Annotated in this window: 122 protein-coding genes and 1 pseudogene (2 of these 123 only partly in view); 61 read left to right on the top strand and 62 right to left on the bottom strand. The window is 68.5% G+C overall.

The features are described 5' to 3' along the window. Positions 1-125 carry the beginning of a winged helix DNA-binding domain-containing protein gene (locus F6W97_RS29385; RefSeq protein ID WP_155373794.1) on the bottom strand. Its footprint begins 970 nt before the window's first position, so 125 of the gene's 1,095 nt are visible here — the first part of the coding sequence; its start codon is at positions 123-125; the stop codon falls past the left edge of the window. A 253-nt stretch (positions 126-378) separates the two neighbouring features. On the opposite strand from F6W97_RS29385, the gene F6W97_RS29380 reads away from it, so the two are divergent. Both F6W97_RS29380 and F6W97_RS29375 read left to right on the top strand, forming a co-directional pair. Beyond that, the gene (locus tag F6W97_RS29380) at positions 379-717 is read left to right on the top strand and encodes a hypothetical protein (RefSeq protein ID WP_155373793.1); all 339 of its coding nucleotides are present in this window, start codon (positions 379-381) and stop codon (positions 715-717) included. 142 nt (positions 718-859) lie between these two features. Beyond that, complete coding sequence (locus F6W97_RS29375; protein WP_155373792.1) at positions 860-1,378, top strand: NUDIX domain-containing protein; 519 nt, start codon at positions 860-862, stop codon at positions 1,376-1,378. Positions 1,379-1,387: 9 nt separating this feature from the next. Here the strand turns inward: F6W97_RS29375 and F6W97_RS29370 are convergent, their stop codons facing one another. From F6W97_RS29370 to F6W97_RS29345, 6 genes are all read right to left on the bottom strand, one after another. Further along, entirely contained in the window at positions 1,388-2,050 is a 663-nt protein-coding gene (locus tag F6W97_RS29370; protein ID WP_155373791.1) for a hypothetical protein, read from the bottom strand. A gap of 253 nt (positions 2,051-2,303) precedes the next feature. Beyond that, positions 2,304-5,105, bottom strand: a complete 2,802-nt coding sequence (locus F6W97_RS29365; protein WP_155373790.1) for a DUF5682 family protein — start codon at positions 5,103-5,105, stop codon at positions 2,304-2,306. Next, positions 5,102-6,214, bottom strand: coding sequence for an ATP-binding protein (locus tag F6W97_RS29360; RefSeq protein WP_155373789.1), 1,113 nt, complete (start codon positions 6,212-6,214; stop codon positions 5,102-5,104). Before F6W97_RS29360 ends, F6W97_RS29365 begins: the two co-directional genes overlap by 4 nt. Positions 6,215-6,226: 12 nt before the next feature. After that, positions 6,227-7,570 carry a VWA domain-containing protein gene (locus F6W97_RS29355; protein WP_155373788.1) on the bottom strand — a complete coding sequence of 448 codons (1,344 nt, stop codon included), beginning with the start codon at positions 7,568-7,570 and terminating at the stop codon, positions 6,227-6,229. Then, positions 7,567-8,949 (bottom strand): hypothetical protein, encoded by a 1,383-nt coding sequence (locus F6W97_RS29350; protein WP_230687072.1) that lies wholly within the window; start codon positions 8,947-8,949, stop codon positions 7,567-7,569. The genes F6W97_RS29355 and F6W97_RS29350 overlap by 4 nt, the downstream gene beginning before the upstream one ends. Continuing rightward, the gene (locus F6W97_RS29345) at positions 8,949-9,452 is read right to left on the bottom strand and encodes a hypothetical protein (protein WP_155373787.1); all 504 of its coding nucleotides are present in this window, start codon (positions 9,450-9,452) and stop codon (positions 8,949-8,951) included. Before F6W97_RS29345 ends, F6W97_RS29350 begins: the two co-directional genes overlap by 1 nt. Before the next feature lie 204 nt (positions 9,453-9,656). On the opposite strand from F6W97_RS29345, the gene F6W97_RS29340 reads away from it, so the two are divergent. Continuing rightward, on the top strand, positions 9,657-10,280 hold the full coding sequence (locus F6W97_RS29340; protein ID WP_230687071.1) for a hypothetical protein: 624 nt from the start codon (positions 9,657-9,659) through the stop codon (positions 10,278-10,280). A 151-nt stretch (positions 10,281-10,431) separates the two neighbouring features. Here F6W97_RS29340 and F6W97_RS29335 read toward each other — a convergent pair whose 3' ends face one another. Then, the gene (locus F6W97_RS29335) at positions 10,432-11,403 is read right to left on the bottom strand and encodes an NAD(P)-dependent alcohol dehydrogenase (protein WP_155373786.1); all 972 of its coding nucleotides are present in this window, start codon (positions 11,401-11,403) and stop codon (positions 10,432-10,434) included. A gap of 215 nt (positions 11,404-11,618) precedes the next feature. On the opposite strand from F6W97_RS29335, the gene F6W97_RS29330 reads away from it, so the two are divergent. The 3 genes from F6W97_RS29330 to F6W97_RS29320 all read left to right on the top strand — a co-directional run bounded on the left by F6W97_RS29330 (position 11,619) and on the right by F6W97_RS29320 (position 14,264). Next, positions 11,619-12,335: an alpha/beta fold hydrolase gene (locus tag F6W97_RS29330; protein ID WP_155373785.1), complete on the top strand. Its 717-nt coding sequence runs from the start codon at positions 11,619-11,621 to the stop codon at positions 12,333-12,335. 75 nt (positions 12,336-12,410) lie between these two features. Further along, entirely contained in the window at positions 12,411-13,019 is a 609-nt protein-coding gene (locus F6W97_RS29325) for a TMEM175 family protein (protein ID WP_155373784.1), read from the top strand. Positions 13,020-13,061: 42 nt separating this feature from the next. Further along, positions 13,062-14,264 (top strand): hypothetical protein, encoded by a 1,203-nt coding sequence (locus F6W97_RS29320; protein WP_155373783.1) that lies wholly within the window; start codon positions 13,062-13,064, stop codon positions 14,262-14,264. A gap of 86 nt (positions 14,265-14,350) precedes the next feature. Here F6W97_RS29320 and F6W97_RS40260 read toward each other — a convergent pair whose 3' ends face one another. Together F6W97_RS40260 and F6W97_RS29315 are read right to left on the bottom strand one after the other, a co-directional pair. After that, complete coding sequence (locus F6W97_RS40260) at positions 14,351-14,494, bottom strand: GPGG-motif small membrane protein (protein ID WP_196279381.1); 144 nt, start codon at positions 14,492-14,494, stop codon at positions 14,351-14,353. Between the two features lie 133 nt (positions 14,495-14,627). Further along, positions 14,628-15,155, bottom strand: coding sequence for a hypothetical protein (locus F6W97_RS29315; RefSeq protein WP_155373782.1), 528 nt, complete (start codon positions 15,153-15,155; stop codon positions 14,628-14,630). 174 nt (positions 15,156-15,329) lie between these two features. On the opposite strand from F6W97_RS29315, the gene F6W97_RS29310 reads away from it, so the two are divergent. Then, entirely contained in the window at positions 15,330-16,379 is a 1,050-nt protein-coding gene (locus F6W97_RS29310; RefSeq protein WP_155373946.1) for a PHP domain-containing protein, read from the top strand. A gap of 4 nt (positions 16,380-16,383) precedes the next feature. On the opposite strand, the gene F6W97_RS29305 is transcribed toward F6W97_RS29310, so the two are convergent. Then, positions 16,384-16,743, bottom strand: coding sequence for a low affinity iron permease family protein (locus F6W97_RS29305; protein ID WP_230687070.1), 360 nt, complete (start codon positions 16,741-16,743; stop codon positions 16,384-16,386). Positions 16,744-16,847: 104 nt separating this feature from the next. Between F6W97_RS29305 and F6W97_RS29300 the strand changes: the two genes are divergently transcribed. The 11 genes and pseudogenes from F6W97_RS29300 (at position 16,848) to F6W97_RS29255 (ending at position 23,694) form a co-directional block, all read left to right on the top strand. Beyond that, positions 16,848-17,120 carry a hypothetical protein gene (locus F6W97_RS29300; protein ID WP_155373781.1) on the top strand — a complete coding sequence of 91 codons (273 nt, stop codon included), beginning with the start codon at positions 16,848-16,850 and terminating at the stop codon, positions 17,118-17,120. Positions 17,121-17,188: 68 nt separating this feature from the next. Further along, entirely contained in the window at positions 17,189-18,133 is a 945-nt protein-coding gene (sigJ, locus tag F6W97_RS29295; RefSeq protein ID WP_155373780.1) for an RNA polymerase sigma factor SigJ, read from the top strand. A 92-nt stretch (positions 18,134-18,225) separates the two neighbouring features. Continuing rightward, positions 18,226-19,413, top strand: a complete 1,188-nt coding sequence (locus F6W97_RS29290; protein ID WP_155373779.1) for an NAD(P)/FAD-dependent oxidoreductase — start codon at positions 18,226-18,228, stop codon at positions 19,411-19,413. 304 nt (positions 19,414-19,717) lie between these two features. Next, positions 19,718-20,058 (top strand): annotated as a pseudogene (locus F6W97_RS40995) (TrmO family methyltransferase domain-containing protein); the annotation flags it as partial. Continuing rightward, entirely contained in the window at positions 20,059-20,202 is a 144-nt protein-coding gene (locus tag F6W97_RS40990) for a hypothetical protein (RefSeq protein WP_230687069.1), read from the top strand. It begins immediately after the preceding pseudogene. Between the two features lie 161 nt (positions 20,203-20,363). Further along, entirely contained in the window at positions 20,364-20,651 is a 288-nt protein-coding gene (locus F6W97_RS29280; RefSeq protein ID WP_155373778.1) for a hypothetical protein, read from the top strand. A 250-nt stretch (positions 20,652-20,901) separates the two neighbouring features. Next, positions 20,902-21,255 carry a hypothetical protein gene (locus F6W97_RS29275; RefSeq protein WP_155373777.1) on the top strand — a complete coding sequence of 118 codons (354 nt, stop codon included), beginning with the start codon at positions 20,902-20,904 and terminating at the stop codon, positions 21,253-21,255. Further along, complete coding sequence (locus F6W97_RS29270; protein WP_155373776.1) at positions 21,252-21,689, top strand: MerR family transcriptional regulator; 438 nt, start codon at positions 21,252-21,254, stop codon at positions 21,687-21,689. Before F6W97_RS29275 ends, F6W97_RS29270 begins: the two co-directional genes overlap by 4 nt. Next, entirely contained in the window at positions 21,686-21,949 is a 264-nt protein-coding gene (locus tag F6W97_RS29265) for a hypothetical protein (protein ID WP_155373775.1), read from the top strand. The genes F6W97_RS29270 and F6W97_RS29265 overlap by 4 nt, the downstream gene beginning before the upstream one ends. A 26-nt stretch (positions 21,950-21,975) precedes the next feature. Further along, positions 21,976-22,314, top strand: a complete 339-nt coding sequence (locus tag F6W97_RS29260; protein ID WP_155373774.1) for a YnfA family protein — start codon at positions 21,976-21,978, stop codon at positions 22,312-22,314. A 594-nt stretch (positions 22,315-22,908) separates the two neighbouring features. Then, the gene (locus tag F6W97_RS29255) at positions 22,909-23,694 is read left to right on the top strand and encodes a maleylpyruvate isomerase N-terminal domain-containing protein (protein WP_155373773.1); all 786 of its coding nucleotides are present in this window, start codon (positions 22,909-22,911) and stop codon (positions 23,692-23,694) included. 240 nt (positions 23,695-23,934) lie between these two features. Here F6W97_RS29255 and F6W97_RS29250 read toward each other — a convergent pair whose 3' ends face one another. Next, positions 23,935-24,660 carry an HAD family hydrolase gene (locus tag F6W97_RS29250; RefSeq protein ID WP_155373772.1) on the bottom strand — a complete coding sequence of 242 codons (726 nt, stop codon included), beginning with the start codon at positions 24,658-24,660 and terminating at the stop codon, positions 23,935-23,937. 252 nt (positions 24,661-24,912) lie between these two features. On the opposite strand from F6W97_RS29250, the gene F6W97_RS29245 reads away from it, so the two are divergent. Further along, a complete protein-coding gene (locus tag F6W97_RS29245) occupies positions 24,913-25,380 on the top strand; it encodes a GNAT family N-acetyltransferase (protein ID WP_196279380.1) in 468 nt (155 codons plus the stop codon). Positions 25,381-25,453: 73 nt separating this feature from the next. Here the strand turns inward: F6W97_RS29245 and F6W97_RS29240 are convergent, their stop codons facing one another. Beyond that, positions 25,454-27,940, bottom strand: a complete 2,487-nt coding sequence (locus tag F6W97_RS29240; protein ID WP_155373771.1) for a DUF4132 domain-containing protein — start codon at positions 27,938-27,940, stop codon at positions 25,454-25,456. A 13-nt stretch (positions 27,941-27,953) separates the two neighbouring features. After that, complete coding sequence (locus F6W97_RS29235) at positions 27,954-28,370, bottom strand: hypothetical protein (protein WP_155373770.1); 417 nt, start codon at positions 28,368-28,370, stop codon at positions 27,954-27,956. A 254-nt stretch (positions 28,371-28,624) separates the two neighbouring features. Between F6W97_RS29235 and F6W97_RS29230 the strand changes: the two genes are divergently transcribed. From F6W97_RS29230 to F6W97_RS29210, 5 genes are all read left to right on the top strand, one after another. Beyond that, on the top strand, positions 28,625-28,771 hold the full coding sequence (locus tag F6W97_RS29230; RefSeq protein ID WP_155373769.1) for a hypothetical protein: 147 nt from the start codon (positions 28,625-28,627) through the stop codon (positions 28,769-28,771). A gap of 185 nt (positions 28,772-28,956) precedes the next feature. Beyond that, a complete protein-coding gene (locus F6W97_RS29225; protein WP_155373768.1) occupies positions 28,957-29,259 on the top strand; it encodes a putative quinol monooxygenase in 303 nt (100 codons plus the stop codon). Between the two features lie 46 nt (positions 29,260-29,305). After that, a complete protein-coding gene (locus F6W97_RS29220) occupies positions 29,306-30,058 on the top strand; it encodes an AraC family transcriptional regulator (protein WP_155373767.1) in 753 nt (250 codons plus the stop codon). A 234-nt stretch (positions 30,059-30,292) separates the two neighbouring features. Next, positions 30,293-30,439, top strand: coding sequence for a hypothetical protein (locus F6W97_RS29215; protein WP_155373766.1), 147 nt, complete (start codon positions 30,293-30,295; stop codon positions 30,437-30,439). Positions 30,440-30,537: 98 nt separating this feature from the next. Continuing rightward, on the top strand, positions 30,538-31,032 hold the full coding sequence (locus tag F6W97_RS29210) for a DUF4383 domain-containing protein (RefSeq protein ID WP_196279379.1): 495 nt from the start codon (positions 30,538-30,540) through the stop codon (positions 31,030-31,032). 5 nt (positions 31,033-31,037) lie between these two features. On the opposite strand, the gene F6W97_RS29205 is transcribed toward F6W97_RS29210, so the two are convergent. The 5 genes from F6W97_RS29205 to F6W97_RS29185 form a co-directional block, all read right to left on the bottom strand. Continuing rightward, positions 31,038-32,279, bottom strand: a complete 1,242-nt coding sequence (locus F6W97_RS29205; RefSeq protein ID WP_155373764.1) for a hypothetical protein — start codon at positions 32,277-32,279, stop codon at positions 31,038-31,040. Between the two features lie 49 nt (positions 32,280-32,328). Then, on the bottom strand, positions 32,329-32,655 hold the full coding sequence (locus F6W97_RS29200; RefSeq protein ID WP_155373763.1) for a PadR family transcriptional regulator: 327 nt from the start codon (positions 32,653-32,655) through the stop codon (positions 32,329-32,331). Between the two features lie 166 nt (positions 32,656-32,821). Continuing rightward, entirely contained in the window at positions 32,822-34,537 is a 1,716-nt protein-coding gene (locus tag F6W97_RS29195) for an acyl-CoA dehydrogenase family protein (RefSeq protein WP_155373762.1), read from the bottom strand. Positions 34,538-34,558: 21 nt separating this feature from the next. After that, positions 34,559-35,110 carry a PadR family transcriptional regulator gene (locus F6W97_RS29190; RefSeq protein WP_155373761.1) on the bottom strand — a complete coding sequence of 184 codons (552 nt, stop codon included), beginning with the start codon at positions 35,108-35,110 and terminating at the stop codon, positions 34,559-34,561. 140 nt (positions 35,111-35,250) lie between these two features. After that, a complete protein-coding gene (locus tag F6W97_RS29185; RefSeq protein ID WP_155373760.1) occupies positions 35,251-35,748 on the bottom strand; it encodes a site-specific integrase in 498 nt (165 codons plus the stop codon). On the opposite strand from F6W97_RS29185, the gene F6W97_RS41575 reads away from it, so the two are divergent. The 4 genes from F6W97_RS41575 (at position 35,648) to F6W97_RS29165 (ending at position 37,389) form a co-directional block, all read left to right on the top strand. After that, positions 35,648-36,112, top strand: coding sequence for a DUF3631 domain-containing protein (locus tag F6W97_RS41575; protein ID WP_407924619.1), 465 nt, complete (start codon positions 35,648-35,650; stop codon positions 36,110-36,112). The genes F6W97_RS29185 and F6W97_RS41575 overlap by 101 nt on opposite strands. A 73-nt stretch (positions 36,113-36,185) precedes the next feature. Continuing rightward, the gene (locus tag F6W97_RS29175; RefSeq protein WP_155373758.1) at positions 36,186-36,401 is read left to right on the top strand and encodes a hypothetical protein; all 216 of its coding nucleotides are present in this window, start codon (positions 36,186-36,188) and stop codon (positions 36,399-36,401) included. Further along, positions 36,398-36,781: a hypothetical protein gene (locus F6W97_RS29170; protein WP_155373757.1), complete on the top strand. Its 384-nt coding sequence runs from the start codon at positions 36,398-36,400 to the stop codon at positions 36,779-36,781. Before F6W97_RS29175 ends, F6W97_RS29170 begins: the two co-directional genes overlap by 4 nt. Continuing rightward, complete coding sequence (locus F6W97_RS29165) at positions 36,781-37,389, top strand: HNH endonuclease (protein ID WP_269059717.1); 609 nt, start codon at positions 36,781-36,783, stop codon at positions 37,387-37,389. Before F6W97_RS29170 ends, F6W97_RS29165 begins: the two co-directional genes overlap by 1 nt. Positions 37,390-37,506: 117 nt before the next feature. Here the strand turns inward: F6W97_RS29165 and F6W97_RS29160 are convergent, their stop codons facing one another. Continuing rightward, complete coding sequence (locus F6W97_RS29160; protein ID WP_155373755.1) at positions 37,507-37,929, bottom strand: hypothetical protein; 423 nt, start codon at positions 37,927-37,929, stop codon at positions 37,507-37,509. Between the two features lie 539 nt (positions 37,930-38,468). Between F6W97_RS29160 and F6W97_RS29155 the strand changes: the two genes are divergently transcribed. Continuing rightward, positions 38,469-39,059, top strand: coding sequence for a hypothetical protein (locus tag F6W97_RS29155; RefSeq protein ID WP_155373754.1), 591 nt, complete (start codon positions 38,469-38,471; stop codon positions 39,057-39,059). Positions 39,060-39,083: 24 nt separating this feature from the next. On the opposite strand, the gene F6W97_RS29150 is transcribed toward F6W97_RS29155, so the two are convergent. From F6W97_RS29150 to F6W97_RS29140, 3 genes are all read right to left on the bottom strand, one after another. Continuing rightward, positions 39,084-41,606, bottom strand: coding sequence for a DEAD/DEAH box helicase (locus tag F6W97_RS29150; RefSeq protein WP_230687067.1), 2,523 nt, complete (start codon positions 41,604-41,606; stop codon positions 39,084-39,086). Positions 41,607-41,752: 146 nt separating this feature from the next. After that, positions 41,753-42,250: a hypothetical protein gene (locus F6W97_RS40985; RefSeq protein ID WP_230687066.1), complete on the bottom strand. Its 498-nt coding sequence runs from the start codon at positions 42,248-42,250 to the stop codon at positions 41,753-41,755. Positions 42,251-42,893: 643 nt separating this feature from the next. Further along, positions 42,894-43,517 carry a hypothetical protein gene (locus F6W97_RS29140; RefSeq protein ID WP_155373752.1) on the bottom strand — a complete coding sequence of 208 codons (624 nt, stop codon included), beginning with the start codon at positions 43,515-43,517 and terminating at the stop codon, positions 42,894-42,896. Between the two features lie 739 nt (positions 43,518-44,256). On the opposite strand from F6W97_RS29140, the gene F6W97_RS29135 reads away from it, so the two are divergent. The 3 genes from F6W97_RS29135 (at position 44,257) to F6W97_RS29125 (ending at position 45,977) form a co-directional block, all read left to right on the top strand. Continuing rightward, on the top strand, positions 44,257-44,601 hold the full coding sequence (locus F6W97_RS29135; RefSeq protein WP_155373751.1) for a type VII secretion target: 345 nt from the start codon (positions 44,257-44,259) through the stop codon (positions 44,599-44,601). 65 nt (positions 44,602-44,666) lie between these two features. Next, entirely contained in the window at positions 44,667-45,338 is a 672-nt protein-coding gene (locus F6W97_RS29130; RefSeq protein ID WP_155373750.1) for a hypothetical protein, read from the top strand. A 318-nt stretch (positions 45,339-45,656) separates the two neighbouring features. Next, positions 45,657-45,977: a hypothetical protein gene (locus F6W97_RS29125; RefSeq protein ID WP_155373749.1), complete on the top strand. Its 321-nt coding sequence runs from the start codon at positions 45,657-45,659 to the stop codon at positions 45,975-45,977. Between the two features lie 5 nt (positions 45,978-45,982). Here F6W97_RS29125 and F6W97_RS29120 read toward each other — a convergent pair whose 3' ends face one another. After that, the gene (locus F6W97_RS29120) at positions 45,983-47,158 is read right to left on the bottom strand and encodes a pentapeptide repeat-containing protein (RefSeq protein WP_155373748.1); all 1,176 of its coding nucleotides are present in this window, start codon (positions 47,156-47,158) and stop codon (positions 45,983-45,985) included. Positions 47,159-47,402: 244 nt separating this feature from the next. Between F6W97_RS29120 and F6W97_RS29115 the strand changes: the two genes are divergently transcribed. Further along, complete coding sequence (locus tag F6W97_RS29115; protein ID WP_155373747.1) at positions 47,403-50,462, top strand: hypothetical protein; 3,060 nt, start codon at positions 47,403-47,405, stop codon at positions 50,460-50,462. An 896-nt stretch (positions 50,463-51,358) separates the two neighbouring features. Then, positions 51,359-51,604: a hypothetical protein gene (locus F6W97_RS29110; protein WP_155373746.1), complete on the top strand. Its 246-nt coding sequence runs from the start codon at positions 51,359-51,361 to the stop codon at positions 51,602-51,604. 500 nt (positions 51,605-52,104) lie between these two features. On the opposite strand, the gene F6W97_RS29105 is transcribed toward F6W97_RS29110, so the two are convergent. Next, positions 52,105-52,521 (bottom strand): RipA family octameric membrane protein, encoded by a 417-nt coding sequence (locus F6W97_RS29105; protein ID WP_155373745.1) that lies wholly within the window; start codon positions 52,519-52,521, stop codon positions 52,105-52,107. A 678-nt stretch (positions 52,522-53,199) separates the two neighbouring features. Here F6W97_RS29105 and F6W97_RS29100 point away from each other — a divergent pair. Further along, a complete protein-coding gene (locus F6W97_RS29100) occupies positions 53,200-54,360 on the top strand; it encodes a hypothetical protein (RefSeq protein WP_155373744.1) in 1,161 nt (386 codons plus the stop codon). A 54-nt stretch (positions 54,361-54,414) separates the two neighbouring features. Here F6W97_RS29100 and F6W97_RS29095 read toward each other — a convergent pair whose 3' ends face one another. Both F6W97_RS29095 and F6W97_RS29090 read right to left on the bottom strand, forming a co-directional pair. Beyond that, positions 54,415-55,395, bottom strand: a complete 981-nt coding sequence (locus F6W97_RS29095; protein ID WP_155373743.1) for a macro domain-containing protein — start codon at positions 55,393-55,395, stop codon at positions 54,415-54,417. A gap of 129 nt (positions 55,396-55,524) precedes the next feature. Beyond that, the gene (locus F6W97_RS29090) at positions 55,525-56,184 is read right to left on the bottom strand and encodes a hypothetical protein (RefSeq protein ID WP_155373742.1); all 660 of its coding nucleotides are present in this window, start codon (positions 56,182-56,184) and stop codon (positions 55,525-55,527) included. Positions 56,185-56,293: 109 nt separating this feature from the next. On the opposite strand from F6W97_RS29090, the gene F6W97_RS29085 reads away from it, so the two are divergent. After that, positions 56,294-57,319 carry a Shedu anti-phage system protein SduA domain-containing protein gene (locus F6W97_RS29085; protein ID WP_155373741.1) on the top strand — a complete coding sequence of 342 codons (1,026 nt, stop codon included), beginning with the start codon at positions 56,294-56,296 and terminating at the stop codon, positions 57,317-57,319. 24 nt (positions 57,320-57,343) lie between these two features. On the opposite strand, the gene F6W97_RS29080 is transcribed toward F6W97_RS29085, so the two are convergent. The 3 genes from F6W97_RS29080 to F6W97_RS29070 form a co-directional block, all read right to left on the bottom strand. Continuing rightward, positions 57,344-57,982, bottom strand: a complete 639-nt coding sequence (locus F6W97_RS29080) for a hypothetical protein (RefSeq protein WP_155373740.1) — start codon at positions 57,980-57,982, stop codon at positions 57,344-57,346. Between the two features lie 45 nt (positions 57,983-58,027). After that, a complete protein-coding gene (locus F6W97_RS29075; RefSeq protein WP_155373739.1) occupies positions 58,028-58,603 on the bottom strand; it encodes a hypothetical protein in 576 nt (191 codons plus the stop codon). 68 nt (positions 58,604-58,671) lie between these two features. Beyond that, positions 58,672-59,313: a hypothetical protein gene (locus tag F6W97_RS29070; RefSeq protein WP_155373738.1), complete on the bottom strand. Its 642-nt coding sequence runs from the start codon at positions 59,311-59,313 to the stop codon at positions 58,672-58,674. Between the two features lie 89 nt (positions 59,314-59,402). Here F6W97_RS29070 and F6W97_RS29065 point away from each other — a divergent pair, with 89 nt between their 5' ends. Beyond that, positions 59,403-60,365 carry a hypothetical protein gene (locus F6W97_RS29065; RefSeq protein WP_155373737.1) on the top strand — a complete coding sequence of 321 codons (963 nt, stop codon included), beginning with the start codon at positions 59,403-59,405 and terminating at the stop codon, positions 60,363-60,365. 85 nt (positions 60,366-60,450) lie between these two features. Here F6W97_RS29065 and F6W97_RS29060 read toward each other — a convergent pair whose 3' ends face one another. Together F6W97_RS29060 and F6W97_RS29055 are read right to left on the bottom strand one after the other, a co-directional pair. Beyond that, complete coding sequence (locus F6W97_RS29060) at positions 60,451-61,215, bottom strand: DUF2637 domain-containing protein (RefSeq protein ID WP_155373736.1); 765 nt, start codon at positions 61,213-61,215, stop codon at positions 60,451-60,453. Then, complete coding sequence (locus F6W97_RS29055; protein WP_155373735.1) at positions 61,212-61,436, bottom strand: hypothetical protein; 225 nt, start codon at positions 61,434-61,436, stop codon at positions 61,212-61,214. The genes F6W97_RS29060 and F6W97_RS29055 overlap by 4 nt, the downstream gene beginning before the upstream one ends. A gap of 353 nt (positions 61,437-61,789) precedes the next feature. Between F6W97_RS29055 and F6W97_RS29050 the strand changes: the two genes are divergently transcribed. Both F6W97_RS29050 and F6W97_RS29045 read left to right on the top strand, forming a co-directional pair. Further along, positions 61,790-62,959, top strand: a complete 1,170-nt coding sequence (locus tag F6W97_RS29050) for a serine hydrolase domain-containing protein (RefSeq protein WP_230687065.1) — start codon at positions 61,790-61,792, stop codon at positions 62,957-62,959. Positions 62,960-63,147: 188 nt separating this feature from the next. Beyond that, positions 63,148-63,519, top strand: a complete 372-nt coding sequence (locus tag F6W97_RS29045) for a hypothetical protein (protein ID WP_155373733.1) — start codon at positions 63,148-63,150, stop codon at positions 63,517-63,519. Between the two features lie 27 nt (positions 63,520-63,546). Here F6W97_RS29045 and F6W97_RS29040 read toward each other — a convergent pair whose 3' ends face one another. The 5 genes from F6W97_RS29040 to F6W97_RS29020 form a co-directional block, all read right to left on the bottom strand. Beyond that, positions 63,547-63,939, bottom strand: a complete 393-nt coding sequence (locus F6W97_RS29040) for a hypothetical protein (RefSeq protein ID WP_155373732.1) — start codon at positions 63,937-63,939, stop codon at positions 63,547-63,549. Between the two features lie 7 nt (positions 63,940-63,946). Then, positions 63,947-64,657 (bottom strand): DUF1775 domain-containing protein, encoded by a 711-nt coding sequence (locus F6W97_RS29035; protein WP_155373731.1) that lies wholly within the window; start codon positions 64,655-64,657, stop codon positions 63,947-63,949. Further along, positions 64,654-66,429 carry a copper resistance CopC/CopD family protein gene (locus F6W97_RS29030; protein WP_196279377.1) on the bottom strand — a complete coding sequence of 592 codons (1,776 nt, stop codon included), beginning with the start codon at positions 66,427-66,429 and terminating at the stop codon, positions 64,654-64,656. Before F6W97_RS29030 ends, F6W97_RS29035 begins: the two co-directional genes overlap by 4 nt. Further along, on the bottom strand, positions 66,426-67,130 hold the full coding sequence (locus F6W97_RS29025) for a YcnI family copper-binding membrane protein (RefSeq protein WP_155373729.1): 705 nt from the start codon (positions 67,128-67,130) through the stop codon (positions 66,426-66,428). The genes F6W97_RS29030 and F6W97_RS29025 overlap by 4 nt, the downstream gene beginning before the upstream one ends. Positions 67,131-67,286: 156 nt before the next feature. Continuing rightward, positions 67,287-68,156: a winged helix-turn-helix transcriptional regulator gene (locus F6W97_RS29020; RefSeq protein ID WP_155373728.1), complete on the bottom strand. Its 870-nt coding sequence runs from the start codon at positions 68,154-68,156 to the stop codon at positions 67,287-67,289. 82 nt (positions 68,157-68,238) lie between these two features. On the opposite strand from F6W97_RS29020, the gene F6W97_RS29015 reads away from it, so the two are divergent. The 3 genes from F6W97_RS29015 to F6W97_RS29005 are packed head-to-tail and all read left to right on the top strand — an operon-like array spanning position 68,239 to position 70,876. Further along, complete coding sequence (locus tag F6W97_RS29015; RefSeq protein WP_155373727.1) at positions 68,239-69,048, top strand: ABC transporter permease; 810 nt, start codon at positions 68,239-68,241, stop codon at positions 69,046-69,048. Further along, entirely contained in the window at positions 69,045-70,058 is a 1,014-nt protein-coding gene (locus tag F6W97_RS29010; RefSeq protein ID WP_155373726.1) for an ABC transporter ATP-binding protein, read from the top strand. The genes F6W97_RS29015 and F6W97_RS29010 overlap by 4 nt, the downstream gene beginning before the upstream one ends. Further along, positions 70,055-70,876, top strand: a complete 822-nt coding sequence (locus F6W97_RS29005; RefSeq protein ID WP_155373725.1) for an ABC transporter permease — start codon at positions 70,055-70,057, stop codon at positions 70,874-70,876. Before F6W97_RS29010 ends, F6W97_RS29005 begins: the two co-directional genes overlap by 4 nt. A 29-nt stretch (positions 70,877-70,905) precedes the next feature. Here the strand turns inward: F6W97_RS29005 and F6W97_RS29000 are convergent, their stop codons facing one another. The 3 genes from F6W97_RS29000 to F6W97_RS28990 form a co-directional block, all read right to left on the bottom strand. Next, entirely contained in the window at positions 70,906-71,190 is a 285-nt protein-coding gene (locus F6W97_RS29000) for an RNA polymerase sigma factor (protein ID WP_155373724.1), read from the bottom strand. A gap of 57 nt (positions 71,191-71,247) precedes the next feature. After that, positions 71,248-71,943: a hypothetical protein gene (locus tag F6W97_RS28995; protein WP_155373723.1), complete on the bottom strand. Its 696-nt coding sequence runs from the start codon at positions 71,941-71,943 to the stop codon at positions 71,248-71,250. Positions 71,944-72,072: 129 nt separating this feature from the next. Beyond that, on the bottom strand, positions 72,073-72,711 hold the full coding sequence (locus F6W97_RS28990) for an NAD(P)-dependent oxidoreductase (RefSeq protein WP_155373722.1): 639 nt from the start codon (positions 72,709-72,711) through the stop codon (positions 72,073-72,075). A gap of 77 nt (positions 72,712-72,788) precedes the next feature. Here F6W97_RS28990 and F6W97_RS28985 point away from each other — a divergent pair, with 77 nt between their 5' ends. After that, entirely contained in the window at positions 72,789-73,280 is a 492-nt protein-coding gene (locus F6W97_RS28985) for a MarR family winged helix-turn-helix transcriptional regulator (protein WP_155373721.1), read from the top strand. Positions 73,281-73,324: 44 nt separating this feature from the next. After that, positions 73,325-73,888: a DinB family protein gene (locus tag F6W97_RS28980; protein ID WP_155373720.1), complete on the top strand. Its 564-nt coding sequence runs from the start codon at positions 73,325-73,327 to the stop codon at positions 73,886-73,888. Positions 73,889-74,030: 142 nt separating this feature from the next. Here F6W97_RS28980 and F6W97_RS28975 read toward each other — a convergent pair whose 3' ends face one another. Next, positions 74,031-74,984 (bottom strand): anti-sigma factor RsbA family regulatory protein, encoded by a 954-nt coding sequence (locus F6W97_RS28975; RefSeq protein ID WP_155373719.1) that lies wholly within the window; start codon positions 74,982-74,984, stop codon positions 74,031-74,033. 133 nt (positions 74,985-75,117) lie between these two features. Further along, the gene (locus tag F6W97_RS28970) at positions 75,118-75,783 is read right to left on the bottom strand and encodes an SMI1/KNR4 family protein (protein WP_155373718.1); all 666 of its coding nucleotides are present in this window, start codon (positions 75,781-75,783) and stop codon (positions 75,118-75,120) included. Positions 75,784-76,010: 227 nt separating this feature from the next. Between F6W97_RS28970 and F6W97_RS28965 the strand changes: the two genes are divergently transcribed. Then, on the top strand, positions 76,011-76,478 hold the full coding sequence (locus tag F6W97_RS28965; protein WP_155373717.1) for an iron chaperone: 468 nt from the start codon (positions 76,011-76,013) through the stop codon (positions 76,476-76,478). A 60-nt stretch (positions 76,479-76,538) separates the two neighbouring features. Here F6W97_RS28965 and F6W97_RS28960 read toward each other — a convergent pair whose 3' ends face one another. Next, positions 76,539-76,859 (bottom strand): DUF3040 domain-containing protein, encoded by a 321-nt coding sequence (locus tag F6W97_RS28960; RefSeq protein ID WP_155373716.1) that lies wholly within the window; start codon positions 76,857-76,859, stop codon positions 76,539-76,541. Positions 76,860-77,262: 403 nt separating this feature from the next. Here F6W97_RS28960 and F6W97_RS28955 point away from each other — a divergent pair, with 403 nt between their 5' ends. Continuing rightward, the gene (locus F6W97_RS28955) at positions 77,263-78,114 is read left to right on the top strand and encodes an alpha/beta fold hydrolase (RefSeq protein ID WP_155373715.1); all 852 of its coding nucleotides are present in this window, start codon (positions 77,263-77,265) and stop codon (positions 78,112-78,114) included. Positions 78,115-78,343: 229 nt separating this feature from the next. Further along, positions 78,344-79,567, top strand: coding sequence for a multidrug effflux MFS transporter (locus F6W97_RS28950; RefSeq protein ID WP_155373943.1), 1,224 nt, complete (start codon positions 78,344-78,346; stop codon positions 79,565-79,567). Positions 79,568-79,572: 5 nt separating this feature from the next. On the opposite strand, the gene F6W97_RS28945 is transcribed toward F6W97_RS28950, so the two are convergent. Together F6W97_RS28945 and F6W97_RS28940 are read right to left on the bottom strand one after the other, a co-directional pair. Beyond that, complete coding sequence (locus F6W97_RS28945; protein ID WP_155373714.1) at positions 79,573-80,058, bottom strand: hypothetical protein; 486 nt, start codon at positions 80,056-80,058, stop codon at positions 79,573-79,575. Positions 80,059-80,121: 63 nt separating this feature from the next. After that, entirely contained in the window at positions 80,122-80,838 is a 717-nt protein-coding gene (locus tag F6W97_RS28940) for a DUF998 domain-containing protein (protein ID WP_155373713.1), read from the bottom strand. 140 nt (positions 80,839-80,978) lie between these two features. Here F6W97_RS28940 and F6W97_RS28935 point away from each other — a divergent pair, with 140 nt between their 5' ends. After that, positions 80,979-81,812 (top strand): hypothetical protein, encoded by an 834-nt coding sequence (locus F6W97_RS28935; RefSeq protein ID WP_155373712.1) that lies wholly within the window; start codon positions 80,979-80,981, stop codon positions 81,810-81,812. A gap of 106 nt (positions 81,813-81,918) precedes the next feature. Beyond that, positions 81,919-83,343 (top strand): sigma-70 family RNA polymerase sigma factor, encoded by a 1,425-nt coding sequence (locus tag F6W97_RS28930; protein WP_155373711.1) that lies wholly within the window; start codon positions 81,919-81,921, stop codon positions 83,341-83,343. Between the two features lie 31 nt (positions 83,344-83,374). Here F6W97_RS28930 and F6W97_RS28925 read toward each other — a convergent pair whose 3' ends face one another. From F6W97_RS28925 to F6W97_RS28910, 4 genes are read right to left on the bottom strand one after another with little or no spacing between them, the layout of a single operon-like run. Beyond that, positions 83,375-84,151, bottom strand: coding sequence for an ABC transporter ATP-binding protein (locus F6W97_RS28925; RefSeq protein ID WP_155373710.1), 777 nt, complete (start codon positions 84,149-84,151; stop codon positions 83,375-83,377). Further along, on the bottom strand, positions 84,148-85,206 hold the full coding sequence (locus tag F6W97_RS28920; protein WP_155373709.1) for a FecCD family ABC transporter permease: 1,059 nt from the start codon (positions 85,204-85,206) through the stop codon (positions 84,148-84,150). The genes F6W97_RS28925 and F6W97_RS28920 overlap by 4 nt, the downstream gene beginning before the upstream one ends. A gap of 2 nt (positions 85,207-85,208) precedes the next feature. Next, positions 85,209-86,237, bottom strand: coding sequence for a FecCD family ABC transporter permease (locus tag F6W97_RS28915; protein WP_155373708.1), 1,029 nt, complete (start codon positions 86,235-86,237; stop codon positions 85,209-85,211). Positions 86,238-86,247: 10 nt separating this feature from the next. Next, a complete protein-coding gene (locus F6W97_RS28910) occupies positions 86,248-87,252 on the bottom strand; it encodes an ABC transporter substrate-binding protein (protein ID WP_155373707.1) in 1,005 nt (334 codons plus the stop codon). A gap of 293 nt (positions 87,253-87,545) precedes the next feature. On the opposite strand from F6W97_RS28910, the gene F6W97_RS28905 reads away from it, so the two are divergent. Then, entirely contained in the window at positions 87,546-87,764 is a 219-nt protein-coding gene (locus F6W97_RS28905; protein WP_155373706.1) for a hypothetical protein, read from the top strand. Positions 87,765-87,836: 72 nt separating this feature from the next. Further along, on the top strand, positions 87,837-90,578 hold the full coding sequence (locus tag F6W97_RS28900; RefSeq protein ID WP_230687064.1) for an ATP-binding protein: 2,742 nt from the start codon (positions 87,837-87,839) through the stop codon (positions 90,576-90,578). Positions 90,579-91,080: 502 nt separating this feature from the next. Here F6W97_RS28900 and F6W97_RS28895 read toward each other — a convergent pair. From F6W97_RS28895 to F6W97_RS28885, 3 genes are all read right to left on the bottom strand, one after another. After that, a complete protein-coding gene (locus F6W97_RS28895; protein ID WP_155373705.1) occupies positions 91,081-91,575 on the bottom strand; it encodes a hypothetical protein in 495 nt (164 codons plus the stop codon). 698 nt (positions 91,576-92,273) lie between these two features. Then, positions 92,274-92,831: a GNAT family N-acetyltransferase gene (locus F6W97_RS28890; protein ID WP_196279376.1), complete on the bottom strand. Its 558-nt coding sequence runs from the start codon at positions 92,829-92,831 to the stop codon at positions 92,274-92,276. After that, positions 92,828-93,613: a GntR family transcriptional regulator gene (locus F6W97_RS28885; protein WP_155373704.1), complete on the bottom strand. Its 786-nt coding sequence runs from the start codon at positions 93,611-93,613 to the stop codon at positions 92,828-92,830. The genes F6W97_RS28890 and F6W97_RS28885 overlap by 4 nt, the downstream gene beginning before the upstream one ends. A gap of 133 nt (positions 93,614-93,746) precedes the next feature. On the opposite strand from F6W97_RS28885, the gene F6W97_RS28880 reads away from it, so the two are divergent. From F6W97_RS28880 to F6W97_RS28870, 3 genes are all read left to right on the top strand, one after another. Further along, positions 93,747-94,001: a hypothetical protein gene (locus F6W97_RS28880; protein ID WP_155373703.1), complete on the top strand. Its 255-nt coding sequence runs from the start codon at positions 93,747-93,749 to the stop codon at positions 93,999-94,001. 77 nt (positions 94,002-94,078) lie between these two features. Beyond that, positions 94,079-94,267, top strand: coding sequence for a hypothetical protein (locus F6W97_RS28875; protein ID WP_155373702.1), 189 nt, complete (start codon positions 94,079-94,081; stop codon positions 94,265-94,267). A 20-nt stretch (positions 94,268-94,287) separates the two neighbouring features. Further along, the gene (locus F6W97_RS28870; protein WP_155373940.1) at positions 94,288-94,518 is read left to right on the top strand and encodes a flavin reductase; all 231 of its coding nucleotides are present in this window, start codon (positions 94,288-94,290) and stop codon (positions 94,516-94,518) included. A gap of 717 nt (positions 94,519-95,235) precedes the next feature. Here the strand turns inward: F6W97_RS28870 and F6W97_RS41570 are convergent. Next, positions 95,236-95,649: a DUF4259 domain-containing protein gene (locus F6W97_RS41570; protein ID WP_196279375.1), complete on the bottom strand. Its 414-nt coding sequence runs from the start codon at positions 95,647-95,649 to the stop codon at positions 95,236-95,238. Between F6W97_RS41570 and F6W97_RS40255 the strand changes: the two genes are divergently transcribed. Further along, positions 95,628-95,921, top strand: a complete 294-nt coding sequence (locus tag F6W97_RS40255) for a hypothetical protein (RefSeq protein WP_196279374.1) — start codon at positions 95,628-95,630, stop codon at positions 95,919-95,921. The two genes, F6W97_RS41570 and F6W97_RS40255, sit on opposite strands and share 22 nt — an antisense overlap. A 292-nt stretch (positions 95,922-96,213) precedes the next feature. Here F6W97_RS40255 and F6W97_RS28855 read toward each other — a convergent pair whose 3' ends face one another. Further along, entirely contained in the window at positions 96,214-96,471 is a 258-nt protein-coding gene (locus F6W97_RS28855; RefSeq protein WP_155373699.1) for a hypothetical protein, read from the bottom strand. Then, entirely contained in the window at positions 96,468-96,935 is a 468-nt protein-coding gene (locus tag F6W97_RS28850; RefSeq protein WP_155373698.1) for a hypothetical protein, read from the bottom strand. Before F6W97_RS28850 ends, F6W97_RS28855 begins: the two co-directional genes overlap by 4 nt. A 276-nt stretch (positions 96,936-97,211) precedes the next feature. On the opposite strand from F6W97_RS28850, the gene F6W97_RS28845 reads away from it, so the two are divergent. The 3 genes from F6W97_RS28845 to F6W97_RS28835 all read left to right on the top strand — a co-directional run bounded on the left by F6W97_RS28845 (position 97,212) and on the right by F6W97_RS28835 (position 99,125). Then, entirely contained in the window at positions 97,212-97,520 is a 309-nt protein-coding gene (locus F6W97_RS28845; protein ID WP_155373697.1) for a putative quinol monooxygenase, read from the top strand. Further along, the gene (locus F6W97_RS28840) at positions 97,517-98,752 is read left to right on the top strand and encodes a helix-turn-helix domain-containing protein (protein WP_155373696.1); all 1,236 of its coding nucleotides are present in this window, start codon (positions 97,517-97,519) and stop codon (positions 98,750-98,752) included. Before F6W97_RS28845 ends, F6W97_RS28840 begins: the two co-directional genes overlap by 4 nt. Before the next feature lie 190 nt (positions 98,753-98,942). After that, positions 98,943-99,125 carry a hypothetical protein gene (locus tag F6W97_RS28835; RefSeq protein WP_155373695.1) on the top strand — a complete coding sequence of 61 codons (183 nt, stop codon included), beginning with the start codon at positions 98,943-98,945 and terminating at the stop codon, positions 99,123-99,125. An 847-nt stretch (positions 99,126-99,972) separates the two neighbouring features. Here the strand turns inward: F6W97_RS28835 and F6W97_RS28830 are convergent. From F6W97_RS28830 to F6W97_RS28810, 5 genes are all read right to left on the bottom strand, one after another. Further along, positions 99,973-100,443: an SUKH-4 family immunity protein gene (locus F6W97_RS28830; protein WP_155373694.1), complete on the bottom strand. Its 471-nt coding sequence runs from the start codon at positions 100,441-100,443 to the stop codon at positions 99,973-99,975. A 30-nt stretch (positions 100,444-100,473) separates the two neighbouring features. Continuing rightward, positions 100,474-100,881, bottom strand: a complete 408-nt coding sequence (locus F6W97_RS28825) for a nucleic acid/nucleotide deaminase domain-containing protein (RefSeq protein WP_155373693.1) — start codon at positions 100,879-100,881, stop codon at positions 100,474-100,476. A gap of 644 nt (positions 100,882-101,525) precedes the next feature. Then, complete coding sequence (locus tag F6W97_RS28820; RefSeq protein ID WP_155373692.1) at positions 101,526-101,828, bottom strand: hypothetical protein; 303 nt, start codon at positions 101,826-101,828, stop codon at positions 101,526-101,528. Between the two features lie 17 nt (positions 101,829-101,845). Beyond that, a complete protein-coding gene (locus F6W97_RS28815; RefSeq protein ID WP_155373691.1) occupies positions 101,846-102,328 on the bottom strand; it encodes an endonuclease toxin domain-containing protein in 483 nt (160 codons plus the stop codon). Positions 102,329-102,571: 243 nt separating this feature from the next. After that, positions 102,572-102,853, bottom strand: a complete 282-nt coding sequence (locus tag F6W97_RS28810; RefSeq protein ID WP_155373690.1) for a hypothetical protein — start codon at positions 102,851-102,853, stop codon at positions 102,572-102,574. A 207-nt stretch (positions 102,854-103,060) separates the two neighbouring features. On the opposite strand from F6W97_RS28810, the gene F6W97_RS28805 reads away from it, so the two are divergent. Continuing rightward, positions 103,061-104,428, top strand: a complete 1,368-nt coding sequence (locus tag F6W97_RS28805; RefSeq protein ID WP_155373689.1) for an alpha/beta hydrolase family protein — start codon at positions 103,061-103,063, stop codon at positions 104,426-104,428. Positions 104,429-105,073: 645 nt separating this feature from the next. Here the strand turns inward: F6W97_RS28805 and F6W97_RS28800 are convergent. Both F6W97_RS28800 and F6W97_RS28795 read right to left on the bottom strand, forming a co-directional pair. Then, positions 105,074-105,448, bottom strand: coding sequence for a hypothetical protein (locus tag F6W97_RS28800; RefSeq protein ID WP_155373688.1), 375 nt, complete (start codon positions 105,446-105,448; stop codon positions 105,074-105,076). A gap of 2 nt (positions 105,449-105,450) precedes the next feature. Then, positions 105,451-109,503: an RHS repeat-associated core domain-containing protein gene (locus F6W97_RS28795; protein ID WP_155373687.1), complete on the bottom strand. Its 4,053-nt coding sequence runs from the start codon at positions 109,501-109,503 to the stop codon at positions 105,451-105,453. 171 nt (positions 109,504-109,674) lie between these two features. On the opposite strand from F6W97_RS28795, the gene F6W97_RS28790 reads away from it, so the two are divergent. After that, positions 109,675-110,022, top strand: a complete 348-nt coding sequence (locus F6W97_RS28790; protein WP_155373686.1) for a DoxX family protein — start codon at positions 109,675-109,677, stop codon at positions 110,020-110,022. Positions 110,023-110,161: 139 nt separating this feature from the next. Next, positions 110,162-110,741 carry the start of a glycosyl hydrolase 53 family protein gene (locus F6W97_RS28785; protein WP_155373685.1) on the top strand. Its footprint extends 977 nt past the window's final position, so 580 of the gene's 1,557 nt are visible here — the first part of the coding sequence; its start codon is at positions 110,162-110,164; its stop codon lies beyond the right edge, outside the window.

The raw sequence follows: 110,741 nt of genomic DNA, 5'->3' as shown, positions 1-110,741 counted from the left end.
GGGTTCGGCGCCTGCGCGGGCAGACCCGCGAGGTGCTCGATCGCCTCCAGCGGGGCCATCGGCGAGCGCTCCAGCAGCAACTGACGCGCGAGCAGGGCACGGTTGAGATCGCGGCGGGTCAGCATGGGTGGATCATTTCACGCCACCCACCCCTCACCCCCACGACCAGCACCACGACCGCCCGACCCGCCCGCCCGGCCCGCTCGGCTTGCACGGCTTGCACGGCTTGCACGGCTTGCACGGCTTGCACGGCTTGCACGGCCCGCAGTTTCGGGGAAAGTGCACGAATCGACGGCTCGGTAGGTGCACTTTCCCCGAAACTGCGAGCCGCAGGCGGCGGGTTCCGGCGGTCAGGCGCGGGATGCCACCATCTGGGTCATGATCGCATCACTGGACGGGTGCCGCTTCGCGGCGGTGGCCGAGGTCGCGGGTGGCGAGGTCGGCACGCATACGGTCTTCGACTACCACGAGCACGAAGGCATGATCTGGGCCGAGTACGCCGGTGGCGCGATCCGGCGCGGCTTCCTCGTCGGCACCCGCGACGGCGACCAGCTCGACTTCCGGTACACGCAGCTCAACACCGACGGGCAGACCTCGACCGGGCACTGCGTGTCCGTGCTGTCCCTGCTGCCCGACGGCCGGATGCGGCTGGACGAGACCTGGCAGTGGGAGTCGCGCCCCGGCTCCGGCACGAGTGCCGTCGTCGAGCAGCGCTGAGCCGAGCCGTCAGCCCGATCCGCGGCTCAGCTCAGCGGCAGCACGCCGCCGACCACGTCGGACTCCTGCGCCCGAGGTCTCGCACCTACGTCTCCAGACGCGGCACCGAGTGGATGTCAGAGGGTTCCACTAGCGTGCGCCCATGGCCCCTACTCGCCTTGAGCAGCTAGTCCTCGATGCCGCGAAGTCTGATGCGGCGGCGGCGGTGCTGAAGTTCGACGATGCACAGAGCTGGCTGGACGTCGCGGTTCAGGGCCCGGCGGAGCCCCTTGGCGCCGAAGCCTGGGTGTTCGATCCTGATTTCACCCATGTCGTGTTGGTCCGCCACCCATGGCGGGCCTGGGTGCCGCCGGGCGGCAGGGTCGAGCCCGGGGAGACGCCTCGCGAGGGAGCGGCGCGGGAGCTGTTCGAGGAGACCGGTCTGCGGGTGGAACTGCTGGGCGAGCCGGCGGCGGTGGCGGTGCGCGCGTTCCATCCGGAGCTTCCGCCGACGCTGTCCCTCTCCTACGCAGCGGTAGTGCCCGCCTCGACCCCGCTGACCGGGGAGGACGGGCAGCAGGCCAGCTGGATGCGGCTGGACGAGGACTGGGAGAGTTACTTCCCCGAGGACCGGTCCCGGATGCGGCACTTCGTGACCCTGCAGAGGGCCGCCTCCGCCTGACGACCCGGATCAGAGCTCGACGCGCTGCCAGGACGGACCGGCGTACGCCGGTGGATCGTCCAGGCCCCACTGGTTACTGAGCCACGTCGCGGGCCACTGTTCGGGCGGCCCGGCAAGCAGCGCCCGCGCCTGGGCGGCGCTCTCGTCGGGCCTGTCCTCCTCCCAGGGCACGCTCACGAATATCTGGTACCTGGCCGGCTCCTCGAACCAGACCTCGAGCTCGCCTGGGCGGTAGGCACGGACCCTGACGCCCTCGACTCCCGGCGGCAGGGCAAGACCGGTGAGGAGGATCCGCCCGGCCCGGCGCTCCGCCGTCTCCCAGCTGCGCTCGGCGCCGATCCGGGCCACCTCGGCGTCATAGGCCGCAGCATCGAACAGCGCCGTACGCCGCTCGCCCGCCCATGCTCCGCCGCGCAGCCGGCCCCACTCCCAGTGCACGGCGTCCCCCTCGCGGCGAATGCACGCCGTGATGGCGAAGCATCCGGGGCCGCAGCTCGGGCAGCAGGCGATCGTCGCGGTCGTGGCCTCGCGGGTCGCCACGAAGCGGTTCACCGGCACCAGCACGTGCCACGGATCGGGGCCGCCGTTGTCGTCGGCCCGGCTGACATCCTCGCCGTCGATACGCACGATCACGCGCAGGTCCTCAACAGAAAACGACACCGACGACCTCATGCCAGGCAATCTATCGTCGCCTACCGCTGCCCACCTGGCTCGCTCCTGATCGTGACAGCCCTGGCGGTGGTCGCCACTCCGGCTGCCTGCCGGGGAGAGCACCTACGGGGCTGACCTGGGCCATTCGGTGAACGGCGAGCCGGAGCGGCCCGCCGCCAGAAGATCGGAGCGTCGGCTCCGGACACGGCCCACAGGCAGGGCCGCCGACCGCGGTGGCCCTGCCTGTGGGCGGGGCCACCGCGGTCGGCTCCCGTCAGCCGGCGCCGGTCGCCGCGGCGAGCGCGACGGCCGACTCGGGGTAGCGGGCCAGCAGTTCGCGCACCGCCCCGGTGCCGGTGTCCCGCTCCGGCGACGCCCACTCGCCGTCACAGCCGAGCAGCGCGGCGAGCGCATCGGTCGGCACCGGGTACGTGGCCAGCAGCATCCCGACCGGTCCTGCCTGGACACGCGGCGCGCCGGCAGTGGCCGGTTCCACGGCCGTCGTCGACCAGGGCGGGGTCCACGTGTCCAGGGTCGGCAGGTCGCCGGGGAACACCCGGCCGGCCTCGCGGACCAGCAGGCCGACGTGGTCGCCGCCCTCCTTGCGCAGGGTCGTGATCAGGGTCGGCAGCCAGGGCAGCAGCACCGCGTCGGGCAGCCGCCCGAACGCCTGCGAGATCGCCTCGACAACGAACCCGGCCAGCGCCGGGACGGGTTCCAGGGCCTGCACGAACCCGCTCAGGTATTGCGGGTACGCGGGCAGCACCAGCGGATTGTCCAGCAGTGCCGCGCAGCGTTCACGCAGCTCGGCGCGGGGCAGCACGCCGAGCTGGTGCTGTGCCGCCCACAGCAGCGCGGTCTTGCCGGGCGTCGTCGGGTGCGACTGCGCCACGGCCAGCTCCAGCTGGGCCCGATCGCAGCCCAGCGACAGCGCCAGGCTTTCCATGCTGAACAGGAAGCCCAGCATCGCGGCGACCTGCTTGGTGCCGGTCTCCTCCTCGACGAAGGCGTTCGGCAGCAGCGTGCAGTAGTGGGCGTACCCGGCCTTGACGAACGACTCCAGCCAGGCGGGCAGCACCGGCTCGGTGGCCCGGTAGTGGGCCAGCAGGCGGCGGGCCCGCCGCAGCACGTCCGGCGCGTCGTCGACGGTGCGTTCGGCGGCCAGCAGGTCGACCGCACGCGCGCCCAGCTCGTCGGCGAAACGGCGGCTGCGCAGGTACAGCGTGGCGTCCTCGACCGCGCCGAGGGCGACCGCGGCGGTGGCCTGCGGACCCCACACGGAGCGACGCAGCCGCTGTTCGAGCACCTGCTCGACGGTGATGCCCTCGTAGCCGAGCTCGATCAGCTCCCGCTGGTGGGTGCCCAGCGCCAGGTCCCAGGACTCCTGGATGGCCCGGTGGCCGAGCCGCCGCTCGCCCATGATCGGGCGGGCCGCGCCTTTGGGCAGCAGGTGCCGCAGGATCCACAGCAGGTCGGAGCACTTGCCCAGCACCGGATCGCCCGCGATGTCGAGCAGCGCCCGCTGCACGCCGCGCTGCTCCAGTTTGAGGCCGAGCGGCGCGAGCCGGTCGTGCACGTCGCGGGCCAGCGGCGGCAGCGACTCGTAGCCGACCTGGCCGATGCGGTCGCCGCCGAGCATGATCTCGCAGAGCCGCCGCACGTCGCGGCGGCCGGGCACGGACTCCTTCTCGATGCAGGTGACGGCCGCGTCCTGGAAGTCGTACGGCGTGGGCCGGGCCCGGCCGCGCATCCCGGCGAGCAGGATCGACGTCTCGAACACGGCGATGGCGTCGGCGGTGCTGGCCAGGTAGCCGTTGCGGCGGGCCAGCCGCACGATCTCCACGGACCAGCCGAGCAGCTCGTCCTCGTCGAGCGTGTCGAGCACCGGCGGCCGGGCGAGGAACCCGGACAGCCGGTCGGCGACCTGCTGGGACTGCGGTGTGACGACCGGAACCGGCTTGGCCTTCTTCTTCGCCGACGCACGACCCTGCTGGCCCTCCAGCCGGTACGGGACGACGCCGGTGCGGGTCAGGGACTTCGCGAACACCGCGGCGGCGATCGACACCGAGCCCGAGGCCAGCCCGAACTGGGCCTCGATCGAGGAGTGGCTGGACGGGATCAGCCCGTAGTGCCATTTCGTGGCGGTCCGGGGGCTGATCTCGTACGTGTCCGCGCCGTGCAGGCCGAACTCGGCGACGTGGCTGGCCGCGTGAAACGCGCCGCAGATGTGCAGGGCGTCGGCCGCGTCGATGCCGGAGGTGGCGAGGTGCTGCCGCATCCGGGTCCACATGTAGCGCTCGCGTTCCTCGTCGGAGGCGACCCGGTCGTGCGCGCCGGGGGCGAGCCGCCGGAACAGGCTGCCGATCAGGACCATGACCTGGCGGTACGTGTCGTAGTCGGCGTCGCCGAGGGGCTGCTCGACGTACTGGTCCCACCACTCCGACCAGTGGCGCACCTTGCCGTGGTGCAGCAGGTGCTCCTCGAGTTCGGCGAAGCGCGGCCGCAGGTCGCCGATCTCCACGCCGACGGCGTCGCCGTGCAGGTCCGCGTCCTCGGCGGGTTCCGCACCGGGCTCCAGTGCCGGTTCGGCCGCCTTCTCCTTGCGTGGCTGCCACTGGAACACGTGGTCGGTGGACCGGTCGACGAGCACCAGCTCGACCCCGGGCGTGTCCAGGGCGTACGCGATGGCCTGGTATTCGGCCGACGCCTCGGTGATCGGCGCGACCACCGACAGCGGCGCCCAGTCCTGCGGGAATCCGTCGAGTTCGGACGCGAACGCCTGCACGGCCACCGGCAGGCGGCAGTTGCGCAGCTCGGTGAGCAGCGGCGTCAGGTCCTCGCACAGCTCCAGGTAGATGACCTTGGGCTGCTTCTCGCGCAGCCTGCGGGCCATCGCCATGGCGGACGCGGGCGAGTGGTGGCACACCGGGAAGATCTCCAGCGGTTCGGCGAGCGCCCGGTCGACGTCGTCCACGATGCCGGAGAGGATCCCGGCGAGCGCGTCCGGACCGTCGGCGAGCGCCGCCGCCGCGTCGAGCAGCTGCGAGCGCAGCGCCCCGAAAGTAGGCGTGCTCACGACAGCGTCTTGATCGCTTCGCGGCCGCCTTCGAGGAACTCGGTCCACGACCCGCCCTCGGCCTTGCTTCGCGGCTCGACGACACCGTGCCAGTACTTGTTGAGGATGGCCAGGTCCTCCGGTGCGCGCCGGGCCAGCGACCCGACCAGCGAACCGGCCAGCGTCTGCGCCCGCAGCGAGCGGTCGCCGAAGAAGTTGCTGTGCAGGATCGCGTCTTCGAGGACGCCGATCTGCTCGGCAGTGGACAGCGCCGACTCCAGCTTCTCGTCGTCACTGCCCGCCGACGCGGCCGCGGCGCGCAGGTCGGCGAAGCTCTGCAGCAGGATGTCGAGCAGCGTCGGCGGCACGTCCAGCTCGATCTGGTGCCGGCGCAGCAGCTCCACGGTGCGGAACCGTACGATCTCGGCTTCGCTCTTCTTGTTGGTCACCACCGGGATGCGCACGAAGTTGAAGCGGCGCTTGAGCGCCGACGACAGGTCGTTGACGCCCCGGTCGCGGCTGTTCGCCGTGGCGATGATCGAGAAGCCGGGCTTGGCGAACACGATGTTGTCGTCGTCGAGTTCGGGAATGGACACGTACTTCTCGGACAGGATCGAGATCAGGGCGTCCTGGACGTCGCTGGTGGAGCGGGTCAGCTCCTCGAAGCGGCCGATGACGCCCTGCTCCATCGCCGTCATGATCGGCGACGGGATCATCGAGGCGCGGGACTGGCCGTTGGCGATGACCGCCGACACGTTCCAGGAGTACTTGATGTGGTCCTCGGTGGTGCCGGCGGTGCCCTGCACGACCAGGGTCGAGTTGCGGCTGATCGCCGCGGACAGCAGCTCGGCCAGCCAGCTCTTGCCGGTGCCGGGGTCGCCGATGAGCAGCAGGCCTCGGTCGGAGGCGAGGGTGACGATGGCCCGTTCGACGAAACTGCGGTCGCCGAACCACTTCTGGGCGACCTCGCGGGGCAGGCCGTCGGCGCGTTCGCTGCCCAGGATGAAAAGCCGTACCATCTTCGGGCTCAGCCGCCACGAGAACGGCTTCGGGCCGTCGTCGATCGACTCCAGCCAGTCCAGCTCCTCGGCGTACTTGGTCTCGGCGGGGGCGCGCAGCATCTCGGTCATGGGTCGGTTCTCCTATGCCAGGAAGTTCTTGAGTTCGAACACGAGCTTGCGGATGTGGCCGGACACGACCGGCGTGCCGAGGTCCTTGAACCGCTGGCGGAACCACGGGTTGACGATGTTCTGCCCGGAGCTGGTCACCGAGCCGACGGGGATGAACCGCACCCCGGAGCGCTGCACCGCCACGATGCTGTCGTACAGCGGCTGGGAGCGGTCGAACTCGTAGAAGTCCGAGATCCAGACCATCGCGGTGTTGGCCGGTTCGGCGATCTTCGGGCGGGCCATGGCCATCGCGATCGGCCCGTCGTTGCCGCCGCCGAGGTTGGTGCGCAGCAGCACCTCGAACGGGTCGTGCACCCACGGGGTCAGGTCGATGGCCCGGGTGTCGTACGCGATGAGGTGCACGTCCACCTTCGGCAGCCCCGCGAAGATCGAGGCGAGGATGGTGCAGTTGACCATCGAGTCGACCATCGAACCGGACTGGTCCACCACCACGATCAGCCGGGACGGCGTGGTCTTGCTGGCGGTGTGCCGGTAGAACAGCCGGTCGACGTAGAGCTTCTGGTCGTCCGGGCTCCAGTTGGTGAGGTTCTTCCAGATGGTGCGGTCCAGGTCCAGGTTGCGGAACACCCGCTTGGGCGGCACGCTCCGGTCGATCTTTCCGGTGGCGGTGCGTTCCACCTGCGTACGCAGCACCGCCGCGACGTCGTCGACGAACCGGCGGATCAGCGATTTGGCGTTGGCCAGCGCCACCCCGGACAGGTTCGACTTGTCCCGCAGCAGTTGCTCGATCAGCGACATGCTCGGGGTGAGCTGCGCGGCGAGCTTCGGGTCGGCCAGCACCTCACGCAGCTGCATCCGGCTCACCAGGTCGCCTTCCAGCTCGCCGAGCGTGCCGCCCATGCCCTGCCCGCTGTCGCCGCCCGCTCCCCCGCCGCCCTGGCGGCGCAGGCTGCCCGGCTCCTCGCCGAGCGCCCGCTCCAGCCAGCCCGCGTCGGACTGCCAGCGCGAAAGCTGCGTCGCCGACACCGAGCCCGATCCGGTGTCGAACACGTTGAGCAGCAGCTTCGCCGCGAGCGCGGCCCGGCGTACCTCGGCGGCCGGGTCGCGGCTGTCGTCGTCGGAGGCGAGGTTCTCGGCCGTCATCAGGCCGTCGAATTCCGCGGCCAGGTCGGGGAAGCGCTGCACGATGTTGTCGATCGACACCGACGGGTCGAGCAGCGCCGCGGGCAGGCCGATGTCCTCGGTCACGGCCAGGCTTGCCGCTTCCAGGGTGCTCTGCTCCTCGCGGCTGAACAGCCGGGCGATGAGCCGCCAGTAGATCACCTGGCGGCGGTTGAAGTCCGCGTCCACGGTCATCTGCGCAGCAACCTTCCGGCCCGTTCGCGCAGCACCTTCACCGCGTCCGCGGCGGCTGCCTCGGCCTTGGCTCCGGCCGCGTCGGCGGCCCCGCCCGCCCAGGCACCGGCGTGCACGGCGACCGTCTTGCGCTTGACCTGTGCCTCGACCGCGAGTGGCTGGATCGTCCAGTGCCCGTCCCAGCGCAGCAGCCCGATGCACGCCGTGGATGCGGCGACCAGCGCGGGCGTGAGCGGCCCGGCGCCGTGCATCCGCTCCAGGTCGACCTCCAGGGTGAGGCCGGGCAGGGTGAGCGTGACACCGTCGTCGTGCGCCGCCGTGGTGTACCCCTCGATCAGCACAGGCTCGGCCAGCCTGACCGGGTGCCGTTCCAGCGGCGGGACCGGCGCGGCGGCCGCGGCGGCGAGCTGCACCCGTGCGGTGGCGAACGGCTCGGCGGGCGTGCCGGGTTTCGCGTGCGCATCGGACCAGATCAGGTCGCCGCCAGGGGTGACCGGCATGTCCGTCAGTTCCATCGCGCGCTGCTCGGTGATCGCCGCGAGCAGCGCGCTGTGGCTACGCAGCAGCTGCCACACGCCTGACCCGACCAGCGTGTCGACCTTCGGGGCGGAGACGCTCGCGCGGACCAGGCGCGGCCCGTCCGCGGTCTCCAGCACGGCGTGCACCTGCGCCTGCACCGCGGTCGGGTGCTCGTGCAGGTCGATCCCGAGCGGCAGCAGCCGCCCGGACACCGCGCCCGCCTCGGCTGCCGCGAGCGCGCCCGGCTGGGCCAGCAGCACAGCCCGGGCCCACAGGTCGGCCCAGCGGCGCACCGGCACCCGCGGCATCGTCGCGCCCGGGGCGCTGGCGCGCAGTTCACCGGCGAAGCCGTCGAGCAGCGCGCCGAGCCGGCGCAGCCGTGGCTCCGCGAGCAAAGCCTGCACCGCCTGGTCGGCGTGCGACACGAGGTCGTGGTCGATGCCGCGCCAGCCCGCGATGGCCAGATCGGACAGCCAGGACCGCGCCGCTGCCAGCAGGTTGTCGGCTCCTGCCGAGACGCCCGGCCCATCGGCGGGCCATGTTCCGCGGCTGCGCCCGGCCGCCTCGTCCAGCCTCGCCAGCAGCGCGTCATGCGCCGCGCCCAGCAGCGCCGAGCGGGCCGCGACCAGCGCCGCCAGATGCTCGTCGGAGATGGAACCCGCGATGGTCTTCTCCACCGCCTCGGCCACCCGGCCGGCCAGTGGAGTCCCCGACACCGCCGCCGCGAGCGCGTGCAGCGCCGCGATCTGCTCCGCTCCCGGCCGCAGCAGGCCGCCCACCAGCGCGCCGTCGAACCCGGCCACCACGTCGTACGCCTCGGACACCCCGTCGACCGGGGTCGTCAGCAGGTCGAACCGCATCAGCGCACCGCCCCGCCGGCCGGGAACCAGTGCAGTTCGGGCAGCGGCTCGGTGGTGGCAGGCAGCTCCAGGTACGCCAGGTGGCGCAGGAAGCGGCTGAACACCGGCGCGCCGGCCGACGGCTCGTGCCACGCGTTGACCGCGGCCAGCACGGCCGCGCCGGTCGTGGCGTCCTCGGCGACGTCGGCGCGCAGGTAGCGGGCCACCCGGGCGACGCCGTACTGCAGCACGGCCTCGTCGGCCAGGGCGCGCAGGTGGTTGCAGCCGCCGGAGCGGATGCCGCCGCAGGGGCGGTTGTTGTTGGTGCTGCAGTGGAACGAGTGGTTGGCTGCGGTCAGCGAGGAGACGTACACCCGCTCGATGTCCGAGCCGCTGGACACCACTCCCTGCAGCCGCCCGTCGGCCAGCTCCACGAACGGCACCTTGGCGAGTTTGCGCGGCCGCGCGGGCGCGACCACGCGCGCGGCGCTGCGCTCCTCCCACGGTTTCTGGGCAGCATTCACCCTGCCTGCACCTCCTTGAACGGCGGTTCCACCGGCCAAGGTCGGCTCCGGCGGCGCGGTGAAATTACCGTCGCCGCCCGACAGTTTCCACCCGGCCCAGGCAGCGCACCGGAGCCGGCCACCCGCCGGGACCGAATGATCAGCCGTGAGACACTGCTCCACGCCACTCGCGGTCGGAGGACACCGTAGCGACAAGGAGATCGCGTGCTCGTGACGATGGATCTTCCCACGCCCGCGCAGATGCGCGGCCGGCTCGCCGCGTTCGCGGCCATCTGCGGTGCGCAAAGCCGCGAGCGTCGCGGCTGCTTCGCCGACGGCCCGCTGTGGCACTTCGACGACTGGGGCGGAAACTGGGCCGAGTTGCATCACGACGGTGGTGGCCGGGTGGTCATGGTCGGCAACGACCATGAATACTCCGAGACCCACTACGGCCCGTTCGCCCAGATGTTCTCCGAACCGGAGACCGACCTGCTGGCCGGGGCGCCGCAGTGGTGGGCTCCGTACGCGCGGCAGGTCATCGCCGGCGGCGAGCGGCTGGGCTTCGTCTACGGCTTCGACGGAGCGTGGCGGCGCGCGGACTACGACCTCTACGACGGCTTCGCATCCGTCGGCATCCCCGCCCTCGATGACGCACACTGCGTCGAACTGGTCTCGGAGTTCGCCAAGGACGCCCGCACCGGCGCACCGGATCCGGCCGCGATCGAAGCCCTGATCGCAGCGGACGCCGACGTGACCGCCGCGCAGGTCGCGGCAGTCATCGGCGACAAGTGGGACGCGGCTGCGGGCGCGGCCGCCGCCCGCGCCTTCCTCGCGGTCGAGCTCGCCTGAGCGCGCTGACACGCTCTCCAGCCGGGCTTACGCACGTTGCGCGGAGACGTCCAGCACGACGGTGATGTTCACGCGGCCTGCTGGCGGCGGCTCGCCCGCTCCCGTCGCACCCGGTGCAGCCGGTCGCATCGTGTGTACGCCGTAATACTGATCAACTAGCTCCACCGAGCGTGATGACCACGTTGCCGGTCTTGTGACCGGTGTCGACGTAGCGGTGCGCGTCGGCGATCCGCTCCAGCGGATAGGTCCGGTCGATGACGATCCGCAGCCGGTCCTGCTCGATGAGGTCGCGCACGTAGGCCAGCAGCTCGCCCTTGTGCACCGACATTCCGCCGACCACGCGGCGGCCCCGGGACAGCCCGGTCAGCCAGACCAGCGGCACGTTGTGCAGGCCCGTCGTCGGCACGTAGCAGCCCCGGGGCGTCAGCGACGGCCGGCAGGCGCTGAAGGAACTCCGCCCGACCGTGTCGAAGACGACGTCGTAGCGCTCGCCGTTAGCGGTGAAGTCCGCTTCCGTGTAGTCGATCACGTGGTCCGCGCCGAGTTCGGCCACCAGGGCGGTGTTGCGGGTGCCGCAGACCCCGGTGACGTGCGCGCCGAGGTGCTTGGCCAGCTGGACGGCGTACGTGCCGACGCTGCCGGACGCGCCGACCACGAGCACCCGCTGACCCGGCCGCACCCGGGCCTGGTCCCGGAGGAAGAACAGCGCGGTGGTGGCCCCGTCCACCGCGGCGGCGGCCTGCTCGAAGGTCGTGTTCGCGGGCATCACCGCCAGCGAGCCCAGCTCCGGCATGCATTTGTAGTCGGCGTACGCGCCCAGCCCGAAGCCGGTGAAGCCGAACACGCGGTCGCCGGGCCGGAACCGGGTCACGCCCGCGCCCACCGCGGCCACCTCACCGGCCAGTTCCATGCCGAGCCTGCGCATCCGGCGGCGCGGCCGGGTGAAACCGATGACCACCCGGCCCCAGCGCGGCTCGCCGCGCCGCATCGCGCACTCGGCCGACGTGACGGTGGTCGCGACGACCTTGACCAGGACGTCGCGGTGGCCGGGCACGGGCGGGTCCACCTCGGTCAGGCGCAGGACGTCCGGGGAGCCGTAGGCGGTGTGCTCGATCGCTCGCATGGGCGGTCCCATCCCCGAGGTGGCATCGGGCGGACGACGTCGGCCGATGTCCTCGACGCTAGGCCCGCTCGGTGGCCCGCCGCATCGGCGTCATCCCCGAACCTTCCCCCTAATGACACTCACGGTAGTGACTCAGGTCACGCTCCGTCACAGCGCCTGCGGCTGCCCTGTCTTAGCTGGTTGAGCAGGGCAAACCTTACGAATGGGAGAAGAAGATGTCCGACCACCAGCCGACCGTCGTCCTCGTGCACGGAGCGTTCGCCGAATCCGCGAGCTGGTCCGGTGTCGTCGAGCGGTTGCGGGCGAGGTCGATCGACGTCGTCGCGGCCGCCAACCCGCTGCGCAGCCTGCCGGGCGACGCCGCCTACGTGCGCGATGTGGTCGCGGCGATCGACGGACCTGTGGTGCTCGTCGGCCACTCGTACGGCGGCATGGTCATCACCGAGGCCGCCGCCGGCAGCGACAAGGTCGTCGGCCTCGTCTACGCCTGCGCGTTCGCGCCCGATCAGGGCGAGTCGGCGCTCGCGCTGTCGGCCATGTTCCCCGGCAGCACCCTCGGCCCGGCGCTGACCGGCCACCCGGTCGCGACCGGCGGCAACGAGCTGGCCATCCGGCCGGACGCGTTCCACCGGCAGTTCGCCGCCGACGTCCCGGCCGCCTGGGCCGCCGTGATGTGCGCGACGCAGCGCCCGGTCACCGAGCTCGCCCTCACCGCGGAGCTGCCGACGAGCACGCCGGCGTGGAGGTCCGTCCCGTCGTGGTTCGTCATCGGCGACGCCGACCGCTGCATCCCGGCCGAGCTGCAGCGGTTCATGGCGACCCGGGCCGGCGCGAAGAGCGTGCGGGAGGTGCCCGGCGCGTCCCACGCGATCAGCGTCTCGCAGCCCGACGTCGTGGCGGCGTCGATCATCGAGGCCGTGGACGCGGTCTGACCCGATCCGGGGTGAGGTCCTGGTTGTCTCCTCGGACCTCACCCCCCCGGCGGAACGAGGAAGGGCGGTAGTGCGGTGAGAACCGGTCGGGTGGAGGCGTTCAGTGACGGCGTGCTCGCCATCATCATCACGATCATGGTGCTGGAGCTGCGGGTGCCGGAGGGTCACGACCTCTCCGCGCTGCTCGACATGACCGGCACCGGGCTGCTGACCTACCTGCTCAGCTTCGTCTACATAGGCATCTACTGGAACAGCCACCACCACATGTTCCATCTGGTGCGGCGGATCAGCGGCGGGGTGCTGTGGGCGAACCTGGCGCTGCTGTTCTGCCTGTCGCTGTTCCCGTTCACGACCGCCTGGGTGGACGAATCAGGGTTCGCGCAGACCCCCGTCGTCGTGTACGGCGTCAACCTGTTCGGCGCGGCTCTCGCCTACGTCGTGCTCCAGAACGTGATCATCCGGGGGCAGGGGCCGGATTCGCCGCTGCGCCGGGCCGTCGGGCGCGACCGCAAGGGCAAGACGTCGCTGGTGCTCGACGTCGCGGGCATCCTCAGTGCCCTGCTCGTCGGCGGGCAGGCCGGGGTGTGGATCGCGCTGGCGTGCTACGTCGCCGTCGTGATCATGTGGGTCGTCCCCGACCCGCGCATCGACCGGATCGTCCACGAGACCGCCGGTCTGACCTGACCGGGCACCCGCCGCCGACGGCCATCCATTACCTTGGCCGCCATGGGATTGCTGGGAAGGTTGTTCGGATCGCCCCGGGACAGGTTCGCGGCCGAGGCGCTCAGGATCACCCGGCGCACCCCGGGGGTTCTCCGGGTGGCCTACGACCCGGCGAAGTTCGCCATCGCGGCCTGGCGCGACGGCACGACCAGCCCGGTGTGGATCTACCTGTCGAACGTCTTCGCCGAATGCGAGGGGGCCGGGGCGGCCGGCCGACGCGAGCGGATCACGCAGCTCGTGCGCATCATCATGACCCCGCGCGCGGACGAGACCTGGCCGCAGGTGCGCCATCGGCTGCGGCCGGTGCTGCGCGCGGAGACGTTCGGCCAGGCCGGGCCGATGGGCATGGTCCCGCCGCTGTCCCGGGCCGCCCTGCCTCACCTGCGCGAACTGGTCGTCGTCGACAGCCCCGAGTCCATGGCGTACGTGACCCCGCCCCGGCTCGACGAGTGGGAGGTGACCGCCGACGAGGTCTTCGCCGCCGCGCGCGAGAACCTCCAGCGCATAGCCGAGCGCTCGCTGAACCGCGGGTGGCCCGATGCCGGCGCGCTGATCCGCATGGTCGACACCGGCGACGGTTACTTCACCTCACTGCTGCTGGCCCCCGGTTGGCTGGCCGGGATCAGCGAGGCGATGCAGGCGCAGGTCGTCGCGTTCGTGCCCGACGTCAACACGGTCCTGCTGTGCCCGGTCGGCGAGGGCGGCATGCCCAGCCTGTTCTCCCTCATCGAGAGCGAGTTCAACGAGGCGACCCGCGGGGTCTCCCCGGTCGGTTACGTCGCCGGCGAGCGCGGCCGGGTCACGGTGTACGCGCCGCCGCCCGGCCACCCCGATCACGTGCCCGCCCGGCGGGCCCAGGTCGTGCTCGCCCACACCGAGTACGGCGCGCAGACCCGGTGGCTGGCGTCCCAGTACGCCGAGCACGACATCGACGTCTTCGTGGCCGCGCTGATCGCCGCGGCCCGCCCCGACGAGCCGGCGATCACGGTCACCACGTGGACGGACGGCATCACCTCGCTGCTGCCGGAGGCGGATTTCGTCGCCTTCGTCCGCGACGGCGAGACCTGGGGCCGGGTGCCGTGGCACGAGGTCGCCCGGCTCGCCGAGCTGACGCCAGTGCCGCTGCTGGCGCCCACCCGCTACCAGGTCGGCGGCTGGCCCGCCCCGGAGGTCATGGCGCAGCTGCGCGCCCACGCCGTCGACTGACGCCCGTCGGCGGGAACAGGAGTCCCCGCTCGTATCGGCCGAAACCGCCCGGGGCGGCCGTAAACGAGCGGGGACGCGTGTTGAGATCAGGTGAAGATGCTGACGCCGCCGGGGCCCACGAGCAGCCCGATGACGATCAGCACGATGCCCCACAGGATCTCCCTGCGGATAAGGGCGAAAATGCCCGCGACCACCAGCACGACCGCGAGAATCCACAGCAGCGTGGCCATTTCCTTCTCCCTCTGTGACTGCCGGCCCTGGTCGGGCTGGACTCTTCGGCGCGCGGGCCGACCAGGCAGGTCGGCCGGGAGCCGCATCACATAACGGGTACCCCTGGGTGATTCATGTCAAACCGCCGCCGGTTCAGCCGACCTCGACGGGGTCGAGGCGCAGCCGCTCGATGAGGCCGCTGCGGTGCATGGCGGCGACCGGGGCCACCAGGTCCGGGTGGCGTAGCAGGGCCGCGGCGCGGGCGTCCTGCTCGTCAGGCGAGGTGAGGCGGCTGAAGTCGCGCTCGACGACCTGGGCGTGCTCGCAGTCCGCGGTGGCGCTCACCGCGTCGGCGGCCAGCCTCGGGTCCGACAGCAGGCAGGCGGCCCAGCTGGCGACGACCTCGTCGACCCAGCCGCGCCAGATCCGGTCGGCGGCAGCGGGCTCCTCGTGCTCGTCGACGCGCATGACGCGGTCCAGCCCGCCGGAGCCGCCCGGCCCGAGCATGGACAGCAGCCCGGCGTCCATCTCCGTCGGGTAGCGCAGCCAGGCCGCGACGGTGGCCGCCTGCCGGGCCTGCGCCAGCACACGGGCAGCCTGCGCCGGCCCGCCGTCGGACGGGTACGCACGGGTCAGCCAGTGGGTGGTGGCGGCGATGACGGGGGCCAGGCCTGCGGTCACGACTACCTCATTCGGGGTGGCACAAGACCGCGCCGGTGCGGCCTGCCCCGCTGGGGCCAGCGAGGATCAGCAATGTTAGCCAGGATAAGGGCGAAGACCATTCCATGATCTTGATTGCGTACGCTCAGCGGGCCGCGAGGATGTGACATGTCCGATACGACGGGGTACAACTCGGTGGTGACCCGGGACGCCGCCGCCGACCTGCTGGCCATCGCCGTGGAGCTGGAGCGCGCCGGGGAGGCCGGCTACCGGATCCGGGCCTTCCGCCGGGCCGCGCAGACCGTCGCCGCCACCGAGCCCGCCGAGCTGGCAGACCGGGCCGCCCAGGGCGCCCTCGCCAAGCTGCCGGGCCTGGGCGAGGTGACCGCCCGCTGCGTGGCCGAGTCGCTGGCCGGTGAGGAGCCCGTCTACCTACGCCGCCTGCTGGCCACCGCGGACCGCCCCCTGGACGAGGCCGTCGAGGCGCTGCACAGCGCCCTGCGTGGCGACTGCCACAGCCACTCGGACTGGTCCGACGGCACGGAGCCCATCGCCGCGATGGCCGACGCCGCCCGCGCCCTGGGCCGGGAGTACCTGGTGCTCACCGACCACTCCCCCCGCCTGACCATCGCCCGCGGCCTGACCGCCGAGCGGCTGGAGCGGCAGCTGGCCGAGGTCGAGCGCCTCAACGCCGGGTACGGCGACGGCTTCCGCCTGCTGTCGGGCATCGAGGTGGACATCCTCGACGACGGGTCGCTGGACCAGACCGACGAGCTGCTGAGCCGCCTCGACGTGGTGGTGGCCAGCGTGCACAGCAAGCTGCGCGCCCCGACGGAGGTGATGACCCCGCGGATGCTCGCGGCCGTCGCCGACCCGCACACCGACATCCTGGGCCACTGCACCGGCCGGGTGCTGCGGCGCGCGGGCGGTGACTCGGCGACCGAGACCCGGCCGGAGAGCACGTTCGACGCCGAGGCCGTGTTCGCCGCCTGCGCCGACCGCGGCGTGGCCGTGGAGATCAACTCTCGGCCGGACCGGCTCGACCCGCCCAAGCGGCTGCTGCGGCTGGCCGTCGAGGCGGGCTGCCTGTTCGCCATCGACTCCGACGCCCACTACGGCGTCCAGCTGGACTGGCTGCGCTTCGGGTGCGAGCGGGCCGCCCGCTGCGGCGTGCCGGTGGACCGGGTGGTCAACACCTGGCCACTGGACCGGCTGCTGGCCTGGACCCGCCGCGAGCGCGGCTGACCCGTCAGCGGGTGCCCTCCCGGTGCTCCAGGCCGACGGCGTCACGCAGCTCCACCATGTCCTGCACCAGCTGCTGGTTCTCGTCGCTCTGCGCCTCCATCAGGTCGGCCAGCCCGTCGGCGATCGCGTTCAGCTTGTGCTGCACCGCCTCGTTGGCCCGGGTCGAGCTGTTCTGCAGCAGGGCCACCATCAGGAACGTGACGATGGTCGTCGCCGTGTTGATGATCAGCTGCCAGGTGTCGACCTTGCCGATGACCAGGATCGACGGCGCCCAGACCAGGATCAGCAGCACGCACAGCGCGAAGAACCACGCCTTCGACGCGAAGGTGCTGGCCGCCTCCGCGAAGTGATCGAACATCGACATGTCCTTACCGGACACCGATGAGGGCATGTCCCCCTTACGCCCGGTCATGGCCGGCCTCCCGTCGTCGCGTCACATCCGGGTATTGCCCGCCCCCGGCACTTTCCATGCCTGGAACCGCGCCCCGGTCCCGGAACACGCCGAAAGTCCTGGTCGACGGCAGTGGGCCCCGCGACGGCCGTGTCATCCCCGCCGGGGGTGAGACCAGTCCCCACGACGGATTCGACCACCTCGCCGGGATCGCGCTCGCCGCACACCTCGACGTGCCGGTGCGGCGGTTTCCCGGCGGGCACAACGGAAACCTCACCCACCCGCGGGCATTCGCCCAGCGGATCGGCGAACTGCCGGCACCGGCCCGCGTACCCGCCACGGGCCGGTGAGCGCGCCGGACCGGGTGGCGTAGACCGGCGGCGGCGGGCGGGCCCACGCGGGTGGCTACGATCGGGCCATGCCGTTGACCGTGGACGACGTCGACCGGTTCGTGGCCGCCCGGCCCCGCCTGGAGGCCATCGCCTATCGCCTGCTCGGCTCCGCCGCGGAGGCCGAGGACACCGTGCAGGAGACCTTCCTGCGCTGGCAGGCCGCCGACGTCGACCGCATCGAGGTGCCCGAGGCCTGGCTGACGAAGGTCCTCACCAACCTGTGCCTCAACCAGCTCACCTCCGCGCGGGCGCGCCGCGAGACCTACGTGGGCGAATGGCTTCCCGAGCCGCTGCTGGCCGGCGACCCGATGCTCGGCCCGGCCGACACCGCCGAGCAGCGCGAATCCGTCTCCTACGCGGTCCTCACCCTCATGGAGCGCCTCACCCCCGGCGAGCGGGCCGTGTACGTGCTGCGGGAGGCGTTCGACTACCCGCACCGGGACATCGCCGAGATCCTCGACCTCACCGAGTCCGGCAGCCAGCAGATCTTCCACCGCGCCAAGCGGCACATCGCCGACGGCAAGGCCCGCACCGAGATCGACGAGGCCGCCGCCCGGCGCATCGTCGAGGAGTTCCTGGCGGCCGCGACCAGCGGCCGGACCGAGCCGCTGGTGCGCCTGCTCACCGCGGACGCCATCGCGATCGGCGACGGCGGCGGCAAGGTCCCGGCCCGCGCCAAGGCGTTCGAGGGCGCGGTCGCGGTCGCGAAGTTCCTGTGGGGCCTGTTCAGGCCCGCCGAGGCCAAACGTGCCATCGTCGGCGGCTCGCCGGAGATCTACGCCTGGACCGCCAACGGCGACCCCGCCGCGGTGGCGGTCCTTGACGGCCGGGTCGTCGGCATCATGTGCCTGGAGGTCACCGCCGACGGCATCGCCGCGTTCCGCAACCAGGTCAACCCCGACAAGCTGGCCCGCGCCACCGCGCGCTGGGCGGCCACTGAGCACGGGAAACCCCTGTTCAACGCCTTCTGATCGCTTTGTGAGGTGCTTCACAGCCGGACCTGTCAGGAAACGGCGGGCTGCCCGGTTCAAGAGGCGAACCCGCGAAGGACAGGAGCAAGGACATGCAGCACCGCATCGTCGTCCTCGGAGCCGGATACTCCGGGGCCATCGCCGCCGGCCGCCTCGCCAAGCGGCTGTACCGCGACGACGTCGCCATCACCCTCGTCAACGCCGAGCCCGACTTCGTCGAACGCGTACGTATGCACCAGCTCGCGACCGGCCAGGACCTCCCGCCCCGGCCGCTGCGCGAGACGTTCGCCGACACCGGCGTCGAGCTGAGGATCACGAAGGTCACCGGAGTCGACGTCGAGCGCAAGACCGTCACCGTCGCGGACGGCGCCGAACTCGCCTACGACACGCTCGTCTACGCCCTCGGCAGCGGCTGGAACGCCCAGGGCGTCCCCGGGACCGCCGAGCACGCGTACGAGATCGCGAGCCGCCCCGGCGCGCACCGGCTACGCGAGCGCCTGGCCCGCCTCGACGCCGGGCAGACCGTGCTCGTCGTCGGCGGCGGACTCACCGGCCTGGAGGCGGCGACCGAGATCGCCGAGGCCCGCCCGGACCTCGACGTGGCGCTGGCCGCCCGCGGCGCGCTCGGCGACTGGCTCTCCCCGAAGGGCCGCGAGCACCTGCGCAAGGTCTTCGGCAAACTCGGGATCACCGCGTACGAGCACGCCGCCGTCACCGGCGTCGCATCCGACCGGGTCACCACCGCCGACGGCAGGGCCATCCCCGCTGCGGTCACCGTGTGGACCACCGGCTTCGCGGTCCACCCGATCGCGCAAGCGACCGCCCTCGAGGTCACCGACACCGGCCGGATCGTCGTCGACGGGACCATGCGCTCGGTCTCGCACCCGGACGTGTACGCCGTCGGCGACGCGGCCCTGGCCATCGGCGCCGGGGACAAGCCGCTGCGGATGTCGTGCGCGTCGGGCACCCCGATGGCCTGGCTGGCCGCCGACACGATCGCGGCGCGGCTGACCGGCGGCAAGCTCCCGAAGGGCCACCTGCGCTACTTCAACCAGTGCATCTCGCTGGGCCGCAAGGAGGGCCTGATCCAGTACGTCACCGCCGACGACGTCGCCAAGCCGGCCGTGCTGACCGGACGGCTCGCCGCCGTATACAAGGAACTGATCTGCAAGGGCGCCGCCTGGGGCGTCGCCAACCCGATGCTCGGGATGCCGACCCGGCGCCACCACGTCGCGCGCGAGCGGGCTGCAGCGGCCCCGGCCGCCAAGGCGACGGCGTGACGGGTGCCCTCGTCGAGGGTCTTTGAACGGGTGAGGGACCGGGCGCGGGGCGGGATGGATGCGAATCCCGCCATTGCCCGGTCCCTCCTGCCTGACCGTGTCATGGGAGATGCCGGTCAGGGGTCATCGGTCAGCCGGTCGTTCGCTGTACGAATGGCCGTACCAGTGAATACGTCGGCAGCATGACCGTGTAGCCGCACGACCAGCACTGACAGGCCAGGCCGTGCAACGGTTTGGCAGTCGGGACGGGCGCAGGCGTGTCGGTCGTCGCCTCACTGCGCGGTCGCCGTCGCAGTGGAACACCATGCAGGAGCAGGCACTCGAGGTCGTGCCGGTTGCCCATGTCGTCGGCGGCCGGATCGAGCCCACGGATGACTTCTGGGGTGGCACACGGGCCGTCATCAGGGTCGACGCGAGCCGGTTCGGCTCCGACGCGACCAAGGGCCTGGAACACTTCTCGCACCTTGAGGTGGTGTTCCGGTTCCACCTGACCGATCCGGCGGACCTGAACCTCGGTGCCCGCCGCCCCCGCGACAATCCGGCCTGGCCGGAGGTCGGCATCTTCGGCCACCGCAACATGCGACGGTTCAACTGGCTCGGCGTGTCCGCTGCCGACTGCTCAAGGTCGACGGTCTGGACCTGCACGTGGAGGACTTCGACGCGGTCCACGGCACACCAGTCCTCGACATCAAGCCGTGGTTCGTCGACTTCGGTCCGCGTGGAGAGGTCCGCCAGGCCGCCTGGACGACCGAGATGCTGGCCGAGTACTTCGCCTCGCCGATCAACTGACGTCGCCCAGGAACTCAACCTTCAACCTTCCGATTACTCGCGCCACGGTCGGGGACAGCTGTCCACGAGGTCAGGCGTTCGGATGCGTCCGTTCAGCGTCGCTGGCGGGTGGTGCCGTTGCTGTACTTCGCTGCTGTACAGCAACGGCATAGGGTCGCTTCATGTTCTTCGAGATCGTCGGCCGCCGACCTCTGCCGGCCTCTGTCGACCGGGACGACGTCGAGGACGCCATTGCGGCCGCGCTCGGCTCGGATGGCGAAGTCACAGGGGCTGGAACCGGTGAGCGTGGCTGGCACCTCGACGTAGAGGTCTACGCCGCGGGCGATCCGGCGTCGTCAGCAGTGACGATCGCAAGCACGTTGTGCGGCCTGGACCTGGGGTGGGTTGCCGTTCGCCATGAGAGCTGGACAGATGCAGTAACCGCTTCCCAGATCCGAGGTGCGGTTTAGGAAGGGAAATCGGAAGGTCGGCGGTTCGGCCCCGCCCTGGCCACCAAAGCTCTTCGCCGGGCTGTGTAGCCCCGAACTGCGGAAACGCGGCTCGGGGCCTTCTTGTGTCATGGTCGGCTGACTCGATCGAGTGACCGTGAGGTACCGCACTCCTCCCTCGATCAACGGAGCTAATCGCACGTAGATCGCACGCAAGATCGCCTGCTCCGGGGTTGCATCTGATACCTGGGTACAGGTTTACCGTGATGGCATGGCCGATCAGCCCTCGTCGGGCCTGGCTTGGGTGCCTGAGGCGTGCACGCTGCCAACTGCCGAACAGCCGCTGCGCCTGGCCGAGTTCGACGCCCTGTTCACCGAAGCTGTCCGCGACAGCACCCGGCTCAGCACAACTCGCCTACGACTCCAGCTCATGGGCGACGCAGACCTCGAACCCGTCGTCCGGGAACTCACCGCCCGCGAGACGCAGTGCTGCTCCTTCCTCACCTTCGGCATCGTCGCCCCTGCCGCCGGCCAGGTCGTGCTCGACGTCGAGGTCCCGCCCGCACACGTCAACGTGCTCGACGCCCTGGCCGAGCGCGCCGACGCCAAGCGGACCCAACCGTGAACACCGGACTGCGCAGCGGAGAACTGGCCGACGCCGCTGGGGTGAACCTGCAAACCCTGCGCTACTACGAACGGCGCGGCCTACTCGCCGAACCCCAGCGAAGCCCCGGCGGACACCGCCTCTACCCCACCGAGGCGCTGACGCTCCTACGCGTCATCAAGACCGCGCAACGGCTCGGGTTCACCCTCGACGAAGTCGCCGAACTGGTCGACCTGGGCACCCACCGCCACGGCCGCCGCACCGACTCCAGCCTGCAACGCCGCGCCTCCACCAAGCTCACCGAGATCGAAACGAAGATCGCCGACCTGCAAGTCATCGCCACCAGCCTGCGCGCTGCGCTCGACGCCGGATGCGACGACCTGACCACCTGCGCCACCAGCGACTGCTGCCCCATCCCGCTAGCCGACCTCGGCCGAGGAGAACCCACCCGATGAAGGCCACCCTGCGCCTATTCCTGCCCGGCAGCCTCGGCAGCCTCGCGGGCATCGCCTGTGCCCTGTGCTGCGTCATCCCGATCTTTCTCGCCGCCGGTATCCTCGGCGGAGCAGGCTGGGCCTACCTCGGCGACATCATGCCCGGCATCGCACTCGCCCTGGCCGCCCTCGCCGGCCTGGCCTGGTGGTGGACCAACCGCCGCCGCACCCACGCCACCGGCTGCTCCGGCGGCAACTGCGCCTGCTCCCAGCCGACCTGACCGGCCACGCCGATACGCTCCCAGCCATGATGATCGCCCGTTCCATCCTGCTGTTCGTCATCGCCGCACTGTTCGAGATCGGCGGCGCGTGGCTGGTCTGGCAAGGCTGGCGAGAGAACCGCGGACTGTGGTGGATCGCGGCCGGAGTCATCGCACTGGGTGCCTATGGGTTCGTGGCGACCTTCCAGCCCGACCCGAACTTCGGCCGCATCCTGGCCGCCTACGGCGGAGTCTTCGTCGCCGGATCACTGGCCTGGGGCGTCATCGTCGACAAGTTCCGCCCCGACCGCTACGACATCATCGGCGCAGCCATCTGCCTCATCGGCGTCGCCGTCATCATGTACGCCCCGCGTGCAGAAGGCTGACACCTCACGCACCGCAGAACCCTGAACCTACGGATTACCCGCAACAAGGTCGTCTGCGACCACGGACGTGGTTTGCAGCAGGTTCACGGTCGGACACGGCTGGGTGTGGGTGGCTGGGTTGCTGTACTTCGCTGCTGTACAGCAACGGCCCGTATGGCCACTCGCCGACGCCACTGTGCAGGGCAGCGAACCATGCCGGAGCCGGGACCTGCCGCTCCGGAGTGGCCCCGCCCTAAAGGGTGCTCGCCATTCGCCACCCGAACCCCTCGTTCACAGCGAACCCGCTGCTGGTCGAAGAGGGCTGAATCGAGTGGAGTGACATCGGGCGCGATCCCAGTCACTCGTTCACGAACAACGACGGCGTCGTGGTCGGCCTGGCCTGGAGACACGGCGACGTCGACATCAGCGGGCCGTGGGGAACGGCGGGCGAGCTGCTGACCATCGCCGCCGAGCGGAAGGCGCGACTCGTCGGAGATGACGGAGAGCAAAGGACGCCCACGCGTTACCCAAGGGCACATATCAGTGCCGGGCGGCCGCCGTGTCGGCTGCGAAAATCGCCGTCCGGTCATCGGAGCACAGTGATAGAAAGCCGGGGTGCACAGAATTCTCACGTTCCCCGATCAGCTGCGGCTGATCAACGAACGGTCGGCCGCCTTCCGCGCTGCGGTCGCCGCGGCGCCCAGCCTCGACGTTCAGATGCCGACCCATCCCGAGCGGACGCTGTTCGATCACGTGCAACACGTGGGCATGGGTCGCCGCAAGGCAGCCGCCATCGTCGCCGCCGGACCCGCGGACGCCCCGCCGGATGAGTCCGCATGGGGTGGCGGCACGGGTGCACCTCGGGAGCGCGAGGCTCTCCTGGCCTGGTGGGTCGAGTCCGTCGAGCACCTGGCGAGCGTGCTGCGCGAGGCGGGCCCGGATCGCGGTTGCTGGACATGGTGGGGGGACTCGCCGTCACCGCAGACCTCCGGGGCCTGGGCGCGGCGCCAGCTCCACGAGATCGCGGTGCACACCTACGACGTCCAGCTCACCGGGGGCTTCCCGCAGCCGATACCGGAGGAGATCGCCCTCGACGGTTTCGACGACTGCCAGTTCACCCTCTGCGCGACGACGGTCGCCTGGCCACACGAACCCGCCGTCGTCGATTACCACGCCACCGAGGGCCACTCCTGGCGCCTTCGGCTGTCCGGCGACGGCGCACAGGTCGCCCACCTCGCGCCCACTGCCGGCGAGGACCCGGCCACGGCCGACGCCTCAGCCCGGGGCACGGCCAGTGACCTGGTCCTGTTCTTTTACGGCCGCATACCGCTGGATTCGCTGGAGTTCGAAGGCGACCGTCGTATCTTCGATCAGCTCATAGCCTGGGACCCGTCCGTGTGACAACCGACGACATGCGATCTCGCGCACGCGGAGGGTAGCGAACGAGTACCGGCGCAGCCGGCTGCGCAACTTCGTCGATCTCTACCGACCGCGGAGCGATCTTGCGAGGATGGGGCCACACCGAACGGGCCACCGCAACTCGTCGGAATAAGCCGGGTCGCCCGCCGGCCCTTCGACCGTCGCGCAGCAGTGCCGCACTCCAGTCGCCATCGACCGCCGCGGGTCGTCGACCGGTGGCGTTCATCGCCGGTGCGGCACCAGCGGCAGCGCAGCCGCGAGGGTGTCCACCTCGGTGATCGCGTGCAACGGGTCCGGCCGTGGCTTGCCGGATCGGTTGACCCACACGCTGGGAATGCCGAGGGTGTGAGCGCCAAGGATGTCGGCCGACAGCGAGTCGCCGATGTGCAGCACCGCGCCGACGGGCAGGCCGAGCAGGTCCAACGCGGCCTCGAACATCGCTGGGTGTGGCTTGTAACGGCCCACGTCCTCGCTGGTGACCACGTGCGCCAACGGCAGCCCGTGATAGGCGATCGCGGCCAGCACATCGGCGCGGTCGATGTTGGACACCACACAGACCGGCACGTCGATCAGCTCGAGGAATGCGCGGGCGTCGGGAAACAGGTCCGGCTCACGCCAGAACGCGAACTGCGACGCGCACAGGGCTTCCGGGTCGGCGGCCGAGCCGAATCGACGCACCGTGCGGGCCAGTGACGACACGGCGATGTCCCGCTGACATCGAAACGCCGCCCCGTCGGCCGCCATCTCCTCGCGAAACGCGCGCCACCGATACGAGCCCACCTGCGTCGCGGATACTTCACGAGGATCAGTGCACTGGTCCAGTACCTGCCGGTAGATGTCGGCGACGATGGCGTCGTCCTCGGCGACGACCGTGCCGTAGAAGTCCAACAACACCGCGCGCACGTGCCCGCTGTGCTCGCTGCTTCGACGGTCGTGCGGCTCCCGCATGCGACGAAGCATCGCACGCTCATGGCACAACGGCTCGGAGCGGTCCCGAGCGGAGCCTCCGGCCCCGGAGGAGGATCCCCGATCTTCGGGCGTACGTCCATGACGAGACGAGCCTACCGAGACGGCGCCGCGGACCAGCCCTGCGCCGGAATCCGGGCGGCATCGTCAGCCGGCTCGCCGGGCGCTGTCGGTAGGTCCGGGCACACTGTCCCGCATGACCGACGACGCACTCTCGCCCGCGCAGGAGCCGGCATGACCGCTGTGCTGTTGCGCGATGTCGACGACGCGGACCTCGAGGTGTTCTACGAGCAGCAGCTTGAGGAGGAGGCGGTGCGGCGGGCGCAGTTCCCCGCCCGCGATCGGGACCGCTTCCTGACGCACTGGCGGACGAAAGTGCTCGGCAACCCCACCGGGCACTTCCAGACCGTCACGGTCGACGGAGAGGTCGCCGGCAACATCGTCGCCTGGTGGCAGGACGACAAGCGCTACATCGGCTACTGGTTCGGGCAGCGATTCTGGGGACGCGGCGTCGGGACCGCGGCCCTGCGACAGTTCCTGCAGCGCGAGGTCCGACCCCTATACGCCGACTCGTTCGTGGGCAACACCGCCTCGATAAGGCTCCTCGAACGCTGTGGCTTCCGGCAGGTGGGCCGCGACCGCGATGGCGATCTGGAGTTCGTGGCGCTCAGGCTCGACGAGGACGCGGCCGACGAGGGCTGACCGGCCTCAACCGGCGACTCGGCCGGAAGCGGCGTTGAGTCCACGACGCGGAAACCTGCCAAAGCGACAGCCCTCAGCGCGACGTGAGGGCCGCCAGCTGGGACAGGATCGACGGGTCGGTGATCTTCTCGTCTTCGGTGAGCAGCAGCACCTTGCTCAGCACGATGCTCGTCATCGGGTCGTCGTCGGCGAACGGCAGGAACAGCCGCCGGTGTGGCTTGCGGCCGAAGCCGTCCGGGACCACGCACAGGTATCCGCCCGGCTCGACGTGGATGCTGCCGCTGGTCAAATGCACCCGGTAGACGGCCCGTGAGCCGTGTACCACCGCGGCCGTGCCCTCGACGGCGACCCGGCGCAGGCCCAGGTCGTCGATGAGCGCGGTCAGCACCTCGGCCCGGCTCTGCGCGCGGGCCGCCGAATCCTGCCGTGCGGGATCGTTGCCCGCGACCGAGACGACCAGGTCGAGGTCGCGCATGACCTCGGAGAACACGATCGGCGGCACGTCGGCCAGCGGCACGGTGTCGCGTCCGGACAGGAAGGTCAGCCCGCCGATCTCCACGTCACCCATGCCGAAGTAACCGTGGAGGTCGCAGCGCAGGGCTGCCGTCAGGCCGCCCGCCGGGCGGGTGGCCTGGTGGTCGGCGTAGTCGTCGTGGGTGCGCCAGCCGCGCCCGGACAGCAGCTGCCCGGCGACCCGGCCGGTCACGGTGTGGCCGGCGAAGCGCCGCGAGACGTCGACGGCGTCGCGTTCGGCGGGCGTCAGCACGTACAGCTCGCGGAACGCCTGCTTGACGGGTTGGCGCAGGCGGCGGCGCACCACCTCGGCCTGCCAGTGGGCGAGCTGCCCGGCGGCGTACAGGTCGAACGGGTGGACCGCGGTGACCGGGCCGGCCGTGTCGACGTCGTCGAGCAGCCCGACCTCACCGGTCCGGTCGCGCCACAGCAGTGCGGGCAGCATCGCCGCACCAGCGGGCAGCCGGCGCAGCCCGGCCAGCTCTTCCGGGCTGACCGGCGCACCGGTGGCGACGAGCCGTTCCATCACCCCGGTACGCAGCCGTCTGGCCTGGTCGCGCAGCAGGTCCTGGTGTTCGCGGCTCGTCGCGTAGCGGGCGTCGGCGCGTACCGCCGCGGGCACGCTCTTGAGCGTCTTGCCGCCACCGGTCACGGTGACGACCGGGTCGGGGCCGTCCATGACGACCGCGACCGTGTAGTCGCCGACCGTCCACGGCGGTGGGGTGGCGTCGGCGAGGCGGCCCTCGCACTCGGTCTCCAGGCGGCTCGCGTCGGGCAGGCCGGCGACCTGCGCCAGGTGCTCCAGCGCGACCTCGATCGCGGCGGCGTGGCTGTGCCGCCGGTTCGGGCCGAGTCTCGGCCCGCGCTTGGCGATCTCGCGTAGCGCCGTGTACCGGTCCAGCACCGTCTCGCCCTCGGCGAGCGGCAGCATCCCGTACGCGGCGATGCCCGCCAGGGCGTTGTTCTTCACGCGTTTGAGCACCGCCGCGCGGTTGTCGCCCAGGGCCGCGCTGACCAGCTCACAGGGCGTCTGCGCGAGCAGCCGCGCGGTCGCGTCGGGTCCGGCCGCCTCGGCCGCCGCCAGGATCAGCTGCCGGTCGTAGCGGACCACCCCACCTGCCGTGATCTCGTGCACGAGCCGCAGCAGGGCGGTCGCCGCTTCGAGTCCGAGGACGGGCAGCAGCGCTTCGGCGTCGCCCGCCGGGCGGCGCAGGTGGAAGGCGCGCTGCCGGACCGCCGGCGGACGCTCCCGCAGGTGTGCGACCAGCTCGGCCAGCTCGGCGTCGGTCAGCTCGGCCGCGCCCAGGCGCACGCCGGTCTTCTCCTCGCCGGTCCAGTCCAGCGCCCGCAGCACGAACCGCAGCCCCCGCGGCGGGATCACCTGCGGCAGTTCGTCGTCGGGCACCCCGGCCGTGGTCATCCGCCACAGCATCGCGTCGACGTACGGCCGCACACCGTCGGCGCATGGCGCGGGCGGCAGCGACGGGCCGCCCGACGGGTCCCGGCCCACGATGGTGTTGCCCAGCCAGCGATCCACGGTGAAGGCGTGTTCGACCAGGTGAGCGTCGAGGGCGTCGCGGGCGTGCAGGGCGTCGAGCAGCCGGGTCACCGCGGGCCGGGCCACCCGCCCCAGCGGGGTCAGCACCAGGATCCGCATCGCGCCCACGTCACCGGCCGCGATGACCTCGTCGGCGACCTCGTCGAGGGGCGGGGTCCCCCACACCGGCCAACCCAGCAGCGCCCGCAACGCGGCGTCGCGGGACGCGGTCGGCCACGGCGTGTCCAGCACCGTGACGACGTCCGCGCCCGGCGCGAGCGGGAACGCCTCGTCGTAGGCGTCGCCGAACGCCTGGTCGAGGTCGGGGATGCGGCCCTCAAGGTTGCCGCCGACCCGGTCGTCGCCGCGGCGCAGCTGCTCCCGGACGATCGAGCCCAGGCTGCGCAGCAGCGCCAGTTCACCGTCCTTGACCGCGGCGCGCACCTGCTCGACCCGCTGCCACAGCGCGTCCCGCTCCTGCGCGTACGCCTCCCGGTAGAGGTCAGCCATCGGGTGCTCCACATCAGCCTCCGACCAGCGCGGTGAGCCGCACGAACACGACCGGCTCGCCCAGGCGCAGCACGAGCTGCTCGTCCAGCAGGTCCAGCTGCCGGCCGCCGACGAACAGCGCGAACGTGCCACGTTCGAACGCCCGCCAGGCGCGGGCCACCTCGGCCTCGACGTCGGGGACGACCTGCGACCGCTCGGGCAGGCGCACCACCCCGGTCGCGGCCTGGGCGCGGATGTCGTCGTCGGTGAGGTACTGCCGGTCCAGCAAAGCCCGGCAGCGGGCGCTGTCCGCCTGCCAGGCGCGTACCTGCCCGGCGACGGCGGCGCGGATCAGCTCACGCACCGTGGTCTGTTCCTGAGCGAGCTCCACCAGCACATCGGGCAGGCGGTCCCCGCCGGGAATCCTGCTGCGCACCTCGACCTGCACCACGTGCCTCCTCACCTAGGACGGTCCGACACTAACCGCGCCGTCCGACAACAGCGGATCACTCCGAAAGGGACATCTCGGCGTCGGACCGGTGATCGCGGTCACGGTGTGTAGGCATACCTAGACCCGCTCAGGCATGGCTCTAGGTAGGGCGCGGCCAGGCAAGATACGCCGTCGCTGCGGATGGGGCGGGGTCGCCGGAAGAGGAGTATTCATCTCGTCAGCAAGACACAGAGTCAAGGACTGAGGAGTCTGCGATGTTCGGAACACCCGAGATGCACTACGAACTGGCGAAGTTGCATCACCGAGAGCTCATCGACGAGGCCGCGAAGGAGCGGGTGGCCAACAGGCTGCACCGCCACGGCCGCAAGCGCGGCCAGGCACGCGACAACACGACGCGATGAGCAGGAGCAGACAGGCCCGGGAGCCGGAAAACGGCCCCGGGCCTGTTCGTGTCCGCAGCCGACGGCGAGGTGCGTCCGATGGAAGCGCGAACGTGTCCGGCTGACGGGAGCCGACCGCCGGACCCGCTGTGAGGATCGAATCCAGCAGCGGCAACCGCCGCGACCGTCCTACCGGAGGTCTCCACATGTTCATCGCGATCCTCGATTTCCGCACCGCCGCCGCCGAGCGCGATGCCGCCCTCGCCCAGCTCGACAGCGAAGGCGAGCAGGTACGCGCCATGCCGGGCAACCTCGCCTACCGGATCTACGCCTCGCGGGCGGACGAGTCCGAGATCACCGTCGTGCACGAGTGGGCCGACCAGGAATCGTTCACCCGCTACCTGGGTTCGGATTCCTTCGCCCGCTCCGGCGAGGTGCTCCGCCCGATGATGACCGCGGCGCCGGTCAGCCGCCGCTTCCACGCCGACCTGCTCGAGACGGTCGGCTGACCGGCACCGTGGCCGCCGCCTACCATGGGTCCGTGCGAGGCCGCCGATGACCCGCGAGGCGTACAGCTTCGTCCGCACGTTCCCGGCCGAGCCCGCGCGTGAACTCCGCGTGGACCGCCACTACCTGCTCTGCGCCTCCGCCGGCACGCTGCGGCTGGAGGCACAGGGCCAGGCGTGGCTGCTGCCCCCGGCCCGAGCCGCGCTGATCGAGGCGGGCCGGCCGATCCAGGTGAGCATCCCGCAGCCGGTCACCACGGCGTCGGTGCTGTTCGACACCGGATTCACCGCCGCCCCGCCGGCACCGCTGACCGTGTTCGACCTCAACCCGCTGGCCCGCGCGCTGGTCGACGAGTGCGCCGGCTGGGACGACAGCGACGAGCCCCTTCCCGCGTACGCCCGGACGCTGTTCGCCGCGCTCGCCGCGGTCGCCTGGCGGCTCGCGGAACGGCCGAGCCCGGTCGTCGTGCCGGCCGGACGGTCCCCGGAACTGCGCCGGGCGCTGGAATCGACCGAGCGGCAGCTCGGCGGCGAGGTCCGCTTCGAGGACGTGGCGGCCGAGGTCGGCCTCGCACCGCGCTCGCTGGCCCGGCGTTTCGCCGAGGAGACCGGCCTGACCTGGCAGGCGGTCCTGCGCCGGATGCGGGTCCTGCGCGCGATCGAGGAACTCGCCGCGGGCGACACCCCGGTGACCCGGATCGCCTACCAGGTCGGCTACACCTCGCTGTCGGCGTTCAACGCCGCGTTCCTGGACCTGACCGGCCGCACCCCCACGCAGTACCGCGCCAGCTTCCGGCCCTGAGCACCTCGCGGCGTGCGCGCCCACGCATTGACATATCGCTCCGAATGGGACGCCTCGCCGTCGTCGGGGTGGCGGCGGTCACGGTGCGTAGGCATACCTAGAGCGGCCCAGGCATGGCTCTAGGTAGGTCTCGGCCAGGCAGGATACGCCGTCGCTGCGGATGGACGAGGGTTCGCGGAGGAGGAGTATTCATCTCGTCAGCACGACACAGAGTCAAGGACTGAGGAGTCTGCGATGTTCGGAACACCCGAGATGTACTTCGACCTGGCGAAGCTGCATCACCGAGAGCTCATCGACGAGGCCGCGAAGGAGCGGGTGGCCAACAGGCTGCACCGCCACGGCCGCAAGCGCCGCCAGGCGCGCGACCACACGGCACGATGAGCATGAGCAGACAGGCCCGGGAGCCGGAAAACGGCCCCGGGCCTGTTCCTATGTGACCGACCGGTTTCCCCCTGCGGCGCATGGGGAACCTGTGTCGTATGCATCTGCCCATCAATCACCGGAAGCGGCCGCTGTGGCGGGCGCTGGCCGGCGTGGCGGCCGTCTGCCTGCTGGTCTTCGGGCTGCTCGGCGTGATCGCCACGTCCGGGCGGCCGTTCCTCGACGACGCCGCCGGTCCGGTCCTGGGACTGCACACGAGCCCAGCGCTGGCCTGGCTGTCTCTCCTCCTCGGTGCGGCCGCGCTGCTCGGCGCGATCGTCGGCGGCAACACGGCCATGGTGCTCCACTTCGGCACGGGCGCGGTCACCCTGCTCGGCGGCCTGGCCGCACTCGCCCTGCTGGAGACTCCCGTCAACACGCTCGGCCTCGACGTGACCGGCTGCGTGCCGGCGTTCGTGGTGGGCGCGATCCTGCTGACGGCGGGCCTGTACGGCAGGACGGGCGCCCCGCGCGAGGCCGTCGCCGAGGAGGTGCTGCGCCACAGCACCCGCCCTGGCGACAAGTTCGCCGTCGAACCGCACGCCGAGCCGTAGCCGGCTCACCGCCCGTCGGCGGCGCGGGCCGGCTGCCGTCGCAGCGCGGTGCCGAGGGCCGCGCCGCCGGCCGTGCCGACCAGCCAGAACACTCCCATGATGAGCAGGAAGTCCACGCGGACCACGTCGAGGACCGCGGACTGCCACGTCGGCGGCACGGCATCGCCGGTGCTCAGGTAGCCGGCCTGCCGCTGCGCCCAGACCAGCGACTCGGGAATGCCGACGGCGATGATCGCCACCAGCGCGGCGAGCCCGGACAGGGCCCCGGCCCGCAGTCCCGCGCCGAAGGACCGGAAACGCCAGGCTGTGGCGAGAGCGACGACGGCCAGCAGGGCGCTCGGCGCGGTGACCCAGAAACTGAGGATCCCGCCCCGGTCGTGGGCCAGCGACCATCGCGAGGCGGCGAACGAGCCGCCCGCCACGACGACCGCCACCGCGGCGGCCTGCGCCCACGCGCCGCGCGCCCGCCCGGACCGCAGCGCCGCCCACACCCCGCCGAGGGCGAACCTGCGCCGCTCGGCGGGCGGGTCGATCGCGGCGAGTTCGGCACGTAGCGCGGCGCCCCACGCGGACCGGTCGGCGGGCAGGTCCGCGGTGGCGAGGTCGAGCAAAAGCTGCCAGAGGTCGCGGGCCGGGTGCGGGCTGCTTTCCGCCGGTGTGCGGGCACCGTGGGCCGCGCCGAGGACGGGCCACGGCAGCGCCCATACCAGTACGACGAAGAACACCACGAACGGGATGAGCAGGTCGCCCTCGCCGAGGTTCGCGACTACCGGGAAGCCGGCGGGTTCGGCCAGGTAGGCGGCGTGCAGCGGCAGGTGCGCGGCGGCGGCGCCGGCGGCGATCGCCAGGAGGGCGAGCAGTCCGGCGACGGCTCCGGCCCCGAATCCCCGGCCCCGGGCGACGGTGGCCGCGGCCAGCGCGGCGAGCGCACCGCAGGCGACCGCGGCGAGCATGCCGAGCACCATGGTGACCAGCACCAGGTCGACACCCCAGCGCGGGCCGTTCTCGACCGTCGCGAGATACAGGCGTTCCAGACCGAAGGTGAGCGCTGCCGCGCCTGCGACCACGGCGATCAGTGCCGTCCACACGGGACGGCGGGCGCCGTCGCGCAGGGCGGCGCGGGTGCGGGCGGCGAGCCCGCGGACACCGCCGCGTCGTACGACATCGCGCAGGCGGACCGCGAGCACTGTGATCGCGAGCAGTGGCGCTGGTGCGAGCACCACCAGGAAGAGGAGGAAGTCGAGCATCGAGGGCCTCCGAACGGCAGGGCGGGTCGGGGAATCGAGCGGTCGCGGATCAGGCGGTTCGGGGAGCGAGCCGGGTCGCGCCCGGGGCGGGTGCTTCGGCGGCGCGCGCCGACGCGGCGACGGTGCGCGCGAGTTCGGCGCCCGCTGTGGTGAGCCGGTACAGGTGCCGGGCGGGCCGCCCGCGTGGCGGGTCGGTCTCCCACGAGGTCTCCACCTGCCCTCGTTCGGCGAGTCGGATGAGGATCGGGTAGACCGTGCCCGCCTTCAGATCCAGGCTGCGGCACAGGTCGTAGCCGTGGCTCCAGTCCTCTCCGGTCTCGGCGAGGGCGATGAGCACGGCCGCGGTCTGCGGTGAGGGCTGTCGTACGCGTGCCATGCCCCTAATATCTACCTAGATAGACTTACCGCGCAAGCCCTTCCGTGGACAACGGACCACCCCACATGCGCGTCAAGATCGCTGTTGTTGGTCAGGATCTGCGGTCTGACCACAGGTTCTGACACCAAACAGCGATCTTGACAACTGAAACACCAGCCGCGCCGTCCTACGGCTGCATCGCGTACGCGCCGCAGAGCGCCTCCACCTGCGCCCACACCGCGGCGGTGCGGGCGGCGTCGCGGACCGGGCGGCGCAGGTGCGCCAGCGCCCAGGCGGCCTGCGCCTGCGTGGTGGCCGCCTTGCCGTGCAGTTCGGTCGCGTAGCCGGAGAAGTCCCCGACGAGCACCGCGAAGATCTCGTCGAGCAGCTCGCGGTCCAGGCCGGTCAGCTCGGCCTGCTCCAGGATCAGCTGGCCGTACACGACCAGCGCGAACAGCTGGCCGACCGTGAGCAGGAAGTCCAGGTCGCGCTGCTGCTCCTCGTCGGGCGCGTGGGCCAGCAGCAGCGTGCACAGCCCGTCGGCCTGCTCCCGGAACACGGCCACATTGGCCAGGTCGGCGTGCTTGTCGTAAGGCCCGCGCCAGTCGTGGAACCGGATCGCGCCCAGGCCGCGAGCGGGCCCCTGCCGGAACAGGAACTCGTCGTCGGCCGCGTCCTGCCGGGTCGGCACGGGCGCGAACTCGGCCGGCTGGAACAGGTAGTTGGGCATGAACTTCAGGATCAGCGCGAGGTTGACGTGCACGGTGCCTTCGAGCTTGGGCAGGCCGCGGATGTCCTTGGCGGCCTTGTCGAAGTAGGTGTCGGCCTCGAAGCCCTTCGCGGCGATCACGTCCCACAGCAGGTCGATCACCCGCTCGCCCTCGGTGGTGACCTTCATCTTCGTCATCGGGTTGAACAGCAGGTACCGCCGGTCGTCGGGCCCCGCCGACCGGAAGTAGTCGACGGCCCGGTCGCTGAACAGCTTCATCGCGACCAGCCGGGCGTACGCGTCGGTCAGCTCGCGGCGCACGTGCGGGAAGTCGGTGACCTTCCTGCCGTAGAGCACCCGCTGGTGGGCATGGGTGACCGCCTCGTACATCGCGTGCTCGCAGATGCCGATCGAGGCGGTGCACAGGTTGAACTTGCCGACGTTGACGGTGTTGAGCGCGGCGTCGAACGCGGCCTTTCCGGTGTGCAGCACGTCCTGCCCGCGCACCGGGTAGTCCTCGAGCCGGAACTCGCTGACGTACATCTGCCCGTTCACCACGTTCTTGACCAGGTGGTAGGCCGGGTGACGGCTGTCCGCGGCGAAGAAGACGTACCCGTCGGGCCCCTCCACGTCGGCGCGGCGGCCGAAGACGGACACGAGCCCGGCGACGTTGCCGTTGCCGATGTAGTACTTGCCGCCGGTGGCCCGGAATCCGTCCGCGCCGTCCGGGGTCAGCACCATGTCGGTGGAGTAGATGTCCGCGCCGTGGGCGCGCTCGGACAGGCCGAACGCCATGACGTGGCCGTCGGCGAGCAGCCCGGCGGCATGGGCGCGGGCGGCCGGGTTGGCGCTCTGCCAGACCGGGCCGAGGCCCAGGATGGTGACCTGCCAGGTGTACCAGTAGCCGAGGCCGTAGAAGGCGAGGATCTCACTGAGGGCGGCGTTGCGCGCGGTGTCCCAGCGGGTGGCTCCGGCGCCGTCGGCCGCCGGGGTCAGGAAGGTCGCGAACAGGCCCTCCTTGGCGACGAAGTCCAGGAAGTCGGCGTACCAGGTGCGATCGTTGTAGCTGTCGACGAGCACCTTCTTGCCGCGGTTCTCGAAGAAGTCGACGGTGGCGCGCAGCAGCCGGCGGGTCTCGTCGTCGAAGTGCGCGGGGTCGTAGGTGCGCGGGTTCAGCAGCAGCGGGTGCGCCATGGTCGTGTTCCCTTTCCAGGTTCAGCGGCCGAGGCCGTGGAGGGTTTCGAGGACGTCGTCGAGCCAGGCCAGGACCATCCGCTCGTACGCGATGCCGCCGCGCAGCACGACGTGCTGCAGCCGCTGCCCCGCGTCGAGCGCGCCCGCGTCGGGGAAGTCGCGCTGCTCGCCGGTCAGGTAGCGGTGCACGGTGGCCTCGTGGTCGGCGCGGTAGCGCTCGACCTCGACGATCAGCGCGGCCCGCCCGGCGGCGTCGTCGAACGCGGCCCCCCGGATCTTGACGGCCAGCTCGTGGCGGACCGACTCCGGCTGGACCGGCTCCCGCAGCCAGGTGGTTAGCGCCGCCCGGCCGGGTGCGGCCACGGAGTGACGCCTCTTGTCGGGGCGGCCGTCCTGGTCGATCTCCTCGGCGGTGACCCAGCCGTCGGCCTCCATCCGTTTGAGGACGCGGTAGATCTGCTGGTGGGTCGCGGTCCAGAACCGGCCGATGGAGCGGTCGAACCGCCGGGCCAGCTCGTAGCCGGACCCGGGCTGCTCCAGCAGCGAGACGAGGATCGCGTGTTCCAGGGCCACGCCGGCCATCATGCTATGAAACTAGTTGCATATCAAGAACGCGATCATCTGCTCTGTACGTAGGGCCAGGTCAGCGGTCACATCGGGGCACGGGCGTGAGCCGGTGTTCTGTTAAACGGGGTCGCTATCTCACTTCTTTGTCACTGGCCAGTCTCGGAACGCCCCAGGGCGTGGTTCAGGCTGGCGCGTGCGTTACCCAGTTCTGCGGTCTGCGAGTGCACGTACGTCCGCATGGTGAAGTCGGCGCTCGCGTGTCCCAGCCATGCTGAGATGACCGCTACAGGGACGCCGCGAAGGTGCATGAGGGTGCCCGTGGTGTGGCGAGCGTCGTGGAGCCGGATGACCGGCAGACCGGCTTCCTTCGCCCTCCGCTGGAACGCGTACGAGTAACGAGTCGGGTAGTACGGCCTGCCGAGTTCATCGCAGATGACGTGGTCGCCGTCCTCGTATGCGTCTCCCGCATTGAGCTGGTCGACACGCTGGTAGGACCGGAGCACCCGTAGGGCGTTGACCAGATCCTCGTCGAGCGGCAACGTCCTGCTCCCCCGGACCGTCTTCGGCGCGCCCTCCACGACCGCCCCAGCGACCATCACACGTGACGAACGCACGCTCAAGGAGGGAATGCTCCTTCGCGACATATGGCTTCTGTTCGCGGAGCCGGGAGTCTTCGACAAGATCAGCACGGTAGATCTCCTGGGCCATCTCCATGCCCTCCCCGAGTCTCCGTGGGGTGAACGTCAGCTCACCGCTCATCAGCTGGCCAAGTACCTCGGGTCGTACGGAATCGAGAGCAAAGACGTGCGCCGACCCAGTAAGAAAACCGCCAAAGGTTACGAGAAGCGTCAGTTCCACGATGCGTGGAAGCGGCACCTTGCCCAGGAAAGGGCGACAGGGGCGACAGGGGCGACGTCCGAGGTCAGTACCTCTAAGGAAGGTGCGTCGACATCGAGTCCCGGCCTTAAGCCCAAGAAGGCGCGGGGCAGAAATTCAGCCGCGAAATGAGACGGGCGGACAGCAACGCCAGCGGCTGTCCGCCCAAGCAACTCCCCCACCAACGACGAAGAAGGAAGCAGAGATGCAGGGCAAGGTTAACAAGCAGGTCAGATATGTCGACGGCCGCCGGGTCTACTGGTTCAGGTTCCCGCTCACCGGAGTGATGATCCCCATCTTCGTGGAGGAGCGCCGGCGTTGGAGCGCTGCACGTAAGCGGCGCTTTACGCGGACCCTCCAGATCCTCGGAATTGTGGCGTCGGGACCGATCTGGGCGCTCGTCCAGGAGTTGATGAAGTGAAGAAGATCCGTCTTCTGCCGCACGAGGCTCACATCGTCAGACACTTCATCCCGTCGTCCGTGCTCCACAGTTTTCTGACCGACCACGATGCTGCGGTGGCACGGATGGGCAACGGCGCGTTCCGCACGGAGGAGTTCAGCGCGTCGTCCGGGCCGAAGGGCATCTCGTACACCTTCGCGCCGCGTCCGCAATCCCAGCGCGTCGAGGACAAGCTGATCACCTGGCAGCGTCTGCGGAAGTTGTTCGCGAGCGTCCCTCAGGAGTTGGCCGACGCACTCCTCGACGAACGGGAGCACCCGCACACCTGGAGTCGGTGGGAGCGCATGGAGCCCATCGCCAAGCGCATCTTCGCGAGCGTGGCCCTGGGAGGGCGGGCGTGATGACCCTGACGCGCGGCGCGCGCTCGACAACCATGGAGATATCCCCACTGCGGGAAAACCTCTTCATCTGCTTCGAGCGGATGGAGGGGCGCCCAATGCGGGCTGCACCCGGAAGCCTCCGGTCGGTGCCGAGATCGGTGTGCGTCTTCGGGCATCGGCTGACTCCTCGAAACATCGTCCGATGGGAAGGGCCGCCCAGTGCCCGCGTGGCGATCTGCGGCATGTGCGAGTCCGTGGTGATGTCAGCTGTGGACCTTGGGCAGCCGTACGAGGCCGGCATGTGGGTCTACGGCACAGTCCCGCAGTCGAAGGGCGGGCCACGGCGGAAGAGCTACAACGTCAACACCGAAGGCTGCTGGATCTACGAGGGCAAGCCACGTGCGACGGACGGGTACGCAACGGTTGGGAACCCGTTCGGCATGAACACGTCGATGATGGCCCACCGCTACTTCTGGACCGCTTGGGTGGGTCCCGTTCCGGCGGACCTTCGCGTCGACCATCTGTGCCGCATTCGGCTGTGCGTCAACCCCGCGCATTTCGGCTGGTTACCCACGCGGAAAACATGCGTGCGGCTCGTGCCTACCGGGTCCCGAAGCCATACTGCGTGAACGGCCACGCCTACGACGACTACACCCGCAGGTACGCCACCAACCACACGACGGGCTATACCCAGGTGTACTGCCTACTGTGCCGTCGTGCGCGAAACTACATCCCGCAGCGAGGGCTCACCTTCGTCGAGGGCTTGGCCGTTGTCGCGAGGGACCTTGCTGCATCCGACTATCCGCACTGAGGTAGGTCTGGGTGTCCGGTAGCGAACGTTGCCGGGCACCCAAGACGATGTATAGATCCCAGCCCGCCGAGAGGATGTAGCGGTAGAACTGCGACTTGTGCCGGGCGAGCTGTGTGTCCTCCTTGATGTACTTGCTGTACTGGAACATGTTCACGCCCTTCAGCTCAACGCCGAAGGTCTTCCCACGGAACAACGGGTTCGGGTGGTCGTCGGGCACGATCCCTGAGGCGTCGGCCGTCCCCATGCTGCGCATGTTCGGCCACGGGAGCGACACCTCGATGTCGTTGATGAGACCGGCCGCGAGCATGTTCGCCTGCAACCTGAGGTGCCGCCACTTCCCGTCGTTGAAGATGTTCATCAACTGCGGTTCGACGACTTGATCCGTTCTGGCCGCGGTGTGATCACGCTAGCCGCGAGAGGTCGCGGTGACGGCGACCCGTGGGGTCGAAATAGGTGGATTGCGCAAGCCTGACACGCATGAGCTGCTATGCAGACTTCCGACAGTCCCGCAAGCTCCGTCAATCGTTAAAGGGTGCGTCCGTGAAATGGGGCAGATGCGGCTGGCAGTGCCGCTGAGCTGGAGGAGTTGAGCTGTGGACCTTACCGATGGCCAGGTGGCCACTGCCTTTGTCTGCGGGACAGCCGTGGCCGAGCCGCACGACGCCTGTACCCAAAGGGGGTGAATCGCTGGAGGGCTGGTTGTCTGTCGCTGTGACTGAGCTGGCTCGGGTGGTCCGGCACGCGCTGGCAAGCTGGGGCCGAACCACCCGACTTTGCGTCCTGACCATCGTTTTGGTCAGCGCCGCTATTGCCGTTGTCTGGACGGTGAAGCACTAGCGACAAGGGGCTCAACGATGTCAGGGGAGGCCGGTAACGGTCTCCCCTGACGTCATTGAGGTGAACGAATCTGAAGGGAAAACTTTGGACCACAAGGCACCGTTGACGCTGGTACGCCTCTTTGGCGTGATTGGAGCCGCCTTCTTCGCTTTGGGGATCTACCTCGAATGCTGGCAGTTCGACTGGTTGGTAGATCACCCGTTTATCCTCAACATGATCTCCGAGGTGGTTGCGTTCTCGTTGGCTGCAGTTGCGGCCGTGCTGCTTTACAACCACTTCCTCATGCGCGAAGAGGTCGCTCGCCTCTATGCGCCGATCGAATGTGACCTGAGGCAGATAGTGGGGGAAGTCCGACATGACTTGGCCGCGCCGTCCATCGAACGCGTGCCCATAAGCGAGCTGGAACGACGTGGCCTGGAGATCATTCCTCAACTTCGATCATTCGCGCACGCACACAACATCGCGAACGCGAGGTTCGAGCAGTACCTCAGTCGGTACGAGCACGCTCTGCGTAAACCTCAGATCACCTACCTAGGTGCTGCGATATGCATCGACAACTTGGTGAACTTTGCCAAGGCCGAGATTCGCCGGAACCTCCGAACGGGGGTTGGGGACAGGCAGATGCGGTCGCGCCGTGGCGGAGTCGACTAACGGACCCGCGACGGCGCGAACGGCTCAGTTGGCAGCCGGCGGGGTGGGCGGGTCGGTGTAGTGCAGGAACAGCTGTGTCCCCGTCAATTTGCAGCTCGTGAGTTGCGCAGCTACGGCCTGCTCATCCCCCCAGCGACCCAGTCCGTTAGCCAGCTCAGTGGCGAACGTCCTCACCGCGAGCTTCAGAAGCTCCATCTTTTCTTTTGTGACGATCCGCATGCCGGTGACGGGCGTGGCAAGGATGTGAGGAGTCCTACTTGGGTGCAGCAAGATCGGCACTTGAGCTACGTCTGGGTGATGCTGCGCATCCCAACGGACACTTCCTCCCAGCTGGTCAAGATCGTGCTTGGAGATGGTTGTAGTAATGCATCCAGTCTTCAGCTCGATAACGGCGTGCTGAGTTGTGCTGAGCGCCCAGAGGTTGTCGGGGCCGGTGCCGTACTCCTTCTCCGGCCGTGAACTTGCGAAGCCCAGGTGAAGTCCGAGCTTCTGCCAAGCTGCCTCGGCATCGTCAGTGCGGTCTTCGTCCCACTGAATTTCGTCGAGCAGCATTCGGACGCCCAGCACTAGCTCCATGGCGTCGGCATAGGTGTTCTTGAGGTACTCCGCTGCTGCCCGAGCCTGCACGGCCGCAGCGCGGACCTGCACGGGACTGACGCCGGCCTCGGGTCGGAGGATGAACGGGTTGTCTCGCTGTGCCGTGGTCAGTGCTCGCTGTGCCGCGATACGGTCGAACAGATCGACATAACTCGCCTTCTGCTCACCGAGCCACCCGCGTAGGGCCAGGTCGTCCACGGCATTCATCGCGGTCTGGATTGAGTTGGCTGCTGCGTTGTATTGTCCCGCCGCCGCATGGTCGAACGCCTGACGGCACGCGACAACTTCAGAGCGGATAAGGCTGGTGGCCGCGTACTTAATCTTGGCGAGTGCTCGTCTGCTCGGCTTCACCCAGTTCTCGTTCCGGGAGAGGCATACCGAGAGCGCCTCACGAATCGACGCGAGCCCTTCGCCCTGGATCTGGTTGGCGACGGTTCGGCTCAGCTCCAACTGCGCCTGCGTAGCTGGCGTGAAGAGATTGAGGTGCTTCGAGTCGTACGTTGCGACACCGAGGGCCGCCCCCAAGAGCAGCACAGCGCAATAGTCCTCACTGTCACGCACGCCTCGGCCCATGCCCTGCTCGATGCGTTGAACCATTCTCGCGATCCGGGCCGGGCTGTCGGCGAGCGCAAGAGCCTCGCGCCGTTCTACGCCGTCCATCGGGCGGGGAACCCCGTCAAGGACGAGGAGTCGGCAAGCGTCCCCCGGCAGGTCCACGCCGTCGTACTTGTTGACCAATACCACCAGCCCGACATGGCCAGCTCGTAGCGTGGCAACGACATCTTCGAGGGTGCCAGCTCGATGAACCTGCGCCCCGTACGGCCGCCAAGCGTCCGCTGCCCAATCGCCGGGCACGATCACGACGACGTTGATGGGCTCGGCGTCAACAACGCCGTCACCGTCGCGGTCACCCCGCGCGAAGTCAGCTGCCAGCTTCCGGACCGCCTCATCGTCGAGATCTCTGTTGATTGTGAGGGGTGCGAGGATCAGCCGGTCGCCGAGGTCAGCGGCGCTGTTGGGCGTGACTGGCCGGCTCAGAAGGCGAGGTTCAGCGTCGAAGTTCGTGACAAGGACGCTGTCGTCGGCGAGGGTGGCGGTCAGGTACACACGGCGCTTGGCGTTGGCGAAGGCCGGAATACGCCGGATGGGTGGTGCCGGAGGCCGAATTTCGATGCCGCGTGAAGTTACGGTCGCGGAGCACAAGTGCAGCACGTCGGAGATCAGCGGCCACACGAACATGAACTCATCTTCGTTGCGGTGTCCGTGGAGCAACTCCATGACGTCACCATGCCTGGCCGACCACGACCAGAAGGGGATTCTCGACGCTGCACTCGTGTCACCGCTGCGGATGTCCCGGTACTGCTTCACCGACTGCTGTTTGAGATCCTCCGTAAACCACGTCAGCAACGTCTCGTACGCGCTGTGGCTGTTGGGGATAGTCAGACGGAACTGGCCCTCGGTGGTCGCGAGCGCAGCGTGGGCGTCATCCACCACGACCACGCCGAGGTCGATCACGTCACGCCCGTCGCCTAGTACACCGAAGACGGAGCGTCCGTTGATCAGCTTGTAGAAGTTGGTGACGAGGATCGCCTCCTGCGTCAGGAACGCAGGATCGCGGGGATCGTCCGCGGTGGCAAGCCCAAGGCGGTGTGCCTCCGCGCGCACCTGAGCCGCCAGGTACTTGTCGGGAGCCAGGTAGACCGCCTTGCCGACTTCTTCGTTCAGCGTGCTTTGGGCGATGAGAAGCCCAGCGACAGTCTTGCCTCCACCCGTGTTCTGCTTGATGACGATGTCACGTTGGTGGCGAGCCTCGAACCACTTGTCCAGTACCTCGCCTTGCTCTTGACGAAGGTATGGCCACGGGCGGTGCGGTAGTGCCGTGTAGATCTCACGCGGGCGAAGCAGAGCTTCCTCCCGGTCGGCTCCGATTCTGCTCAGATCCAACGGCACTGTGAATCCCCCTGACTCTTGCGGCGTACTCATCCGCCGGCGAGCACGCAGCCTAACGCCGTGGGGTGTGATTCACGTGCTCAAGCCGGAGAGATCAACCGCTCGGCGGAAGACGCCTGAGTCGCGAGGTTGAGTTTGGCGGTACGTCAGAACGGCGGCTCATCGTCGAAGTTGCCACCCGAACCGCCGGCCGGGGCGGCCGTAGCCCATGGATCATCTGTGAAGGACGCCCGTCTCGCCTGAGAAGGCGGGGCCAACTCCCGGATTGGCAGATCGTCGCCATCAACAGCGGAACGCCAGAGCATCCTCACGATCACCATGCGGGGCGCGGGCCTGTGATCGTTGTAGTCGATTTCGTACATGACCATGTCGTCCGGCTTATAACCGGCGGCCACCATCAACGCATGGGCGATGGCCTCGACGTTCAGCCACCTGTACGGCACCGCCTTGCCTTTGAGCACGCGCCGGATCAGTTCTCTACTCGGTGCGCCCTTCAGCTCCTCATTTTCCTTGATCCACGCTTCAAGCTCTTCGAGCGGAGGGCTGTCGGCGGCGCGGTAAAGGGAGAACAACTCGGCTACGAAGGCACGGTGTGGGCCATGAGGAAGTTCGGCCTCGGTTGGCATGGTCAGACGCTTGGGCACATGAGTCCTGACTCTGACGAGGAACGGGCCAGTAAACAACGTTCTCCACTGGATAACACACAACGGCAGCGTAAGCCATTGGATCACACGGTCCCGTACGCCGACGCACACCTGCACCAAGGTTTGCCTCGATAACACGCTTAAACACAACCCGGTCTGAACTGCGCAGACACTGTTTTCAGGCCCTGAAAGAGGTCTTCGGCGCAAGCCAACAACGGGAGAGGTCTGCGATGAGAACGGCGTTCGCTTTGAACGGCACGGCGGCTGCGGCAGCGGCAGTCGGCTTGCCCTGGTACGCCTGGGCCAGTCTGACCGTCACGAGCCTCGCCCACGTGGGGCTGCTGTATGCGCGTTCTGTCATGGAGCACAGGAGGAGGTGCATGGCCATCGCAAGGGTGCCGGCAGGGCGGGTGACCGAGGTGCTTGCGGAGCGAGAGCCGGCCCCGCTCACGTGTGACGGCCATCAGCACGAGATGCTGCTCTCCTGAATCAGACCGAGTGGCCCCTGACCAACCGTGTCCGGGGCCACTCGCTGGCATCGTCAACTAACTAAGGGCCTCAGGATCTAGGCGATGCGGGTCAAGGCCTTCGCTCACGTGGCCCATGCCGGTGAGGGGAAGGCGGCTGCCCCTTAATCCGCAAGTCACAGCGGGCGCCAGGTGCCGCAGTCCCGAGACATGAAGCTGTAATCGCCGGACCTGATCGTGACCTGCACACGCTTCGCGCTCAGGATGAAGTTGTTGGCGATGATGTTCCCCGACTTGTTGGTACGTTCCCAGTAGCAATCGTGGATGGTTCCGTCGTCTGGGCCAAGCTGGATCACGTAGGTCCCAGGCTTGACGTAATCTCCGGGTTTGGCCTGCTGCCCGACAAGGTAGGTGCCATCTTCAAAGATCCGGCCCGCAATGACTAGCTTCCACCGGCTGGCGCGAGGGTGCTTTGGACAAAGGGCGAGCGCGGCCTTGATCTCTCTCGTGTCTGTGACTGCCATCTCGTCGGTCCCCGCGTAGTCGCTGCCCGGGTCCACCATGGCGCAGACAACGTAAATGTCCGCAAGCGTGCTGTCGTACTCCTCATGACCCAGCAGCCGATCGACGGCAGCTTCGACTGCGGTCAAGGTAGGGGTACTTCGCGCGATCTTGTCGTCGCTTCCGTAGCCATCGCAGTAGTCGACCTTTGCTGTCCAGACCTTGGTGAACACCGGAGCGCCTTTGGCGTCCATGGGGATGGTGTAGGTCGTGTCATCGCAAGTGAAGGCGACGGTCACCGGCGGCGGTGTCCACGGCGAAGGAGACACGGAAGGGGACGGGCTCGCAGCAGCACTCGTCGGTGCGGATGGTCGTGCCGATGGAGAGGCAGATGGAGCCGCGACCGGTGCAGGTGCCGGAGAACTGCACCCAGCAGCACCGATGATCAGCATGCAGGTTGCCAAGGCAGCGGAGACTCGACGACGAGAACTAGTCACCACGGAAGTCTGTGGGCTACGTAAATGACTCGGCACCATCGTTCGGCTTAGTTGGGTTACCGCATAGCCACGGTAAGTCAGCCATTAAATTCCGTTCTGTCGACGTGAGCCGTAGGAGCTACCCGAGCGTCGACGACCGGCTTACGGCTGGCTGGCCGCATGTGGCCGACCTCCGCCTTCCCCTGAACTTCCGGGATGAAGTCGAAGACGTGAGGCGCGGCGACTTCAGCCCTCCACAGGCCCTGTCCCACCCACTTCCGCTACCGACTCCGGAAGCCGGACACGTGCGCGTGCGTCCCAGCTTCACAGGAAGACCGCCTGTCTTCTGGTGTACTTCCGGTCGCTCTGGGGTGAAGTTCAGAGGGTGGAGTCGCACAACTTCCGCTCGTCGGCAATGCCGGCTTGTGACTACCCCACGGTGGCTGCTGCCGCATGCACCCCGCATCCGAGTTTCAGAGCGGAAGCTGCGTCCGGAAGTAGTACGGCGTCCGCATGCGGGTTACCCCGGAAGCAGGGGCGGAAGTAGGCCGGCTCCTCCCGGATGGCGTTCCGGGTTGAGCCGGAAGCGGTGCGTACTGCCGCCGGAAAGTATGAGGACAGCGGTGAGCATCTTGCGGCAGCCGCGGACTACCACGGCAGGTACGTCGACTTCGGGCTGTTGGGCACGGGCTTCATCGTCGCGATGAACGACGACCACCACGCCTTCCAGCGACTGTTGAGCGACCGGCTGGCCAACGCCGTCCAGGCGCTGACTGGAAGCGCGCGGGAACTGACGATGGCAGCGCAGGCGTACACGGCCACAGACGCTGCTACAGCCGGGAAGCTTGACGCCACGTACCCGGCAGTTGAGCGGAACTCGGTCCCGGCGCCCTTCGGTGGGCGCTGATGAGTCCTACTGCCGCCTACGACCCGACCGTTCACCTGGTCGCCCCGCAGCCCGTGGACGACTCAGTGAGCGCGGGCTTCGCGAACGTGACCGCGCTTCTCGACCAGGTGAGCCTGTCCGCTTGGCTCAACGAGGCGATTAAGGGTGCGACCGACTACGACGTCATCGGGTCGGTCGTCGAGCCGTTCTCCGGTGACTGGGAGAAGGTCTCGACCTACGGCAGCTCGCTGGCGAACATGTCCCAGTGCCTGCGTGGCATCGCTGGGAACGTACGGGTCACTACTACCGACCTCGACTTCCACTGGAACGGCAACGCGGCAGACGCGGCGCACCTGTACTTCACCGCCACTAGCCGCTCACTGACGATGCACGCCGACGCGCTCGACCGGGCCGCGAAGCAGTATCAGGCGCTCGCCCTTGACGTGTGGCACTTCCACGAAGCGCTCAAGGGACTGTTGCAGTCGATCGTCGACCAAGGCTTGCTCTTCCTCATCTACGCCGCAGCAGGCACCGCGTTGTGCGAGACGGTCATCGGAGCGGTCGCCGGGTACGCGCTCGCCGCAGCCGAGCTGGCGAAGCTGCTTACGACCATCAACAAGGCCGCGAGGATCGTTCAGATGGCGAACATGGCGTTCCAGACCGGGTTCTCGACGCTCGCCGGCATCCTCAAGGAAATCGAAGACCTCGGCCCCATCCCGGCGCTCGGCGTGCCCTACGACCACCCGATGGTTAGGTGAGCGCGATGATTGAACACGGGCGGCCGTTGCACGCAGACCCGGCCACCGCGGCCCTTCTGGCGTCGGCGCTCAAGCAGATCCAGGCGAAGAACTCCTAGCCTGCGCTGCGCGAGATGGCCGCTGACCTTCTCGGAGGACGAGGCCAACTACGGGACCTCGCGAACTCGTCCCAGCTCGCTGTGCCCTTGGAGAGCGCGACCCAGCGGTTCGAGCAGTTCCGTGAGCAGTGTCCCGAGGCGATGTTCCAGCGGATGACCGACTACGCCGTTGCGTACACGCAGCAACTCCAACTGGTACTCGATGAGGAGGAGGCACAGCATGAGTGAGGCCCCAAGTGCTCACGGCTTTCGCCGCACCCTGGCGTGGGGCGCGATCGGGTTCTGGTTTCTGCTCGGCTTCGTGCCGATGGTTGCGCTGCTGATCCAGACCCTCCGTGGCGACCGGACGGGTAACGAACTAGCGACCATGCTCGTGGTGATCGGCATCCCGGCGGCGCTGTTTACCGTGGGGCTGTATTACGCCGTGCAGATCTACCGCGCCAAGTCGCCAGACGAATCGCGCGCCCCCGCCTGGAAGCTCACTGCCGCGTTTATGGCAGGGTTCGTCGCCTTCCTCGTGGCGTCGACGCTGCTGCGCTAGCGACGCTATTGAAGAACGGGTGTATCTAGCGCCCTGTCATCGCGTCCATCGCGCTGCCTTACGAGAGTTCCATCGTGGTAGGCCCAACCATCTGGCCAGCTTGCTTGGTCGTCAGGTCCGACGACTGCCGAGATCTCCTCGAAGTCGACAGCACTCTTGAAGGCGCATCCTTCGAAGCGGGCACCTCGCTTAAAATGGACTCCCTTGAAGCTCGCAGTGTTCTCGAAGACTGCTGCGGGAAAGAGCCGGTCTGTATGAAACCACGGGGTGCCTTCAAACCACGAGTAGGCAAGGTAAACATCGCCATCGAAGTGCGCCCCTCGGAAGTCCGCCCCGAATCGTCCGCGATCCTCGGTGAAGCGAGCGCCTTGTGCCAGGAAGAGACCGAAACGGGCTCCGTGAAACCCGGTCTCGCCGGAGAACGTAGCGTGGTTAGCCTCGAAGAGGTCGACGTCAGCGCCGGCTAAGTTGAAGTCGACTAAGTAGGCTCCAGTCAGCTCGATGCGCATCTGCGGCCAGAACTTGTCCTCGTTCCTCGGCTGAACGTGCGCTCTAATAATTCTCTGAGCCGCCTTGCGAACTTCGAGTTCTTCTTGGTTCTGGCCGACGGCGTCGGCATCTTCGGCCGATGCGTAGGCGGGCCTTACCGGCATGCGTAGGTAAGCACACATGACATCAAGGACAGTCTGCCTGTGTGGTGCGTTGTCTTGGGCGACGCGCTCTAGCGCGTACATCGCGCCAAGCCTAACGGCGGCCTTATCGCTTCCCAGCTGCTCTACAGCCTTCAGGTAAAGCTCTGTGATCCGACTCTCGGCAGCGTCTGCCTCGGTCGCTGCTGCTGAACGTTCGCGTAGCGCTAGGTCTGCGTCCTGCAACGTTAAGCCAAGTTCGGTGGCCCGTTGCCGCCTAACTGCAAGAAGGAGCGCAAGTGCGGCTCCAGTGCCGCCAGCCGCGGTGAGCCCTGTTTTGATCGCTTCAGCTTCAGCCTGTGCTTCGGCTTGTGCTGCAGCTTGCGTTAACGCCTGGTTCTGCGCTTGGTTCGGGGCTGGCGCAAGGTGCGCCAGCGACCACATCCACCAGCCCGTCGTCGTTCCGACTCCAACAACAAGAACTGCCGATGCGAGGACCCACCACCAGCGCAGCGGTTTAAGCAACGGACGGGGAGCAAGCATGTCGAACATGATGGCTCATCCCTGCAACCCGCGGCTTCGGCTTACACGGCTGTTTGGTGCCACCGCTCAGCTGCCATGCCTTCAACGTACGTCGAGGCATCTAGCGGCCTTTAGATGAGAACATCTCTTGATTGAGAAGAATTAGAACTTAGGTAGGTGGGCAATGCCATTCCCTGTCGGAGTACGGACAAGCACCATTCACGGCAAGTTGGTAGCGAGTACCGGCGTGTGCAAGGGCTGGGTCCAGTTCGCGATGCCCAAGAATCTCCGGGACACAGCAGGGCACGTCATCATGGCGGCTGGCGACTTCCTGGTACACCTCGACGCCCAGGGCGAGTTCGCGATCGAGCTACCGGCTACCGACTCGCCCGACGTCCTGCCGTTCAACTGGGCCTATGACGTCCGCATCGAAGCAGCGCCGCTTCAGGACAAGTTCCGGCTGAACGTGCCCTACTCGGAGAACGTGCTGGAGTTCTCGGACATGCCGCCGGTGACCAGGGGCGACGAGCAGACGTACGCGTTCCGCAACCACGTCCATCCGAACATGTTCAGCATCTCGGGTGGCACGCTTACTGGGCCACTAACGCTTGCTGGAGCGCCGACAACCGATCTGCATGCCGCGACCAAGGGGTACGTCGATAGTGGCCTTACGCTCAAGCTGAACCGATCTGGCGGCACGCTGTCTGGACCACTCACGCTCTCCGGCGCACCCACGGTCGACCTGCACGCCGCGACGAAGAAGTACGCCGACGACGGCCTGGCCCTGAAGCTCAATCTAACCGGGGGCACGATGACCGCTGCTTCCGGCACGCTGGGGCAGAGTTCCCTTGGTCGGAACACGCTGAAGCTTGGGTCGAGCTTTGCCGGAGGTGAGAACACCTTCGACTCGACCGGCCGTCTGGACCTGGAGTCGTATCAGCGCGCCCAGCTCACCAACGCGGCAGGCACCGCGTACGCGCACTACGGCGAGGTGATCCGCATCTTCTCGCGCAAGCACAACTCTAAGCAGATGATCGCTTGGTACGGGCCTACTGAGTACGACGGCAGCGGCGACCCAGCAACCGACGACACGGCCTGGTTCTGGATGGGTGCCCACTACAACCCGAACAACCCGGCGGGCGTACGACACGGCCACTGGTCCATCGAAACGCCGGATGCGACTGCTCAGCTGCAGACGCGCATGGAGTTCCTGATCTGGGACCCGGAAACCGGCGAGTTCGGCATGAACAAGACGAAGATCATTACGCACGATGCCGACTTCGTCGTCGAACAGAGTCAGGGCGCACTCCACCTCGCCGCCAGCGCAGCAGCTATCAACCTGTACTTCAACCGGGACTCTCACGGAGCGAACGCGGGTAAGAGGTGGGCATGGCAGACGGATACCACCGCCGAGTCAGGCAGCAATGTCGGCTCGGACTTGCGCCTTGTACGGTTCACCGACGCAGGGGCAGCGGTCGACGTTCCCATCTTCATCAAGCGCAGTAACGGCGTCGTCGGCATCGGTAGCGTCGTCGCCCCGGCCGCACGGCTCGATGTGCTTGAGGCCGGCGCGCGGCACACCGTTCGCGCCGAGCAGAGCACCGCATCTGCGGTCAACTCCGCCACCTACGGAGCCGTTCTAGGGAACACAGCGAACCGTGCGATCGACGTACGCGGTGCAGCCGACTCCTCTGCACGTCTCGTGATCTACGGCACCGGCCGCATCGAGATCGGCGATGGTGGCGTTGGCGGCCGGGACACCGTGCTGTACCGCGACGGTGCGAACATCCTCAAGACGGATGACCACTACGTCATCAGCGCGGTGGCGGGTGCAGGTGCGACCGCGGCGTATCCACTCGGCCCGACAGCCGCAGCCGCACGGAACGGCCTCCAGCTCCTGAGCTCGTTCGCAGGCGGCGAGGACAACGTCTCGGGTACGGACACCACCTCCCGCATCAACCTCTACAGCTACCAGCGCGCGGCGTATCACAGCTTCGGGGAGACGATCCGCAAGTACCTCATGCGCCAGGACTCGAAGGCGATGCTGGCCTGGTACGGGCCTCAGGTGACCGGCACCCAGAACCACGGCTACGACGGCAACCGAGACGCCCTCACGAGTGGCGTGTCCTGGAAGCCGTGGTCCTGGCTCGGCGCGCACTACGAGGCGAACGACCACGGCAGCGTCCACGGTCACATCTCCATCGAGGTGCCGGACACCTCAGGAGCGTTGCAGACCCGCTTTGAGATCCTGTTTGCCGACCGCGACACCGGAGCCATCGGCCTGGACAAGACGTTCATCATCACGAACCAGGCCGACCTAGTGGTCCGGTGCTCCAACGGCCAGGTTCTGCGCATGGCCGGCGCGGCTGGCACAGAGAAGGCCATCGAGTTCAACAACGACAGCTTCGGCGCGACCGCTTCACGTCGCTGGAAGGTCCGAGCGAATTCAACTGCTGAAAGTGGCGGCAGCGCAGGCACCGACTTCCAGATCGTCCGCTACAACGACTCGGGTGCCGCAGTCGACGCCCCGATCGAGGTCACCCGCTCGTCGGGCAAGGTGACGGTGGGCGGCTCAACCTCCAACGGCGGAACCCTGATCCAGCGGGCATCCACGTCGAGCGGATTGGCTGCGTTGACGGTGAGCGTGACGGGCACCGGTGGTACGGGCGTCGAGGTCCAGCAGCTCCAAGACGCTGACCGCGCGTTCCAGACGCTGGTGTCCGGCGATGCGAACCGCAGACTCGTCGTCCTGAACAACGGGCTGCATGAGTGGGGCGATGGCGCCAACGCCCGCGACACGAACCTGTACCGCAACGCTGCCGACCAACTCAAGACTGACGACTCGTTCGTAGTCGGCGCGCGGCTGACCGTGGGTACCGCACTCAATGCGGCGCAGTTCTACGCGCAGTCAGACGGCTCCATCGCAGCCGGTACCTTTGCCACATCGGCAGACGGCACAGCCGCCCTCGGCACGGTCCTCATCAACCCGTTCTCCACGTCGAAGCGCGCTCTCGACATCCGGTTGGCTACCGACAGCGTCTCCCGGCTTCGCGTCGACGTGAGTGCCGGCTCAGGCTCTGGGACGCTGACCTTCGGCAACGGCAGTGCGGCCGACACCAACCTCTACCGCAGTGCCGCTGACACGTTGAAGACCGACGACAGCTTTCACGTCGGCGGGGACCTTCGCCACCTGGGAACGTCGCTTGGCTTCTACAACGGCGCGCCCGTCGCCAAGCCCACCATCACCGGACCTGCGGGTGGGAACGCTGCGGTCCAGAGCATTGCCGCGGCCCTTGCCGCACTGGGGCTGGTCGTGAACAACACGACTGCGTAGCTGAGCAACCTGCAAGTGCGGTCGCATGAGCTGATGAAGCCGCCCGTCGGACTACCGGTAGGGCGGCTTCGTCGTACTCAGCTGGATCACCTGTATGACATTGCGTCCGAGACACCGCGGTTGTCACACAGGTGCCACCACCCGCTCCCTAGCCGCACACCTAACCAGCAAGTTCACTGACGAGTGCGCAGTGGCCACTGCCCGAACCACTTCCCTCATCGTCAGGAGGACTCATCGTGCCCGGACTCAAGACCGGTCGACGCAACCCCGTGGACGGCCCCAGGACTGTCGCACGGCGACGTTCTGACAGCGCCGTGACCCTGATCCAGATCCTGTGGGCCGTCGCAGCTCTGCTTACCGCAGCTGGCACGTTCATCGCCGCGTGTAAGGCGTAGAAGCTTCAGATGTTGAAGAAGCCGTCCACGCCCTGCGGCGTGGCTCCTACGTTAGTTACGGGCAACGAATGTCGGATAGGCGGCTGCCATGTGCAGATCGCGGCGTCTATGTTGAGGGCAGGGCAGGTCTTCCCCGGCGGGACCCCGGAGGAGACCTCACTGATGCCCGTATTGCCGCGGGCAGAATGGTCTCATCAAATGAAGAAGCACCGCACCCCGCGTATCGACCGGGCAACTACCAGCAGGCCGAACGCGGGCAGACTCCTGCCAAACCTTCCCCAATTGCTGACCGGGGTGGGGGCGGTGATCACCGCAGTCGCCGCGCTCATCGCGGCACTTAGGTAGAGCTGAGGAGTTGAAGATGTCGCCTCGCCGGGCAACCGGCGGGGCGATCTCTTTCTGTACAGGCAGTACAGCATCTTCACTGCATCCTTGAAGGGTCAAGCCGCGCCTAAACTCGGTTGTGCACGATTAGGTGCTGACAACCGAAAGGCCCACCCGATGCAGACCATGGACCTGAACGCGAACATCCTCATCGCGCACTACGAGCGCACCGTGGCCGAACTGTCGACGGAGAACGTCAGGCTGAAGGCTGGCGTCGAACAGCTTCAGCACGAGGTTGTGTATCTCCGTGCTGAAGCGGAGCAGTCGTCAGCTCACGCGCATCCGCACGACCACGCTGCGGAGGGCGCTGCACCCGGAGCCGGTGACGACGAAGGCACGGCGGGCGCACTCGCAAGCGTGTAGGTCAGGCGCGCAGCTCAACGCAGAGTCCGGGTGGAGTCGTCCACCCGGACTTTTCGCGTCCTACTCTTCGCGTAGGTGGAACGGGTCTTGCCCATCCGTGCGTGGCTCATAGCGCTGAAGCTTGGGGCTCCAGATTCGTGCTAGTCCTCCGACGCCAAACACCCTGCGGCCGGAGGACTCTACTTGATCCAGCCATGCTCGGGATGCTGTCGTAGGCGTCGGGACAACTCCTGACGCGCGCGCCCCCAGGTGCTACCTACTGCGTCCGTGTACATCAGGTCGACGCGGAAGCGGGCCTGCTCGACCTCGCTGTCATCGACCACCGCGCAGGGTCTCGCCGCTGACCTCCCTATTGGGCGCCAGGATGTCCCAGAGGATGTAGCGACCACAGACAGGTATCAAGACACCCGCAGTTTCCGCGGGTGGCTCAACCGTCCAGCCAAACAGTCGAGCCAAGGCCTCCGACGCCAGACCGCTGGCGACGAACCCGCGCAGTCGCACTAGCCCGTACTCAGTAACGTAACCCACACAAGGACAGTTAAGGACGGAAGCATGTATGCGAGAAGTGCCGTGGTGGACAACGGACTCCTTGGACGTTCACCTTGAGTAGCGGCATAATCGCTCAGGTAGTGCCGTGCCCGCCGGTCCACGTGCTGAACATAGCGGCGGTGACGGTGGCCAACATAGAGCCAGACGATCGCAAGCAGTACCCCGAAGGCGGCCACTGCGTGCCCAGAGGGTGATGCGATAGGCGTCTGGACCACCAGCGCCGAGTAAGCGACGATCAACATCGATTGCGCCACGATGAAGAAGTTGCCGCGCTGCATGAACATGTTGTCCTCATGCAAAAGATGACTCCATACCCTTGAAGCTGCCTCGTTCGGGAGCGGCTCAGGGGATCGCCCTTCCGGGTCCATACGACTCTCCTACGGCATAGTTGACGTCGAGTTAACAGCCGCTGGACGGGCTCATCGGCGTCTCTCAATGATGCACTGGCCGCGCAAGCGGGTGCTGCACCGGCTGTGCCTGCCGAGAACGTTCCCGGATCAACTTCGTTGAGAACCAACCACACCTGCGGACGCCGCGGCACGTACGGCGACACAGCTCCCGATGAAGCTACTGATCGCCCGAACCACGTCGGCGACGTTCGGAGAATCCGTGAGGGGCATCGGCTCAGGCTAGGACGTCAGAGCGAGAGCGGAACATCGCGAGAACGCTGGCATGCGGACACGCGTTTGGCAGGTGACGACGCGCATCGTCGGTGAGCGTCCGCCGGTCGGTGATGTCAACCCTGGTTGACGAAAATGTAACCGTAGTAGGAGTGCATGCTTCAACGAAGACCCGGCACAACCAGGGAATTCACGCTCGGAAGTGTGGGGGGGTCAAAGGGCTTGGACCTCACTAAATCGAGAATACTGTAACACTCGCCATCGGCATCAACTTGGACAAGTTCCAGCTCGCTGAGGAGTTCAACCAGCCCTCCCCCGGCGGTTCGGGCGACGCGACGTTTCTTACACGATGTCCCGCTACGAGGGTGCGACAACCATGGACGGCTAGCTGAGGTGCCGAACTGCCCGTGCATCTAGCATCGGCGCGTGGACGGCGACATTCTCGGTTTCATCTTCTGCTTCATCCCGCTACTGGTCGTCGCAGGGTATGTCGTCTACATCGTAGGTGCCTTGCTCTACGGGCTTGCCGTAGTGGTGCTCAGCGCCCTGTCTCCGCGCTACCGGGAGAAGGTTGCTCGTCGACAGCAGCAACGCCGCCCTCAGTACGTAACTTCGCACGGTGCATCCTCCAGGCCCTACCGCAGACGCAAGCGCTCCCGCCCGATCCGCGACAGTTCGCTGAACGTGTTCGAGACCCAGGTGTACGTACGTCTGCTAGAGGCCGGCATGAAGGTCGAACCTCAGTGGGTGTCTCTGGGGTACCGCATCGACTTCGCGGTCAGGCACCCCACCAGGCCCGGCATCTTTGTGTTGGCGATCGAAGCCGACGGAGCTACGTACCACTCGTCGCCCGAGGCGCGCATGAACGATGGCATCCGCCAGGAGCGCCTGGAGGAGGTCGGCTGGCGGTTCCACCGCGTCTTGTCCACCGACTGGTGGCGTGACCGCGATGGTGAGATCGAGAAGGTACGTGCTGCCTATAACGCCGCCGTAGCCGCGGTCGACGCATGTAGCCCACCTCTCCCGGCGATGCGGGCCGCCTCCGCGTCCGAGCCTGTCTCGGAAGCCTCTGAGCCGACTACTCGTACCAAACAGCTCGACAGTGCAACGGGTCAGCAGTACCAGGTTGGCAATCGAGTCCGTCACCACTCACGTGGCGTCGGCTCGGTAGTCGCCGTACAGGGCGTTGGAACGCTCGCGCAGGTGAAGGTGAACTTTGCTAGGCAGGCAGTGTGGCTGCTGCTACGTGACGACCCACTGGAACTGGTCGCCGACAACGTCCGTGCACCAGCACGCCGGCCAGTGTCTGCGGAGGGAGCCCGGTACAACGAGGTCGCCGAGCTTTTCAACGTCCGTCGCCGAGGGTCCGCAGATGCTCCATCGCGACGCCAGTCTCTCGAAGCGGCTGGTACAACCAGCGCACGTGCTGACAGCTCGACTCTGTCCGTCGGAGAGTGGGTAACTCACCCCTCGTTCGGTCGTGGTCAAGTAGTCGCCACACACGGGTACGGCGCGGTTGCCCAAGTACGCGTCGACTTCGGCGGCCATGCAGTCTGGATCAGCTGTAACGCAGTCAAGCGTGGGTAGGGTCGCTGGCGCCCTACCCATTCAACCAAGCTCACTGGGCCTGATCGTTATGCGTTAGCTCGACCGTTCTCCACGGCCTGTCGGCAACGGCGGGTGCGGGTGCCTGATGCCGTTGCCCCAGCCGACTTCCCACCCTCGTGCGTCATCGAAGTAGTCGGCGTACGCGATCGGCGGCTCGTTGTGTCGCTCGACGAGCTGCATGAGTTGGGCGAACCAGGAGGCATATTCGGGACCGTCGTGGGTGGCTTCGATCGGGGGCAGCGCAGCGAGGATGAGATCGGCGACTGCTTCGGGGGCGGTAGTCACAGTGACCTCTCCGCCCGCGAACTCGGTCAGCGTGCCCGTCGTGTAGGAGACCGCGCTCCTCTCATCGCGTACGTGAAGGTAGCCGTGTTCGCTGACCAAGTTGTCTGCAACGGTGACCGCAACGCGCCAGTACATGCCAGACGCGCTCATCCCCGGTAGAACGCGCACGCTGTGATAGCCGCGTCGGTGCAGAACTTGCACGCCCTGAAGGATCCGTATCGGCGTCGAACGCGCCAGCACCCGACGGACCTCCTTGAGGAAGTCCTCATCGGCGACCACGAGCCGTACTTGGTCAACGCGGGTGTTTGAGGAGGCGATCGTCTCGACAGCTGCGGCGACGGCTTCAGGCCGAGGCCAGCCGTATGCGCCAGAGCCAATAAGCGGGAACGCCAGACTGCGCACGCCGAGCTCGTCCGCGACCTCCAGCGCGCGCCGGTAGCAGGATGCGAGTAGCCCACGGTCAGTCTGCCCAACGCTGTGGTTAGGGCTGACCGTGTGGATGACCCACTTCGCAGGCAGATTCCCCGCGGTCGTCCACCCGGCGTCACCGATGGCGAGCCCGTTTGGAAACCGGGTGACGCAGTCGTGCAGGATCGCCGGCCCTCCGACACGGTGGATCGCGGCGTTCACGCCACCGCTACCACCGCGCATGACACTGTTCGCGGTGTTGACGACGGCGTCTACGGCCTGCTTCGTGATATCTCCGACGAGAGCGTTCAGCGCGGGCATGGCATCAGTCTGCTGTGAGCGCCGTTCGCGATCAACGCTTCGTGGTGCGAAGAAGAATCGCCCCGCCCTCGTGGAAGAAGGCGGGGCACTCCCATGGCTCGCACCGTTGTCAGCGTACGACTTAGTCACTCAGGTGTCGAGGGCGAGGTCTTCTTCGTCAGCTACGCCCGGCTTGGGTAGCCGCGGTACTCCTCCGAAGTTCTCCAGCATGTCGATCTGGTAGTCCTCGAATACGTCCAGTTCCGTCAGCACCCCACCGTGGATGAGGTCGAACGTGTCGCGGAACAGCGCGGCAAGACGTGGCACGTCCACGGTCGTCGCCGACGTTCGCAGGTTGCCCTCGTAGCGGAACGCCTCACCGTATGGGTCAAGGTTGTGCAGTCGCGCCAGAATCTTGGTCGTTTGCTCCGGCAGATCGCCGAGCTGTAGCCACTTCAGGAGTTCGACGAGACGCTTGCCCAGCGGTTCGACGCGGTGCTTGTAGGTCTTCTTGAACGCCGCTTCGATCGCTTCCGGCTGAAGCTCTGGGTCATCCTGGCCGGCGAACCTCAGCCGCTCCGAGGCCGTGCGGATTGCCACCTTCAGTGCCAGTTCGATGGCATGGCGGTAGTTGTAGACCATCGGCAGCAGGAGCTTGTCGTTCGGGCGATAGGTCGCCCGCCATGCCTCGAAGACTGCATCGCCTGCCTGAGCGAAGCCGTCCGCGAGACCGCTCTCGCCGTTGTAGTAGCCGATCCAGGCAGTGTCGCTGTACACCGTCGGCTTGTTCTGCGTGAAGAGGTCACCCACTGTCCGAGCATCGTCCCAGTAGGCGCTTGATCGCATCCACGTTTCAGTTGGGTGGCTGGCCGTGCGTCGTAGGTACCGCGGTGTCGTGGGCGGCTGCCATCATCTGAGCGTGGTGGAGCTGTTCGATCCTGACGAAGCTGAAGGCGACTACGCCGATTATCTCCAGGGACTGTGGGAGTACTACACGCGTGACGTTGGAGACGTCGATGAGATCCTTCGCGAGCTACGCATACGCCTGACACAGGTAGACAACACCCCGCTCCAGGATGTGGGCGGACCGCAAATCGCTGCCATCCTGGCCATCGCGCACGGAGCAGAGGGGCTGAACCTACTCGCCTACGCAGCACGGACTGCCTGGAACACGATGCTCTGCCGGGTTGCCGTTGACGCGCTGTGGTCCGCAGCGTGCGGCAAGCCAGCCGCGTTCGACGCGCCAGGAAGGATCGACCAGGAGACCCTGAGCGACGAGCTACGCAGCCTTGCCTCTGACCTACTAGACGACCTGATTGTTGAGAGCCCTCAGTACCCGGACCTTTTCTGGGCCTGCCTGTCTTTGGCTCACGATGTCGGGGACAAAGACGGCTTCGCAGCGAGGTTTATGCGCGCCAGTGCCGATGCCACCATCCGCCTTACCCGAACCGTTCTCAACCAGTTCGCCGAACTGATCGATGGAGAAAGGCCCGAGGCCGAGTACCAAGAGTTCCTACAAACCAACCCAGTCATCCTGGATCCGCTCGCGGCCGAGGTGTTCCCCACTGCGCCGCTCGGACTGGAGTTCCGAACGGACTTCGTGATACGCCGTCACGACGGGCGATACGTCGTCGTCGAGATCGAACGTCCGCAAGACGCGCTGCTGACAGTCGGGCATGACTTCGCAGGGCGCATGACCCACGCAGTGGGCCAAGTCATGGACTTCCAGCAGTGGGTCGCTGACAACGTGGCGTACGCGCAGACGCGCTTTCCCGGCATCGCGGAGCCGGCGGGGTTACTGGTCATGGGGATGCGTACAGCGCTCGACGCGCGTGGAGCGCGCAAGATCGCCCGGTGGCAGACGAACAGCCGTCATATTGAGCTTGTCACCTACGACGAGCTGCTGGCACGCGGCAGGGCGCTCTTGAAGAGTCTGCGTCGGTGACGGAGCGGACGTATCAGTCGGCCATCAGGCGTTTTGATCAGCCAGACGTAGCCTGCGAACCCGTCGCCACATGCGGCGGTGTACCGCGGGCCGTTTCGGCGGCTTGTTCAGCTTGGCCAGTCCTTCGACCCACCTCGACATTTTCTCGATGGCTATCGACAGGTGCAGCTCCGTCTCGTCGACGGTCTCCGTGCTTGGCCAACCTTTAGCCCGGTCTCCTCGAACATAGAAGTCGTTCCACGCCCCTACCAGCGCGCTGCGCAGCTCGTTGAGCTCGGACCACCCATCAGCGTCGCTGTTCAGATGCTCAAGTCGATTTGCCAAGATCTCGACGAGCCCCATCTGGCTGTCGTAGTCCTTCGTAAGCCGACGATGTTCTTCAAACTTCGCCTTCACGGAAGCTTGGTTCCGTTTGTGGTCGGGATGTGGTGACGACCGAATCTCGGTATCAAGCTCAACAGCGGTATACGTTGCGTTCGAGAGTTCGAACAGGGCTGGCAACATGTGCTTCGCCAGCAAGTCGGCCAGTTCCCGAACGTCCTTCTCCCAGCGCTCCCGCTGGCGTGTCTTCGCCTGCGTGTCCGGGATGAGCCACCGCTGAACGGCTGCGGTGGCTATGAGTGCAAGCGCAGCGCCGAGGACGATTGACCATGGATCCTTCACGGCAGCAGGCTAGAACGACAGCGCCAGGGGGCACCAGGTGGGCGGTCAGATCAGGCTGATGCCGAGCCAGCCGCCGAGCCCGAAGAGCACAAGTGTGCCGATGACCTGAGCAACAATGGCAACGATGAACCCGGCTCGTCCCGCACCGGGGCTGGTCTGTCCAGCAATGGCTCGCACGTCAGCCGGGAAGCCGATGAACCTCGCGACTCTCCCAGCAAGGGTTCGCTCCTGCCGCTCCAACAGTTCGGCCTCGCCCTCAATGCGGCCAGCGATCTGTAGCAGAGTCCCCAGGAGAAGCGCTGGCTCCAGCGCTTCCGGATAGTCGAGGGTGTGACGCCACCGCTGGATGACGGGAACGTCGTCCGGACCGATGTCGTGGGGCAAAGTGAGTTCGAGTACGGTTTCGTATTCACCGGCCGCCGCCATGGCGCGTCCTGCGAGGCGTGATGTCTGGTTGTCGAGCTTCGCAACGACCTGCTCTTGACCCAGCATCGGTTGCATCTCGTGGACCACAGATCGCCACTTCTCGACCCGCTCCATATGGCTCAGCATCTCGACCAGTGAGTCGTGGAACGCCACGACGGTCGATGCACGTGCACGAAGGTGCTTGCTCGTTGTCACCGATCTCCTCAGATGCCTCCCAGCCGATGCCCCACGTTATTTGTGGCACGCAAGGTTGTCATCCAGGATCACGAGCTTGACCGACTAGCTGAACCCAGCCTGCGGACTCGCTGCTGAACACGGCGGTGCGCCGCAGGCCGCTTCGGCGGTTCGTTCACCTTTGCCAACACCTCGACCCAGGCGGCCAGTTCTTCGATGGCCTCTTCGTGGTTCTTCGCCACGTCGTCGACCGTGTCCGTGGTTGGCATCTTCAAGGGCTTGTCTGTCATGTAGAGGCGCGCCCAGGACATCACGAACCGCCCGTGAATCTTGCGCAGCTGTTTCCATGCTTCAGCGTCGGGGTTGAGGTACTGAAGACGTAGGACGAGGGTTCGGACTAGCGCGGTGTTCTGAACCGCCTGCGTCTCGATGGCCTCCTGCTTATCCGCCGCTACGTCGACTCTGGTCTGCATGTGCGCCTTGCCTGCGTCGGAGTCCCCGGCCTTGAGCGCTATGCGCATGATGGCGTGGTGCCGCATAGCCACGTGCAGGTCCCGGACCGCGATCAGAACGGGCTTGGCCAGTAGGTCTGCAAGTTCCCGGACATCTTTCTCCCAGCGCTCGCGTTGCCTGATTCTGCGCTGCGTCCTCGGTACGAGCCACGCCTGCACGAGCACGGTGCCGACGAGGGCGAGCGATGCGCCCAGGACTACTCCCCACGGATCGTTCACGACGGCAGAGTATGGCTTCAACGCCATGTCCGATCTGCACGAGATAATCCAATTGCGAAACCTAGGTGTCTTTCATATCCTTGCTCCTCATGACCAGCTGTATCGGACTCACTGCAGACCAGCACAAGCGGCTGCAGGAGATCGGCGAACTTCTGTTGACGGCCCGCGACCTCCACCTCTCGACTTTCAGCATTGAGCCCCGGCCCGGGTCGCAGGCCGCGAAGGACTTCAGCAAGGCTCTGTCGCGCAAGGTGCAGCGATCCGGCGAGACTGTCGCTCCTTGGTCTCAGGGCTCGCTGAAAGGTCCGCGAGAACTGGCGGTCAATCTGATGCACCAGGCGGCGATCCACCTCGACGCGCTCGGACTGCTCTTCGTGGCGGACCGGTTCGAGGACGTTCCCGGCACCGTTGCCAGGTCCGCGTTCGAGTACATCAGCCGAGCCGTCTGGATACTCGACCCAGCCGTGGACCATCGGGTCCGCTGCGCACGCCAGCAACTCACCGACCTCGCCAGCTTCGATCAGTGGCGGAAAGCTCGCAAGATGTCAATCCCGGCTGCTGACCGCGCAGCCGACAGTAAGCAGCTTTCCAAGATCAGAAAATCCGGGATCGCAAAGCTGACCGAGATGTTCGCCACCGGCGTCGATGACAAGGACAAGCTGGTGCTGCCGCTGGACGAAAAGTCAGATCTCCCGATCCTCGCGGACCAGACCTACCTGATGTTCACTGACCTGGCTGGCCACTTCGGGAAGACCGCTGGATGGGCGATCGACGGTCGCGAGGTCTATGACGCGCTCTCCCTCGGCGCCCACCCGCAGGGTCACCCCGGCTTTACCGGAACACTGGTGGACCAAGGCGACGGAACCTCTCGCAGGCAGATCAACTACAGCCACCTCGAACGCCTGGCCGAGATTGCCGCGTCTGCCTACTACGACGGGGTCAGCTGCGTTCTCAGCTACCACGGCAACGTCGACAACCCGGCGTTGAAGAGCTGGGGCGAGAGTCTAGATGTGCTGTTCCCAAGAACGGCCGGGGCGAAGCCGGCCCTCTGAACTCCTTACTGAGGACCAACGCGAAGCCGCAACAGCTGTATAAGAAGGGCCGGGCTGACCGCCCGGCCCTTCGTCGTCGCCATAGTCACGCCGCGGCGAACTTCTCCACCACCTGCCTGATGCGCCGAGTGCTCACGTCCAGGTGCGCCGCCTGCTGCTCCCTGGTGATGCCGGGCTCGGCGGCCTTCAGCTCCTCGACGGCGCGCAGCAGGTCGGTGGACTTCCACCTAGTCTTCTCGCCCGCAACTCCGCGACGACCTTTCTTCACCCGTTGAAGTTCTCCACCGTCGAGATCTCCACCATCACCTTCGGCCGGAGCGCCAGCAGCCGTATCTTCAGGCGTTGAAAAGGCCGGCTGGGGCTTGGGCCGAGCTGGCTTCCGCGCCGGGGTGGGCTTGGCGGCTTCCTCGGCGGCCACGGCCACCGATGCCCCGATGGACTCGACGAGAGACATCAGCAGGTGCACGCAGAGCGCCAACAGCAGGGGCGGCACGGCGGAGACCGCCATGGCGATCTCGTCCCCTCCGGCGTTCCATGCGTGCAGCCCGTTGCAGATGACGGAGATGACCGCGCCGACGCCGACGACGATCCACGGGTACCAGGTGGGCTTGTCCATCTTCTTCATGACGATCGCCACGATGGTCGCGATGGCCATGGCCCCGTCCACGGTGACCGGGAACAGCCACGCGAGGTCGGCTCGCATGTGCGCACTCACTGCAACGGCCTTCAGCGCGTCGTAGGACAGCGCGAAGCCGGCTCCCACCACCGCGATGAAGCCCATCACCACGACGACGCCAGCGAGCACCGCAAGGGTGCCGTTGAGAACACGCAGCCACCGCAGCCGGTTCATGCCGCGCCCCTCGCCACGCGGCGCAGCCGGTGCAGCAGGCTCAGCAGCGCGCGTACGGTCCACAGGTCCAGGACGCGGACGATCCAGCGGATGACTAGCGTGTCGTGCTCGGTCAGCTCGACGCCGCGCAGAGCGTGACGTAGTTCGTCTTCAAGTTCCTGGGCGGTCCGGTGCCCACGGAACAGTTCGGTGCCGGACTCCCCCGGCGGTTCGGTGCTCATGGTCTCCCCTTCTGTCGGAGACCCCCAGAACTTCTCTCACACTGCGTGTCACAGTCTTCCCGGAACCTGCCGGGACGAGACGGGATCTGAGCCCTGCGATATAGCTGCTGACCTGGTCTTCAGTGATGAACGGGTTCGCCTAGGTACGAGGCACTGCATTCTATGAAACTAGTTGCATATCAACACCCGGTTCCCGGAGCAGGGAAACCGCTATGCCCCGGCCCGAGCGGCGCGTCTACGCCGCCAGGACGACGGCGGCGTCCTCCGCGCGGCCGACGGCCGCCTCCCTCGCCCGATTGACGGCAACAGCGTGCGGACGGGGCACCATGGCAGCTGTCCAAAGGGGAGGAATGATGAAGAGAACGCCCATCCGTGCCGCCCTCGGCACCGCTGTCGCCCTGGTCCTGCTGACCGGCGCCGCACCCGCCGCCGCCACCGGCACGACCCTGCGCCCGCAGTTGGAGGCGATCACCGCCGCCGGCATGCCCGGAGTGTTCGCCGAGGCCGTCGACGGCCGCCACCGGCAGTCCGCGGCCGCCGGGCTCGCCGACGTCACCACCGGCGCGTCCGTCCGGCCCGGCATGCGCCACCGTGTCGGCAGCATCACCAAGACCTTCACCGCGACCGTCCTGCTCCAGCTCGCCGGGGAGGGCCGGTTGCGGCTGGACGCGCCGATCGGCCACTACCTGCCGGCGTACGCCCGCCCCGGGGTCACCGTCCGGATGCTGCTCAACCACACCAGCGGCATCGCCGACTACGACCACGTCATCTTCGCCACCGACGCCTCGCTGGAGGAGAACCGTCGCCGCACCTTCACGCCCGCCGAACTGGCCGCCATCGGGCTGGGCCAGCCGCCGACGACCGAGCCATGGTCCTACTCCAACACCAACTACGTGCTCGCCGGGATGATCCTGGAGAAGATCACCGGACACCCGGTGGCCCACGAGATCACCAAGCGGATCATCCGGCCGCTGGGCCTGCGCCACACGTACCTGCCCGGCACCGGCACGCGCATCCACGGCCCGCACGCCGCCGCCTACATCCCGTGGTACGACGGCGCGCTCGTCGACTTCGCCGACTACAACATGTCCTGGGCGTGGGCCGCCGGAGAGCTCGTCTCCACCACCGGCGACCTCAACACGTTCTACCGGGCGCTGCTGACCGGCAGGCTGCTGCGGCCCGCCCAGCTCGCCCAGATGCAGACCACCGTGCCCTGGGTGCCCGGCGCGCCGGAGTACGGCGGCTACGGCCTCGGCCTGTACTCGAACGCGCTGCCGTGCGGGCTGGTGTGGGGGCACGACGGCCTGGTGCTCGGCCACGCCACCATCTCCTGGCACAGCCCCGACGGCCGCCGCCAGGTCACCGTCGCGCAGAACATGACCCACTACGTCGCGCCCGGACAGCCCGACCCGATCGCCGACGCCACCTTCGCCATGCTCACCGCGCAGCTGTGCGGCGAGCAGGCGCCCGCGACCCGCTCCGCCGTGCGCCCGCACCTGGCCGAGGCGGCATTCCGCCGCTGAACCCTGCCGCCGGGCGGTCACCCCGACCGCCCGGCGGCACGGCAGGCGTCGCCGGGCCCGCCATATAGCAGACGATCTCCGACCTGGCTCTATTCACTCATGTCGTTGCCCTACCGGCGGCGTCCACTGCGGGCCTACCGTGGAGTAACAGAACGTGATCCGACCTGACCATCGTGCTGGAGGTCGCCATGCGTCGACTGCTCACCACCGCCGCCCTGTCCGCCGGGCTGCTGCTCGTCGCCTCCCCCGCCTACGCGTTCGCCCACAACCGGGTCGCCAACCCGTGGGCGCACACCATCCTCGACGTGCTCACGCTCGCCGTCGTGCTGTCGCCCATCGTGACGGCGTTCACCTGGGGGCCGCAGCGTCGCGGCCGGATGGCGGCCCTGATCGGGCTCGTGCAGCTGCCGGTCGCGGTCATCGCATTCGTCCCGATCATCGATCCGGCCCTGCATGCCGTCCTGTTCACCGCCGCACTCACGCTGACCGGCACGTCGCTGTGGCTGGTCCGCCGCCACGCGCCCGCCCCGGCCCTCGCGCCGCAGCCGAGCGCCGAATAGGCCCGGCGTCCACCACGGCTGCCCGGCTCAGCGCCGGGCAGCCGCCAGGACCGGGCCCGGCGACCAGCCGCCGTCGGCCGCCCGCACCCGCAGGCCGGTGACCAGGTCGCCGTCGCGCACGAAGTCCACCCGCGGGCAGCCCCGCACCGTGGAGCCCCAACCACTGCCGGCTTCGACCACGACGTGGAAGCGGCAGTGTTCCTCGTCGACGAAGCCCCACGCCATCAGCAGGTCCCGGCCCGCCAGGGTGTAGTGACCGACGCTGGCCAGCCGCCCGCCGGGCAGCGTGCGCCGGTAGAAGCGGGCAGCCAGGCCCGGCACCTCGACGCCGTCCAGCGCGGCCTCGTCGTCGGTGCGGTGCAGGCGGTATTCGCAGAGGTCAGGAACGGGCTCCTGCATCGTGCGCGGTGCGATGGTCATGACCTGCTCAACGACGCGACCGCCCCGGCGCTGCCATGGAACCGCACTCCACTCCGACACGAGTTCGGGACCCGCCTGCCGGCCGACCGCCCACCCGAGGCCGCCGTGCCGCCAGCCCGCCGCCGACCCCCGCCAGCAGCACGAACACCGCGACTCCGGCCAGCGCCTGGGGCAGGCCCGCGCCGGCGTCACGCGGTGCGGCGGCCTTGGGTGGCACGGCGGCGGGGGGCACGGCGGCGGCCTGCTCGGCGAGCATCGCCGCGGTGGCGACGACGCGGGGTGCGGGATGTTCGGCGTCGGCGGTCCGGTCGATCCAGGCCGAGGTGGCCCCGCCGGTGCAGTGCTGGATCGCCGGGAAGATCAGCGTCTGGCCCACCGCGGCCTTGATCCTCGTGACGACGTGGAACCGCGCAGCGGTGCCCGTGGCGATCGCCGGGCCGGTGAACCGGACCCGGTCGCCGTTGATCGTGCCGGTCCAGCCGGAGGCCGTGCCTGCGAAACGAGCCGCGGTGACACCCTCCGGCAGCGCCACGACCAGCTCCGTGGTGGGGGCCTGCTCGCAGCCGTGCTCGAACCCGAACGTCAGCGTGGTGGTGCCGTCGCCGTTGGCCTGCGCCTGGACCAGTTCGACGTGCGCTGCCGCGGGCGCGGCGGCGACCAGCACGGCCAGTACACCGGCGAGGACCGCAACCGTGCTGCGGGCCAGACGTGTCGTCATCGGATCTCCACCGTGAGACGGGCGGACGGGTTGTCGTACTTGCCGGTGCGGGCGCTGACCGTCAGCTGCCACGCCCCGGCCAGCGGCAGGTCGACGACGGCCTCGTAGCGGCCCGGCCCGGTCCGTGACAGCGGCCTGTCCAGGGGGCCGATGTCGGCGGCCGGCAGGGTGAGGGTCAGTTCCGGCTCCTCGATCGGCTGCAGTGGGCTGCCGTCGGCGGCCAGCAGCGTCAGTTCGAGGGAGTTCACGCCGATGCCGCCCGGGGTCAGCCGGGCGACGGCCCTGCCCGTGCCGAGCGCGGCCTCCACGACACGCGGACCGGCCGGGGCGGCCTGGGCCGCGGCGGGCGCGGGCACGGGGCTCTGGGTGACCAGGACTCCGGTGACGGCGACGGCGGCGCTCAGCAGCAGCGCCTCGGCGCGCACGGTGGCCGACAGGCGACGTCGCGCCCGGCCGTCGGTGTCGACGCCGAGCCGGGGGACGAGGCGCCACCGGTTGTAGGCGGCCACTGCCACCACCACTGCCGCGATCCCGATCTTGACAAGCAGGGAGCGGCCGTACGCGGTGCCGGTCAGCGCCGCCCACGACCCGAGGATGCGCCAGGCCAGCACGGTTCCGGCTGCGGCGAGCACCGCGAGCAGCAGCGCGGCCAGCCGGGAGAACGCGGCCACCGTGCGGCCCGCGGCCGCCGCCGGTATCGCCGCGGCGCGGGCCAGGGTCAGCACCAGGCCGGTCAGACCGCCCAGCCACACGGCTGCGGTGGCCACGTGCAGCAGGTCGGCGGCCAGCACCAGCCAGGCGGGGCCGAACGTGCGGGTGTGCCCGACCAGCGCCAGCGAGCCCAGGGCCAGCGCCGCCCCGGCCGCGGTCAGGGCCGACCGCCCCGCCCGCTCCAGGCGGTATGTCTCGCGCCTTCCACAACTTCTGGGTTGTGGACACAACCCAGAAGTCGTGGCCGCGACGACTCGCCGCGGCGGCTCGGTGCCGGGTGCCGCCGCAGGGGAGGTGACCTGGCCGGCCGCGGCCAGGGCGACGGCGAGCCCGATGACGATCAGCAGGGAGCTGAGCGCGGTGTCCGAGGACAGGCCCGCCGACCAGGTGGCGGCTCTGAGCAGCGCGCCGGGCGGGGCCACGTCCTGCCACGCGGTGGTGACCGGGATGGACAGCACCGCGGCGACCGCCACGACCCCGGCCGCCCCGGCTGCGGTCCGCCACAGCCTGCGGCGCAGCGTGACGGACGCGCCGGTCAGCAGGAACACGTCGAAGACCAGCAGGCCGGTGGCGAGGAGCACGCCGAGGTAGAGCAGGCCCTGGCTGACACGCCGCAGCAGCTGCACGGCGGCGTCGGGTTCCGGGGCGGTGACGGTCACGCCGGTGGTGCTGGGCGCGCCGACGGAGAAGCTGAATCCGCCGGAGATCGGGTGGTCGTCGGCGGAGATGACGCGGTAGCTGACGAGGTAGGTCCCGTCCGCGGCGGCGGGCGGAACGGTGAGCACGACGGTGGTGTCGACGCTGCGGGCTTCGGCCGACACCTGCGTCCCCTGGGCGTCCAGCAGTCGCACCGCGCCGGGCCGTACCGCCACCGGCTCGTTGAACGTCAACGTGACCTGCGCCGGGGCCTTCGGCAGCACGGCGCCGTCGACCGGGTCGGTGCCCAGCAGCGTCGCGTGCGCGTACGCCGGGGATGCCGCGGCCAGCACGCCGAGCAGCCCGGCGAGCAGGGCCAGCACGGCCGACCCCGCTCGCCGGGTCACGGTGACGGTGCTGCTCACGCGGTCTTGCGGGAGCGGACCAGGGCCAGACCACCGGCGATCAGGCCCAGCGCGCCGAGCACGAGCGCGAGCCAGCTGCGGGTGTCGCTGCCCGAGTCGGCATCGGAGGCCTGCGACCCGCCGGCGGCGGGCGAGGTCGACGGGGCGGGGGCGGCGTGGCCGCCGCCGGTCGCGGCGGTGAGCTTGAACGCCGGTGCGGGGTGGGCCAGCTCGTCGGGGTTCTGCCCGGAGGCGGCGACCTCGACCCACGGGGTCTCGCCCTTCTCGCAGGTCTGCACCGTCGGGAAGACGAGGGTCTCCCCCGCCGCGTCGGGCAGCTTCAGCGACAGCTCGAACGCGTCGCGCATGCCGTCGGGCAGCGGCGTCTTGGCGGTGTAGACGACTTCGGACACCCGCTTGGTGACCTCGTTGCCGTGGCTGTCCTTGACCGGCGGGTTCAGGTCCGCCATGACCTTGTCCACGGTCCAGTTCGCGTTGACCGTGGGCGTGACCGCGATGATCTTCTCCGGCATCTTGATCGACACCTTGGTGGTGCCGGAGCCGTCGCAGCCGTGCGGCACCGAGACCGTCAGGATCGTGTAGGCGTTCGCCGCGGTGGTCGACGGGGTGATGGTCACGTGCGCAGCGGCGGGCGCGGCCACCAGGGCGACGGTCGCGGCGGCGGCCAGGCCGACCACGGCGGTACGCAGAGCGGTCTTCATAGGGCGAACCTTCCGGAGGATGAGGTCACGCCGCGACATCGGTCACGGCGGTCACCAGTCGACGACCCGGCGGGTCCGGTTCCCGCCGTGGCTCAACTCTCACCAATCGAGATCGCCGATGGCCCGACGACATCGGGCAGGCCGTCGGCGCCGCGGTCATGCCGCACCGCGTACCAGCTCCAGCACCTCGCTGACCGCGCTCGGTATGTCGGTGACCGGGTAGATGCTGTGCCGCACGATCCGGTCACGGTCGATGACCAGGATGACCCGCTTGTACCGGATCTGCTGCGCGGCACGGAAGGTCGGCAGCCTGAGGGCGGCGGCGAATTCCAGATCCACGTCCGACAGCAGCGGGAACGGTATCTGCTCGATGTCGGCGAAGGCGGCCTGCTCATCCGGGCGCTGGGTGCTGACGCCGTGGACGGTGGCGCCGGCCTGGACGAATAGAGTCCACGCGTCGCGGAAGAGCCGGTTCTCCAGCGTGCAGCCGGGCGCGCCGGGAATCCGGCTCCAGCCGGGGGGCACCGCGGCGCCGGTGGCGGGGTAGGTGAACAGCACGGTCAGGTCGGTGTCGCCCACCACGTCGCGCGCGTTGCCGTGCGTGCCGGGCAGGGCGAGCCCGGCCGGTACCCGGCTGCCCGTCAGAGCCCTGGTCCTGGCCGCCTCGCGGTCGGCGTCGCCGCCGGGGGCCGTCGCCGTCAGTGACCCGTCGCCGAGCACGAACCGGTCGGCCCAGTCCTGCATGCCGACGAGCACCGGCAGCAGCCCGTGCCCGGCGGGGGTCAGCAGGTACTCGTGGCGCACAGGGTTGCTCTGGTAGGGCTGCCGGGTCACCACCGCGTGCTCGACGAGGTGGCCGAGGCGCTCGGTGAGGACTTTGCGGGAGATCTGCAGCTCGCCGGCGAGTTGGTCGAATCGGCGGTGGCCGCGGGCGATCTCGCGCAGGATCAGCAGACTCCACCAGTCGCCGATGACGGCGGCGGCCTGAGCGATGCCGCATGTCTCGTCGTCGCGTCGCTTGATCATCAGGGTTCCCTCCAGACCTCTCCCATGATACGTTCCCAATCGAAACCCAGTGGGTTCCCAAAAGAAACTAAGGGGCGATCGCATGGTGACGGCGTGGGCGACGCTGAAGCGCAACTGGCTGGTGATGCAGCGGGCCTACCCGTGGTCGTACTTCATCGGCACGCTCGGTCCAGGCGTCTTCACGATCGTCGTGGCGCTGCTGTCTTATCGGGCGATCGGGGGCGGGCGGGTTTCGGCCTGGTTCGGAGCCTCGTCCGGCACGTCCGACTACCTCGGCTACGTCACGGTGGGTGCGGCGGCGCTCATGTTCACCACCCGGATGGTGCTGTGGGTGGCGAAAGCGCAGATCACCGAGCAGCGTGAGGGCACGCTGGTGAGCCAGCTGCTCACGCCGGCCATGCGCCTGCCCTACCTGCTCGGCGTCGCCGCGCAGGCCTTCATCACGTCCATCCTGGAACTGTGCTGCCTGCTCGGGACGGCGCTGCTGCTCGGCGTACGGCTGCCGACGCCCGATCCGGTGAGCCTCGCGGCGGGAATCCTCGTCGCGTTCGTCGCCGTCTTCGGGCTGTCCATTCCCCTCAGCGCCATCATGATCGCAGCCGGGGAGGCCCACATCACCCAGAACACCCTGTTCTGCGTGGTCGGGCTGCTGTGCGGCTTCACCTTCCCGGCCGTGTTGCTGCCTGCGCCGCTGACCTTCCTCGGCGAGCTGCTGCCCGCCACTGCCGCGATGCGGGTGCTGCGCGCCGCCACCCTGCACGCCGCGCCCATCCATCAGGTCATCGGCGACCTGTCGAGCTGCCTCGCCCTCGGCTGCCTCTACGCCGCCATCGGCCTGCTGGTCCTACCGCACGCCGAGCGGCGTGCCATCACGAGAGGAGCAAGCGCTTGACAAGCGCCATCGCCACCTACGACCTGTGCAAGACCTACCCGGTGGTGGAGCGGCCGTGGTGGAAGCCGGGCAAGCCGCTCCGGGCCGCCCCCGCCGTGGACGGGCTCAGCCTGCGCATCCCGGCCGGGCAGGTCACCGGCTTGCTCGGGCTCAACGGCGCGGGCAAGACCACCACGATCCGGATGCTCGCGACGCTGCTGCGCCCCACCTCCGGCCGCGCCACGGTGGACGACCTGGACCTGGTGAAGGACGCGCGCGAGGTCCGCCGCCGGATCAACATGATCGCCGGCGGTGAGCGCATGGTGTACGCGCGCCTGACCGCCAGGGAGAACCTCTGGTACTTCGGGCAGCTCTACGACGTGCCCAAAGCGCAGCTCAAAGCACGCATCGCCGAACTGCTGGCGCTGGTGGGCCTGGAGCACGCGACGGACCAGCGGGTCGAACGCTACTCCAAGGGGATGCGCCAGCGTCTGTCGATCGCCCGCGGACTGATCAACCGGCCCGCATACCTGCTGCTGGACGAACCCACCCTCGGCCTGGACGCGCCGATCGCCCGGGACCTGCGCGCCGTCGTGGCGGAACTCGCCCGCGACGGCGTCGGCGTCCTGCTCACCTCCCACTATCTCGCCGAGGTCGAACAGCTGTGCGCCGACATCTTCGTCATCGCCGCGGGACGACTCGTGGCCCGAGGCACACCGGCTGAACTCACCGCGTTGGCCGAGCGCCGGCACACGGTCGAGGTGACCCTCGCCGCACCCGTCGACGACGTCGACCACGCCGTCGGGACACTCGCCATGCGGACCGGCGCCCAGCTCACCACCGGTGTCGACGACGAGCTGCGGCCCCGCTACACGCTCCGCCACAGTGCGGATCTGGCCGGGGAACTCGCCACCACGATCGTCACCGCCGGTGGGGCCATCACCCGGCTCGAGGTCACTCCGCCCACGCTGGAGGACGCCGTCATCGCCCTCGCCGACGCCGCCCCCGAGCCGTCGGTGGTGGGTTCGTGAGGCACGCGCTGCGGGTCATCGGCGCGGAGGCGTTCAAGCAGCACCGGCGTATATTCGGCGGCCCGCTCGTCGTCTTCTCCATGCTGATCTGGCCGGTGCTGCAACTCGCGACCACGTATTACACGATGCTGCCCCTGCTGGAGACGCCCGGGATCGGGCAGCGCTGGCCGGTGGCGGCCGAGCCGGTGCGGCTGCTCGCCTTCCTCGCCGCGGGCGCGTTCGCCTACATGTTCTACTTCTCGCTCGTCCAGTCAGCCTGGCATTTCTCGTTCGAGCGGATCAGCGGCACCATGGAACTGCTCTTCCTGTCCCCCGCCAGCAGGTTCGCGCTGGTGCTGGCGAACGGGACCGGGGCGCTGGTGCAGAACACGTGGCTTGCCGGCTGCTTCGCGGTCGCCGCCGCCTCGGCGAGCGGATCCCTGCACGTCGCCCATCCCGGCATGTACGCGGTCGCCGCGCTCGCCCTGGTGATCCCCGCCGTCGTCTGGGGCACGTTCCTCAACAGCCTGCTGCTCTTCTCCCGCGACTCGGCGTTCCTCTACACGCTCCTGGACGATCCGCTGTGGTTCGTCGCCGGGGTGCGGCTGCCGTTGTTCGCGATGCCGTTCGCCATCAAGGCGATCGGCTTGGCATTCCCGCTGACGAGCAGCCTTGCCGTGCTGCGCGGCGCCCTGCTGGACGCCGAAAGCCTCAGCGGCGTGGCCGGGCCGCTGGGCCTGCTCGGCATACTCTGCCTCCTGCTGGTCGCAGGCACCGCGGCGCTGCTGCGGATCGGCGAAGCACGGGCGCAACGCACCGGGTCGATGCAGCTGTACTGAGCCGGCGTACTCCGGTTCGGCCGGGCCGCTCAGCCCTCGGCAGGCTCGGTGTCCAGACCGGTCAGCCGCTCGGACAGGAACGCGCGTTCGGCTTCGTTCGCGGTGCCGACCAGCGCCCGGCGGTACGCCTCACGGGCCTGCTCCGTACGGCCGCACCGGCGCAGCAGGTCCGCCTTGACCGCGGCCAGGTACTGGTATCCGGCCAGGCCGGGTTCGCCCTCCAGCAACTCGATCTCCACGAGCGCCGCCCGCGGTCCGGCGACCATCGCGAGCGGCACGGTCCGGTTCAGCGCCACCACGGGCGACGGCCACACCTGCAGCAGCTCCAGAAGGACGGACGGCGCGAAATCGACAGCCTGACGGCAGGTTCCTCAGACTACTTCCGCCGCGGGCAGCTTCGGCTCGCCCCGCATCGCGCGCACGACGTAGCCGAGCGCGCTCATCGAGAACAGCGGGTAGCCCACCTCCCGCAGGTCAAGAGAGTCGCCGATGTGCCACGACGCCGGGTCGAGGCCGAAGTCGTAGTCGGCGAGCGCGAACAGCAGCCACAGCGGCGCGTACGCCCGATCGAGCATGACGACCTCCTCGCCGTCCATGCCGGACGACGACCACAGCTGCACGAGCACCGCGACGTCGGCCACGACGATCACGCCGAGCACCCCGACGATCCAGGCCGCCCGGAGCAGGCCGCGCCGCGCCAGGACCGAGGCCACCGCGAGCACCGCCGCCAGCCCCGCGAGCCAGACCAGGCCGGACTCCCACTTGCCGAATCGTTCATCGAGCTGCAGGATCGCGAACACCACCGCCGGGACCAGCACCGCGACGAGCGCCCACCAGCCGCGTGCCCACAGCAGCCCCGCGATCCGGTACGCCGCCACCGCCGCCAGCGCGCAGACGAGGACCGTCCCCAGCAGGTATACGAAGTCCACGTCCGCGTGGTCCATCGTCATGTCGCCGGTGAGGCCATACCCGAAAAGGAGTGCGATCACCCCGGTCACCAGCAGCGCCACGCACACCACGGGGGCGAGGACGATCCCGGCGATCCTTCGCGGATTGATGTCGGCCATGCCGCATGGTGCCATGTCCGTGCGCTCGGCGGCGCCCCGCTCGGGCCCGGGGCGGGAATTCGCACCACCCGCTTGTTCACGGTGCGGATGCTGTCACAGGCGACCGCCGAGATCTATCCAGCGTCGCAATCAGTACGCGACCCCGACGGGCCGGCCGACCGTCGCCGGGTCGGCCAGCGCGGCCAGCATCGCGTGTGCCACGTCGGCGCGGGAGATCGTGTGGCCGCCGACGACGTTCGCGCCGACGGCGGTGCGGTAGCGGCCGGTCACCGGCTTGTCGACGAGCTTGGGCGGCCGGAACACCGTCCACTCGGTCCGGCTGTCCCGGATCAGCTCCTCCATCACCGTCAGGTCCCGGTAGACGTCGGAGAAGACCGCGCTGATGACCGGCAGCAGGACGCGGCGGCTGAAGAAGCCCTCTCCGTCGGGGATCGGGCCGACCGGGGCGGCGCTCACCGCGACGAAACGGCGAGTCCCGCCCGCCGCCATGGCGGCGAGGATGCCGCGCGTGGCGTCGGAGGCCACGGTGCCCGCGTCACGGCCACGGGAGCCGACGCCAGACAGGACCGCGTCGCTGCCCGTCACCGCGGGCAGCAGCAGGTCCGGATCGGTCAACCCGGGGACGGTCGCCACCTCCAGGGCCGGGTGCCGCAGGTCGAAGTGCGCCGAGCTGCGGACCACGGCGGTCACCGTGTGCCCGGCGTCCAGCGCCTGGCGCACGATGTGCCCGCCGATGCCGCCGGTGGCTCCGAAGACCGTCAGTTTCATCGGGGTGCCCTTCGCGAAATACGGAGTCTCAGTGATTGTTACCGTACAGGACAATTTCTCGGACGTACAATACTCCGGTGCCTGAGCCATCGAACCGACCACTCGGCGAGCGGACCAACTTCCTGCTGTCGCAACTCGGCTTCCACACCGCGTCGCGGTTCACCGAGCGCCTGGTCGGGCTGGGCATCCAACCCAACCACTTCGGCCTGCTCATGCACCTCGCCCAGGGCGAAGGCCGGACTCAGCAGCAGCTCGCCGAGGCGCTCGGCATCCACCGCAAGGTGATGGTCGGGCTGCTCGACGACCTCGAACAGCGCGGGCTCGCCGAACGCCGTCGGCATCCCGCCGACCGGCGGGCACACGCGATCCACCTGACCGAAGCCGCCCGCACCCTGCTGCCCGAGGCCGTCGCGGTGGCCGACGCCGAGGAGGAGGAGCTGCTGACCGGCCTCGACGGCGACGAGCGGCGGCAACTGCTGGCGCTGCTGCAGCGCGTGGCCGAGCACAGCGGCCATCCCCGGGGCGTACACCCCGGGATGCGCGGCAAGATCGCCATGCCCGGCGCATGATCGCGCGGGCGATTGGCGGCCGCCTTGCTGGGTAGTCGTCCCGCATGACGTTTGTCGACGCGGTCGGTCACCCCGAGCCGCCGGCCATCGCCGGTGAGGCCGAGACCCTGCTGGGCTCCCTGGAGCGGCAGCGGGCCACGTTCGCCTGGAAGTGCGGCGGCCTGGACGACGCTGCCCTGCGCAAGCGCGCCGGCACTTCGACGATGACCCTCGGCGGGCTGCTCAAGCACCTCGCGTACATGGAGGACGTCAACTTCACCGGTGACCTGGCCGGGGCCGAGCTGCCACCGCCGTGGCAGGACCATGAGCGCGAGGCCGGTTGGGAATGGCGCTCGGCCGCCGACGACGACGCAGCGCAGCTGTACGAGCTGTGGGAACAGGCCGTCGAACGGTCACGGCGGGCGGTGAACGACGTGCTGATGACGACGGGCGTGGACACCGTCTACACGGCGCCGGACGGGAGCCTGCTCACCCTGCGCCGGCTGCTGGTCGACATGATCGAGGAGTACGCCCGGCACACCGGCCACGCCGACCTCATCCGGGAGTCCGTCGACGGCCGGGTCGGCGAGGACCCGCCGGGGCCCGCGTACCCGTACCAGCTCGGCTAGCAGACCGGGGGCGGCCGCGGAAACTGCGGCCGCTCCGCCTGCTCGACCGGCACCGGCTCGAAGCGCTCCACGTCGAGCTGGTGCCGAACTGGTCGTCCGCGACTCGACCGGACCCGTGCCGCCCGGCTCCCGCTGAGCACGCTCAGCCGGCGGACTCCCCCGCGATCAGGCGGATGGTGAAGCCGCCGGGCCCGCGCTGCAGCGACACGTACGCACACAGCTGGTGAGCCAGCCACAGGCCGAGACCACCCGGCCCGGCACCGGGCATCAGACCGGCGACCGGGTCGGCCGGACCCGGCCCCTGGTCGGTGACCGTGACGACGATCCGGCCCGGCTCCGCCCACACCCGCAACCGCACCGGATCCGCGCCGTGCAGCAGCCCGTTGGTGACGATCTCGCTGGTGCTCACCAGCAACCCGTTCAGGTCGTCATCGGACAGGGCGGCGACCGCCTGCAGCGCCGCGACCTCCGCACGGGCCCGCCCCGGCGGCACGTCCACCAGCTCGACAGCCGCCGGCCGGGCCTCGATCGGATCCGCCCAGCTCGCCACCGCGGTGGCCAGGAACTCCCGCGGATCCTGGTACACGGCGCTGCGCTCGCGCCGCCCGTCCGCGGACACCACATGGGTGTGCGTACGCCGCGCGTGGTTGAGCACCTCCGCCGGTGCGGTGCGGGTGTCGTACGGGCACAGCCCGTACATCGGGAACTCGTCGTAGACCTCGTTCACGGCGGCCTCGTACCGCGCCCACCACTCCCACGGCACCCCGACGCCGGGATGCGGCACGTCACCGGCGATGCGGATCTGCGCCGCCCCGCCGGCCACATACCGGGCCAGCATCTCGCGGTGCCGCTTGATCGCCACCGCCGGGCGCAGGTAGTGACCGTCACCGTCGATGAGCACGACCCCGCTGTCCGGCCCCAGCGCCGCGCGCACCAGCCGCTGGTTGTGCTCGCCGAACAGCGACACCGTCGGTTCCCCCGCCGCGACCCCGTCCAGCAGGAACGGCAGCACGACCGCCAGGAACTCGTCGTCGGAGCCGTAGAACGCGGTCTCGTGGAAGATGCCGTCGTGCCCGGCCGGCGCGCCTGATCTCACGACACCATCACCCGCCCCGGGCGGCATCGGGCGATATGCGGCTGGCTCGCGGCCCGCCTGCGGGCATGTTCCGGGAGCTGGGTCAGCCCTCCGGTGCCGCGCATGGCCAGAAAGCTAGCACGGTCGCGCCGGATCACCGGCTCCAGCAGGACCCTGGCACCGCCGCGTGGATCCGCGCCAGATCGGCCGGCGTCTGCGCGCGTATCCACACCCACATCCAGTCGTCACCGTGCGTGCGCAGCAACTGCCCCGGCCGCGAGTACCAGCGGACGGGCGATTCCTCCACCTCCACCCACATGGGCAGCTCAGGCAGCGGCACCCGGTCGAAGCGCGCCGCCACCGCGGGCGCCTGGTCCGGAGACAGCTCGCACGCGTTGTCGAGGGTGTCCTCCCGGTCGAGCGCGGCGCTCAGCGCCAGGTCGACGCAGGCCAGTGAAAGCCGGTCCAGGTACGGCCGCCAGCCCGACCCGGTGTCGATGACCACCGGAGGGTCGGGCCGGTCGGCGACGGCGAGGGGGATGCCCCAGGCCGTCTCGGCGATCAACGGGTCGGCCCAGTGGAACGCCAGGACCCCGTCCTCGGCGTACGCTCCTCGCGGATCGAGCAGGCCACCGCACGCGTACGCCTCCCGCAGCGCTTCCGGCAGTTGAGGTCCCAGCCGCTCGGCGGCCTCACCGAACCCGGCGGCCGGTTCGCCCGGCAGTCCCCAGGCGGCGCTGAACAGGCGCAGGAACTCCCACACCGCGGCGCGGTCACCCATCCGCCGCCGCAGTTCGTTCGCCGTGTCGAAGCCGGTCACGTCGCTCTCCGTCCGGGTGGCGCGCACTCCGCAGCCTTCGGATGTGCATGACACCATCGCGGCCCGGCGGCCGCAACGTCGCCGTCGGCAGAAGCTCCCGCTCCGGGCGGTCCGTGCCCGCGATCCGTGGCCGGTTCCGTGGTCGCCACGGATGCCCGGCGGGGGCCTAGCGGGACATGCTTAAGGCACGAACAACCCGCCAGGCAACGCGACTGAGGAGAAACACCATGGCCACGAAGTCCCCCACCGCAGCCAAGACCGCCGAGAAGTTCGACGGCTTCACCGACGACGAGCGCGCCGCGATGAAGGAGCGGGCCAAGGAGCTCAAGACGGCCACGCGCCGCAGCCCGCGCGGCGCCAAGGCGGACGAGGAGGCGGCCGTCCTCGAGAAGATCGCCGAGATGTCCCCGCCGGACCGGCGCCTGGCCGAGCGGATCCACGCGATCGTCAAGGCCAGCGCCCCGGACCTGACCGCGAAGCTCTGGTACGGCATGCCCGCCTACGCCCTCGACGGCAAGGTGCTGTGCTTCTTCCAGTGCGCGCAGAAGTTCAAGACGCGGTACGCCACGCTCGGCTTCAGCGACGTCGCGATGCTCGACGACGGCACGATGTGGCCGACGGTGTACGCGCTGACCGAGCTGACCGCCGACGACGAGGCGAAGATCGGCGCGCTGCTGAAGAAGGCCGTGAGCTGAGCTGCAGCAGCACGACCCACGCCGGGCTGGGACGCACACCGCGTCCCGGCCCGGACCTCGTCAGGCCGGCTGCGCGCCGCGATGACGGGGCCCAGGGACCCCCGGCTGCAGCGCGCACCGCCGCGCCGCGGTGCCCGCGCCCGCCGCGGCGAACAGGGCGACCAGCCCGCCACCGACCCACCCCACCAGCAGCAGGAAGATCGCCAGCAGCACCGCCGCGGCGGCCGCCGCGAAGCCGAGCCGCGCCGCGGTCCGCCTGCGGTATTCGACCGGCGGGCAGGCGACCCCGGTGCTCAGGCACGCCACGAAAACCGGGTCACCGGCCCGGGTCTGCTCGGCCAGCCCTTCCAGACGGGCCAGCTCTTCCGGAAGCAGCGACATCGCCCCCACCTCTTCCTGTCTCCTGTTGCCGACTGCTTACCCCGCGCGCAAGGTCCAGTACCGCCCGCGAAGCGCCGAACGTCCGGGACGCCCGGCCCGATCGCCGCGGTTTGGCCGCGGCCTCATCCGGGGTACGGCTCAGACATAGACAGCAGGAGGCCCGAGATGTCGCCCATCACCGATCCCAGCGATCCCATGCAGCCACCCGTGCCTGCGCCGGAGCCGCCTCAGCCGGTTCCCGCCCCGCCGACACCGCCGCCGCCGGCGCCGTCGCCCATCCCGCCGGTCCCGCCGCCGCCCATGTGACGACCCGCCCAGCCGGCAGGCCGCGCATCGCGCGGCCTGCCGGCTGGGCGGCGTACGGGCAGATCACGGGTCGCCGCGGGCGGCGTTACCATCACGTATGCCGCTGGACGAGGGCCCGATGCCGGCCGACACGATCACGTCAGCCGACGGGACACCGATCGCGGTGCACACGACCGGCACCGGACCTGACGTCGTGATCCTGCACGACGCCGCAGTCCCGCTGCAGCACTACCACGCGCTGGCCGAGGCGCTGGAGCACCGGTACACGGTGCACCGCTACCACCGGCGCGGCATGCCGGACGCAGCCGCGCCGGACGGCTCCGAAACCGTCGCGACCGACCTCGCCGACCTGTCCGCGGTGCTCCGGCACACCGGGGCCCGCAGCGTCATCGGCCACGGCACCGGCGGCTTCCTCGCCCTGCGAGCCGGCTTGAACCACCTCCCCCTGCACCGCATCGCGGTCTACGACCCGAGCCTGTCCGTACTCGGCCGGCCCGCGTCGGACCACCTCGACCCGCTGGAGCAGGCCGTACTCGCCGGTGACCCCGCCCGGGCGCTGACCGTGCTCGACCGGGGGACGCACCCTGACGGGCTCGCGGCCCGGCTCCCCTTCGGCCTGGCGCTGCTGGCCAACCGCCTGCTGCTGCGCAGACCGGGCAGGCGTGCGACGGCCGGGCTGCTGCCGGCCGCGCTCCCGGAGATGCGCCGCGTCCGCGACCATGACGGGCCGCCCGGCGACTATGCCGGGATCACCGCCGAGGTACTGCTCGCCGCCGGGGCCCGCAGTCCCGAGCACTTCGCCGAGAACTGCCGGGCCGTGGCCGAAGCCATCCCCGGCGGACAGGCGGTCATCATCCCCGGCGCGGCCCACGACGCCCCGGCCGTCGCCCACGACGAGCTGGTCCGTCCCCTGTCCCGGTTCCTGGCGGGCCCGGCCGTCACGGCGTGAGCGTTCCAGCCGCACGCCTCGAACTGCCAGACGCCTCCGTTGCCAGCTGTTCACTGACTGTCGGACCCGACGAGCCGCCGTGACCGCCCCCGCGGCACGGCAGCGGCGCACGGTCACTCCCTGTGACCTGAGACACCTCGCGATTCCGGGGGAATCTACCCGTCGGTATCCAGTTGTCATCAGCGTGACCTCGACTCCCGCCGCAGCTTCCGCGCCGCCCGGCGACCTCATGAACAGCGCCCAGCGGCTGCGGCTGGTGCTCGTCCTCGGCTCCCTCATCGCCATCGGCCCGCTGACCATCGACATGTACCTGCCGGCCCTGCCCGCGATCACCGACGACCTCGGCACAACCTCGACCGCGGTGCAGCTCACCCTCACCGGCACCCTGGCCGGCCTCGGCCTGGGCCAGCTCGTGATCGGCCCGCTGTCCGACGCCTACGGCCGCCGCCGGCCGCTGATCATCGGCCTGCTCGTGCACGTGCTCGCCTCCGCCCTGTGCGTGATCGCGCCCAACGTCGAGACGCTGGGCGCGCTGCGCGTCCTGCAGGGCCTCGGCGTCGCCGCGTCGTCGGTGGTGGCCATGGCCGTGGTGCGGGACCTGTTCAGCGGCACCGCGTTCGCCCAGCTCTTCTCGCGGCTGATGCTGGTCATGGGTGCCGCGCCGGTGCTCGCGCCGACGCTCGGCGGGGCGGTGCTGCGCTGGACCCAGTGGCGCGGCGTGTTCGTGGTGCTGGCCGGGTTCGGGATCGCGCTGACCCTGGTGGCGCTGTTCGGCCTGCGCGAGACGCTGCCTGTCGAGCGGCGGCGCACCGGCGGCGCGGCGGGCACGCTGCGGATGTACGGCGCACTGCTGCGCGACCGGACGTTCGTGGGGCTGGTCCTCGTGGCGGGCCTGGCCATGGCAGGCCTGTTCGCGTACGTCGCCGGGTCCTCGTTCGTGCTGCAGGAGCAGTACGGCCTGGACGAGCAGCAGTTCGCGATCGCGTTCGGCGCGGGCGCGGCCGGGCTCATCGGCGCGACCCAGCTCAACGTGCGGCTGCTGCGCAGGTACACCCCGCAGCGCATCCTGGTCGGCGCGCTCGCCGCGGGCGCGGCCGCCGCCGCCGTGCTCGTCGCGCTCGCCGCGACCGGCCTCGGCGGCCTGCCTGCCCTGCTCTGCGGCCTGTGGGCGGTGCTGGCGGCCAGCGGCCTCGCGCTGCCCAACGCGCCCGCCCTGGCGATGTCGCGCCACGGCGAGGCGGCCGGGACCGCCGCGGCCCTGCTGGGCGCGGTCCAGTTCGGGGTCGGGGCGGTGGCCGCGCCGATGGTCGGGGTGCTCGGCGCGGACGCGATGGCGATGACCACGGTGATCCTGGCCGGGATGACGTCCGCGCTGGCGATCGGCCTGCTGGTGGTGCGCACGGCCCGGTTCGAGGAGACCGCCGCCGAGCCGGCGGCGGTGCACGTCGGCTGACCCGGTCAGCCGGCGGGCGTGTTCTCCCAGGCGCGGTGCAGCCGACCGGTCAGCGCGGTCTCGGCCGCCTCCATCCGCTCGACGGCGTGGCGCAGCGCCTCGGTCTCGCTCTGCGGGCGGGCCAGCGTGTTCGCCCAGTCCTCCTGCGTGGCGGTGCCCGCTTCGGCGATCTCCCGGTGGATGTCGCCCAGGGCGGCGAGGTAGTCGCGGGCGGCGGTCTCGATCTCCGCGTCGAGCACGCTGCGCTTCTCGATCAGGAAGATGTTGAGGTGCCGGGTCTGCTCACCGAGCGCGTCCGCGGAGATCGCCCCGCCCCGGGACAGGATCTGCAGCTGGCGCAGGCGGGTCTGCAGCTCCTCGATCGCGCCTGCGCTGCGCTGGCTCAGCTCCCGGGTGCGCCGGTTGCGCTCGGTGCGCCGCCACTGCAGGAAGCCGAGCCCGACGGCCAGGGCGCCGCCGAGGAATCCGAGCACGGGTCCAAGAATGTCCACGGTCGACATAGTGCAGCAGACCGGTGATCTGCCGCGAGGGGGTAGCCGGACCGGATCTGTCGGCTATCCGGCCGTGGCCCGGTCCACGGTGTCGCGCCCGGCCCGGGTGATCCCGGCGGTCGTCCTCGGACCTGCCGCGACCTGCTCCGGCGACGACGCGACCATGCCGTGCGGGCGGGGCAGGCGGCACACCAGCACCCCGGTGGCCACGACCCACAACACCACCGGCACCAGGGCGACCCGCTCCAGCACGCTCGTGAACAGCCCCCGGCCGATCGCCAGCAACCCGAACACCAGAACCACCGCCAGCGGCGCGGTCACCCCGAAGAAAGCCCGTGCCGCGGTACGCAGCGACGACTGCAACGCGATGAACGCCACCACACCCATCGCCACCACCGCCAGCCCCACCGCGAGCACGCTCGCACCGGCGTGCACCAGGTCCGACGGCGTCGACGGCTCGTAGGGCGGCAGCGGGCACCCGGGCGTGCACGACACCGCCGCCGACGCCGCGCCGAAGCCGCCCGCGGTCACCAGGATCACGCACACGAACGGCACCAGCCGCCGCAACGCCGTCCCGAGCAGGGCCAGCGAACCTGCCAGGGCGAGGATCCCCGCCCGGTAGATCCCGTCGCGCGGGCTGGTGGCGACACCGCCCTCGCTGATGTATCCGCGCGTCCACGGCTCCGGCAGCACGCCGAGCGCGTACATCACCGCGCCGGCGCCCGCGATCGCGAACACGGCAGCGGACGCCGCCGGCCATCGGGACCTGTCCAAAACCATGATCCACCCTACCTCCGCCGGTCCGGCGGTCCCCCGGCCGCAGCCGCTCGTGCGTAAAAATCCGCCGGCGCAGAAGTGTTGTCCCTGCCGCCGCCCGCTGCTCCTACCCCCGACAGACGCCCCTTGGAAGGAGAAACACCATGAAACTCCGTATCGCGCTGGCGGCGCTCGCGGTGACCGCCGCCTCGGTGCTCGCCGGGGCCCCGGCCTCGGCCGTGCCGAACATGTCGCTGGTGTCGGCGGTCTCCGCGGTCGACTCGACGGCGGAGAAGTCGGCGCAGGCCAGCTGCCCCACCGGCACCCGGGTGCTCGGCGGCGGCGGGTTCATCTCGGGCGGCAACCGCCAGGTGCACTTCACCCGGCTGCAGGCGCTGGGCAGCTTCGACGACTTCGCCGTCTCCGCCGCCGAGATCAGCGCGTACGCGTCGGCCTGGCAGGTGCACGCGTACGCGATCTGCGGCACGGCGCCCGCCGGTCTGGAGTACGTCAGCTTCGTGACCGGCTCGGACTCCTCTGCCAGCAAGGCGGCCACGGCGACCTGCCCGGCCGGCAAGCAGCTGATCAGCACCGGCGCACGGGTGATCAACGGGGACGGCCGGGTCGTCATCAACAGCCTGGTCCCGTCGGCGGCCCTGACCGCCACCACCTCCACCGCGTACGAGGCCCAGGGCGGTTTCGCCGGCAACTGGAGCCTGTACAGCCACGGCGTGTGCGCCAATCCGCTGCCCGGCCTGCAGCTGGTCTCCGCGCTCATCGGGCCCGACTCCAATGACGACGTGGTCGGGGCGAGCTGCCCGGCGGGCAAGTTCACGCACGGCCTCGGCGCGACCATGAGCTCACCCGCGGGCCAGGCGCTGTACGGCGGGCTCTACCCGTCCGCGGCCCTGGATCAGACCGTGGCGATCGCCCTGGAGGACGCCGACGGGTACGCCGCCAACTGGTCGACCCGGGTCTACGCCATCTGCGCGAACTGACCCCGCGGTGACGGCGGGCCGCAGGTGTGGTCCGCCGTCACCGTCGGCTGTCGGCAAACCGCCTCCGGCCTGCCCCATCCCGGCGAATCTATCTACGGTGGTGTATGTGGACGACTCGGCACTGGCCGGCGCGCTGGCCAACGGCGACCCGGCGGCACTCGACACGGCGTACCGGCGCTACGCCGACCGGCTGGTCGCGTACGCGGCCACCATCGTCGGCGACCGCGACAGCGCAGCCGACGCCGTGCACGACGCCTTCCTGCTCGCGGGCCGGAACGCAGCCGGGCTGCGCGACCCGGCGGCGCTGCGCCCGTGGCTGTACGCCATCACCCGCAACGTCGCCCTGCGCCAGCTGCGCCACCGCGCCCGGGTCGCCCCCGTGGACGAGTTCGACCAGCTCAGCGAGGCAACCGTCGACCCCACCGCGCGCCTGCACACCGCCGACGTCGGGCGGCTCGTCCGCGCCGCAGGCGGCGCGCTGTCCGCCGCCGACCGCGAGGTCATCGAGCTGGCGATCCGGCACAGCCTGTCCAGCGGCGAGATCGCGGCCGCGCTTGGCGTGTCGGTCAAACACGCCAACGCCCGGCTGTCCCGGGCCCGCGCGGGCCTCGCCGACGCCCTCGGCGCGCTGCTGGTCGCCCGCACCCCGTCGGCGTGCCAGGAACGCGCCGACCTGCTCGCCGGCTGGGACGGCACACTCACCCCGCTGCTGCGCAAACGCCTGCACCGGCACATCGAGCAGTGCCCGCTGTGCGCCGCCGTACGGGACCGCCAGATGGACCCGCGCGCGCTGCTCACCCTGCTCGCCGCCCTGGCGTTCCCGCTCGCCCCGGACCGCGCCCGGCCCTCGACCACGACCGCGCTCCCGGACGAGCACCATCTCGCGGTCCAGTCCGGCAATGGGCTGCGTTGGAACCGTGAGACCGGGTTCCCCGAGCCCGGAACGCGCTCGCTCGTGCGGCGCCGCCCGGTGCTCGCGGTCGCCACGGTCCTGCTGCTCGCCACGTGCGGCGTGAGCGCGGGGATCGGTGCCGCCGGGCTGCCGGTCGCCCAGTTCGTCCCCAGCGACGCCCCACTGGCGAAAGGCACGATCGAGCCGGGCCTGGCTGGGCCGTCCGGCTCTGCCGACCCGACCGGCGAGCCCGCCTCGCCGTCACCGTCGCCGCCTGCGCCGCCCCCCTCAGCTCGGCCGTCGCCGCGGCGCAGCCCGCCGCCGCGCAGCCCGTCACCGGCGGCACCGCCGTTCGCCCGGACCAGCGTCACGGACGTGACCTGCACCGCCGCCGGTGGGTTGCGTTCGGTGTTCCGCGTCTACACCGACACCCCGCTGGCCGGCGCGTGGCTGCACCGGGAACTGCGCGGTTTCGAGCGGCGCCAGGCGATGACCGTGTCCGCCGACCGCCTGTCCGCCCAGTTCGCGGTGACGGCGGCGTCCACGGGTCCGTTCACCTGGTCGGTGGAGCTGGCCACGGCCGACGGCCGCACCCTGCGCACGCCGGACCGGGTGCTCACGAAGGACTGCGGCACGTAGCGCGGGGCGGCCGATGCGCCGCCGTGCCGGGCTAGTCGGCAGGCACGATGATCGGTGTTCCTGCGACGGGGTCGGGCACGATCACGCAGGCCAGACCGAAAACCTTCGCGATCAGCTCGGCGGTGATGACGTCGCGCGGCGCTCCTTCGGCCACGATCGCGCCGTCGGCCATCGCGATGATGTGGTCGCAGTACCGGCTGGCGAGGTTGATGTCGTGCAGCACGGCGACGATCGTCTTGCCGGCCTGCGCGTTCAGGGTGCGCAGCAGGCGCAGCAGCTCCACCTGGTGGTTGATGTCCAGGAAGGTGGTCGGCTCGTCGAGCAGCAGCAGGTCGGTGTCCTGGGCCAGGGCCATCGCGATCCAGACCCGCTGGCGCTGGCCGCCGGACAGCTGCCGCAGCGGCCTGTTGACGAGGTCGGCGGTGCCGGTGGCGTCCAGCGCGCGGGCGACCGCGTCGTGGTCGCGGTCGTTCCAGGTGCGGAACCAGCCCTGGTGCGGGTACCGGCCGCGCGATACCAGGTCGGCGACGGTGATGCCGTCGGGGGCCAGCGGGCTCTGCGGCAGCAGCCCGAGCACCTTGGCGACGTCGAGGGTGCTCAGGCCGGCCATGGCCTTGCCGTCGAGCAGGACGTTGCCCGCGCGCGGGCGCAGCAGCCGGGCCAGGCCGCGCAGCAGCGTGGACTTGCCGCAGGCGTTCGCGCCGACGATCGCGGTCACCTTGCCGTCGAGCACGGTCACATCCAGGTCGCGGACGATGGGCTCGGCGTCGTAGCCGAGGGTGAGGCCTTCGGCGCGCAGTCGGCTCAACCGCCTGCTCCTCTCCGGTTGGTCGTGGCCAGCAGCCACAGCAGGTACGGTGCGCCGACCGCGCCGGTGACCACACCGGTCGGCAGCGGCGTGGGCAGCAGGTGGACGGCGACGAGGTCGGCGGTGAGCAGCAGCATCGCGCCGACGAGCGCGGCCGCGGCGATGCCGCCGGTGGCGGGGCCGAGCAGGCGGTTGGCGATCGGCCCGGCGACCAGCGCGACAAAGACGATCGGGCCGGCGACCGAGACCGCCAGCGCGACGAGCAGCACCGCGGTGGCCAGCAGCGCGGCGCGGGTGATCTCGACGCGGGAGCCGAGGGCGCGGGCGGTGTCGTCGCCGAGTTCCAGCACGCGCAGCTTGCGCGACAGGAGCACGGCCAGCGGCAGCAGTACGACGAGCGCGCCGCCGAGCAGTTTCAGCTCGTCGTCGCTGGCCTGGCCGACCGAGCCGGTGAGCCAGTGCATGGCCTGGCGTGCCTCGAACAGCTCCGCCTTGATCAGCATGTAGCCGGTGAGGCCCTCGAAGAACACGGCGACGCCGATGCCGATGAGGATGAACCGGTAGCCGCTGACGCCGTCCCGCCACGCCAGCAGGTACATGACCACGGCTGCGGCGATCGCGCCGCCGAGCGCCAGCGCGCAGACGGTAAGCCCGCCCACCTGGAACAGGACGATGCCGCTGACCGCCGCCAGGCTCGCGCCGGAGGTGATGCCGACGAAGTCCGGTGACGCCAACGGGTTGCGCAGCAGCTGCTGGAACACGGTGCCGGACGCGCCGAGGGCCAGGCCGACGGTCAGTGCCGACAGGGCGGTCGGCAGCCGCAGGCCGCGTACGACGAAGTCGACGCTGGGGTTGTCGGCCAGGTGCAGCACGGACGTGACGACCTCGCCGGCGGTGAGCCGGAAGCTGCCGACCATCATCGTCAGCACGAACAGGGCGGCGACGGCGGCGGTGAGGCCGGTCGTCGCGGTGAACGCGCGCACGGCCCGGTGGCGGCGGGTGGCGCGCAGGGTGGCCGCGGTGGCGGCGCTGGTGCGGGTCGCGGTTGCTGTCATTCTCAGGCCTCCGACAACCTGCCGTAGCGGACGATGCCGATGAACACGGGCGCGCCCAGGACCCCGAGCACGACGCCGACCTGGAGTTCGCCGGGGCGGGCGACGACCCGGCCGACGATGTCGGCGAGCAGCAGCACGATCGGCGACAGCAGCATCGAGTACGGCATGATCCAGCGGTAGTCGGGTCCGCAGATGAACCGGGCCAGGTGCGGCACGATGAGTCCGACGAACACGATGGGGCCGCAGGCGGCGGTCGCCGCACCGGCCAGCACCGCGACGATGGTGAACGCGGCGGCGCGGGTCAGGCCGACGCGCTGGCCGAGGCCGCGGGCGGTGTCCTCGCCGAGGGCCAGGCCGTTGAGCGCCCGGCCGCAGGCCAGCGAGGCGATGAGGCCGATGATCAGGAACGGCGCGACCCCGGACAGGATCGGGGCGTACCGCCCGGCGAGCGAGCCGACCTGCCAGAACCTGAGTTCGTTGAGGGCGTCCACATTGGTCATCTCGATGCCGGTGGTCAGCGAGCCCATGCCCGCGGTGACGGCCGCTCCGGCCAGGGCGAGCTTGACCGGGGTCGCGCCTTCCCTGCCCAGCGACGCGATCGCGTAGACGAGCAGGGTCGCGATGATGGCGCCGGCGAACGCGAACCAGATGTAGACGCCGACGCCGCGTACGCCGAGCACGGTGATGGCGAGCACCACGAAGGCCGCGGCTCCGGAGTTGACGCCCATGATGCCGGTGTCGGCGAGCGGGTTGCGGGTGACGCCCTGCAGGACGGTGCCGGCGACGCCGAGGGCCGCGCCGACTCCGATGCCGAGCAGGGTGCGGGGCACGCGCATGTCGACGGTGACGGTGTGCTCGATGGAGTTGTCGCCGTCGAGGCCGAACAGGGCGCGCAGGACGTCGGACAGGCCGATGTCGCGGGAGCCGAGGGTGATGCTGAGGAAGGCGACGAGGGCGAGGATCGCGCAGAGCACGGCGAGCCCGGGCCCGAGGGCCAGAGCTCGCCGTGCGCGCACTGTTGAGGTGCTCATGTGCGGAGGGTCAGCTGCCGACGTTCTCGTCCGCGGCCTTGATCGCCACGGTGAGCTTGTCCAGCTCGGTGGCGAAGTGGCCGAAGGTGTGCAGCCAGTACGCGGGCCAGGAGACGACCGCGTTCGCCTTCGCGGCCTTGATCGCGAACCAGGTCGGCTGCTTCTTGCCCCACTCGGCGTTGGCCTTGTCGGTGTAGGAGCGGCCGTCCCACAGGATCAGGTCGGGCTGGTACTTGTCGGCGTTCTCCCAGCTCAGGTTCTCCCAGTACGGGAAGCCGGGGTCGGGCTTGGCGGGGTTGACGACCTTCAGGCCCCACTTCTGGAAGTCCAGCAGCTCCGGCGCGTACTCCGGGTTGGCGACGTAGACCTTGTCGTCGGCCGGGGACATGGCCAGCGCGGTCAGGTTCGGCTTGGTCGCGACGGCCGCCTTGAACGCGGCGACGGCGTCCTCGAACTTCTTCTTCGCGGCGGCGATGTCCGGGGCGTCCACCTTGGCGCCGAGGCTCTGGGCGAGGTCCTCGTAGCCCTCGGCCAGGTCGACGATCGACTTGCCCTGCGAGACGCCGACGACCGGGGCCAGCTCCTTGAGCTTCTTGCTCTTCTCGTCGACGCCCTCTTCGAGGCCGCTGTGGGCCTTCTCGGCGGGCCACCAGTCGGCGACGATCAGGTCGGGGCGCAGCGAGGCGGCCTTCTCGACGTCGATCTTGCCCCACTCCTCGCCGAGGATCTCGATGCCGGTGAGGTCCAGGCCCTTGAGGTTGGGGTCGGTCTTGACCGACTCGTCGGCGTAGACGCCGACGGGCTTGATGCCGAAGGACATCAGCGCGGCGGCCTCGCCGGCGTGCGCGATGATCCGGGTCGGGGTCTTGTCCGCCTTGACGAGCTCGCCGTTGCCGTTGGTGAACTGCCACGGGCCGGCCGACGTGGAGGTCGTGGCAGGAGTATCGGTCGAGGCGCAGGCGGCGAGCGTCAGGCTCAGTGCCGCTGCGGCGACGATCGGGCGCCAGATGCGCATGAGGAGTTCCGTTCTCACTGAGGAAGGGCTGCCTAAACTTAGGTAAGGCTAACCGTGCCTGCAAGTAGCGGGAAGGGCACAGGTGACCCAGGTCACCCCTCCGCAGATCGGCCCGTTCAAGCCGGTCCGAAAGCGACACTGCGGTCCCTCCCCACGCGACGTGCAGGTATTCAGCGGCGTGACGGCGACGATGTGGCTCGCGTCGGTCGGGCACGCTTGCCTAGGTATGCCTAGGCCTGCCCGGGTACCCGCCTAGGAGGGTCGCGACCGGCGAAGATACGCCGCCGCTGCGGATGGAGGACGGGCTGCGCGAGACGAACATGGATGTTGTCAGCAAGACAACCGCACAGGCTGAGGAGTCTGCGATGTTCGGATCGCCGGAGCTTTACTTCGATCTCGCCAAGTTGCACCACAAGGAACTCATCGACGAGGCCGCCCGCGAGCGGATCGCGGCACGCGTACTGCGGCACCGCCGGCTCGGCGGCAAGGCGCGCGACCGCGTACACCGATGAGAGCGAGCACACAGGCCCGGGAGCCCGAAAAGGGCCCCGGGCCTGTCCGTCTGCGCCGGTAGTCTGTCGCGCGTGGGAAGTCAGCGAGGTGGGGCGAGCTCGACGATGGTCGGGCGTGACCGCGAGCTGCGGCAGTTGACGCAGCTGGTGGCGTCACGCCGCCCGGCCGTGGTCTTCGTCGGCGGGGAGCCCGGCATCGGCAAGACGCGCCTGGTCCGGGAGCTGCTGCCGACCCTGCCCGAGCAGGCCGTGGTGCTGGTCGGCCAGGCCGAGCCCGACTCCCTGGCCCGGCCGTACGAGCTGCTGCTGGACGCGATCGACGGCACCGACGGCGCGCGGGTCGACGCCGACCAGCTGGCCGCGCTGACCGACCCGCGCCGCAGCCCCGTCGAGCGCCTGCACACCGGGCTGGCCCTGGTGGCCGACCTGGTCGGCGACGACCCTTCGGTGATCGTGTTCGAGGACCTGCACTGGGCCGACTCGGAGAGCGCCGCGCTGTTCGAGCGCCTCGCCGACACCGACGGCCCGCGCCTGCTCATCGGCACGTACCGGCCGGACGAGGTCAGCAGCCGGCACCCGCTCGCCTCGCTGCTGGAGCGGATGGAGCGCCGGCACGCCGTGGCGCACCTGCGGCTGGAGCGGCTGACCGAGGCGGAGACCGCGGCGCTGCTGGCCACGGTCACCGGCAAGCCCGTGTCGTACCGCACCGCCGCCGCGCTGTACCACCGCACCGGCGGCAATCCGTTCTTCCTGGAGGAGCTGCTGGGCTCCTGCCAGCCCGACGACCTGGACTCCCTGGTCGAGCAGCCGCTGCCGTGGAGCCTCGCCGAGGTGCTGCGCCGCCAGGTGGCCAGCCTCGACGCCGACGCCCAGCGCGTGGTCGAGGCCGCCGCGGTCCTCGGCCGACGGGCGCCGTTCGACCTGCTGGCCACGGTCACCGGGGCGGGTGAGGACGAGCTGATCGGCATCCTGCGCGACCTGGTGGTGCGCGGGGTGCTGGTGGAGGCCGGCGAGGACGAGTTCAGCTTCCGGCACGCGCTGGTGCGCGAGGCCATCACCGGGCAGATGCTCGGCCGCCAGCGCCGCCGCCTGCACGAGAGCGCCCTGGAGGCGCTGCTCGACGGCGGCGACGCCGACCCGGCCCTGATCGCCCACCACGCCCAGGCCGCCGGCCGGTACGCCGACATGGTCTCCGCGGCCCGCCGCGGCGCGGTGCTGTACCTGGCCATCGGGTCGGCGTACCAGGCACTGCAGCTCGCCGAGATGGGCATGGCCGAGGACCCCGAGGACCTGACCCTGCTGTCGGCGGCGGCCCGCGCGGCGTGGCTGGCCGGGCTGCTCGACGACGCCGCCGGGTACGCCCAGCGGTGGCGCGACCTGGCCGACGGTCCCGCCGACCGCGCCGACGCCCTGTACCTGCTGATCCGCCTCGCCTGGGAGACCGACGACGAACCCTGGCTGGAACGGGTCACCGCCGACATCGAACGGCTCATCGCCCAGCTGCCGCCCGGAGCCGACAAGGCCCGCGCGATGACCGCCGTGGCGCAGTCGGCGATGCTGCGCGACCACGACGACGAGGCCCTGGAATGGGCCGACCGCGCCCTCGCGCTGGCCGCCGAGTTCGAGCTGCCGCAGATCCGGCTCGCCGCCCTGGTCGAAAAGGGCATCGTGCTCTCCGGACACCCCGACCGGTCCGCCGAGGGCCGGGCCGTGCTCGCCGGGCTCGTCGACGAGGCCGAGAAGCTCGGCGAATGGGTGCTCGCGGCGCGGGCGCTCAACCGGCTGGTGATGATGCCGCAGACGTCGTCGCTGACCGAGCAGGCCGAACTGCTGGAACGCATGCGCGGCGACGCCGAGCGGGCCGGTTTCGAGGCGCTCGCCGTCGCCGCGTACTTCCAGGGCCTGGCCCGCCTCGCGATGCGCGAAGGCGACCTGCAGGCCGCGATCGGCGCGCTCGACGAGGGCCGCGCCCGCGACCGCGGCTACCTCCACTCCGGCCGCCGTGCCGACTACCACGCGGTGTTCCTCGCCGGGCTGTGCCTCGAGTCGGGCACCCTCGACCGGGTACAGCGGCTGATCACCGACCTGGCGGGCATCGAGAAGGTCGACCCGATGGTGCTCGACGGCCTCGGATTCCACCTGGCCTGCCGCCGCGGCGACCTCGACGCCGCCGACACGCTGCTCGACCGGGTCCTCGACGACCTGCACCGGCAGGCGTGGCGCAGCGGTGAGCAGGCGCATGACCTGCTGTCAGCCGCGCTGCATGCCGGGCTGCCGCTGCCCCGGCTGCGGCAGCTCGCCGACGAACTGCTCGACGGGCAGGTCTGGGACCACTGGCGGGCGCTGGTCGAGGCACAGCTCGCGGAGGTGTGCGGGCAGGACTCGGCGGCCCTGGACGGCTACCGCTCGGTCGCCGAGTCGCCGATGCTGGCCCTGAACGTACGCGGCACCGCCCACCTCGGCGCGGCCCGCTGCCTGCTCGCACTGGGCCGCGACGCCGAGGCGGCCGGCTGTATCGAGCGCGCCGGTGAGCTGCTACGCCGCTGGACGGGCTGGCGGGTGGAGCAGCTCGGGCAGCTGCGTGCGCAACTCGGTCTCGCTCCCGCCGACGGTCGGCAGACGGTCACCGGCGTGGCCGCGCTGACGACCCGCGAGCGCGAGGTCGCCCTGCTGGTCGCCGACGGCCTCACCAACGCCGAACTGGCCCGCCGGCTCTACATCTCGCCGAAGACCGCGGCCGTGCACGTGTCCAGCATCCTGCGCAAACTCGGCGTCGCCTCCCGCACCGAGGTGACAACCGCCCTAGCCCGCTGACCGCCCGACACGGCACGCTGATTGATCGTTCGACATGACAGGCGGGTCGGCGAATGCACACTCGAGGCTGCAGAGGTGCCAGTCGAGTCAAACTATCATCGTGTGGCCGGGCGAGCGGCGCAATCTACTCGTCCCTGAGCCCGCGCTGGCTGTATCAGCGCTCGCTGCCTTATGCCCACCTGAACATACGCCTCGAGCCGCTGAGAATGTGACCAGCGAGCGCCGCGATCGAACGGTCTCACGGCGGCCCTTGCGTCAGATTTGCGCCACGAGGGCGCATGCGATCATGGAACCTGCTCCATATTCTACTAGCGCACGGGCGCGCACTATGCAATCGCGTCAATACACTTCGGGTAGCGACATTAAATCGATGACACGTTGTGGCACAACACACCATCTGACATACGCGTCCATTGATCAGGCAGGTGCGCACGTTATGCCTTTTAGCTGCCGCGAACGCGGCCCCGGCTTGGGGTCGCCTATCCGGCGCAACGATCCGAAATCACCGCCGATTCTGCCTAACGTAAATCATTAGCAGGATCGGCAGATCGTCTTTATCGAGATGAGCAACTCCAATAGACAGGATGGCACCAGATATCGCCCAGTCTGACCCAACTATGAATTCCTCAATCTCTGAGACATCACTGACAAGCACTGGAACCGCTTGCCCGAGCAGGTACTCGAACAAGGAATTTCTAACGTCTTCGACCTCTCCGACTTGGCGCGCGTAGCCGCCCTCTACCGCCTCTACATAACTCGCATCATCCCAATCAGGCTGGATCTCTTTCCACACAAGCTCTATTGACGGATCCCTACGCCCGTAGATGGATGCTTGTATTTCATCCTTGCACCACTTCCGCGGAAACGGAAGTGACGATGACCCGGCAATCTGCCAGCCTTGACCCCGAAATAGGCTAGCCACAGCCTCTGCGTCCAGATCTTGTTCGGCAGAGGCAATTGCCCAGATTGCCTCGGACAACACTTCAATCGACGTCATCGTGACCGCATTCCAATAGGCGGAACGTGAAACACACTAATCTCCCCGCTCGCCACCTCGTCCGGAAACCATTCCCTTAAGACAGCCTTGAAGAAGGCCGCGCCCTGAACATTGGAAACAGCATACCTGACGCCTTTGCCGCCCAAAGCCCTATTCAGCTCGAGGAGTCTTCGAGCCTGCCCCACCGCCGTACGTTCATTGAATCGGTTCGTGGGATTGTAGAAAGAACCGTCCCACCCGCCACGTCCGGACGTCTCATCGCCGGTCCATTTTGCTTCGACCAAGTATCCGTGGGGGTCAGGCCCACCATCCGGCTTGACTAGCGTTCCATCGTGGCGATACCACTGCTCGTGGTCGACGCCGGTCACGAGTTCCTGGTACCTGTATCCGACGTTGTTTCGTTCATTAGGTCCGAACGCATGAGGGCCGAGGTTTTCACAGTCAACGTTGTGGACCAGAACCGGCCGGTCGCCGACGATTACATAGTACGTGTGGAGTCAGGACAGTTTTCGAGGCGATCCGTCACGACGATGAGTCGTACTGAGCTGCGACATCCGCGCGGCTAGCGATCTTTCAGATCGATGTATTGCGATGCTGACAGCAACCCTGACCGCAACGTGGGGGAACAACAGGTGTGTCGGCCGTCACGTCAGCGAGACCTGTCGATACAAGCGGCCGAAAGATCCCGACGCCGACCATTATTGATCTTCTTTGAGCCGGGTTCCTTGATATGGCTGGGCGGGGCGTTGGAAGCAGGCGCCGGAGGCGCGGGTGGTGACGGTACGGACGTGCTCGAATCCGAGGGCGGCGTAGTAGGCGTGCAGTCGGGTGTTGGTGGTCCAGGCGTCCAGACGCAGCCAGAGGACTCCGGCGTCGTAGGCCCGTCCTGCGGCCCAGTCGAGCAGTTCGGAGCCCAGACCGGTGCCGGCGTGGTCGAGCGAGACCATCATCTTCGAGGCGTAGAGGGCGTCAGCGGGATCGTCGACCGAGTGCCAGAGCGAGTCGGCGTCCGGAGCGCGATCGGATTTCCAGAGCCCGTCGAGGTCGGTGTAGGCGGTCAGGGTTATCGACGCTGCCGGGGTGTGGCCGTCGTGGGCCAGCCAGGTCTGCCCAGCTTGGACGGCGGCGGCCACGGCCCAGCGCGGCCATGGGGTCTGCCACTGGGTCTGCCCGCGTGTGGCCAGCCAGGCGGCGCGTTGGGCGCGCCAGTCGAGGATGGTGTCGATGTCGGCCATCCGCGCCCGTCGGAGAATCATCGGCGGTGCCTGGTGATGGTGTCGATGTCGCCGTGGGCGGACACGAGCCGAACCTTGTCGGCGGCGAAGGTCGCGGTGGAGATGCGCAGCGGCCTCTCGGCGGTGTAGCCGGTCAGGACGTTGTGCAGGACCGGCGTGCCAGCCGCGACGGGGATCTGCAGCAGGGCAGCTTCGATCGGGGTGGGCATGCGGGCGCTGGTCGTGGTCAGCGCGGCGACCTGGTGGTAGCCGCGCTCGGCCAGCAGCCTGGTCGTGCCTTGGGCAATGTTGTGCGGGCTGAACAGTTCCGGGACCTTCTCGCACAGCCACTGCGGGTACCAGGAGTCCTGGATCGAGTGGGGCACGCCGTCGACGAACCGCAGGCAGCGGCGCACCGCCGCGGTGCTGCCGGGCTGGACGTGCAGCAGGGTGGCGTAGTCGGCGGGCATCGGCTCGACGCGGGTGGAGAACTCCTGGCTGGGTTCGTGGCCCTGCTCGCGGACGGTGCGGAAGAACAGGTCGGCCTCGGATGTGGTGCTCATGGGCTGGTCGTCACGCCACGCATACGCGTCGATCATCACGCGTTCGCGGACGAAGACACCACCGCCTCTGCCGGGGCGGCGTTCGACGAGCCCGGCGGCCTGGAGCACGTCGGTGGCGTCGCGCACGGTCGGACGGGACACGCCGTATGCGGCCTGGAGCTCCTCCTCGGTGGGCAGTTTCGCGCCGGGTGGCAGCGCGCCGTCGTCGATCTGGCGGCGTAGCTGTTCGGCGATGCGCTGGTACTTCGGCTGTCCCGGCACGTCGGCCCACCTTCCCACGGAAACGTCCTAACCAATCTAGCGCCAAGGGTTGACGGACCAAACAGGACGATGCAAAGGTAATTACCTATCTGATGTCACAGTGTGTTGATCACCGGTCGACGAGGAGTCGCACATGAGCAGTCCCGCCGACCTGGCCCACGAGATGCAGACGGTGCTGCGCGCCCTTGAACACGCCCGCGTGCTCGTCGCTGGGCTCGACCAGGCCGACACCGCCCGCAGACTCGCCGGCAGGGTGGCCTACTCGCCGCTGCGGACCCTGCTCGAACACGCCGAACAGGCCGCCGCCCGCGTCATCGCCCACCTCGGCGCGCAGGCACCCGCACCGCTGGAGCAGCCCTGCGTCGGCAGGGACGGCGGGCCGCTGTAGGAGCCGGTGCCGGGACGGCCCGTGGCTCGCACCCCACCCCGTCCCGGCACCCCACACCCACCGGAAGCAGGCAGCACATGCACGCCCTGGACACCATCGCCGGGCTCATCGTCGGCGTCCTCGCCGGGCTACTGGCACGACCACACCGAACCCGCCAACGCCACGACGGGGTGCCGATCACCTGGTGCGGCAACTGCGGCCAGCCGACCTCCGCCCTGTGCCACGAGCACAAACAGCAGGCCGCACGACGACGCAGTGACAACTGAACGGAGGCCATCCCGTGTCGATGCACCAGCCGATCCGGCCGGACTGGATCTGCGCGGGCTGCGCAGCCGCTTGGCCGTGCCCGACCCGCCAACGGCAGCTGATCGCGCACTACCACCAAGCACCGGTCTCGCTCATGATCTACCTGTCCGGGTACTTCATCGAAGCCTGCCAGGACCTTCGCCACGCCGCCGCAGGCACGCTGCACGAACGCTTCCTCGGCTGGCCCGCACATATCCCTACCGACCACTGACGCGCTGACGCCGCGAACCACGTAGACGAGAGCTGCACTGAGGTCCGGCACCGCGCAAGATCGTAGGCTGGCTCAAAACGTCTATACAAAGAACATCAAGAGCGCCCGGTTACGCCGGACGCACGCGCACGCGCTATACCGTTCCGGCCCGCGCGAACGCGCCCACGCAACCACCACATCGACCCGGCGACGCCTCCGCGGCCGAGGCGGTCAGCGCCGCGACGATCCCTTCACCGGTCAGCCACCGCGCTGGCTTCCGGGGATCGACGCCACGACGCTACGCGCCGTGCCACCGACCGGCCGACTCGCCGAGAGCCTCCCCCGAACAGTCGCAGGCACAGCCGACAGCCATCCATTGATCAATTCGCATATTACCTAGCTATCTGACAGCAACCGTGACAGCAACCCAGGCGCACGACCACGCACCCCAGCGCACTATGTCGCAGTGTCGCCACGCAGCGGAGTAGTTGACCGGACTATCGCGATAGCCATTCATAGGACCTTCAAAGGTTGAGACAAAGCTAACGCTGCCTGAGCACATCATCTTAACCACAGCCCATCGGCAGTTCGTATTTAAGGCGATGCGAGACGGATCTACGTAATGTTGAACGAAGCGGCAGTTCTCTCCTCGACTAAGCTCCTTTGGGGTGGCACTGAACAAATAGGCCGCCCGCCTGGCTCATTGCCCACCCGCGAACAAAACCGCCGAGCTGGCAATCAGCTCTGAAGGGAACGAAGCGAGTTGGAAATGTCCTGGAGGCAGGTCCGAAATTCTTGCTCCCTTCCCTCGGCCTCCCACAGGTCTAATAGCTCAGATTCCGTCCCTCCCACACGGGTAAGCGCCACTAGTGCCGGCGCAGCCAGGTCATCCACTAAGCCGAACTCGACACTCTCCAACCGGCGACGTTCAAGGACAGCAAGTTCATTGCGGCCGAGGGCGCTGATGATAGCCGCGGCAGCAACGGCAGCCTCACCGCAATCTTTCTCCAGGTATTCGTCCTCACCTGCTTCAATAGCGACAGCCAAAGCCTCCTCCAATACACGGCGCGCCCCTCCACGTGAAGCCTCACGTAGCTCATGACAGAGGTCCAACGCGCCATCATTTTCGAGTGGATCAATTCCATAGGCCATATCTATTATCAACTCCATTTTCTAAAGAAGCCACGGGCAGCTTCAATATAAATCGGGCGCTTTTTGTTCTTCTTAATATCAATGGCTCGATTGTCCCTGAGCATCGGATTGAACCAATTCTCGACTATTTCCTCAAGGCCACGTTGCTCATGCTTGACGTCCGTCTTAAATTACGTCTCGCCAATTACCATTCATTCGGATATCAGCCGCCGCCCAAAGACGTCATAACCAATCGCGATGATCCGCAAAGCGCCGTCAATCGTGATCCTTGACAATAAGGCGCCTACCACCACCAAGACCCGAAATCCTGCCGTCTATCTTAGCTTTTGCAACGTGAGGCGGATCTATGAAATCAACAGATCTCCCGTACCGCCACAACCCCAAAATAGGCGGGGCACCCTCGCCCACAAAGACCTCAACCTCGGGGTCGAGGACGCTAACGACATCCCCGACCCTCGCGGCTCCGCTCAGACACCGCACGATAACCACCGTGTCGGCATCTGATAGATGTTCGACCCGCTCGACTTGCAGGACGCCGCCACCAGCCATCGCCAAGCTGCCTATCTAATCTCTCGGCGCATACCCGTCGGCAAGCCTTCGAAGGTACTGCGATATCAATGGGTCCCCGGAGGAACGCTCGTCGGCGATGCGGAGCAGGATTTCTCGGAACTCACGCACATCGTCACTGGTCAATTCATCCAGATAGTCGCCCATGATCTGTTGGACCTCGACCACGAAGCTCGGGTCAGCTTCCTCTTCAGTCGCATGGTCCAGCATTTGAATGGCCGAGATCATGGCAACAATTACGGGGTCGAAGTTCATGGAGCCACCCTGACATTGATATTTGTAACCTTGGCGTCGCTTAGCCAACGTTGCGCCTTGGCCAGAACCGCCGCATCCGGCACTTCCCAGACTGCCTGGAGGCCATGGTAAGCCGAGGTTCCGGATTGTCGCCTGGCTTCGTCTATCATGCTATCCGTAGTGAATGGTAGAACGTTGTTCTTGCGATCGATAATCTCGTCATTTAGGAGGCCATCGAACTTGGCGGTGACATTGATGCCATCGGCGGATGGCATCGACAGCCGCGGCACAAGGTTCTGCCCGGTCACTGGATCGGTGCGGGCACCCGGCGTACGCGATTCGTACTCGAATGCGCGCTGCCGAGCCGCGTTAGCGTATGGGCCACCACCTTCTCGCGCCCAATCGACGTGATTGACCGCTTGCGTGCTGGCCGTTCCACACATGTTGTTGTTGTGGACCAGCACCGGCGAGTCATCGGCGATCACATAGTACGTGTGAGCGCGTTGCCCGGATGACCGCCAATTTCCACGGCAGTCAGGCCGTCTACCAGCGCTGACGAGTTCGGGACTTCTCGGCTGTGGGCGCTTTTGGCGTTGTTGACGGCAACGGTGACGGCAACGTCAGCGCACGGACTTGTGGGCGTCGCAGCGTCACCGGGTTGCCGTCGGATGTGGAGATCGGTCGCAGGGTCTTGCGCACACCCCGGTGGCGACCCGCACAATTAGTGCGGCTCGTTTCGGTGACGGTTTTCGGAGGTGGCTGTGTTTGGCCTGGTGGTGCGGTTCGACATCCGTGATGAGGAGTCGGCGGTCCGCTTCGACGAGCTGACGGAGCAGGCGGTGGAGCAGATCCGGGCGAAGGAGCCGGGCACGCTGGTGTACGCCACGCACAAGGTGAACGGTGAGCCGCTGGCGCGCCTGTTCTACGAGGTCTACGCCGACGATGCGGCGTTTCAGGCACATGAGACGGCAGAGCATGTGATCGCGTTCCATGCGGCGAAGAACCCTCTGCTGGTCTCGCATCGGGTGGAGTTCCTGGCCCCGGCCGCGGCCAAGGGGCTGCCTGCATGAGTGGCGACGATCCGGGCGCGCGGGCGCTGGGGCGGCGGATCGCGTTCTACCGCTCTCAACGCGGCCTGTCGCAGCGGGACTTCGCGGCGATGATAGACCGGTCGGAGACGTGGGTGTCGCAGGTGGAACGCGGCGCACGGCGGATCGACCGGATGACGATGCTGCGCCGGGTCGCCGACGTGCTCGGCGTGCCGCTGGGGGAACTGGCCGCGGACACGCCCGTGGTGGCGGCGGTACATCAGCGGCCGGAGCCGGCGGTGGCGTTGCGGATGCTGCTGTCGTCGAGCTTGGCCCTGGGGCTGGCTGTCCAGCCGCCCGCGCAGCCGGTCGATCTGGAGCAGGCCCGCGCTGAGGTGGCCCGTGCGTGGGAGTTGGCGCACGCCGCCGACTACGAACGGCTGTTGCCGCTGCTGACTGAGTTGATCCCGCGCCTGGAAGCGGCGACCCGCACCGCGAAGGGTGCCGCGCGCAGGTCAGCTGGTGCGGCGCTGGCCAGGGCTTATCACGCGACGGCGGCGGCGCTGGCGAAGCTGGGCGAGTCCGATGCGGCGTGGGTGGCCGCGGACAGGGCCATCGGGGTCGCCGAGCACGTCGGGGACCGGCTGCTGATGGCGGAGGGCGCGTTTCGGCTGGTGTTGGTGTTCCAGGCGGATCGGCGTCATGACCAGGCCGAGCACACCGCGATGACCGCGATCGACGCGCTGGTGCCGCTGGTCGCGGCCGGGGACCCGGCTGCGGTCTCGGTGCAGGGCGTGTTGTGGTTGCAGGCGGCGCTGATCTCGGCCAGGCGCAACGATGCCGATGCCGCCCACCAGCGGCTGGCCCAGGCGCGGCAGCTCGGCGGCCGGTTGGGTGAGGGTCGCGACGACCACGACACCGAGTTCGGGCCGACGAACGTTGCGATCCAGGAGGTCGCGGTGCTGGTCGAGCTGGGTGACGCGGGCAGCGCGCTGCGGGCGGCGGCACGCATCGACACGGGTGGCGTGTCGCCGGAGCGGCAGGCGCGGCTGCTGATCGACGTGGCCCGCGCGCACCTGCAGCGCCATCACCCGGAGCAGGCGGTCCGGGCGCTGATCGACGCCGAGGAGCTGACGCCGGAGCAGGTGCGCCGGCACCGGCTGGTGCGCTCGCTGCTGCTGGATCTGGCCCGGACGCCGATGCGCACCGACTCGGCGTTGCGGGAGCTGGCCGCCCGCTGCGGGCTCACCCTCAGCCATCGACCCGCACTTTAAGTACTAGTCCGCACTCGGGAGACGGGTAGCGTCCGACATCGACACCCGTGTCGCCGCGCTCGCCGAGACAGGCCGCGGAGGTGCGGGATCGGCGTGGCACGGACGCTGCGCCGGGCCGGCCGGATCGTCGGTGTGACAAGGGGTGGCACCGACGTACCCGGCCGGCATCCACGCGACGAGGAGGATGCGGATGCAGAACCTTGACCTGGCCGTGGACGACCTGATCGCGCGGCAGCCGTGGCTGCTCGACCTCTACCGGCGGCGACCACGCAAGGGCACGCACCTGTGTCCCTGGTGCTCACCGGAGCGGTTCGCACGCATCGCCGCCGAGGAACGCGCAGCCGTCAGCGGCGGCGAGGAGGGCCGCCGGTGAACACCCCTCTCGACCGTCCGACCTGGCCTCGGGTGTCGCCGTGTCTACACTGCGGGGTCCCGGTGCTGCGCGACAACGACGGCACCCCCATTCACGCGAGCCTGTCCTACGTATGCCGCGACCGCTGGGGGCAGATCATATCGACGACCGCGACACCGGCAGGCGTGCCGACCAGCCCGCGAAACGGTTGACGCCCCGGCGGAGTCGTCCAGCCGGGGCGTCGGTTCACCGCGTCACGCAGGCACGGGATCACCGGCGTCAGGGTCGGCATGATCCGGGCCGTCGGACTCGCCGGCGAGCGCATCGCTGATCGACTCGCCGAACTCACCCGCGCAGCCACGACACCTGTCGACCGGTCACCCATCGGGCCTACCTTCCACGGCGACATCCACTGGCCCGACAACCATCGCCTCTGACCAGCCTGGTCCAAAAACGCTTTACGGATATCAAGAGCGCCCGGCTACGCCGGACGCACGCGCACGCGCTATGCCTTCGGCCCGCGCGCACGCGCCCACGCAACAAGGCATCAGACGAGTCGAAGCCCATACGCAAGACCGCGACGATCGCCGAGGTGGTCAAGCCGAGCAGCGGCAACCGGCGATCGACGCCCGCACCGCTGACGCGGCGCGCCACCGGATACCGCAGCCCGTCCCGCAGCCAGCGAACGGTAGCGATCACGCACGATGACAACCACGTCCACATTGGACCCCTTGATCGATGCATTGACATGTTATATGTGTGCTTGACGGCAACCGTGACGGCAACCCAGGCGAACGAACACGTACCCCAGCGCACGAGGTAATGGCACCACTACTCTTCGGAGTAGCGGTCACAACCCGGCGTGCGGCTATTCGGCACTAAAGTCTCCGGACTCGATATCGAATACTACAGATTTCCAGAATCCACCCTCCTCACTAAAAACGGTTGGGTCTATGCGCATCAAATCCTGCTCGAATCCGTTAGCAGCGCTCGATGCTTCGTCCAGGTCGTTACTTGTCTCGCAGAATGGGTACGAGGCATCGAACGCAGCAACCGACGCGACGAAATGATGTAGGGACTGGTTTATATGCCAAACATAGCCATCGGGCGAAAGCACATCAGCAATCTCTCCGCCAACGTCGCAGATGAAGAGTCCCCTAGCCGGGCCAATGTCGCCGAGCCGCAGCCATGATCGCCCGTCAGCCGACTGCACCCAACTGTCTGCATCCGCAGGACGCGCACGGAAGAGAAGATGATCGTCGGGCAACCCCTCGCGCGACAGCATGTCCGCAGCCCAACGATCGTCAAGTCGCCTCAATGCCAACTCTTCGTATTTCACAATGATTCCTTTAATCGGATTGGCGACGACTTACATACGTGCGAGTTCAAACAATATCGTCATGGCGTCCTTCCGCTCCTTTTGCGCGGAGCCACCCGCAGCAGAGACAGTCCAATCCCATGTCCATGAACGCTTGATTCCATCCGTTGCTGCCCAGCAGTTCTTCCTACCACTACAAGGCTGGAACTCGGAGTACATCTCAATGATATTCTCCTTGCCGTACTGGTTGAGCAAATGCTCTTCCGCATGGCCGACACTATCCGAATGCGCCACTGCCGTGCGAATCTTGTTGCCATCGCGATAAGTGATCGCGGCATAAAGATTGCCCCTGTTATTATCGGCTATTCGCTGGTTGTGCACCGCGTTTAACAGGTCATTATTTGGATCAAAATAATCAACGTTGCAGTTATGAACCAGGACTGGCGTTTCGCCAGCCATCACATAGTACGTGTGGCCTCAGCACCATGATCAGCACAATGGCTCTCGGCTCGGAGTGTGCCGACTACATGGGCTTAGCTCGACCTCGGGCAATCAGGCACATAGACCCTGTGCGATGTTGACAGCAACGCTGACCGCAACGCAGGGGAACACCACACGTGTCGGCCGCCACAGCAACCACGAGCGTCGATAGAGCGTGGGTCAGCCCGGTTCGGCTATGCGGATGGCTGCCGGTCGTCGGCAGCACCGGGGCTCGTCTCGCGGGGCGTGATGGTCGGCATGGGCATGGTGGTGTCGGTGATGGCGAGCGTGGCCTGGTAGTGGGCGATACGCTACGCGCCGTGCCACCGGGCAGCCCGGAGCGAGCCACCGCGATTACTCCCGCCCTCCGGCGCAGTTGTCCCAGCCACTCCCGACAACCCGTCCAGGTTGTTCTATCGACCCATTTACATATATACAAAGCGTCTGACAGCAACCGTGACAGCAACGCGGGCACACAACCACACCCCTCGGCGCCCAAAGTAATGGCACCTGAACTTGCGGTAATGGTGCGGCCCCTCAACCTCGCGGTCTTACAAAGCCCCTATTTCAGCCTGCAGGGCCGCACCGGAAGTGCATCCTTAAGCACTACATCCACCAATCCATCAATCCTCGTCGTCCCCTTGCACTTTTCCCCCAAGCAGGCTCGCGAGTTCGTTGGCAATCTCCTCTACGACATCCGTATACGACCCCTCAATATCAACCTTTCCCTTGCGCCACGAGAACGAAGCCGTTTCGCCTTCAATAACGTAGAGCTTTTGCGGGCCAATATCGGTCCAGTCGACAAATTCATCCGCACGTAGTGCAGCGAACTCATCTGCAAGTCGCTCCCACTCTTCGCGAGATATCGGAGCGCTTTCGCTGTCAAACCAGTTTTCGGCACGCGTGATGTGAAATGCGTATCCCACTGCAAGATCCTCCTTATTCAGCCAGATGAGGCCCCGAAGAGAACTGTGATTCCCTTGAGCGCACCGTCGTTTTGGAGCCTCGCGAGTTGCGATAGCTGACCCTTTGTCAACGGATCGGAATGTAGTACCACATAAAGAACACGATGCTCCATCCAGTTGGCCGGAGCAACCCCGGGATGGCGATGATCGCCATTATAGTTTGCCGTATCGTCGATGAAGCCCTTGAGCCGGTTGTACAACCCAGTGCCAGTCTGAGTTGAGGCTCTGCGGGTGTCGACAGTCTTAAGACTAATGCCAATACCTGAATCTGCTTCCAGGTGGTCGAACGTCTTGAAACCGTCGGGCAGGTTCGACATTCCTAGGTGTTCCTCGAAAGCAAGACCTCTGTCCCTAACCTTCAAATCCCAAAGATTAGTCTGGCCCGCTCCGGTAATCGAACCAAGGTCCTGAATTTCCGGATCGCAGTTGTGCACGAGGACCGGCGAGTCACCGGCGATCACATAGTACGTGTGGGAAAGTTGACCTCACGCAGGCAGTGATCGATGCATTTTGGCTGCTACCTGCGGCTTCTTGCGGCGGATGGAACCGGACACCTTCCCTGACGGCTACCGTGACGGCAACGTGAGCGCACGTCGCCGGTGATCCCGGAAACAGCATCGCCAGACGTCAATACCGGCCGCTTACTGATCTCGCGAGCGTCGATGGGCGGCGGTACGCGGGCGCGGCTTGGACGTCGGTCGGTCTCAGGTTCCGATCGCCGGTAGTGCGATGCCTGGGCGGTGTGGGGCCGACGATGGCTTCGACACGACGAGCCGTAGCGGCTGGGTCGCTTCGACCAGTGCGAGCTTGGCCCGGTAGTGGTCGATCGTGGCCTGGCAGGTGGCCGCGACCGAGCACGGCTGCGGCCTGCCGCACGCGCACAGTCCGAACAGGTCGGCGTGGTGGCCGTCGAGGATGTCCAGGGCGACGGTGATCTGCCGTCGCGCGTACGCCTCGAACTGCGCGGCTGTCAGCGCTCTGCCCATGACCGTGCCCCTCCCCTGGCGTGGTGACGAGGCGCGGCGGTCGGTGCCATGGGATGCGTCCGGCCGCCGCGCCGATCGGGGCGGGTGCGAATCACCCCTACCGACAGTCAACCGGCGACCACGCCCGGACTGTAGGCTCACGGGCCGGTGCGAGCGTTTCACAGGTTTAACCACGTTGATGAACCACGCTCACGAAAGGGCGGACACGTGCGCGCCAGCACCGCACCCAACGACCGGCTCCACCAGCTCATCGCCGAGGCCAGCATCTCCTACGAAGCCCTCGCCCGGTCGGTGTGCCACATCGCCGCCGAGAACGGCGACAACCGGCTGCGGGCCAACAAGTCTTCGGTGGCGCACTGGATCGCCGGCACCCGCCCCCAGCCGCGCACCGTCGGCTACCTCGCCGAAGCCCTGTCACGACGGCTGGCGCGTCCACTCACGCCAGCCGATCTCGGGCTAGGCTCAGGCGATGAACCCGTCTACGACCCGGCGAGCCTGCCGCCGGACGCCGTGGCCGCCGTCGCGCACCTGGGCAGAGCCGACGTGGACCGCCGCACCCTGATCTCCGGCGCCGCGTACTCGGTCGCCGCGCTACTGCTGCCGCTGCAACAGCCCGAGATCGCCGCCCGCGCCCACACCGCCCGCACCCGACCGACAGTCACCGTCGGCCAGGGCGAGATCGACGCCGTCCGGCAGATGACCGCCGCGTTCAACGCCGCAGACGAACGCCTCGGCGGCGGCCACGCCCGCACCGCCGTCGTCGAATACCTCACCACCGACGTCACCGCCTACCTGCGCGCCACCTTCGCCACCGACGCACTGCGCCGCTCGATGTTCGCCGCCGCCGCCCAACTGGCCTACCTCGCCGGGTGGAAGGCCCACGACCTGGGCCTGCCAGGGCTGGCACAGCGCTACTACCTGCACTCCTACCAACTCGCCGCCGAGGCCGACCCCCACGCGCACGCCGCATACGGGCTACGCATCCTCGCCCACCAGGCCATGGACCTCGGACGCCGCGAACACTGCGTCGACCTGGCCGACGCCGCACTCGACCGGGTCAAAGGCCGCACCGACCCCGACACCGAAAGCCTGTTCTGGCTCACCGCCGCCCGCGCCCACGCCACCAACGGCGACAACCAGCAGGCACGCTCAGCGCTTTCCACCGCAGAACGGCTACTCGACCGCAGCCGCGGCGACGCCGCACCCGAGTGGGCGTCGCTGGGCGGACCCGCCGAAGCCCGGCTGGCCAACCAGGCCGGCAAAGCCCTCCAAGCCATGGGCGACCTCACCGCAGCCGAAGACCAGCTACGACGCTCGGCCCGCTGCTGGAACCCGGCCACCCACCCGCGTATCCACGCCCTCACCCTGGCCGACCTCGCCGAGATCCAATGCGCCCGAGGCAACGTCGAAGCCGCCTGCCACACCTGGAACACCGCCCTGGACGGCATGACCGGCATCCGCTCCGCCCGCACCCGCGACGCCATCACCTCGATGCGCGCCCACCTCGCCGCCTACCGACGACGCGGACTCACCACAGCCCAACGCCTCGACAACCGCGCCTCCAACCTGACCTGACCGCCACCGACCAAGCCGAAGTCCCGAGTGGGCTCAAAGTTGCTATACAAAAAGCATCAAGAGCGCCCGGCTACGCCGGACGCACGCGCACGCGCTACGCCGTTCCGGCCCGCGCGCACGCGCCCACGCAATAAGGCGACAGAGATGCCCGAAGCGATCCGCTGAACCCGAGGCCGTGACGATCGCCAGGGCGGTCGAGCCGAGCAGCGGCAACCGGCGATCGACGCCGCACCGCTGACGCGGCACGCCACCGGATACGTCAGCCCGTCCCGCAGTCAGCAAGCCGTAACGATCACAAACAATGGGGGCTGTGTCCACATTGGACTTTTATATCGATCTATCGACATGTTATGTCTACGTTTGACGGCAACGCTGACGGCAACCCCACCGCACAGCCACGACCGCCAATGCACACCGTAATGGCAACACTACTTTTCGGAGTGCAGGACATCAATCGTAGGGCGCATTTTGAGATACCGCTTCGGCTGGAGGCGGCATTTCGTACTGAGCCCAATGCGTCGCTTTTAATTACCGCACCATGATCCTGATCATTTAGACCGTCACAGGTGCCGAGCCGGCCGATGGGTTCAGCCGGATTGATAGCCGACCCACACGAATCGCCGGATCATCTAGAACCTTCAACTATCACAATCCGAATTCAGATGGAACCTCGACAGCCTTCCTCCGAAAAGCGTCATCGACCGGGTCACCATCGTTTAGCATTTGATCTAGGGCATCTTCTTTCTGCAAGTCATAGTTGGAACCGCCATAACTTTCGACCAGTTCCGCGAGAAGGTTCGCAATCTCGCCTAGATTAAGGTATCGGAAACCTTCCACGGCACGATCGAACTCGTCGGGCTCGATAACTTCTACCGCAAAACCCAGTCCGCCGCTCATTATGGCATTGAATACCCGCATGACATGCGAGAGTTTTGCCACACCGACGGGCGTACCAGCAGGCACGGCACCCTCGACGCCGTAGTCGACCGCCTCGTTATACAGATCATCTAGCGATTTCATGCTTACACGTCCCCAACCAAGCCTTGTTTACCATGCGTTCTGATTGTATTGATTACGTACATTCCGAAGTCCCATTGCTGGTTGAATGGCATACCGGTGAGGAAGTCTCTAACCTTTTGCCCACCAGTCCAATTAAATTTCTTGGAGTAGTATCCATTCTTCGCGAAGTTAGTAGCGCTATCCAGCAGCATCATGTTGTCTGGATGGTTGATCCATTCCTGAGGGAAGTTGGAGTTTGCAGGCAAGCCTTGCCGTTGCTCAACAACATGCTCCCAGTTTAGGGTCTCACCCGGCCCAGCGAAGTCTTTGGCCGGCCCCATTCCTTCTACCCAACCACCGGTCTTATCGTAACTCGGGAATCCTTCCGCAGCGTCCGGCACCCATCCCTGACGTCCTCCGATGGGACAGGATTCACCGGTAACTCCGAGGTTGATAAGCCCTGGATCATTGTTGTGGACCAGAACAGGATCATTGCCGGCGATCACATAGTACGTGTGGACGTTTGCGACCGTTAGGTCGCGCATGTCCTTGCCACCCACGTAATTGCGTACGGCGGTGACGTATTGCTTCTCGCCCAGCGGGCCAGTCAGCTCGTGGCCGGGTTCTAGGTCGGCTGCGTCGACCCATTCGCCAAGGGTTGCGTCCCAGAAGGGGTGGTGCTGGGTGGTGTACAGCGTGGTGGTCGTGGGTCCGCGGATTGTCCCCGCACCGAGATCTTCACCGTCAGAATGTGGTGCCGAGCCCTCTGGAGCCACGGTGCTGACGGTGAGGTCGGTCAGGTCAACGTCGTAGTTGAGATGGAGATGCGTGATCTCCTGGCTGGTGTCTTCTCCAGTTTCGGGATCGGTCGCGAGCACCTCGTCGCCGATTTCGACATCTTCGATCGGCTGCACCGAGCCGTCGGCCATGAGCACCGGCGTCTTCGGGTCGAAACTGTGGAGGCGTGGGCAGCTCGGGCCGTCGCCAGAACCATTGTCATGGTCAGGCTGAGTGCCGCCGCCGTTTCCTGTGTTCGCCGGGTTCGGTTGGACCGGCTGGTGCGGGGCAGTGTTGGCTGGGGCGTTGGCTGCCGGCTTGGCCGGATCCTGCTGCTTTGGCTTGGACGGTGCGCCGGAGCCGTCTGAGTGCTTGGACGGCTTCTTTTTGTTTCCACCGCCGGTGAAGGGAATCAGCGGCAGTGTGGGCAGGCCGGTGTCGATGCCGGCCAGTTCACCGAGCGTGTTGACGGTGTCGGCGATGTCGTTGAGTTTCTCGAGTGCCTCGAGAGCTCTCTTGCCCTGCTCGATGATCTGTTCGGCGACCTTGATGGCGTTCTTCCACGCCTTGTAGGCGGAGAAGGCGGCATCGACGGCCTTGAAGATCTTCTTGCCCATCGTGAAGAGCTTGCTGACCGGCAGGATGCCCATCACCATGTCGGCACATGCCCACAGGTCGCCCTTGGTGAAGCAGTTGATGATGTCGGTGATGCCGAGGAAGTCCAGGAGGATCCCGACGCCGCACTCGATCAGCACGTCCAGGAAGGACTTGTTGGCCATCTTCTGGGCGGCTTCGATTTCGGCCTTGAGCCGCTCGATCTCGGCCTTCGTCGTGGGCGGCCCGTCATCGGGGTTGTTGCTGGGTCCGCCGCCCGAGGGCGGGGGTGGCGCGGATGCTTTGTCGCCGCAGATGGACGCGGCCGAAGCATCCGTCGCGCAGAGGTCTTCCACCTCCTCCTCGGTCTTGGTGTACCCGGGATCGACGGCCGTCGCCACGTGCCCGCTGGGGTCGGTGTGCACGAGCGGGTTGGCGTTGCCGTAGGCGTACCGGTTGGCGTTGGCCGACGACGGCGACGGGCTGTTGCTGGCCGTGTCACGGGAGTCGAACTGCCCGGTCTCGGTGTTGTACCACCGTGCGGCCATGTTGACCCGGCCGGTCGACGTGTCGGTCCACTCCGACTGGTAACCCAGCGACCCGACCAGGTTGCCGCCGGCGATGACGGCGCCGAACGGGTCGTAGGTGACCGAGCGGGTCACGGTCGTGTCGCTCGCGCCGAACTGTGCGATGACGTCGTCGTGCAGGTCGGTCCAGGCGTAGCTGCCCGCGCCGGTGTTGTCCTTCTGGCCGATGACGCGGTTCGCCGGGTCGCGGACGTACTTGGCGGTGCTGTCCTCGGCAAGGTCGTTGTCGAGGCCGGTGAACTTCTTACCCGGCTGGATGGCCCGGCCGAGTGCGTCGTAGTCGTAGGTCTGGGTGCCGCCCGGACCGGCCTGGCTTCGGATCTGCCCGAAGGCGTCAGCCGACGTGGTGCTGCTGGTGCCGTCGTAGACCGTGCGCAGCGTGCCCCGGGCGGTGTACGTGTACTGGTCGCCCGCGGCTGAGGTGAGGCGGTTGCGGGCGTCGTAGGCGAAGACCTTCGCACCGGCGAGAGTCCGGTTGCCCGCCTTGTCGTATTCGTACTGCACGCTCGGCTGGGTGCTGCCGCCCTGCGGGGTGGCGGTCCAGGAGGTGAGCCGGTTGGCCCAGTCGTAGGTGTAGACGTTGGTCGCGGCTCCGCTGACCCCGGTGGTGGTCTTCTTCAGGGGGTTGCCGTTGGCGTCCCACTCGTATTCGAGTGAGGCGACCGTGGCGCCACCGAGGGTGAAGAGCTTGTCGCTCTTGAGTCGCTGGGTCGGGTAGTAGTCGAGGACCCGGTAGTCGCCGCCGGTGCCGTAGTCGATCCGCTTGACTCGCGACATGTCGTCGTAGTCGTAGGTCTGCTTCAGCGTGCCGTTGGTGACCTCGTGCAGGCGGCCCGCGCCGTCGTATTCGTAGACCGTGTTTCCTGCGGCGTCGGTGCGGGTCTTGAGCTGCCCGTCGGCGGTGTAGGTGAACGCGGTGTCGCCGGAGGCCGCCCCGCTGATCGAGGCGACGAGTCCGCGGGGGTCGTACTCCACGGTGTTGTCGGCGGCGCCCGCGCCGGAGAAGGCCTTCACCCGACCGGCGGCGTCGTAGGTGATGGTGCGTGTCTTGGTGGCGGCTTCGGCACCGGTGCCGGTCTGCTCGGAGAGCTGTCCGGCCGCGTTGTAGGCGAAGCCGACCGTCACGCCGCCGGGCTCGACAAGCTGGGCCAGGCGGCCGCCACCGTCGTAGATCTTGGTGTAGGTGCGGTCTGCGGGGTTGGGGAATGCGGTGGTCGTCGGCTCGATCGTGGATTCTTCGAGGCCGAGGGTGTTATAGGTGGTGACGTAGGAGTAGCCGCGGCCGTTGGTGAACCGGGTCCGGTTGCCCGCCGGGTCGTAGCCGAACGTGGACACGATCGCATCGGCTGCGCTGATCGGTTCGGACTGGCGGACGAGCAGGCCGGTGTCGTCGTAGCCGAATTCTGTCGTGTGGCCCAGGCCGTCGATCGCCGAGGTGAGGCGTCCTGCCCGGTCGTACCTGGACGAGGTGTGCACCTGCTCCGCGCCGCCGGCGGCGTGCAGCCGCTTCTCGACGACCTGGCTGAGCATGTCGTATTCGACGCGGGTGTACGACAGGTCCGGGTTGATCGTGCGCAGGGGGCGGCCGGCCTTGTCGTATTCGACGGTGCTCTGCTTGCCGGCGGCGTCCCAGGCGAATTCGGTCTGACCGGCGGCGTTGTGCTGCGTACGGCTGACGATGCCCGACGGCGAGGTGACCTTCGACAGCCAGCCGCCCGCACTGTACTCGTAGTTGGTGGTGTGTGTCCCGGCGTCGGTGGCCGTCTTGCGACGGTCCATGAAGTCGTAGGTCGCCGAGCTGACCGCACCGAGCGGGTCGGTGGTCGACAGCACGTTGCTGTTCTTGTCGTAGGTGTACCGCGTGTAGGCGTAGCCGCCGTCGGGCGCCGGGGTGCGCAGCTTCGAGATGCGGTCCTGCTGGTCGTAGTACAGCCAGGTCTCGATGCCCGACGGGTCGATGCTCTTGGTGATGCGCCCGGCGTCGTCGTATTCGGTGCGGGCGACGGGGTTCAGCGGCGTGGAGGTGCCCGGTGGGGTGTACGCCGGCATCCGCACCGCCGTCTCGCGCCCTTCGGCGTCGAACTCGATGGTGGTCCGGTTGCCGTTCGGGTCCTTCACCTCCGACTGCTCGCCGAAGGTGTTGTAGCCGACGAACGAGATGGCGCGGGCGGCTGCTTGCTGCAGGGACGCTGTGCCTGTCCGGACAAGATCTCACCGCGCTGTCACAAACGGGTGGCGGGCCGAGTCATACCGGTGAAGAGCAGTTCACAGCCCGATGAGGAGCACCTGATGTCCACCACTCACACCGTCGTCACCGTCCTCGCCGCCGCCTGGGTCGGCTTCTCCGCCGCCTCCGTCCTCGCCGGGGCCAGGTGGGTCGTCGAGCCGCTGGCCGAGTACGGGGTGCCCCGTTCGTGGTGGACCTGGCTCGGCGTCGCCAAGGCCGCGGGGGCGCTGGGTCTGCTGGCCGGGCTGTTCGAGCCGGTGGTCGGTCTGCTGGCGGGCATCGGGCTGGTGCTCTACTTCACCGGCGCGGTGATCACCGTGCTGCGGGCGCGGTCCTACTCGCACGTCCCGTTCCCGCTGCTCTACCTGGGCCCGGTCGTCGCCTCGATGGCCCTGGCGTACACCGCCTGAATGGAACCGCAGGTCGGGGCCGCCGCTCTTGACAACGTACCCGTGTCGATGTTTTCTGTGAACGTTCACAGCTGCCGCCCGGGCTGCTGTGGATGTTCCCCCGATGTGTCTGTGAGCGACTCACACATCAGGAGGAATCATGCACAGAGCAAAGGCACTGCTGGCCGCGGCGGCACTCGCCGCGGTGGCGGCGCTGGCCGCGCCCGCGCTGCCGGCCGCGGCGGCGTCGACGGTCACCAACCCCGGGTTCGAGTCCAACGGGGCGAGCCAGACCCCGACCGGCTGGTCCGAGTCGGGCACGGTGGCCGCGTCGAAGAGCGAGGCGGGCGGGCGCAGCGGCAGCTACCGCGGCACGCACTGGTCGGCCTCGGCGTACACCGTCGAGACATACCAGACGCTGACCGGCCTGAGCACCGGCTCGTACACGCTGAGCGCGTGGGTGCGCTCGGGCGGCGGGCAGTCGGCGGCGTACCTGGCGATGAAGAACTGCGGCGGCGCCCAGGCGCAGGTCAACATCCCGACCAGCACCAGCGCCTGGGTGCAGGTGTCGGTGACGGCCAACGTCAGCTCGACGTCGTGCACGCTGAGCGTCTACTCCAGCGCCGCCGCCAACCAGTGGCTCAACCTGGACGACGTGACGTTCGTCAAGGGCGCCACCGGCGGCACGTCGCTGCAGGTCAAGGGTGGTGACCTGTCGTCGCTGAAGAAGAACGAGGACT

Origin of the sequence: Catellatospora vulcania, from assembly GCF_009720385.1 — a bacterium.
Classification (GTDB): domain Bacteria; phylum Actinomycetota; class Actinomycetes; order Mycobacteriales; family Micromonosporaceae; genus Catellatospora; species Catellatospora vulcania.
This window is presented reverse-complemented; position numbering and strand designations above follow the sequence as displayed.

Excerpts from the sequence above, each read along its gene's own strand:
- F6W97_RS29380 (WP_155373793.1), top strand. The coding sequence starts at position 379 with ATGATCGCATCACTGGACGGGTGCCGCTTCGCGGCGGTGGCCGAGGTC.
- F6W97_RS29375 (WP_155373792.1), top strand. The coding sequence starts at position 860 with ATGGCCCCTACTCGCCTTGAGCAGCTAGTCCTCGATGCCGCGAAGTCT.
- F6W97_RS29370 (WP_155373791.1), bottom strand. The coding sequence starts at position 2,050 with ATGAGGTCGTCGGTGTCGTTTTCTGTTGAGGACCTGCGCGTGATCGTG.
- F6W97_RS29360 (WP_155373789.1), bottom strand. The coding sequence starts at position 6,214 with ATGACCGAGATGCTGCGCGCCCCCGCCGAGACCAAGTACGCCGAGGAG.
- F6W97_RS29355 (WP_155373788.1), bottom strand. The coding sequence starts at position 7,570 with ATGACCGTGGACGCGGACTTCAACCGCCGCCAGGTGATCTACTGGCGG.
- F6W97_RS29350 (WP_230687072.1), bottom strand. The coding sequence starts at position 8,949 with ATGCGGTTCGACCTGCTGACGACCCCGGTCGACGGGGTGTCCGAGGCG.
- F6W97_RS29335 (WP_155373786.1), bottom strand. The coding sequence starts at position 11,403 with ATGCGAGCGATCGAGCACACCGCCTACGGCTCCCCGGACGTCCTGCGC.
- F6W97_RS29330 (WP_155373785.1), top strand. The coding sequence starts at position 11,619 with ATGTCCGACCACCAGCCGACCGTCGTCCTCGTGCACGGAGCGTTCGCC.
- F6W97_RS29320 (WP_155373783.1), top strand. The coding sequence starts at position 13,062 with ATGGGATTGCTGGGAAGGTTGTTCGGATCGCCCCGGGACAGGTTCGCG.
- F6W97_RS40260 (WP_196279381.1), bottom strand. The coding sequence starts at position 14,494 with ATGGCCACGCTGCTGTGGATTCTCGCGGTCGTGCTGGTGGTCGCGGGC.
- F6W97_RS29305 (WP_230687070.1), bottom strand. The coding sequence starts at position 16,743 with ATGTCGATGTTCGATCACTTCGCGGAGGCGGCCAGCACCTTCGCGTCG.
- F6W97_RS29300 (WP_155373781.1), top strand. The coding sequence starts at position 16,848 with ATGCCTGGAACCGCGCCCCGGTCCCGGAACACGCCGAAAGTCCTGGTC.
- sigJ (WP_155373780.1), top strand. The coding sequence starts at position 17,189 with ATGCCGTTGACCGTGGACGACGTCGACCGGTTCGTGGCCGCCCGGCCC.
- F6W97_RS29290 (WP_155373779.1), top strand. The coding sequence starts at position 18,226 with ATGCAGCACCGCATCGTCGTCCTCGGAGCCGGATACTCCGGGGCCATC.
- F6W97_RS29280 (WP_155373778.1), top strand. The coding sequence starts at position 20,364 with ATGTTCTTCGAGATCGTCGGCCGCCGACCTCTGCCGGCCTCTGTCGAC.
- F6W97_RS29275 (WP_155373777.1), top strand. The coding sequence starts at position 20,902 with ATGGCCGATCAGCCCTCGTCGGGCCTGGCTTGGGTGCCTGAGGCGTGC.
- F6W97_RS29265 (WP_155373775.1), top strand. The coding sequence starts at position 21,686 with ATGAAGGCCACCCTGCGCCTATTCCTGCCCGGCAGCCTCGGCAGCCTC.
- F6W97_RS29260 (WP_155373774.1), top strand. The coding sequence starts at position 21,976 with ATGATGATCGCCCGTTCCATCCTGCTGTTCGTCATCGCCGCACTGTTC.
- F6W97_RS29250 (WP_155373772.1), bottom strand. The coding sequence starts at position 24,660 with ATGCGGGAGCCGCACGACCGTCGAAGCAGCGAGCACAGCGGGCACGTG.
- F6W97_RS29245 (WP_196279380.1), top strand. The coding sequence starts at position 24,913 with ATGACCGCTGTGCTGTTGCGCGATGTCGACGACGCGGACCTCGAGGTG.
- F6W97_RS29240 (WP_155373771.1), bottom strand. The coding sequence starts at position 27,940 with ATGGCTGACCTCTACCGGGAGGCGTACGCGCAGGAGCGGGACGCGCTG.
- F6W97_RS29230 (WP_155373769.1), top strand. The coding sequence starts at position 28,625 with ATGTTCGGAACACCCGAGATGCACTACGAACTGGCGAAGTTGCATCAC.
- F6W97_RS29225 (WP_155373768.1), top strand. The coding sequence starts at position 28,957 with ATGTTCATCGCGATCCTCGATTTCCGCACCGCCGCCGCCGAGCGCGAT.
- F6W97_RS29220 (WP_155373767.1), top strand. The coding sequence starts at position 29,306 with ATGACCCGCGAGGCGTACAGCTTCGTCCGCACGTTCCCGGCCGAGCCC.
- F6W97_RS29215 (WP_155373766.1), top strand. The coding sequence starts at position 30,293 with ATGTTCGGAACACCCGAGATGTACTTCGACCTGGCGAAGCTGCATCAC.
- F6W97_RS29210 (WP_196279379.1), top strand. The coding sequence starts at position 30,538 with ATGCATCTGCCCATCAATCACCGGAAGCGGCCGCTGTGGCGGGCGCTG.
- F6W97_RS29205 (WP_155373764.1), bottom strand. The coding sequence starts at position 32,279 with ATGCTCGACTTCCTCCTCTTCCTGGTGGTGCTCGCACCAGCGCCACTG.
- F6W97_RS29200 (WP_155373763.1), bottom strand. The coding sequence starts at position 32,655 with ATGGCACGCGTACGACAGCCCTCACCGCAGACCGCGGCCGTGCTCATC.
- F6W97_RS29195 (WP_155373762.1), bottom strand. The coding sequence starts at position 34,537 with ATGGCGCACCCGCTGCTGCTGAACCCGCGCACCTACGACCCCGCGCAC.
- F6W97_RS29185 (WP_155373760.1), bottom strand. The coding sequence starts at position 35,748 with ATGTCGCGAAGGAGCATTCCCTCCTTGAGCGTGCGTTCGTCACGTGTG.
- F6W97_RS29175 (WP_155373758.1), top strand. The coding sequence starts at position 36,186 with ATGCAGGGCAAGGTTAACAAGCAGGTCAGATATGTCGACGGCCGCCGG.
- F6W97_RS29165 (WP_269059717.1), top strand. The coding sequence starts at position 36,781 with ATGACCCTGACGCGCGGCGCGCGCTCGACAACCATGGAGATATCCCCA.
- F6W97_RS29160 (WP_155373755.1), bottom strand. The coding sequence starts at position 37,929 with ATGAACATCTTCAACGACGGGAAGTGGCGGCACCTCAGGTTGCAGGCG.
- F6W97_RS29135 (WP_155373751.1), top strand. The coding sequence starts at position 44,257 with ATGGCGTTCCGGGTTGAGCCGGAAGCGGTGCGTACTGCCGCCGGAAAG.
- F6W97_RS29125 (WP_155373749.1), top strand. The coding sequence starts at position 45,657 with ATGAGTGAGGCCCCAAGTGCTCACGGCTTTCGCCGCACCCTGGCGTGG.
- F6W97_RS29120 (WP_155373748.1), bottom strand. The coding sequence starts at position 47,158 with ATGTTCGACATGCTTGCTCCCCGTCCGTTGCTTAAACCGCTGCGCTGG.
- F6W97_RS29115 (WP_155373747.1), top strand. The coding sequence starts at position 47,403 with ATGCCCAAGAATCTCCGGGACACAGCAGGGCACGTCATCATGGCGGCT.
- F6W97_RS29110 (WP_155373746.1), top strand. The coding sequence starts at position 51,359 with ATGCAGACCATGGACCTGAACGCGAACATCCTCATCGCGCACTACGAG.
- F6W97_RS29105 (WP_155373745.1), bottom strand. The coding sequence starts at position 52,521 with ATGGACCCGGAAGGGCGATCCCCTGAGCCGCTCCCGAACGAGGCAGCT.
- F6W97_RS29095 (WP_155373743.1), bottom strand. The coding sequence starts at position 55,395 with ATGCCCGCGCTGAACGCTCTCGTCGGAGATATCACGAAGCAGGCCGTA.
- F6W97_RS29065 (WP_155373737.1), top strand. The coding sequence starts at position 59,403 with ATGACCAGCTGTATCGGACTCACTGCAGACCAGCACAAGCGGCTGCAG.
- F6W97_RS29060 (WP_155373736.1), bottom strand. The coding sequence starts at position 61,215 with ATGAACCGGCTGCGGTGGCTGCGTGTTCTCAACGGCACCCTTGCGGTG.
- F6W97_RS29055 (WP_155373735.1), bottom strand. The coding sequence starts at position 61,436 with ATGAGCACCGAACCGCCGGGGGAGTCCGGCACCGAACTGTTCCGTGGG.
- F6W97_RS29050 (WP_230687065.1), top strand. The coding sequence starts at position 61,790 with ATGAAGAGAACGCCCATCCGTGCCGCCCTCGGCACCGCTGTCGCCCTG.
- F6W97_RS29045 (WP_155373733.1), top strand. The coding sequence starts at position 63,148 with ATGCGTCGACTGCTCACCACCGCCGCCCTGTCCGCCGGGCTGCTGCTC.
- F6W97_RS29040 (WP_155373732.1), bottom strand. The coding sequence starts at position 63,939 with ATGACCATCGCACCGCGCACGATGCAGGAGCCCGTTCCTGACCTCTGC.
- F6W97_RS29035 (WP_155373731.1), bottom strand. The coding sequence starts at position 64,657 with ATGACGACACGTCTGGCCCGCAGCACGGTTGCGGTCCTCGCCGGTGTA.
- F6W97_RS29025 (WP_155373729.1), bottom strand. The coding sequence starts at position 67,130 with ATGAAGACCGCTCTGCGTACCGCCGTGGTCGGCCTGGCCGCCGCCGCG.
- F6W97_RS29020 (WP_155373728.1), bottom strand. The coding sequence starts at position 68,156 with ATGATCAAGCGACGCGACGACGAGACATGCGGCATCGCTCAGGCCGCC.
- F6W97_RS29015 (WP_155373727.1), top strand. The coding sequence starts at position 68,239 with ATGGTGACGGCGTGGGCGACGCTGAAGCGCAACTGGCTGGTGATGCAG.
- F6W97_RS28995 (WP_155373723.1), bottom strand. The coding sequence starts at position 71,943 with ATGGCCGACATCAATCCGCGAAGGATCGCCGGGATCGTCCTCGCCCCC.
- F6W97_RS28990 (WP_155373722.1), bottom strand. The coding sequence starts at position 72,711 with ATGAAACTGACGGTCTTCGGAGCCACCGGCGGCATCGGCGGGCACATC.
- F6W97_RS28980 (WP_155373720.1), top strand. The coding sequence starts at position 73,325 with ATGACGTTTGTCGACGCGGTCGGTCACCCCGAGCCGCCGGCCATCGCC.
- F6W97_RS28965 (WP_155373717.1), top strand. The coding sequence starts at position 76,011 with ATGGCCACGAAGTCCCCCACCGCAGCCAAGACCGCCGAGAAGTTCGAC.
- F6W97_RS28960 (WP_155373716.1), bottom strand. The coding sequence starts at position 76,859 with ATGTCGCTGCTTCCGGAAGAGCTGGCCCGTCTGGAAGGGCTGGCCGAG.
- F6W97_RS28955 (WP_155373715.1), top strand. The coding sequence starts at position 77,263 with ATGCCGCTGGACGAGGGCCCGATGCCGGCCGACACGATCACGTCAGCC.
- F6W97_RS28950 (WP_155373943.1), top strand. The coding sequence starts at position 78,344 with ATGAACAGCGCCCAGCGGCTGCGGCTGGTGCTCGTCCTCGGCTCCCTC.
- F6W97_RS28940 (WP_155373713.1), bottom strand. The coding sequence starts at position 80,838 with ATGGTTTTGGACAGGTCCCGATGGCCGGCGGCGTCCGCTGCCGTGTTC.
- F6W97_RS28935 (WP_155373712.1), top strand. The coding sequence starts at position 80,979 with ATGAAACTCCGTATCGCGCTGGCGGCGCTCGCGGTGACCGCCGCCTCG.
- F6W97_RS28920 (WP_155373709.1), bottom strand. The coding sequence starts at position 85,206 with ATGACAGCAACCGCGACCCGCACCAGCGCCGCCACCGCGGCCACCCTG.
- F6W97_RS28915 (WP_155373708.1), bottom strand. The coding sequence starts at position 86,237 with ATGAGCACCTCAACAGTGCGCGCACGGCGAGCTCTGGCCCTCGGGCCC.
- F6W97_RS28910 (WP_155373707.1), bottom strand. The coding sequence starts at position 87,252 with ATGCGCATCTGGCGCCCGATCGTCGCCGCAGCGGCACTGAGCCTGACG.
- F6W97_RS28905 (WP_155373706.1), top strand. The coding sequence starts at position 87,546 with ATGGAGGACGGGCTGCGCGAGACGAACATGGATGTTGTCAGCAAGACA.
- F6W97_RS28895 (WP_155373705.1), bottom strand. The coding sequence starts at position 91,575 with ATGACGTCGATTGAAGTGTTGTCCGAGGCAATCTGGGCAATTGCCTCT.
- F6W97_RS28890 (WP_196279376.1), bottom strand. The coding sequence starts at position 92,831 with ATGATTCTCCGACGGGCGCGGATGGCCGACATCGACACCATCCTCGAC.
- F6W97_RS28880 (WP_155373703.1), top strand. The coding sequence starts at position 93,747 with ATGAGCAGTCCCGCCGACCTGGCCCACGAGATGCAGACGGTGCTGCGC.
- F6W97_RS28875 (WP_155373702.1), top strand. The coding sequence starts at position 94,079 with ATGCACGCCCTGGACACCATCGCCGGGCTCATCGTCGGCGTCCTCGCC.
- F6W97_RS28870 (WP_155373940.1), top strand. The coding sequence starts at position 94,288 with ATGCACCAGCCGATCCGGCCGGACTGGATCTGCGCGGGCTGCGCAGCC.
- F6W97_RS41570 (WP_196279375.1), bottom strand. The coding sequence starts at position 95,649 with ATGGCCTATGGAATTGATCCACTCGAAAATGATGGCGCGTTGGACCTC.
- F6W97_RS28855 (WP_155373699.1), bottom strand. The coding sequence starts at position 96,471 with ATGAACTTCGACCCCGTAATTGTTGCCATGATCTCGGCCATTCAAATG.
- F6W97_RS28840 (WP_155373696.1), top strand. The coding sequence starts at position 97,517 with ATGAGTGGCGACGATCCGGGCGCGCGGGCGCTGGGGCGGCGGATCGCG.
- F6W97_RS28835 (WP_155373695.1), top strand. The coding sequence starts at position 98,943 with ATGCAGAACCTTGACCTGGCCGTGGACGACCTGATCGCGCGGCAGCCG.
- F6W97_RS28825 (WP_155373693.1), bottom strand. The coding sequence starts at position 100,881 with ATGGCTGGCGAAACGCCAGTCCTGGTTCATAACTGCAACGTTGATTAT.
- F6W97_RS28810 (WP_155373690.1), bottom strand. The coding sequence starts at position 102,853 with ATGGGCAGAGCGCTGACAGCCGCGCAGTTCGAGGCGTACGCGCGACGG.
- F6W97_RS28800 (WP_155373688.1), bottom strand. The coding sequence starts at position 105,448 with ATGAAATCGCTAGATGATCTGTATAACGAGGCGGTCGACTACGGCGTC.
- F6W97_RS28790 (WP_155373686.1), top strand. The coding sequence starts at position 109,675 with ATGTCCACCACTCACACCGTCGTCACCGTCCTCGCCGCCGCCTGGGTC.